We start from the raw sequence: 115,343 nt of genomic DNA, 5'->3' as shown, positions 1-115,343 counted from the left end.
TCCGGCTCTTTCAATAGCTACAATATAATCATCCGCTAGTAACTGCCATTCTTGATATTTCGCCCCAATGCCAGCTGCTAGTCCTATTGCATCATCGGATAAATAGTTGGCACATATGCCTATTAGTGGTTTCATCAGTATTCTCCATTCTGCCAACATAAAATGATCGCCTCTCCGTTAAGAGAAGCGACAACGAAATATTATTTTTTTAATTCAACAACCCAACCAAATGGATCTTCAATAACGCCTCTTTGAATACCAGTTAGTGTTTCATATAGTTTTTGTGAAAGTTCTCCTGTTTCTCCGTTATTTACGTAGAACAATTCCCCTTTCCAACGTAATTCTCCAATTGGGGAAATTACAGCTGCAGTTCCAGTTCCAAAAGCCTCATCCAGTTTTCCGTTCAAGAACGCTTCACGAATTTCTTCCATTGAAACTTTGCGTTCAGTAATTGGGACACCCCAGTATTTTAATAATTCAATGATGGATTTTCTCGTTATCCCATCTAAAATACTTCCATTTAAGGCTGGAGTAACTACTTCGCCATCGATTTTAAAGAATACATTCATACTTCCTACTTCTTCAATGTACTTTCTTTCTAGTCCATCTAACCAAAGTACCTGGGCGTAGCCTTCACGATCGGCAACTTCCTGGGCTTTTAGACTTGAAGCATAATTCCCAGCAGTTTTTGCCGTTCCAGTTCCACCCGCTACCGCCCGTACATATTCACTTTCCACTAAAATCTTAACTGGATGAATTCCTTCTTTATAATAAGATCCTACTGGAGACATAATAATAATGAATGTATATGTTTTAGAAGCGGACACTCCTAGATGCGCTTCTGTTGCAATCATAAAAGGTCTAATATATAACGAAGTACCTGGCTCTTTAGGAATCCACTCTTTATCTATTTCTAATAACTGTTTTAAAGCTTCAAGAGCTAACTCCTCTTCTATTTGAGGCATACTTAGTCGATCAGCTGAAATATTCATACGTTTCATATTTTGTTCTGGACGAAACAAACGAACAATTCCATCCTCTGATAGATATGCTTTCATTCCTTCAAAAACTGTTTGACCATAATGTAAAATGGATGCTGATGGATCTAAAGTAAGGGCTTGATAAGGGACAATTCGATGATCATGCCAACCTGTCCCTTCAGTATAATCAGCGACAAACATATGATCTGTAAATTTTGTACCGAACACTAACTGCTCAGCTGGTGTTTTCTCATTTTTCATTTCATTTTCTGTGAAACGGATTTTTAGACTATTCATGGTGTTTGTCCCCTATCAAATAAATTAGTAAATTGCGACAATTTTAAGTGTGCAATATATTATATGCAATTATACTACTTTTACGTAAATTAGAAATACCTTTTTAAAACTATTTTCAAATAATTTAAAACTATCTAACTTTTATATTTACCAGTGATGTTCTTTTCAATAATATTTGTTCATTTCTATTACAAATAATTACTATTAACCGATAAAATATGTAGGTCTAAATAAAATTCTAAGGAGGTATATTGGTGTCCAAATCTACTACATACATAATGTTGTTAACAATTTTAATCGTAAGCTGCTTTACGAACGTGTCACCTACGCAAGCTTCTTCTCTTATAAGTGGAAGTTTCGTCAATTTTACATATGATGAAATAACTTTAGAAGATAAAACTTCAGAAAAACAATTAGCAAAAATTACTTTAGTGAACGATGAAGGTAAAACCATCACACTAAATATCGATGAATACGTACCTCTGTTTGTCAATTCTACCCCAACTACTGTTGGTGCTTTCAAAGAAGGTATGTGGATTGAAGCATCCGTAAATTTACGAAAAGTTCAAGAATTAAATGGACTTACTACCATTGATCAAGGTGAGTCTAGTTCAATTGGTCGTAATGTTACTGGAACTATAAATAATATAGATCTTAAAGGTCAGTATATTACTCTCAACTTAAAAAATAGACAACAGGCTAAGTATTACATTGACGTAGAAACAGAAATTTCCAAAGAGAATAAACTTGTAGACTTAAGTGTTTTGTATGAAGGAGATCGAGTTAAACTCTATCTAGAAAATGATGGAACTGATAAGCTTTCTTCTATTGAAATTGTTGTGGATGGTATTAAAGTCGAACAGTTATATAAAGGAACAATTCAGCAGCTAAATTCCAAACAAAAGAAATTAGTTATTAAAGATGAAATGCTATTTTTAAATTGGAAATGGCAATTATCATCCTATAACAAAGGAAATATTACATCCAAATCTTTTACCGCTAAAACCCCTATTTACGCAGGAAATAAAAAAGTTGACCCTAATGAACTTCATAAATATGTAAATAACGAAGTATACTTTGTTACAACCGAGAAGTCTGGTGAAGAAATAATTCAAAAGATTATTATCAAACAAACGAGTGAACGAACTTTACACGAGAATTTAAGTAGCGTTGATACAAGTAATAAGAGAATTAGTTTAGCTAGCACAAAAAATATTCCTTATCATGACGGCACAATAATCATTCGTAACGGCCGCTTAGTTGATGCAAGTGCATTAACCTTCGGGGATGCTTATGTAATCACAAACGGAACGACAACACATCAATACGCCAATGTCATTCATATTAACAATAACGGCTTCCAAAGTCCCAATATATCCAATCACTCTGTCTACTTTGGACAAATTAATACCGTTGGAACCTATCAACTACTACTCAATAATACAAATCTATTAACAAATAATTATTGGTATTCTCAGAGCTTAACCAACTTAAAATTTGGTAATGACTCTGTTGTTGTAGAGAATGGAAATAGTTTAACTACAGACTTTAAAAATAGCACCGGCAAATATGCTTATTTCTACGTAAAAGATAATCATGTCGTAGCAGCTAGAATTATTGGTTCTACTTATGGCCCAGCTACAACATTTTTAACTGGTCGCTTAAATAGTTCATCTTATAATTGGCTAAGTCTAAACAATGTTAGTTATTTTAACGCAGGTAGTTGGCAAAAGTATGATTATTATAACTCTTTAAATACATCTAATACTACTTTTATCAAAGAAGGAAAAGTTATCTCTTCCCTTGAAATTCAAGAAAATGATCGGTTATTTATCATTCACGATTCATTTTATTCACAAGCACATCTTATTTTAGTCGACTAACTTAAACAGTTTAAAAGGATAGTTTTAGGAAAGAAGGAATTAAACTCAATGAATAAATTTACCAAAAGACTTTCTATCACTTTACTCGTAATTATACTAATGTTAACTGCCATCGCACCCATAGCAAGTGCGAAAGTACCCGAATATAATGGTGGGGTAATGGATGAATATGAATATGAAGAAGTATTTTTCTTAACTGGTTATCCCATCAAATTTACAGGTAAAGCAACTGTAACTGAAAAGGAAAACAAAGATACTCTGACATCGACATATAAATTTACGTTGGCTAACAGTGCAGGTGATAAACTGACTCGTAATGTTGTATACGTTTCTGATTTAACCAAGCATATAGTGAAAAGCCAAACAACATCAAATACAACAGTAAAAAGTTACAGTGAAAAAGTAACTATGTCAGACAAGACTACTTTCACATTAGATGACTACCAATTCTCTCAAGGTTCAGTAATAGATAATCGTCCTGCTACTGACTACTATTCAGGAAATATTATCGCAAGAAAGATTTACCTTAAAAATTATAAAAGTGGTAAAAATAACATAAAAGAAGAGATAACAGTTCATATTACAGGTGAAAATGTTGGTTATAAAAACTTTTGGGGATCAACAGATACTCAATTTATAGATTATGAAATTGTGACTCCATCCGGTACTGGCTTTGTTACTAGTAAAGTATCCGACAGTAAATCGAAAGAGCTAAATTATGAAACTCATCTTCCTTCTCTTTCAAGCTTTGTTGGTGGAAACTCTGTGGTCAGCACTTCCGATATTATTTCAGAATATGATTATAGTTTTCCTTACTACGTTGGCAGCGGTACAATTAAATTAAGTAAGCAAAAGTCTCCAACTATAGAGCGTCTGATAGTTCCAAAGTTCCGTGATATTGCAAAACATTGGTCCAAGCCCAATATCGAAAAACTTTATTCATTAGGTATTCTTGATGAATCAAGCAATTTCTTCTCACCTGATGCTGCTATGAAAAAGGATCTCTTTACAATAGGCGTTGCTAAAGCGGTAGATTTACGGGTACTTGAAGAAAAAACAACGAAGAAAAAAACTACAAAAAAACCATTATTTAATGACCTAGATGTTAAAGATTTAAACTATGGTTATATTGAAAGTGCCTTAGATAAAGGAATTGTCAGTCCCAAGAACAAAGTTAGTTTTGGTGCAAATGATTCTATCACACGCGCAGAAGCCGTTACAATTATTGTACGTTCTCTAGGCTTGGAAGGTCGTGCACCTATTCCTGGGTATAAAACTAAATTCATTGATGACAATAAAATTCCAAAACAAGCTAAAGATAGTATTTATATAGCTAGTGAACTTGGTTTAATTGATCCAGATAAGAAAAATCGTATTAATGCAAATGAAGTTTTGACTAGAGGTAAAGCTTCTCAGCTTCTAGTTCGCTATTTAAATTTCTTAGAATCTGATTTAAAACAAAATTATCGTGATGATATGTTCTATTTTAATTGAGAATTAGAGTAGGAGCACATTTAGTGATACCGATGATTTCCGTTTCAACATACTTACCTATATGAATGAAAAATCCCCTCCGTTACTGAATTAGTTAGTAACGAAGGGGATTTTATTATTATTATTAAATTTGACTAGCCCTAAACTATGAAAGAACTATTCAAGAGATTCCAAAGTTCTTAAAAAGTCATAAAAACCGTTCCAGCATTTGCCGGAACGATTGTATAATTTTTGATTATTTTTTTGCTACTGTAACAGTTGCTACTCTTTTAGCACCAACATATTTTTTTCCCCAGTAATAAGGATCATTTAACTTATCTACTCGAACGCCTTTAGAAGTTGAAGCATGAATAAATTTATTGCTACCTATGTACATTCCAACATGAGATACGCCTTTACCAGATGTGTTAAAGAACACTAAGTCTCCTACTGCTAAATTTGCTTTTTTTACTGTTTTCCCTGAGTTGTACATTCCTGCTGCTGTTCTTGGTAAGTTAACTCCCTTACTTTTGTAAACATAACCGATATAACCTGAACAATCAAAACCAGCCTTCGTTGTTCCACCATAACGATATTTAATTCCTACTAAACTTTTCGCACTCGATACTATTTCATTGGATGCTACAGTGCTTGCTGCTTCTGTATTTCCTGCAAATGTTCCCGCGGCTAAAACTACAGTTAAACTAAAGATTGTAATGATTTTTTTAAACAAAGAAGTCAAAATTTATGTTCCCCCAAAGATGTGATTTTAAAATTTATTTTCATGTCTGAAAATTTCTCTATACCCATACTAACACCTTTCAAACAAAACTACCTTTACAGTTGTGTAACAATAATATTACAGAGTTTATGTCATTTCGATTATAATAGATTCAACTTTTTCTAAATCAATTTATAAATTAAGTCTTGGTTTCCTATAATAGTTCACCTGTTAAAAAGACAAAGAATTATCTTATTAAATTAAAATGGAAGGTAATTAGTCACATTTACGCATTAATTACGCTTATATTGCTATATCTTTATTCCTATTATTATGTTATAAATGTTATATAAGTTGGAAAGTTAGACAGGAGAGAGTTTAAAATGAAAAATAATTTAACAGTTCATCTAGGAATGATCATTGTTGGTATAATTGCTTCTATGCTATTAATCACTTCCGTTGCCACGTACAACACTGCTTATAACGAGTTATATAAAGCAGCAGGTATTGAGGCATATGGATGTGCCAATATCACAACTGGGTTAATCCAACCGGATGATGTTAAAAAGATTCTAGCAGGAGATACTTCAGCAATTAAAAGTGTTGGGGAACAACTAAATTGGACTACTGCTCATAAAGAAATCTTTGAAACGCAGTACATTATAGATTTAGATGGTAAACTACTCGCTATGGATGACAATTTAAAAGAAGATGGGTTCAAAGCCGGAGATCAGTTTTACATAGATAAAGAAGCTGTTGCAATGCTAGTAGAAATGCAACATTCTACTTATTCAGAGGCTTATGAATTTGCTGACTTAGAAAGACTATCTGGATATGCACCTATTTTTGAAGATCATGATCCTTCAAAGGATATTATCGCTATAAGTGTTATTGATTTTGATGCATCTATTGTATCAGATCGTACATGGGACGTAGTTAGTAAGGGAATACTTCTTAGTTTGATTCCACTGATTTTAGCATCATTAATTACTTTATATTTAATAAGAAGAAAAACAAAACCACTTTCAGCACTTATTGCACACGCTGGCGAAATTGCAAAAGGAAATTTAACAGTCGAGGACACCAACTTTACTAGTAAAGACGAGGTTGGAGATTTAAGTAAAACATTAAATACATTAGCGTCGAATCTAAGAGAAATTATAGGAACCATTCAAACGACATCTGTACAATTAACGAATAATGTCCAGAATAACTCTATCTCTCTTAATGAGATGAAGGATGCTGTTCATCAAGTATCTACAAATATGAGTGAAACTGCCGCATCGGTATCTGATGGTACGATTACTGCAGAACGTTCATCCGAAATCTTGCAAAATCTCGCACAAGGTTTACAAGTTTCAAAAGATCGAGCAGATTCAACGGTCATAAATTCCAAAACAACTATGGACACCGCCAAGGAAGGTCTGACACGTGCAAGTGAGATTAGTCATGATATGGATAAAATCAAAACTGCTTCTATTGAAACAAGTGAAACAATTGGCCGTCTAAATGAGGCAACAAAACAGATTCAACAAATTACTGGATCCATTTCAGCAATTGCAGCACAAACCAATTTACTGGCACTTAATGCTTCGATTGAGGCAGCTCGTGCAGGTGAGCATGGAAAAGGCTTCGCTGTAGTCGCTGAGGAGGTAAGAAAACTAGCTGAACAATCCAATAACGAAGTTGATCAAGTAGAAACAATTATAAAAGACATTACAGAGAGTATTAAGTTAGTAGTAGAATCTACTGAAGAAAGTACAAAGTTAATCGAAACAGGCTCTTCTACTGTTCTTCAGACCTCTCAATCATTAAGTGATATTTCTACAGCCGTTGCCATTACAGTTGAAGAGATTTCAATGATTTCAGAGCTGACAACAATAGAAGCGGATAATTCAAAACAGGTTGTTGAGTTAATCACGCAACTTACGGAATCGATAAGAGAAATTGAGCAAGTTACTACATCCATTTCAGCAGCAACAGAAGAAACAACTGCTTCCATTGATGAGATTGCCCTTCGTTCAAACGAGACAAATGATATTGCACATCAATTAAATCAGATTGTTAATAAATTTAAGCTTTAATCAGGTTTTCCGTAAGGTTTTTAAAGAGGTTGGTCGCGACTTTGTCGAGACCAACCTTTTCTTTATTTCTTATAGCGTTAAGCAATATATCTAATTCCTCCATCCATCGTTGAATAATAATATCCGATTTCCGAAAGGTCTTATTACTACATTAACCACAACTATTTTTATTGTCATAGTAATAACCAATGCTAAATATGCAAAAGGAGCAACACTCTATTCGAGTTGCCCCTTTTTGTTTTGATTAATGAATGCCATGTGCTACCATTGCGTCCGCTACTTTAAGGAAACCAGCAATATTAGCTCCTATAACCAGATTACCTGGATGGCCGTAACTTTCTGCAGCACTATAACAACTTGTATATATATTCTTCATTACCTGTTTCAGTTTTTCATCTACTTCTTCCACAGTCCACGATAAGCGCATGCTATTTTGTGACATTTCCATTGCGGAAACTGCAACGCCGCCAGCATTTGCTGCTTTAGCTGGAGCAAATAATACCCCATTTGCCTGGAAGGCAAGAATTGCATCCTCGGTGCAAGGCATATTAGCACCTTCCCCTACTGCTTTTACTCCATTTTCTATTAACAACAAAGCATCTTCTTTTTCCATTTCATTTTGTGTGGCGCAAGGTAATGCAATGTCACAGGCTACTGACCAAATGTCTGTGCAGCCGTCATGATAGACTGCATTTGGATGAGTCTTTATATATTCCTGAATTCTCTTACTATCCAACTCTTTTAACTGTTTAACCGTCTCTACGTCAATCCCCTGAGGATCATAAATATATCCACTTGAATCACTACACGCTAATACCACTGCACCAAGCTCTATAGCTTTCTCCATAGCATATATTGCAACATTCCCAGATCCGGAAACGACTACTTTTTTTCCTTCAAAGGTATCGTTTTTTGCATTCAACATTTCTTCTACAAAATAGACTGTCCCATAACCTGTAGCCTCTTTACGACCTAGACTCCCACCGTGGTTTGGATCTTTTCCGGTGAACACTCCTGCCTCGTAACCACCTTTTAAACGATTATACTGACCGAACATATAACCAATCTCTCTTTTTCCAACACCGATATCTCCAGCCGGAACATCCATATCAGGTCCGATATATTTGCTTAACTCGGTGATGAAGCTTTGGGTAAATCTCATAATCTCACGTTCCGACTTCCCTTTAGGATTGAAATCCGATCCACCTTTACCTGCCCCTATCGGTTGTCCGGTCAAAGCATTTTTAAATGTCTGCTCGAAAGCTAAAAATTTCATAATACTACTATTTACCGTTGGATGAAAACGGATTCCTCCCTTATATGGCCCCAAGCTATTATTAAATTGGACGCGGAAACCACGGTTTACCTGGACTTTTCCAGTGTCATCTTCCCATGCAACACGAAACGTAATAACTCGATCAGGTTCCGTTATGCGTTCTAAAATGCCATTATGTATATATTCGGGATGCTTTAGAAATACAGGTCGTAGTGAATCAAAGATTTCTCGTGCTGCCTGTAAAAATTCCTTTTCCCCTTGATTTCTATTCTTGACTAGTTCGAATACTTCATGCACATAATCATTTGCTCTATTTTTATGTTCTAAATTAGTTCTTATTGTTATTTCCATCCAATTACTCCTATCGTAAAAAATTATTAGTTTCATTATCTCCAAAAAAACCAATATATTCAACATATTTATAAACAAAATATTATTAAAATACAAAAAAGTCTAATAAGTTATACAATTAGCAAATTAGCCACCAGTCATAAATATAACAGTTTTTTTCGTTTCGAAAGTAAATAATCTCTTTTGTGAGTAAATTTGTAGCGATAGCATACACGTATCTTATATCCGAAAGTAATCAGCTAACAAGTGCAAATAAAAAAGACTTCCTTTTTTAGGATGTCTCTTGACGACAAAGGTATTTTTATAAACGGTTATGAATAATAATAAATGTTCCTAAGGATGTTTATTCATCCTATTAAAAGTAAGATATTGAATACTCTATTGGAACTGTTTATAAGGCAAGGTCCACCACGAAGACTCCAGTGGGAAAAGCTTGAGCTGAAGACCCCGCAGGAAAGACATTGGTCGAACTTTGTTTGACCAATGTCTTTGCGACGAGTAACCGCAGGAGCATATGTTTTCGTAGTGACGAGGAGGCTGAAGCCAAGCCCACGGAAAGCGAAGTGGTGGTTCTTGCCGAGTTTAATATTCAACTCTATACACCTAAAATTGAGTTTGTCTACAGTCTTATACTTCCTTTTTTGGGGGAAGTCTTTTTTGTATTCTTAATACAAACTCTTCAACAATTTTTCTAGCATTTCGGGCATCTCCACAAATGCACTGTCAACATGAAGTCTCTCGGTTTTTTGGTGCGCATCTTTACCGAATGGTCCAACATTCAAAACAGGTGCTTTTAGCTTCGCCATATCGTTAAAAGGAATATCATAAGTATCTCCCCAAACAGGTGTATTTTTTTCAAATGCGGTCCAACCTTTGCCGTCATCCACGTAATTGACATAACTTAAATCGGAAATTCCATTGAAATAATGTATTTGATCAATTTTGTTGTTAAACGATCGGCCTGCTTGCTGCATCAATTCTACTGCATCTTTTATCACTGGATTATCTGATGTGTTCACTGCCGGATAATAAGGTGGCGCGAATAGGATTACTGTTGCCGGTGCAAGCTCTTGACACTGGATCATCAGATCATCTACGATACGAAGTGATTTTTCTCTATCATCCCACTCCTCATTAGAAAGTGTTTGTGCTTTAAGCTGTTCCACTTGTTCGATGCCCAACTTTTTATTTGCGTATGCTAATAGTTCTGCATAACGTATAACTTTCACTTGTCCCACACCTGTTACTTGTTCACGCTCACAAATCATGGAATAACTTTCATTCAATGCCTTCATGGCACCTTCTGTTACTTCCTCAAACAGATCCATTACTTCCGATGCAGTACGTTTTAGTAAAAACACATTGTATAATGCAACGGCACGATACGGTGTTTGGGTAGAATAAGATAATTTTAAATCCTTTTGCTGCAATGAAACAGGTAACGGCGTACTTTCTCCAAGATCTGTTTCCCGGAATAAATCATTCCATTCCATACGTTGTGTTAAGAAAGATGCAATATAATTGGCAGTCATACCTTTCATAGGTTCCCCAACATGTGTTTCCTTCCCATAAAACAAAGCAGCAGGCATAATTTTGCCTATCGTCCCTGTATAAATATATTCTGCAATATCAGTAGGATTTTGAGAAAAGGAAGGTTCACTATTTAAAAATAGCTTATAAGTTAAGTTGAATTCCTCCCGTATTCGGACTAAATGTGTAACAGCAGCACGCATACCAGCAGAATTGACTTCTTCATCTGGAACCGTTGTCAAAATAAGATTAATCGGCCACTCCTCGACACTTGCTTTTTCTATCAACTGCATATGTAAGGCAAGACCCATCTTCATATCCATCGTACCGCGACCAAACAAATATTTACCAGTCTCCAAATCCGCACGAGCACTTTCTGGTAACTCTTCCGGGTTTTCCATCAATCTTTTTGTTAACTCTTCAGGGAAATACGCAAGCGGCTGTAATACTCCGTACTCTTCCGTCTGAACTGTATCAAAATGACTGATCAATACAACTGTTTCGGTCGCCTCAGGATGTTTATATAATGCCGTCACTACTTGTCTTCCTAGACCCGCATCATGCATTTGTAATAAACTCGGACGGTCTTGAAAATAGCGAAGTTCCCCTAACTTATTCACTAATTTTGGTGCAAATGCTCTTTCACCTTCTGTTAAAGTAATACTATCCCAACTAACCAATTCACATAGCAATGTACGCAGCTTCTCAGGTGTATCCCATAATTTCCCCATGATATTCTCTCCAATCATTACTAACTATCTATTTAAAATATATGCGCTACCCTATTAACTGTCAATCTAATAAGGATTATTATTACTTATACTTATTATTTACTAAATTATTTTCTATAAAAACTTAATCTTATTACCGAATTTAACTTAATTCAGAAGTATAAATAATAAATTTATATGCACGAAAAAAGCAATTGCCTATGAAGACAATTGCTTTTTTGTATTTAAAATTATTTTAAGTTAGACCATTCGTTTTCTAACCAAGTTTTGAATTCATCGCCTTTGTCACCTTCATACGTATCATATACATCAATACGCATTCTCTTTAACTTTGTTAAAAACTCTTCAAATGTATGGTCTTTAGGCAAACTCTTTTTAACGCGAACAAACACTTTGTTTGCTCCTTTAACTAACTCAAACTTTTTGCGCTTTGGTAATTGTGCTTCTTCTCCAAAATCCAATAAACTTTGGAAAGCAGCCTCTTGTACTTTATATACCGGATCATTTGCAAGTCTTGTTCTTAATATATCCTTCACTTGACTATGGTTATACTTCCCTAATTCAACTACTGCATCGTAACGCGATTTCCAGCTTGCAGTACGATTAGCTGCCTTTTTTAGTTCTTCATAATTCTCTGGTAATTCCGTTTTTATTGTATTGTTTCCCATATGATCAAACTCCTTTATATTCTCTAATTCAGTATTTTCAGCATCCCTTCATTATATACTACTTAAGTAATATCACCTAATTTATTCTATAAGAAAGGTATCCTCATTAAGTCTCATAAACTATATACCCAATAAAACTATCTTTTATCTATTAACCTTTAGATAGACAAATGCTATACTCCGTTAAAGGAGGGAGAATATTGCGTAATACTGGTGAATTGAAAAAGTATAAATTTTACCTGAAATTTAAAGGTGGTAATAATCTGATATTCGAAACGAATACAGATATCCGTACAGCTGAAAGAAATAAAGTTGATGGCGGAATATTTGTAGAGACCGAAAACAGCTATACAATCAACCTAGCGCAATTAGAAAAATTAAATGTCAAAATACTTCATGAAAATACATAAGAAGTTCTACTTTAGAGAGATCAGGAACTTTGATTAATTACACAAAAAAGCGCCTGATTTCCCTAACTAATATTTAATAGTATTCTACTTTAGATAACCTCGTTCATTGAAGTTAAAACTTTGAAAACGAATTTTACAATATAATATCACCAATTGTTCTGGCAATACAAATAACATAGTAAAAAATAAACCTATACCTATAAAAATGAAAATGATCATATTTAAATCATTGAGTGTAGATAATCTAGCAATATATTGTATGACAAAAACCAAGCCTGTACCTGCAACAGTAGCGGCAGGTATATATGATTTCACTTCAAACCGTCCACGAAGTTCTTCTTTTTTTGATCCTTTTCTATACTCCCCTCTTTGTAACAAAATATAGAAACGAATACATGTGAGGACGAAGACCAACAGCCCAATTCCAAGCGTTACATAGGTAAAGTTTAGTAGAGATTCTGAGCTTTCCTTTGTTCCACTTCCATCGTCATTTCCTATCAAAAATAATGCACAGATTAAAAAGCTAACAGAAAATAAATTTTGTGATACTAAAATGGAAATAAAATACTGCATTTTGTCGCTTCTTTTATATATTGCAGGAATAGAATAAAGAAGAGAAAACAAAATTAATACACCAGTTATCCATAAATGAACTGAAAGTATTTCATCTTTATATGGATAGGTAGTGTTAACTCCTACAAAGAAATACTCTAATGAAAATAAAATTCCCTGTAGAAATATAGTTAAAAATAGTGCTCCAGCTATTGAACCAGGTGACTGTCTTCCTGATTTAAGAGGCTCTTTTAGGACTTCAAAATCCTGTTCACTCAGCTTACAAGCCATTGATACACTCCCCACTCAAAAGAATTATTATTAGTATTGTTGGAGGGTTAATATAATACATAAAAGAATAAAACAAATATTACTCCATAGACAACAAGCACTCTTTTCAACTTGCGAAAAGGTGCTTGATTTCTCTACATCACTTATAAAGTGTTGTTTTTTGATTTTGCATCCTTACTAACACATCTAAGATTTCTGAAACAATTTCCAAATTGGAACTTTGTTTTCCTTCCAATAACTCTTTATTGTCTTTTTTCACCATTTTGAATGTCCAATTATTTCTAGGTGAAGTCAACACATGCATTCCTTCGATAACCCAATGATTATCCTCTTTAAAAAATACCATTAATCGATTATTATGTACCATACTTTTTAATGCAGCATCCAACTGACTACTAACACTCTTCCAAATCTCACCCGAATTGATAGATTCTAGGCTCTGTACATCCGTTATCGAACGTGCTTTTACCCACGAATTATAGGAAGAACTAGGTAAAAGGATTGTTTCACCCTCACTAGCAGACTGCTTCTCTACACCTACAAGCATTCGAGGATAAATGACATTATTCCAAACATGGTCCGGTGTTCCATGTACATATAATGTATATTCACTGTCATCTTTTTCTTTGCATTCCACTACATGGTCTTTACTAAAATAAAAATAACTTTTTTGAGCCCCATCTTTTATAATCTCGACAACCATATTAGTACGTGACATGATCCAAAGAGCGTCTCCAAAGTTTTCTTCTAATTTTATTTCCTTATTGACTAAGTCAATTAGATTTAACTTATGAAGTTTTTTATAGGTTTTCTCCCACTCTCTTTCCACTTCATACTTTGTTAGATGTTCGAAGGGATTAGAGAATCCTATTAAAGTTTTCGTATTTAACGTTTGCATCATTACAAAAATATCTTGCACTGTAAATGTGGGAATCATTATTTTCCCTTCTTTCTTTATTTCTATTGGAATTCTCTTCTAACTACAACTCCAGATTATTTTTTTTATTGTTATTGTTCCTCTTTTTCTTTTTCTTCTTTTTCTTCTTTTTCGTATACCTCTCATCCTTTGGTAATCCAAACTCCGGAAACATTTGCTTTACTTTGTCCATATTTTTTTTAATGAAAAAATATCGATGAATATTAATTGATAAGAACGCTGGATATAGTGATATTATCGAAAGACAGACAATGATTAGTATACTTATACCGGAGTCAGTATAGATAAGTGATAAGATAAACTGTCCCAATACATATGAAACTCCTGATAGAGCTGCCCAGCCAACAGGGATTTTTGTTTTTTGCTGAAGCTTATAATAAGTACCGCTATAAAGTGCCTTCCAATTCATCCAATTCATTCCAAATATTAATAATATAAATAGTAATAAGCTGAATATGAATGCTGCTGGTCCTGATGCTCCAATATTAACGTACAACAGTTTCTGTACAAGAATGAAAAAAACGTATGTATTGACAATACCATACACCCCTAAAAACAAATAATAGCTCTTTTCATTTTTATAAGGGTCCACTATATAAACCATTCCCCATAACGTTATCATTATGGCTGGAATAATAGCTGCTAAGAAAAATGGCAGCGAGAAAGGAACTCCTAAAATCGGTAGAATCCCTATTAAATATAACAGTACAATAAAATCACCAATAATACTCTGTTTATTTCGTGTTGGTGATTCAAATTTTAAATACGATGAAAAAATTTTGTCCATTTTATCTTTTTCGATTAGAATTCTCTCCTAACTATTTGAACCAAGAAGATACAGAGTCGATTAGCCCTTTAGTTCCTATCTTAATCGCATCTCCTATAGAATCTTTTTGTCCATCATTATTTACATCAAATATTTTTACTTCATTCATAGCCGTGGTTACGATTACACCAACAGCTAACCCCACTACAGCACCTGCTACTACTCCAACTGGTCCTCCTAACGCTCCGGCAGCTGCACCTGTTTGCGCTCCGAGCCAAGCGGAAGCTCCAATAGAAACACCAGCTACCGCTACATCTCCAGTTACATTACCAGCTATTTGACTAGCTGATTCGTTGTTTTGTACACCATGAATAATATCTCCGCCTACTGTAGCAAATACACCAACATATCCAAGCTTATTGGTAGAATAGCGAAATGCGACTTTTACATTTGTCGCTGGGTCAACTCTTTTGAAAATCTTTTCATAGTTTGTCGCATTAGCCCCAGAATAGGTTTTATTTTTTACTTTTATTAATTGAGGTTCGTCAAGTTTTAGAACTGGTTTGGAGACACCTTGTTTCGTTACTCTTGTCTCTCTTTTTATGCCGAAGCCTTTAGAAGCTAACCTAACATCTTTATAGGCTACATGCCCAGAGGAAGAAAATGCTAATAAACTAGCTGCTGCATTAGTAGGTTTTTCTTTCCAATCATTAATATTAACACCAACAGTGGACATAATACCTTCCCATAAACTCTTTTCTGTATAAGCAGGGGCTGACACTTCCACACCATTTTCTTCTACTCGTGGATTTGAGGCCAACATGTCTATTTGATGCTGCAAATAAAATTGACCAATCGGCGTTGCATCTTGCACTGAGTTCCAACTATCGGCTGGGAAGTTAACATCCGTTAATCCTTCTTCCATTAAATACTCCATATCTGTTAGCCATGCTTCCATATTTAACATGGCTGCCTCTATAAGAAGCAGTGCATTGGTTTGAGACAAATCGAATTCATTTAAATCTGAAACCGTATTATTTCTAGATGTTTTAGCGCTAGTTACACCTTCTTGCACACCACTATCGTCTAAATGTGGCAGTGGAACTATATCGGAAACAGAATTGATAATACTATTGGATTCGTCCGTTAAACTAGTGGTTACTTGAGAAATTTCGTTTAGCCCATCTTCTACTTCTCCTTCCAGATATGCTTGTCGAATATAGCCATTAGCATCTGGTTCTAAAGTATCCAAGGCGGAATTCATCGTAGTAAGGGTCGTATTAAATAGGCCTTTAAATGTTAAAAAGAAATGTAGAAAGGGGAGATGGCAATCATTATAGAATGATCTTATTGCATTACCACCTTCTCCTTTAAGCGTTTCCTCCATCATAACTAAGCCTTGAACCGCAGTTTGAATCGCATTAATTTCCCCTTCTAGTCTTGACAGCATATTAATATTCCCTTGAAGTCCCTCATGAAATGGTTGTATGCTTAGTGTTTTCATCTCGCCACCACACTAGTTCCATTTACTGTGCATTGCATCGCTGCTGATATTTTTTGATCGGACTCTTCCATAAAGTCAATAGAAGCAGAAGTTGTTTGAATATTTCCAGTCGACAATGTTTGATATTTTACAAGTAATTGATCCAATTTTAAGGATAACTCATTAAATTTTGTAACAACATCTAGGGTATTTCCACTAATAGGTGGTTCTGCTTTTGGATTGAGTAGATTAACTGCACCAGTCATTTCTCCAAGCTGATTTTCTACATCTGCATAGACGATTTTAACTTCTGTAGACATAACATTTCTCCCCCTTGCAAGTTAGTATGCTTTCGCTTGAGCTTGCCTTGCTTGTTCTGCCTCAATATTGGCGATAATCTGTTGAATCGATATAATTTCTGCATTCAATTCACTAATTTTCGCGGAAATAGCACTAAATACATTAGAAAATTGAGTTCCCGATATATCTACATAACTAGTGTGAATGCCAGATTCCCGTATATCGTCAAACTTATTTGCGTGATTCCCTTGCCAAGTAGTGGATGTTAGTTCCGGTTCCAAACATTTGTGTTCATTCGTATTATATTCAGATTGTTTCCCCTGCAAAGAAGACTGACATGTTATTAATCTCTGCAAATCTTCTCTCTTTTTTGCTAAGAGTGCATAATAATGACCAAGCATATACATTACCTCCTAATTCATTTTGCAATTATTTTGGAATCATTAGCATTGACTAGCCTTGGTAATAGAATGACAAATAACATCAGAACACCTAGCGCTATTATTCCGAAAAATAGGATAGTTCTTACGCTATTATTTGAAGATTTCTCTTCCTTCATTTCGGCAGCTGATAATTCTAGTTTCTTTGTATCAGAGCTAGAAAATAATTTTAGCTCTGAAGATTTCGCAGTTACGGTACTTTTTTCCCCGCGCTCAGCTGTATGAAACAAAAAGGATGTGTCTCCTCGATTAGGAAGCTTATTTCTCCCGTCAAAGTATATATCAAATTGCTTTTCAGGAATTGTATTTTTCATCTCTGTTTTTTGCTTGTCATGTAGATAATCGGTATTTTTCTTAAATTCTAGTTTTTCATAAATCAAGGGATCCAAGTCTTTTGCTTCTTTAGGTTCTTCTGCAACAACGATAAAGCTAGTTCCTATAAACATTAATACTAACAGTGGGAGGATGAACCGGTATTTAGCTCTCATACGCTTCATCTGCCACAGATGCTTTTGATTTATTAGTACTCATAAAGTAAGTAGTAGCAAGCATTGCTATAGCGATAACTGCTGTAATCACTGCTCCCCACATAAAGCTAGTTTCAGGTTCATATTTGATAGACATATAAACGGTAGACAAGACATCAGGTATATTAATATCAGGTACAGCAAGTATTAATAATGGAATAATGTATAAACACATCAAAGCCACACTAGCTAGCCACCCAACGGATTGTCCGAACTCTAATGCAGCACGAATGATAGCTGCGCCAGCAAGCAATAAAAGAATAGTAAAGATTGTCCATTCTAGTGCACGGTGGTCATTTAAAATATACATATAGATACTGTAGAAACTGATAATCAGACCAACAAGTATAGACAATAGAGCAGTCAGAGCTAACTGGAGTCCAATAGGTCCTTCTTTTATCTGATAAGAGAAATAACCGATTAATAAACTACTGATTAGTAGAATGATAAATAAAATTACAGGCGGAACTTTTTCCATTTCATCCGAAACAGCTGCTTCGCCTTTTACTTCCAATGGATTCACAAAGTGATTAAATGCATATCCATTTTCCTGACCATCTACATACGTGTTAGCTAAAAACTCTTGAATATCATTATCAAAAACAGACATAGCATTTACATTCGTATCCCATTTACCACTGAATTCATTAGATGTCTCTTTTATATTGTCTGCTTTCACAGTTAAATCATTGGCATAATCTACTAAACTGCTTTGTTTTTGCGATAAAGATTGAATCATTCCACTTAATGTTACAAGCTGAGAAGTGACATTTTGTTGACCAGCCATTACTTGCCCTTCAGAGGTATTTGCCACCGGTTCTCCAGATGGAATCATATTCGCTGGATTCTGAATTTGAGCAAGTAAGACATTTGCTTGTTCATCGATAGAATTTAGTTCGCTGATCAAAGAAGCATGCTGTTGTTCCGCAGTTTCTTTGTAACCAGACATGATTGCTGCAAATGTTGTACTTAAATCAGACATTCCTAGTTCTGTTTCTGGAATACTTTCTTCAACTGAAGTCCAACCCTCTAACTCCAATTCATTAATATTTACCACATTTTTCAACAACGCTGTTAAAATTTCATCCTTTAGAATAGCATCCTTATTTGCACTACCTCCACCTTCATTGAGAGTAAATTCAAATTGCTCTAAAGTAGCATAGTAGGATAGCAAAGAACTAGTATCTGTTTTAGCTGCTCCCTTATCAAATAGTTCTTGTAATCTATCTTTTTGATTTTTTGAAACGTTAGGGTTAGCAAGCAAATCATTTTCTTTTTGCATTATTTCCATTCCAATACGTGCAGTATCAGTTGGGTAAGTATTTATAATTTGTTGTATAGACTCGTATTCCCTATAAATAGAGTTATAGTTTTCCAATAGTTTTACATACTCTTCAGAAGCTTGTGTATAGTCAGTCGTTCCGGTTTGGTTTGTATTAGCCCATGTATCTTCTCTTTCTGATAAAGCTGCTGTAATCGAGCCTAATTCTGCTTGAAGGATATCAATTTCACTTATAAAAGCCGATGCAGGATCCGTTTCAGCCACTTTTGTTTTTAAAGAGGTTAACCCTGTTAATATATTATCCACTTTCACACGCTGTTCTTCTAAACCAGGTAGAACAACAGAAGCTTTGTCCGCAGCTTTTTTCTCCAGTTGTTCTTTAATAGAAGTAAATTGGTTCGGCTCTGTTCCTATGGAAGCTGCTGCAAGAACTGCATTTCCACTTTTCCCTGCTTCTATGCCTTTCTCTAAACTATCTAAGATTGTATTGTTGTAGCGATCGATTGCAGTTCCCTGTACTACTAGTAAATCTGCCAGTTGACGATCCACTTCATTTTTACGTAGTTCGGATAATTCATTAAATTTTTCTTTATTTGTATCGATAACATGATTCACTTTTTGAATTTCTTCATTTATATTGTTATTACTTTCTTCTAACATTTGCACGGACTGATTAAATTGTTCAGCCTGTGTTGCTGCTGTTGCGTGAATTTTTGCCAAGCTGTCATCCTGTACTTGTTGTAGTATTTGCCTTTGTGTATTTTGAAATTCTTTATACTGCTGAATATAGGTGATGAAGTTATTCATCTGTAATCCGAATGCATCTGCATTTTCAATTCGACTATTATGTGCATTATTTGCTGATCCGATTGTCGTTTGCAATGCTGCCATTTGGTCTTTTTGCGTTTGCATCTGTTCAGCTAATGTTTCCGACTCAGGCTTATAATAAGCAGACATGGAACTAAGGAATTCTGTTTCTTTTCCTAAAATGCTCGTAAACTCTTTTTTAATATGATTCATTTCCTGCGCTATATAGCTCCAGTATAAAGTGGAAATTTTATCATTTACGCGGTCTGTTGCTACTTCTATTTCATGTAAAACCTGTTCCTTACGCAATCCCGTTTTCTGACGCTGAACTTGATAGGCAAACTCTGCTTTTTTCGGATTTTGTTCATCATAAGACATTATATTTTCCGAGAAATTGGAAGGAATATAAACAATGGCATCGTATTGGTTAGACTTTAACCCATTTTCTGCCGCACCACGTCCCATTACTTTCCAACCAAAATCTGAGTCCTCTGCTAAAATAGAGACTACTTCGACACCCATTTGTACTTGTTCTGCATCTTTTGTTAATCCCATATCTTCATTTACGATTGCAATAGTGCGCTTGTTCGAGTTATTCAAATCGAGAATATTAACGCCCATCAGTTGGAAAAAGATAATAGGAATAGCTAGTATTAATAGAATTCCAACACCATATTTTAATAGTCTGATATTTTTATTTGATTTCATTGTACGTTCGTCCTCTCCAACTCACTTAAAGGGATTTTAACTTTAATGGCATTCCCATTTAAAATATAATGTGCAAATCCAAGTGGAAGCTCTGCTTCTTTTCGTTCATATGCAACTGTAAACAAAGTCTGCTCTGACTTTTTCATGTAGACGAGCGCCTGTCTAACAAGCTTCAACTCATTCGTAAAGGCATCATAGCCCTTCGTAATTTCAGCGTTATTCCCAGACACGATGACATTAAATCCTAAGTGACCGTATCGTTTCATCAATTTCGCTAGTCTGTCCTGTATGGTAATATCAGCTACTTGCAGGAATCTTGTATAGCCATCGATGATGAAATAAGAAAGCGTGATTTCTCCTGGATTCCCTTGTTGAATACTTTCGAGATAGTCCCGTTCTACTTCCGCATAATATTGCTCGGTCCGAGTAATCCATTCCACTAAATTCTCTTTCGTTTCCAGATAATCAATGGATTCATAAGCAGTAAATTTGGATAATCCTCTGTCAAACGAATCAAATATAGAGATAAACCCTGTTTTCTGTTCTAATAGTGTGTGAAGCATCAATGTGATCGTATTGGTCTTCCCTCTTTGGACTTGCCCTATGAGTAGACAATGACGATTTTTCTTAAAGTCGATGGTAATTGGAAGAACTGTATCCTCATCCAATCCAATTGGTACGATTCCATTCTTTATCTTTCCATCCAAGTAGAAAGAGAAACTTGAAGCTGATAGCTCTAGTGGAAGCATTGGAATTGGTAACGGATGTGTTCCTTCCTTATATTGCGCTCTTAAATTACTTACTTTATTCTTAATAGATTCTAATACTTCATAGTCATCTGCCCCACTAGCTGGCAAGTATATTTGAGTAAAGTAGGCATCTTCTTTCTTTAGAATTGCTCTACCCGGGAAAGGTTCTAGGTCAAATGGTACTCGTCCGATTACTGTAAATGATTCCGTTGCATCCATTAAATAATGAACAATTTTAGTTTTTAAATTATTCATTAAGGACTGTCGAACGGATTGAACTCTTGTTGCAGCCACAAACAGGTAAATTCCAAGCGATTGACCATCTCGACCAAATTGAATTAGTTGCGCTTCCAATTCTTCCATTTCCTCACGGACAATATCATAATTATCAACGGCTATATATAGAAGAGGTAACTTTTCCGTCGATAAATTATTGTACATATGAATGTTACTAACCTCTGATTGTTGGAAAGTAACCTTTCTTTTGGTGATTTCTTCTTTCATAAGCTTCACTAGTTTTTCTCTTTTTAACTCTTCATCTATCGTGAAATAATCAGCAGTATGAGGGAGCTGTCTGAGAGGAAGTAGCGAGCCATTTCCATAATCAAGCAAGTAAAAATTTGCTTCTTCTGGAGAAAGATTTTCCGCAAGTCCCAATATAGTTGTAAGTAATGTATATGATTTCCCATACCCTGAGGAACCGAACACGCCAAGATTTCCATCCTTTGTCCAGTTATAGGCAATTGATGACTGACTTTGCTTTTCTGGTTCATCAATCATTCCTACAGGGAACCCTGGTTGAATAGTAGTTACCTCGTGTTGTTTTTCAAGACGCAAAGGTAACGGCTCCAACCAAGGACTAGCCACCTTTTGGATATTCAAATCACTAGTTATCTTAGCAATTTTAGCAGTAACTGCCTCCATTTCTGTCAAGCCACTAGATTTCTTTTTCACGTTTGTCGCAATACCAGAAAGTGGATATAAACCAAGATCTGTGATAAGTGCCACATCGTCTTCACCCTCTAAAACTTCCTCCTTGTAAGGAGCCCCACTCCATGCAGATTGAAATAGCTCATACACTTCATTATTTCCAACTTGCAAATAACCACGTCCAGTTACAGTAATCGTAGCCGCATCTCCGTTCTTCAGGATTTCTTTACTATCCGATGCATCCTGAACCTTTAGTGCAACTCGAAATCTCGCATTACTCCAAATCTGTTCGTCAATAATACCGCCGGGCTTTTGAGTAGCCAATATAAGATGTACCCCTAAACTTCGCCCAATTCGAGCCGTACTCACAAGCTCTCGTATAAAATCTGGTTCCTCTCGTTTTAACTCTGCAAATTCATCCGAAATAAGGAATAGATGAGGAAGAGGTTCCATTGCCTTTCCTTCTTTATACAAGGTTGTGTAATCATCAATATGCGACACACCATATTGATCAAATAGACGTTGTCTTCGTTTGAGCTCACTATTTATAGATGCAAGTGCTCGCATACTAAAGTTTTTACTACCTTCTATATTCGTAATTGTCCCCAAAAGATGGGGAATATGCTTGAAAGGTTGAGCCATTCCTCCACCTTTATAGTCGATTAATAAGAAAGCTACTTCATGGGGATGATAATGGACTGCAAGCGATAAAATATATGTCTGTAAAAATTCACTTTTACCTGAACCAGTTGTCCCCGCTAACAATCCATGGGGACCATGCGCCTTCTCATGCAAATTCAATGCAACAAGTTCATTCTTCCCTTTGAAACCAATTGGAACTGCAAGTGATTTTGCTGACTCATTCAATGTCCAATTTCGTGCTATTGGTACATCCTCTACATCTTTCACACCAAACATCTCTAGGAAACCTACCGAGTTTGGAATCGAGTTTTTAATGCCTACTTGGTGATTCAATGTTCGAAGCATTCGTGTAAACCTTTCATTAGTCGAAGCATCAAATTCATCTAAATAAAAAGGAATATTAACAGCCTTTCCTGCCTCAATGAGGATATCTCCTTCTCGTTCATTTACATATCGAATGAGCGTATGAACATTTTCGGTCATTCGTTCCTGCGCAGATTCTGCGAAAACAACAGTTATGCCAAGGTCTTTTGTATGCTGGCTTTCTAAGTATTCTAAGATGACATGCTCAGCAAGCAGGGAATAATCTGACACGAAGAAAACTAAATGGGGGGCAAATATTGTTTTACCCTTTTGAACGTCAGTATCTCGCTCACGAATAATTTCATATAACGAAGATAATAATTGATCTCTCGTTTCTTCGTTATGTATAAAACCTCTTGCATGCATATGTGGCAGTTTAAAATGTGGTAACCATTTCATCCATTCCATTTCGGCATATTCCTCATGATTGAAAATATAGATAAATCTCGTATCATGATAGCTTTGTGAAAATGCCAATTGACCAATTATTTGTTGTAATTCACGCTTTATAACGGTTTCTTTGCCAGTTAAACCTAAGATGCCTTCTGATAACTTTGTTGTAATTGGTGCGTCTGGAATTTCTTTGTAAACCTTTTCCATTCGCTGAGCTTGTTCTAGTAAATCATCTATTTCTCGGTTTGCTAAATCTCCAGAAGATAGTTTAACTTCATAGCTAGCTTTCACATTTCCTGTTCCTAATCTGAATTCTAAAAAATCATGGCTTTCTAGCGTTCTTTCCCAAATTCTACTAGATAAGTCTCCCGTCATTTGTTTCATTTCTTCAAAAGAGGGGAAATGGTAGGTCAATACTTTCTTCTGCTTCTCGGATAATTCATAAAGCTGTTCTCTCATATTCTCTAAATACGCGGTATAAACTCGAAGTCTTTTTTCCGCATTTCGCTTATCTTTCTTTTTGTCTCGGAAGTATTGAACGGTAGAGGTAACTAATACTGTTAAAAACATAGTAATAGAAATAATGACGAAAATTCCTCTTGGGATGAAAATAGCTACAAGTGCCATTACAACAAGCATCACAAGTGGCGGTGCTATAATAAGCAATAATCCTCTTCCAGAAGCCTCCGGTTCTTGGGTAGGAAATGTTAACGAAACTTTGTCATCTGGAAGATCATAAATCATTCTTGGTGTTCGACGATAATCTGGATACATTTGCAATATTTCAGATGCCGGAATATCAATTATAGGAAGTTTCGTCGTATAAGGAACTGCAGCAGTTACCTCTATTAAGTCTTTTTGAAGTAATTTCATCTCTATAAAAGCCCACTGAAGCACATCACCGTTAGCTAGAATCGTGTTAGAATCCACTAATTTCCCATTAACATATAATGGACACCCGAAGTCTTTTTTTATAATCCATCCATCTGCGATTTGATTTAGTGAAAAATGTCCAGATTCTATTCTTGGAAAACTAGTTTTCAGTCTTTGAAATGTTGCGATTTCTAATTGGGTATCAAATGAAACTTCATTTTTAAAGTCTATATAGTATGTTCCGGAAGAGACCGGAGTGGAAAAAGCATATAGGTGGAGGGACTTTTCCTTTTGTTCAATTGTCAATCCCTCATCGTCTGTTAACTTTCCAAAGGAATTATCTTCGCTATAAACGGCGAGTCCATCCTCCTCTTTTTTTAACGTTAATGGTCCATTTATAAAGGGGAACGTCTGAATCGTTATATCATGTTCAATTGCTGGACCAATCGTCAAAGCGGTAAAACCTTTTTCAGGAATTGTAATTTGCTGATAGTTTTCGTCATAGAACAACCATAATTGTTGCAATAGGTACACCTTCTTTCAATTCATTTTCGAATTTTATATAGGGAGCAATATTTTTGTTTGCTATTACTTTGGTTGTTCCGTTTTTTGCTGATCTTGTTGTTCCTTTTGTTTTTGCTCTAGTTCTTGTTGTTCCTTTTGTTTTTGTTCCAGTGCTTGTTCTTCTTTTTCCTTTTTCTTTAGTTCTTCTTTTTCTTGTTCTTGCTGTTTCTGTTGTTCTATTGCTTGTTGTTCTTGTTCTTCTATTTCTTCCATTAACTTCTCATATTCCGCTACTTCTTGATCTATTTCATTTAACTTTTCTTGCATTTCTTCACCAGTTAAATCTTTATCTGCCTTCACTTCTTCTCTTAATTTCAACAGACCATACGTGATTAACTCTCCATCTTCCATTGCTCTAGCGATATCCACAGCATTTTCTGCCTCACCACGTCCGAGATAAATCCAATACTTTAAATAATCAGGATCCGTTTGCAAGGTAATATTAGAAAGTACATTTTTCTTTTGTTCTTCATCTAAGCGTTCATTTGTAACGGAGGAATAGGCAAGTTCATACAGCACGATAAACGGCATGGACTTAACGCTATAAGGGCTTAATATTGTTACTACTTGGCTGTAGTTTTGACCGAGGAATGACATTTGACTATCGATAAAGGCTTCGTTTTTTGGCTTTTCATGTACGAAGTAAATAATTGCAAATACAATAGCAGGAATAATAAGTACACCTAACCCAATCGATAACCACTTAGTTAATTTCCATTTCTTTCGAGGAAGCTTCACATTTTCTAGTTCTTTTTGTTCTAATAGCTCCATTTGCTGACTTATATAGTTGAGTAGTGAGTCACTTTCCTTCATCGTCATAATCGTAGAGCCTAGATCCTTCAATTCCAAAATCTCTGAATACTTTAAATACTCCTCAAATGTGAAAGAGCCGTCTATTGCGGCTGCAACTACGGCTTTTGTTTCTAACCAGACCCGCTCATCATTTGTTTCAAAGGGTGGTAAACTACCTAAAACTCCAAAATAAAGAAAACTCGGATCCATCCCTTTGCTATATATAATGTTTTCCGGAGAAACAATTAAATTTAAGCGCGGGTATGGATGTGAATATACCTTTTCCACTAATTGGTATGCAAACATCCACCTAGACTTTTCATCCTCCACATGGATAGCATCATATCTCTTAAAGGATGCGGGAATATCTGCTTGTATAATTAATTCATCGTCGGTTATGACTATGTCTTTTTTTATTTTTGGATTAACTTCTTTTAAAAAAATAATCTCTTCTGTTCGTTTAAACCCAACTCTCTCTTTCTGAAAGACAAAAGTAGTTTTAGAGGGTTCTTCATTAATTTCCGCACCGATTCGGTTTTTCAAGTATGTATGTGAATGATTGACCATCTTTATAGCTCCTATCAAATAATTTCAATTCGATCACCTGTCGTTATACCGCAATGGGCTAACGTCAAATGTCCAGGGAATATTTTATCTTTATTCACAACGCGCACCCAATGACCTTCGCGTGGATTTTTTGAAATAGAACTGGCCTGCCAGGCAATATCAATCATTTTTTTCATTGTATAATAATCGGAAAGTCTTAAATCGATGATTTTTCCATCGTATTTAGAAAGATCGACAGTAATTTCTATATACACTTTTTTCACCCCAATTAAGGAAAAAGCGCCTTCCTGTGCGGGAATGACGCCCTACTTTTTACAAGCTAACTGATAAATTATCCACGAATTTGACTAGCAACTTGTTGATCTGCATCTTGTAGTGCTTGACCAGCGCGGCTTAATTGAATACCTACTTCACTTAATAATTCACGCATTTCATTGAAATGAGGTTTTAGTCTTTCATATTGCTCAGCGAATGCAGCACTAGAAGAACCTTCCCACATCGATTGTAATTCACCGATCATGCCATCTAGGCGACCAATTTGTGAAGCAACCTCCCCTGATTCATGGTTGTAGCGAGAAGCCATAGCATCTAACTCAGCTGGTGTTACGCGAATAATTCCTGACATTCCAAACATCTCCCTTTTCTTTGAAATTTTATGACATTTATAAAATAACTGTGTAGCGCTTTCAACAGAACCCACAGGTACTTCCTACATTCAAAGTTCCACTAATACCCATTACCCTCTATCTATTAGTTTATAAACCTAATAAAATTATTAATTTCAAAAAATCTATAAACTAAAATTTTTTTATAAGTCTTAGAAAACTTTTCCTTTATTATAATAAATACCATTACATAATCTCATAGTCAAAAATCCTATCAAAAACCCAAAAAAATACTAGATATATAAACTCATAGACTTTTGTCATTAAATTTTCGAATATAGATTTACTTAATATTTTTTCGTTTTCATATTTAAAAATTAGTTGTATAAAAATCATAAAAATATTATTAAAAATAATACGCATTACTTTTATATCATTTTTTCAAAAATGCAACAGGATAATATCTCGTTATAAAGATACTCAAAGACTTAGTTTATTGCCCCCATTCATCATTAGATAAAGGTTGAGAGCAAAATTAAAAAAGAGAGAAAAAAATGATTGTTTTTGGATGTTTATGAATGTTTATGATTGAATTAAATTATGAATTCAGGTATTATTTATTTAACAGAAATTTAACTCTATTCAAGAAAGCAGTTGATTACTTGTTAACAAACGAGAGACATGCTTATATCTTAAAAAAGCTAGAAAAAGAACAAACGGTAAAAATCCAAGAATTGGTGGATGAAACTGCGGCTTCCGAATCGACAATTCGAAGAGATTTAACAGAACTTGAAAGCCAGCAGAAACTAGAACGCGTTTTCGGAGGCGCTATTGTGACTAGGAGCAATCTAATAGAACAAAGTGTGACAGATAAATCTACTCAGAATCTAGCCGAAAAAATTCATGTTGCACAAGCTGCAGCGGAACTGATCAAAGAAGGAGACAGCGTCTATTTGGATGCTGGTACCACAACTTTTCAAATGATTCCATTTTTGCAAAACAAAAACCTTTTGGTTGTAACTAATGGTTTGACACTCGTTGATGCCTTGAAAGATTATGGCATCACCACGTATTTAACCGGTGGATTATTTAAGTCTAAAACGAGTGCATTTGTCGGTTCTCAAACTGCCCGGGCTATGAAAAACTATCGTTTTGATATCTGTTTTCTTGGTGTTAATGGTCTGCATGAGCAATATGGGTATACGACACCGGATCCTGAAGAAGCAGCTATCAAACTATTGGCAAGTTCCTTGTCTAGAAAAACCTTTGTGCTAGCTGATCATTCAAAAATCAATCAAGTTAGTTTTGCGAAAATCATGGATTTGGAAAAGGCCGAACTCATCATCGATAGTATACCGGCAGAAACTTTGGATATTTTCAGAAAAAAAACTTCAGTAAAGGTGGTGCACGAATGATTTATACTTGCACTATTACACCATCAATCGATTATACCGTTTACCTGGCGGCTTTCGAAAATGGAAAACTAAACCGCTCCGAAGAAGTATATTATTATCCTGGCGGCAAGGGTATTAATGTTTCCAGAGTATTGAACAGACTTGGTGTTAAGAGCAAAGCCCTAGGATTTACTGGCGGCTTTACAGGTAGCTATATAGAAGAATTTCTACAAAAAGAAGGAGTAGATACTGATTTCATTGAAACTTCGGAAATAACCCGGATAAATATTAAAATAAAGGCAGATAAAGAAACAGAATTAAACGGGCCAGGTCCAAAATTAACGGAGCAACAATTACTAGTTCTCACAAATAAAGTAAAAGGCATGAAAACAGGCGATTGGTTCATTCTTGCGGGCAGTCTTCCTATCTCCATCTCCGATAGCTATTTTCTTGACCTTGCGGAAATCTGTAGGGAGAACGGAGTGCACTTTGTACTTGATACTTCCGGTCAAGCACTGAAAAAACTGACAAAAGTACCCTGCTTTTTGATCAAGCCTAACCTCGAGGAACTGGGAGAATTATTCGATACCGAAATCACAACTATTAAGGATGCCCATCACTATGCCAGAAGACTTTTAGAAAATGGCATCAAACATGTCATCGTGTCGATGGGAGGCGACGGGGCTTTACTCGTTACCAAAGACCTCTCTTTAAGAGCTAAAGCACCGACTGGTCTTGTCATCAATACAGTAGGATCAGGCGATTCACTCGTTTCTGGTTTCATCGCTTCCTATTCAAAAGACGAAAATCCTGAAAAAGCTTTTCGTTACGGTGTTGCAAGTGGAAGCGCCACGGCCTTCCGTTCAGATTTATGTGATCAACAAGGCGTCGAAGTATTACTTGAACAAGTAGAAATCACCCCAATCTGATGAAGGATGTGACAGGATGAAAATTACACAATTATTGACAGAAGAAACAATTATACTGAATTTAGATGCCACTTCAAAACAACAGGTTCTTGAAGAATTGACTGGACAATTGGAACAGGCCGGAAAACTAGTGGACCGCCAAGCGTTCCTGAAGGATATCCTAACGCGTGAAAATCAGAGCACTACAGGTATCGGCGAAGGCATTGCCATTCCTCATGCCAAGTCAGTAGCAGTCTATGCTCCAGCCATTGCATTCGGCAGATCTGAACATGGTCTCGACTATGAATCATTGGATGGCCAACCCGCTCATCTATTTTTCATGATTGCAGCCACTGAAGGTGCCAATGATGATCATCTGGAAGCCTTGTCAAGACTAGCAACATTTTTAATGGATGAAAAATTCCGTTCACGTATTCTTGCAGCCAGTTCTAAACAGCAAGTTTTGCAAGCGATTACAGACAAGGAGATGGAAGCCGAAGGGTCAGAAAAGCCGCTTGAAGAAAAGGATGAACCTCGTTCATCCGCTAAAAAGATTCTAGCGGTTACAGCCTGTCCGACAGGAATTGCCCATACCTATATGGCGGCAGAAAAACTCAATGATCGTGCAAAAGAACTTGGTATTACACTGAAAGTGGAAACCAATGGCTCGAGTGGTGTAAAAAATCGACTGACCGATGCGGAAATTGCAGAAGCAGAAGCTATTATTGTGGCAGCAGATACCAAAGTGGATATGGCTCGTTTCGATGGAAAACATGTCATCCAGACTGCAGTTGGCAAAGCGATTTATGAAACAGACGATTTACTGAATCGAGCGGTTAACCAAGATGCACCGATCTATAAGCATGACAAGTCAAAGGATGAAGCATCCTCTAGTGGTAAAGGCGGGTTTTATAAACATTTAATGAACGGTGTTTCCAATATGCTACCATTTGTCGTAGGTGGGGGTATTCTAATTGCCATTTCCTTTTTCTGGGGCATAAATGCATCGAATCCTGACAGTCCTGAATACAATGAATTCGCTGCTATGCTGAATACTATTGGTGGAGGCAATGCCTTCTTCCTAATGGTTCCAGTTCTAGCCGGATTTATCGCAATGAGTATTGCAGAACGTCCGGGATTTGCACCAGGAATGGTCGGCGGACTGATTGCTATTACCGTAACAGGCGTTGAAGGAGCAAGTGGTGGTTCCGGATTTCTTGGTGGACTGATAGCCGGGTTCCTCGCTGGTTATGTTACGCTGTTAGTCAAAAAAGTATTTTCAAGACTTCCTAATTCACTTGAAGGGTTAAATCCAGTATTGTTCTTCCCAGTGTTTTCAATTGCCATTACTGGAATAATCATGATGTTAGTCAATCCTGAATTGACGAAAGTCTATACAGGCATTTCAAGTTTTCTTGAAAGCCTTGGTGGGACAAATCTAGTGCTTGTCGGATTACTTCTAGGAGGCATGATGGCTATTGATATGGGCGGTCCTGTCAATAAAGCGGCTTATACATTTGGCATTGCTATGCTTGATGCACAAAACTTTAATTTCATTGCTACTGTCATGGCAGCAGGAATGGTACCGCCACTTGGCGTAGCGATTTCTACCACACTTTTCAAAAATAAATTCACAAAACCTGAACGAGAAGCTGGCAAGACAGCTTATGTGCTCGGTGCTAGCTTTATCACGGAAGGTGTTATTCCGTTTGCAGCAGCAGATCCCGCACGCGTTATCCCAGCTTCTGTTGCCGGAGCTGCAGTCACTGGTGCATTGGTAATGCTGTTTGACATTGGTTTGCGCGCTCCTCACGGTGGAATTTTTGTGATCGGCCTTGTTGATGGAGGTGCGATAAATATACTATTGTATGCATTCGCTATTCTCGTGGGATCCTTTATAACAGCTATAACCCTTGGATTCCTGAAAAAGAAAATCGTAATTGCTGCATGATTCAATACACTCTAGCTTTCGGGTCTTCTCTCCGAAAGCTTTTTTAATAGAAAAGTATATAAAAACACAGTATGAATACGTAGTTATGGAATGAATCATACTACTGATTTCCGTTACATGTGGACGCTCTGAGCAGAAATCAATAGCATATCTACATTTTTTTAGAAGACCAGGCATCTTTTTGCCTGTTTTTTATTTTATATCAGTTACGCTTGTACATGAATTTTGCTGGTTAGCTAATTAAAAAGACATCCTATTCCTTATCAGAAGTAGAATGTCATTATTATCAGTCTCGTAATGTAGTCTTTAGGACTTTTCCACTTGCATTACGTGGTAAGCTGTCGATAAATTCGACTTCTACGGGGAGCTTATATTTCGCTAAACTTTTGGAGCATTTACCCAATATATCTTCTTCTTTAAGCAGTTTCCCTTCCTTCAAAACTACATACGCCTTTGGAACTTCCCCATATACCTCATGAGGGACACCAATTACTGCGGCTTCTAGTACTTCCGGTATTTCATAAAGCACCTCTTCTACTTCTACTGGGAATACATTTTCTCCACCACGAATGATCATATCTTTTTTTCGGTCGACAATATATAATAGACCGTCCTCATCCATTCGTCCTAAATCCCCAGTGTACAGCCACCCATCTCTAATGGCCTGTCGTGTTGCTTCGTCATTTTTCAAATATCCCTTCATTAACTGAGGGCCCTTCACAACAATTTCACCTACTTGACCAATAGGCAAAGGGTTACCTTGCTGGCCAACTACTCGCACTTGTGTTCCGGGTACCGGCTCTCCGACAGATCCTACTTTCTTAAGGGCATAATGATCCTTTAATGTTGTTGCCGCCGGCGAGTTTTCCGTTTGCCCATATATATTTTGAACTTTCACTTCTGGATACATTGCTTTTATTTTACGGATTAACTCAAATGGCATAGGCGCTGCACCATACGTAAACAATCTTAGATTAGTTAACTTGAGTATTTCCATTTTAGGGCTATTCAATAAGATACTATACATCGATGGAACACCAAAAAAGACAGTGATTTTCTCTTGTTCTAATGTATCCATTGTTTGTTCTGGAGAAAAGCCTTCTTCAATAACAACAGTTCCACCAGCATAAATAACCGGGATACTAAATACATGACTTGCTGCACAATGAAAAAGAGGAGCTACTATTTGCATACGATCTGCTGAGTTTAGTTCAAGTGCTTCCACATAAAGCTTCGCGGTTGCTCGAACATTCGCTGCCGAAAGCATAACCCCTTTTGGTTTACCTGTCGTACCAGATGTGTAAAAGATAACAGTAGTTGTATTTTCATCTACTTTTCTTTCATTAAATAACAAACTATCATTATTGAACACTTCCAGAAGCGTAAGCGTATTTTCTTCTCCTAAATATAAAAGATCCTCAAAACTATTCATTGTTTCTGGAAGGTCATTTAATATTGAGCCTAATCGAGTATCATATATTAAGGCCTTTGCCTCTGAATGCTTAAATATATAATTGACTTCTGGAGCAGTTAACTTCGTATTAATCGGAAGAATTGTAAATCCGCCTAACTGACATGCATAATAACACGTCAGAAAATAATCGGAATTTATCAAGTATACCGCTATGATATCTTCCTGCTCATACCCTTTCGATTGAAAATATCCTGCAAGACGTTTTGCCTGCTCGAACAGTTCCTTGTAGCTTGTCTCCCTGCCTTGAAAAGAAGTGATAATTTTCTTAGGTGTTTCCTTTGCTAAGTATGCCAATCTCTCTGATACTAACATTCTATTCCCCCTTTATCCTATCTCACATTCAATTATTCTGAATTTATATAATATTATAACTTTAATGTTATTATACATAATTAGTAGCAAAATGATAATATTTTAACGGGGAATTCCAACCATATAAAAGTGTGAATCAATCGATGGTTGAAGATAATCGATTGATGATCCTATAAAATCGAGCGATAGCCACTAATAATCGAGCGATCAATAGCAATAATCGATTGATCCACGGCAATAATCGACCGATGATCATGGTGGTCATTAATAATTTTCGCTTCTAAATGCAAAAAAATATTCCTTCACAAAAAAGCTCCAGCGAGTTTTATACTCACTGGAGCCAATTCATATCATTATTGTTCGTCTTTTCTTTCATCAATTGGTGGTAAGTCTTCAAACGGGTGAAGATCATCCGTTGATGGGATATTATAGCCCGTGCTTGGGGAATCTTCCTCATGAGCCGGGTTTACAACATTTACATCCGCTGCTTGAATTGGGTTCACTTCGTCCATATGGGGACTTGTGCCCTTTAAGCTTTGTTCCGCTTTTTTAGGATCTTGAAAGTTTTCTTTAAATGATTCTTTCATTGTTTCTTTTTCTTGTTGATATCTTTCAGTAGAAACTTCTGCATCATTTAAGCTTTTTTCCATTTTCGATAAATATTTTGTAGCATGCTCACGACCACCAAGTCCAAATGCAAGTCCGAATGCTAATGCCACTCCTCCAAGAATAAGGATGAATGCTGCGTTAATAATAGATGCGGCAATGCCTAATTGGTCTAATGCCATGAAAAATGCAAATGCTAATATAGCATATTTTGCTACATAACGAAGGAAATGTGGTGTTCCTGATGAATGCGTCATCACGTTTCCAACTATTTTTTCTACTAAACTAGCTAACCAGAAGCCTACCGCTAGAATAATAATAGCTGCAATTACAGATGGCAAGTAAGCAAAGATACCTGTTGCCAGTGTTACCATAAAGTCTAGCTCTAATAATTGAAGTGTTTCCACTACAAATAGTAGGATAATAATGACTTGTACAATCGTCCCTATTAAAGTAGCAAACGATGGTGCTGCTCCATTAGCAGATTGGAAGCCCATTTTTCCAAAAATAGAATTCACACCTAATTTTTCAAGGAGAGATACAACCACATCCTTGACCCATTTAGCTGCAACAATACCAACTAATACAAGTACAATTGCTACGAAAATTTTCGGCAGCATTGTCATGACATCATTTAACATTGCAATGGCTGGTCCTGAAATACCCTCTAAATCTAAAATCTCCAGTGCTGTAATGGAAACTGGAATCATTATTAAAACAAATGCAAGGATGCCTACAATTTTAGATAAACTTGTTCCCTCAACAAACGAGGACAATTTCCATTTATCAGCTAAGCGGTCCAACCCTGCTGAATGCAATAACTTTTCTAGTAAGTTACGAACTAGTTTCGCAACAAACCAACCAATAGCAAATACAAGTACCGCTGATATTAACTTCGGTATAAAGGTAAAGAAACTCGCGAGCATTCCTTCAAACGGTCCACTTAACCCATCAATTCCTAGTGCACTTAATACTGCTGGAATGAATAATAGGAAGATTAAGTAATACGCAACTTTAGCTGCAGTATCTGTCCACTTCATTTGATTTTCAGGTTTTGCGTCAAACCCTGCTTTCTCCGAATACTTGTTCAAATTGAACTTTGATCCAATCATTTGAATCCCTTTTTTCACAACAGTAGCTAAAACCCAAGCAAATAATAATATCAAAGCAGCTTTCAAAATGTTCAAGAAAGCCCCCGTCAAACCAGAATACATCGAAACAAATGGTGCTGCCATCGTATTTAAATTCAATATATTAAAGAATAAAACAAGTGCTAAAATCAATACGATGAAGAAAACAACCTTACTAATAACTTTTTCTACAGTCCATTTAGACTTCGTGTTTCCTAATCGTTCATTTACCCTAAACTTACGTAATAATTTGTGAGTTGCATTTTCCAATACTTTTGCAACGATAAATCCAATAAGAAGCACAAGAATCGCAACAACTAACTCCGGTATATAAGATAAGGTATCATTCCAGTAATAACGATCTAGCATACTCTCTCCTCCTTCAATTCAACTTTTTTATATCCTTAACATAGATTAGTTACCCACCACAAAGAAAAATTAAACAGAAATACAAAAAAAATCCAATCCTGAAGATAGGATTGAATTTATTGGAGATTATTATTTCAAACTATTAATGGCCATTTTTACACTACCATATGTATTAAAAGAGGTAAAATCAATCCCTGCTTTCACGACAGTCATCGATAAGTTAGGACGAATACCGGAGAATAACACATGGATACCTAATAATCCGAGCACATTGTGAATAGTGAATATATGCTGTGCTATTTCCATATCTATTGCCATAGTTCCACTAAAGTCAATAATGAGATAGTCAATTTTCAAATCTGGAATAGTCGGAACAACATAATTTAATAAATGCTGCACCCGTGTATAATCAATCGCTCCTATTAATGGTAATACTGCCACACCGTCCTGAATAGGAACAATTGGTGCAGATAGTGCATTGATTTCACGTTGATGATCTTTTATTGACTTGTCCCGATACATTTCATATGCACTAATCGTTTCTGCCATACTGACATCCATCAAATAACAAAAGCGATTATTTACTTTAATAACATCTTCTGTAGACAGTCCATGCTCCATGGATATTTGAGAAATTTTTTGTAAAAATATTAATCGGCGATTTGCGTACGGTTTCATAATGTTAGAAAATCGACGGAACAATTTAGCTTCTTCTTTCCCCGTCTGTTTGCTCCATTGTTTCAGTTCTTCCTCTGCCGACTCTCTTGAACCTTGTAAGGAATCTGCCAACAATACTAAAAACTGCGTATTTTTTTGAATGAATTGTTCCAGCTCTTCGGGTGATAATTTCGGGTTATGATTGTCGTTTGCTGTATCCGTCATGTCTCGTATAATCTTCTCGGCATTATCCACTAAATAATTTTTTACTTTTAGTATTGATTCCATTTCATTGCTCCAATCTTTTATAATGATGCAGTTACTTTATCTAACTCCTTTTTCGTAATTTTCCAGTGAGAGGCATTCCATACAACATCGCTATTTGCTATGACAAACGCCTGAGGAGATTCATGTTGAATGCCAAGGTCCTTTGAAATCTCATTAGATACTGCACGATTTTCTATAACTTTCACTAAATAACTTTCTATTGAATTATTAAAAGCCGTAAATTCGCCGTATGCATGTGCACTCACAGGACATGTTGTACTATGTTTGAACACTAGGATTGCTTTATCCTTTGACTCATCAAAGATATTCTGCCACTGATTAACTGTTGTAATTTCTTTATAATTTCCCATTCCATCACCTTCCTATACTTTACTATTACAGTTCTTTACCCCCATTGTTATAATCATAATCATTTTCTGCATTTATTTTAAATTATATGGTAATGTTTAGGGCTAACAATTTGGGTTATATAATAAAAGAGTAGGTTTAAACACCTGGAAAGGAGCCAACTAGATGAAAACCACCAAATTTAAAGTACTTACATCTACATTTCTAACTTCGGCATTACTGCTAGGAGCTTGTGGAGACAACAATGATGAGGTAGAAGAAAACGAACTAAATGAATCAGAAGTTCAAAAACAAGAAGAAGTAAAAACAGAAGAGGATACTGTGGTAGAAACTCCTGAAGAGGAGCCAAAAGAAGTAGCATTCGAAACGTTTAATCTAAAAATAGATACTGCCGATACAAAAGATGCGGTAGTTGCTCAATATAGTAAAGAACCGAAAGACTCTCTTTACTCCAATGAACTCGATGCTGCTGATATCAAAGGAGAAGAAGCCAAGGAACTTCTTCATTCTGTTTTAGGCGAGCTACAACTAAACAAAGATATGGCAGATGAAGATGTCATTCAAAGAGTGACACTTGCCTTTGGTATTGAAGAATATAAAAACTTTAATTTAGAGATTGCTTATAATGGGGAAAAGGAAGTTAAAACCTATACAGATTCTAAAAAATAACCTTATTTAGCCAAGTTGGAGTTTTTCAACTTGGTTTTATTTTGTCAATTTATTAGAGATTGTTTAACAGATTTAGAGATTGAGTTTAAAGATGGACGAAAAATAAACAATAGGAAAGGCCAAGTTAGAATTACTATCTAACTCGGCCTTTCCTATATAAATGCATTATTAATTAATCTTCTAATTTAGCGCATAATACCCCAAATGCAGTTCCTAATATTGCACCTGCCATTACTTCTACTGGCTGATGTCCAAGAAGTTCTTTTAATTCGCCTTCTCGTTGAACATATTCAAAACTTGGAAAATTCCCTGAAAGTGCTGCAATATTATCTTCCAAATCGTTTACTAATTGTGCAATTTCCCCTGTATGTCTTCGAATTCCCTGCGCATCATACATAACTATTGCCCCGAAAACAACAGCAAGAGCAGTTTCTGTATGTCGAGTTCCCTTATTGGCAGCAACATAAGATGCTAATGCAGCGACACCTGCAGAGTGAGAACTTGGCATTCCACCTGTGGTTAATGCCTGTTTCAAATCCCAATTACCCGTCAATTTCTTATGTGTTAATACCTTTAAACCCTGTGCTAGCCCTATTGCCGATAAAGCAGTTACAATTCCTCTATTCATTTTGGTCATTTTTCTTCTCCACCATTTCAGAATAATATGTATTTTCTTCTTTACAATACCCTTTTCCGTTTGTATTAATCATTAATCATTACCGGAGAGAAAATATAGTCACCCTTTACTATAGTCTGTCCAATTTTTATAGGCACTCTACTAGAAAATATGGGGCCATCCACAACAACCGTGTGAAATTCTCCATTTTCTCCACAAGCATCAATTCCTAGAGCTTCCAATTCTACTATCAACTCTTTTGAAAACTTCCTGCCAACAAACTCAGCTGGCATCATTGTAGCGTTCACTACTACAATCCAAGCTTCAAATCCTGCATCTATCAAATCTACAATAATTTTATGGCGTGGTTCTTTCCATAAGGGATGAACCGCAACTATATCTGATTTTGCACACGTATTTTGAACCCATTCTAAATGCCCATCTAGATCAATATCTCCAAACACGCCATGAGTAATTCCTTCAGCGCGACATTCGTCCATTGATTCTGTAAATAGTCCCTCATAAGAACTCCAGCTTGCTTCTTTTATAGATAATGGTATTCCTAACCGTTCTGCCTGAGCTGTCACCACTTCAAATGGTAGTGCATGAGATTTAGAAATTTCTCCTTCTTCTTCGAACATGGTCAGTAACCTCTTCGGTTTCATCCCCATTTTCATTGCCCGATAATAGGCCATCGCAGAATCCTTCCCTCCCGACCAAGAACAAACAAATGGAACATCCTTCATTTTTAGCACAACCTTTCCGACCTTTTTTAATTGTAAGCTATTTTGCAAATGAAGAATATAATCTGCTGCTTCAATCACATACTAATAGAAAAAAGTAAAAGGAGTACATTTTCTATTGCTTACAAATCCCCTCTCATTCATACAAAATAAATTAGTCAAATTAGGAATAATCCTATTAATACTTGCTACTCTCGATGCTTTCTTTACCGATTTTGGCATTCAAAGTCATCATATTACAGAAGCAAATCCTATTATGCGGAACCTATATGAAGGTAATTTAATAGGCTTTTATTTGATAAAAATTGCTCTTCCTATTTTACTAATCGGCATTGTTTCCAAATTAAAATCGAGACCCTTTATAGTAATTTTAATGAATATTGCTATTTTTCTCTATGTAAGTGTGTTATTCCTTCATTTTTTCTGGTTTACGCTTGCATTTATATAAATGTAAATCCAGCAACTAATTTGCTGCTGGATTCTTTTTCGCATTCTTTTCCTGCTGCTCCCAACGTTTTAACAACGGGAAAGGATCATAAGCCCATTCTGTACGACCGTTAAATTTATACATTCCATAATGTAAATGTGGCGGGAATTTACCAGAGGTTCCCTCTCGGCCGTAACCCGAGCTTCCAACATAGCCGATAACGGTTCCTGGCTCCAAAAAATCCCCTTCTTTTAAATCCTTTGTATAGCCAGATAAGTGAGCATAATAATGATAAGTATTATTTACATCACGAATTCCAACACGCCAGCCACCGTAATCATTCCAACCTTTTGTTTCTACAATTCCATAAGTTGTGGACTTCACAGGTACACCATAGGAAGCGAACAAATCGGTTCCTTCGTGCATCCGTCGTCCACCCCAGCCTCTCCTGTCACCCCAAGTACTGCGGTAACTGTAATTATGCTGAAGTGCCAGAGGAAATGCACGTCCATCTAGGTCTACCGTATTATAGTGCTTATAAATTTCAGCATTTGTCATAATCTGTTTAACCGCTTCATCTCGAGTGTAATAGTCCTTCAGTGTTTTTTCAAAATCTTCTTCTGTTACGACGCGCTCGCTTAAATAATTAGTTAATGTAAACATCACATCATCATCGTGATTAAGATCAGCAAAACCATCATTATTCCCATCAAGTCCACTACCATCAAAAAAAGTGATGGATGTGCTATTCCGATCATCTCTTATAGGATTCAATAATCCAACCCAAAAGTCATCGGAAAATTGAAACGCCACAACTCCCTCTCGTTTTGGGAGATCACTGCGAACTTCTTGTAAATTGCGTTCGTATTGGTCAATTGCAGCCAAGTAATACCACGGGAGCATCTCACTTGAATACTTTATATAGTAGTCCATGCGCATTTCCAAAATTTCTTCACGCGTCGGCTCTTTCTCCGCGGCCGAAACATTAGTCGATATTAAAAAGGAAAGCACACAAACAAAAAACCCTTTCCTAAGCCCTATTTTCAAAGCAATACCTCCTCATTCATGATTCAAATAGCTTTCCCTAGAAAAAACATTTCATGAATTACATTTTTTAAGTAAAAAGGAGAATAATAAAAACGACTGAATAAACAGTCGTTTTTATTAAAGCTTCAGCTAGACAATACATTCTACATTCATTTCATACAAGCATTCATAAAGGCTTGAAATATTGCATGCGAGCTTGTATCCTCTTTTGTTAACAAGCTCTCAGGATGCCACTGTATACCCATAACAAATGGATGCTTCGTACTTTCAAAAGCTTCAATTACTCCATCACTAGCAACACCACTGACGATAAAACCTGTTGGCATATTTCTAAGTGCTTGATGATGATAACTGTTCACCTTAAGTTTATCCATTCCAACAATTTTGCGTAACAAAGATCCCTCCGTCACTTCAACAAAATGAGAGCCATGCCAATTTGGAGCCTGCTGCTCATGCTGTAGTAATGGTCCATCCTTTTGCGAATAGATATCCTGATACATATCTCCGCCCATCGCAATACTCATAATTTGGGCTCCACGACAAATTCCTAAAACAGGTTTATTTAACTCTAGCATTTTTTGAAAAAGTGCCATTTCAAATAGATCTCGCTCTGGAACAATATTACCTAGACCCGGAAGTGGCTCTTCTCCAAATAATGTCGGGTCGATATCTCCACCACCAGTTAGTAAAAGACCATTAATTGTATTTGCGATTTCTGTAATTTCATCTCCTACTAAATTTGGTAACACAATTGGAACTCCTCCAAATTGTGTGATTGCACGCACATTACTCATTGGAACTGATAGCAAATCCTCTTTTATATTTGACGACACACCAATTACAGCTTTTATACCAAACACTCCTCCTGGTGGAATATATAATGATTGTATGCTTGTGATACGAGTATCTTTCACTTTTGCTAAATAGAGTCTAGGAACCTATTTAGCATTTATTTTCATTAATGCCTCCTCTACATTTATTTTCATTAATGCCTCCTCTATTAGGCTAGGAAGGTATTCTTTAAGTTCCCTAAACTCATATCCTTGCCGCTCAGCTTTTTCATTGCTGATCAACCAAGTTTTAGAAATATTGTAAGGTGAATCACTCTCTTCTTTCGTATCTGCTACTACTATCGCTGTTTTGCCAACCTTTTCTTCTATATAGGCAAGCAATTCTCCTATTTTCACATTTCCGTTAGATGTCGCATTAATCGGACCTTCAAAATCGGATTGCCCAACCCAAGCTAAGAAATCGCCAGCCTCTTCCTCTGATATAAAATCCATGGCAGCTTCTAAATTGACCAAATGAATATCCGCTTGATCTCGAACTTTTTTAATATAATAATTGAGTCTATCCGTATAGTCGTTTATACCAATTACAATAGGAAATCTTACAGCGACAACCGGGAAAGGTGCATGACTGAAAAATGCTGCTTCTGCCTGTCTTTTTCCTTCACCATACGAAAAATCTTCTTTTGGCCCAATATTTAAGTTGTATTTAAATGGATTGAAATCCTCTTCTATAAATCCTTGTTCTCCACCACCTAGTTCATAAACGGATTTGGAAGAAGTGAATACATACTTTTTCGTTTTACCGGCAAACACATCGATTGTATCAATCGCTTCTTGAGATGAATAACATATTTGATCGAATACGATATCCCAATCCGTATGTACAAAATTCTTCTGCATATCACCCACATTGAGACGATCAACTTTAATACGACTTACTTTATCTCCAAACGGATCTTCCACATTACCTCGCGAGGCAATGGTCACTTCAACTCCCTGTTGCAACAACGATTCGACTAACTGCACACCAAAAAACCTAGTTCCGCCTAACACTAAAGCTTTGGTCATATGTAATCCCCCTATAATAATATTCTCTCTACTATCCCATTTCTACTACCAATTAGTCAATATGAGAATATTTAGATTTCAATTTTCATAAAAAAATACCAGTCTCAGAGTTAATTGACTCAAAGACTGGTAAAAAGCGAGCGATACCTTATTTAAATAATAGGAGGATGAATAGGAAGATATAGACTATCTGACATTGTACTATTTGCGACAGATTCTACTTTTTCTACATTCAAGTTAATTGAAATAGAAACTACTATGATAGCTAAAACTACGAAAGCTTTCTTCATAAAGATTCACCTCCTTAAATTTTAAAATAAACTGCTTTATCAAATTTACCTTCTTCCTTGTAAAAATCAGAAAGGAGGTTTGAAAAAAGTTTATACGCATCAGCACAACGCCCATCACTAGAAATATACGGCAATAACTTCTTCTCTAAATAATCCATGGCTTTGGACTTTTTGTTATCTAAGAGTATTAAATAAAAGGTAGCGTACATTCCATAATGGTGAACCTTAAGTTTACTAGCTTCTTCTTTTAATAATTCAAAATTACCTTTGCTCGCATCCCAATTTTGTAGTTGGTATTCTGTTTGTCCAAGATTGAAAAGACATAACAGAAAATCTTCCGTATCTCTTAGCATTCTTGTTTGGCTCTTCTTAAAATAGGCATTTGCTATAGAATAATTCCCCATTATGTAATGTAAATCTCCAATATTATGATAAACCTGAGGAAGTAAAGAATCATAATTAAATATTTCAGCGTTTCTTAGTAAGTGTCCATATGTTTCTAGTGCTTTGTCATAGACCTTTACACGTGAATAATTCATCGAAAGCGATAACAACGTGTAAAGAATTCTTTTAAAGTTAATTTGTTCTTTAAAATATTCCAAAGCTTTTTCTCCGTAAATTATTGCTTGATTGGATTCCTCCAAGTGGCCTTTAACTACCGCAATATGGTAAAGAACCTCTCCTTTAAAAACACCTAGATTAATATTTTGTCGAATAATTTTCATTAGATTCTTATCAGCTTCCGTATATTTACCTCTTGTTACTAAAGATATCGAATGGAAATAGGAAAGTAAATACCTCTCATGTTGGGAAAAATTCTGTTTCTGAACATGTAACCATTTATATTGTTTCTCTGCTTCCTTTAGCTCATTCATAGATAGAAAGTACCTAAACTTATATAGTTCATACAAGTACATAAAGTCTGTAAAAATAATAAAGTCCTTAAAATTTTCTAATTGTTTATAAGCTAGAGGTAACTTTTCTAAGTCATAATATTGAAGGTAAGAAACAAATTCGTCGAGTAGGTATTGAATATTGCGTTCCCCTTTTTCCACTTCTTTTATATCGATTTTTAAGCGTTCTAGTAATAATTGAATTGTTTCAGCATTTCCTTCTCTAAAATTATTCTCAATTTTACTTAGATGCGTGATTGAACAAATCCCCTCGCAGAGTTTAGCTTGGGTCATTTTTTTCTTCGTGCGATGATATTTGATCAATGGTCCTATTTTCATATAATCACATTCTTTCTAGTTTTCTTATAATACTATAGTAGTTTAAATTTTCCCAATAAACAAAATTACTTTTGTATGCTAGTTTTAAATTGCACTACAAAAAAATCGAAAAGGAGTTTTGGAGAAATGAACAAAGCAAAATTATTATTACTAAGCGCAGCAATAATCGGTTCATTAACAATACCACTGCAAGGTACTTCATTAGTAAACGCAACTTCTTCCGAATTAATTGATTCTGCTAAAGGATCAGAGACATTTCGAGTTTATGTTGAAAGTAATAATAAATCTACAAAAAATAATATAAAAAATCAATACCAAGTTCGTTGGGAGTTAACTGAGAATGGTTTCTCCACTAATATGAACCAAAACCAATATGATGCACTTCAAAAAAACAAAAATATAACCGTAACAAAAATTGACAAAGTAACACTTGATGCAGATGTACGTTCTTCTGAATTCGAAACAATGGCAGGTGAATATCCAACCGAGCAAACCCCTTGGGGAATAAAAGCTATTTATAATAATTCAAGTTTAACGACCACTTCAGGTGGAGCAGGTATTAATATTGCGGTTTTAGATACTGGAGTAAATATTAATCATTATGACTTAACTAATACAGTGGAACAATGTAAAAACTTCACTACCGCTACTCCAATTGTCAATAATAGCTGTAATGATGCAAATGGACATGGTACGCATGTTGCCGGCACTGCCCTAGCAGATGGTGGGAGTGATGGAGCAGGAATTTACGGAGTAGCACCAAGTGCTGACTTATGGGCTTATAAAGTTTTAGGAGATGATGGATCGGGATATTCAGATGATATCGCCGCAGCAATTAGACATGCAGCGGACCAAGCCGTTTCTACGGGAACTAAAACAGTTATTAATATGTCCCTTGGCTCTTCTGCTAGTAATAGTTTAATAACAAGTGCTGTGAATTACGCTTATAACAAAGGAGTATTAATAATTGCAGCTGCAGGAAATTCAGGTCCTTCCCAAGGATCAATAGGTTATCCAGGAGCCTTAGTAAATGCTGTGGCTGTAGCAGCTCTAGAAAATCGTCAACAAAACGGTACATACCGGGTTGCTGATTTCTCCTCACGCGGATATAGCTCCACTGACGGAGACTATGTAATTCAACTAGGAGACATAGAAATTTCAGCTCCTGGAGCATCTATATATTCCACTTGGAATAATGGTGGATATAATACAATAAGCGGAACATCAATGGCCACTCCCCATGTAGCTGGACTGGCAGCAAAGGTATGGTCCCAAAACCCCTCTTGGTCCCATACACAACTCCGCACAAATTTACAAACTCGTGCGAGAGCAGTAGATATTAAAGGAGGTAGCGGCGCAGCAACTGGCGACGACTATGCTTCTGGTTTCGGTTTCGCAAGAGTGCAATAACTAACAAAAGAGGCTTACTCCACTGTTTCGCCCCCGGGACAAGTGGAATAAGCCTCTTTTATTTATATAGTTATGACAAAATATTCTACAGAATTACATCCTATGTTGAATGATTTATATATATTTACCAAATACACCGTAGCCAAAATAGACAGTTAGTACTGATAAAGCTGCAAATACGACATACTCTACTGTACCACCAGTTCTCGTAGTTACAGGAAATCGAACCGTTATCTTAAGAGGGTACAATAATTTAATGCCATTTTTTGTTGCCATATCAAGTATGTAATGACTTGCCATCCCAACAAGAAAACCAAGTATGATGGAATCATTGTTAATAAAACCATTCAAAAGAAAAGCCATTAATACTAAAAATAGTAAACTATGTGTGAATGAACGATGCCCGAAAAGCGTGTTAATCACCTTTGATAATACTTTAAATTTACGACCGATTTTACTACCTCCGTGGCATATGTCCGGGATGATTGCCCCAACAACGCCTGCTCCAACTAATAATACCGGATCATAATTTGAAACTTGGGCAAAAGCAAGACTTGCTGCAAGACCGCCGATGATGTGTGTGTTTCCTGTCATGCTTTTATTCTCCTTTTTATGTATGTAGACAATTATTTTACACTATTATGAGGATAAACGTTATCGGGCATTTGTACTGCCATTGAATATTAAAACAAACAAAAATGAAATAAATAGTAAAAGGATTGAGCATGAAAACATTTGGGTATATATAAAGAAAGGGAGTGATGATTTATGGCAAACGGAAATAAAAGATCTCTGATAATAGGGGCAGCTACTGCGCTCGCAGCAGTATATTTCACAAACAAAAACAATAAAGCTCAATTAAAAACAGCAGTAAAAAATTCGAAAACGAAGATCGATTCGATGATGTCTTCTAAGAACACAAAACCTAGTCAGGCGACTAAGACAGGTTACTCTGATCCAAACGATCCAGATGATAATCGTATGGTGGAAGAGGGAGCAATGACAAGCGTCCAATATTATAACGAAAACGTACAGGATGCTAACTCAAAAGCTGAGGCAAAACAAGCATTTCCTAAGTCACAACATAAAAAATTAGCTAAAAAAGAAGAGTCATTACCAGAAGATAATAATGATTCACCAGCAAAACAGGAAAATGCAGCACACTTATAAAATTAGAAATTTAAATAAACACCAGTGTCTCTCTTAGGCACTGGTGTTTATTTATATTGTATATAGTTAATGATCAACATCATTTTAATATTCAATCCTTTACTAATTCAATAACAGCCTGAATCTCAATACCATTTAAACCTTGAGTAGCAAGACGGTCTGCTTCTCCATTCATTTTCCTTGGCACCAACTCATATTCTGCTTGTATGCCAAGCTTTGATAGTTTTCCTTCAATTCGATCTGCCCACCCAGTTAAATCCTGCTCAATTACTGGCCATTCACCATTTAAATGATTAATCACAACCTGTGAATCACCTATAAATCGAACAGGCAAATGATGAACTCCTAGCAAATCCAATTCCTGTAACCCTAAATGCATAGCAGCGTATTCCGCCTCATTATTCGATTCTAAACCCGTCGTAGCAGCATTTCTTCTAAGTCTATAAGACTTGCCATTTTGTTCATAATAAATCACACAACCTAGCCCCGAACTTTTCGTATCTCGATCATATCCCCCATCAAAATAAACCGTGACATTATGTGGCTCCGTCTCAATACCTTTCAAATACCCCTTCAATTCCTTTACTGTCCACGAACTATCAAACGTATCCACAAAAGTAACTTGCTTTAGTCGACCGGTACGCTCCATATCTTCGGCAAATAACAACGCTTGCGCTGCGGGCACTTCCTCTGAAAAGAAATCCATCTTCGCTCCTCGCTTCGTTTTGTAAATCCACTCTATTCTCACTTTCATATCGCATTCCTCCTAATAGCATTAGTATCACCATTTTATACCCATTTATGATGCTTCTTCTACAAAGTGAAAGCTTATGAAAATGACCGATATTCTTGTTAAGGAAAAATTTTAAATAAAAGTTGTTGAAACTAATTTTAGATTACTTAAGAAAATATCCATTTATGCATATTCTACAGATTTTTTTCAATTTATCTAGTATATTTGAAATGCAAAAAGTATTTAAAACACGTTTTATTAAGTATTTTGTACTCTTTTGTAAATGTTCTTTTAGTAACCAATGAGTAAATTATTTAATTACAGAAATGGAGGAAAACATCTAACAATTGAAGATTACTGAGAATCGACACAAGACTTCCAATCTAATGTAAAAATTGCTTTTTATTTTGATTTATTGCTTGAATGTAAAAAGGTAATTCTTGAAACTCAAAGAAAAACAATGCTTGTTTATAGGCAGCTTTGATTTCTTCTATAGGAGCAGCTTTCTTTTCTAAACATTGACCTTTGTAATATAAGAATTGACCATTTAAGAACATAAAAGAACTTTCCTTAGACTTTTGAATCCCCTGATTAGCAGTTTCTAAGGAAGTATCATATTCTTTTAAATCATAAAGGATTTTACATTTATTAAACAAAACTGTTATTAGAGTCCTATAAATTTTATAATCACTATAATTTTTGTGAATATGTTCTTTTAGGATTTTATTATAATGGTATAGACATTTCTGACTCTCACCATTCTCTCCATAGACATTTGCAATCGTATTATTAATTTTGATCTGTAAGAACCTAAATTGGATTGTTGTTGGATTTGAAAATTTTATAATACTCTTTAAATTCTCTATACATTTTTCTGGCGAGATTATTTTCAAATAATATTTTGCGGTACTTAAAATATATTCTAAGTATAAGTTTAACCAAATATTATCTTTCTCAAGTTTATTATTATCAATTATTGAAATTACCTTTTTATAATTATGTTCCTTTAAGTGGTAATCAATATCATTTATTAATTTCTCACTTTCAAGGACATTTTTATGGAATAGCATTTCAATAAAATACTCAATAGGGACTTGAAGTTTTAAAGCAATTTTCAATAAAGTATCTATTGCTGGATATACCTCTCCAGCTTCAATTCGACTTATCGTCGACTGTGTACAAATATCTTTTGCGAGCTCCTTTTGGGAAAAACCCAACTCTGTCCGCAGTTTACTAATTTCTAAACCTAAGTATTTCATTTCCAAAATATCACCCCAAATTATAGAAAAAGGACGGTAAAAAACATGAAAAAATTATCTATTATCCTATTAATAGTATTAGCAGTAGCTTTATATCCAAATGGAAGCAGTGAAGAGACAAAATCAATTAAACAACCTATAACTACATTTGATTTACCATTCATTAACTAAGACATCAAAGTCCAATAAAATTCTTATTTTTTATTGGACTTTTCCTAACAAAAACACATCATATATAAGGAGAAAAACCAATGCAGCCTAAAGCGAATCTTGAACCGAATCCCTCGTCTATTAAGCATAGCGCAGTTAAAAAAAATAATCATCAAAAAAATAGTGAAACTGATTTAAACAGCGTAAATGGAGTGGATAGCGACCAAGTAATTGTTTCTTCCTCCGAGCTAGAATTGGACCTTATATATGCAATACATAGAAATGAATTTGAATTATATTATCAGCCTAAAGTAAATACGAAAGAAAATGTTATTATTGGGGCAGAGGCCCTTATTAGGTGGAATCATCCTAAATTAGGGTTAATATCGCCCAATGATTTTATTCCGTTGGCAGAAAAAATAGGTTTTATTAATAACATTGGCAAATGGGTCAAGAAAACTGCATGTGCTCAAAACAAAGCTTGGCAAGATGCGAATCTCCCAGCTATTCCGGTCTCTATCAACTTATCTGCCTCACGCTTCATGGAGATAGATTTAGTTAACAGTACTAGGGAAACACTGGAGCAAACTAAGCTTGAAGCTCGTTATTTAGAGATAGAGATTACCGAAACTTCTATTATGAGGAACGAGGAAATTGTATTCTCCCAATTAGATGCGTTAAAAAAGTTAGGGATTAAAATTGCATTAGATGACTTTGGAACTGGCTACTCTTCGTTATCCCATTTGCATCATTTTAATGGAAAAATTGACATATTAAAAATTGATCGTTCTTTTATTAAAGATTTGAGTAACACTAAGCAAGAAGATGCAAATTTCATCGTACATATGATTCTTCAATTATCAAATCACTTAAACATGGATGTAATCGCAGAAGGCGTTGAAACTATGGAGCAATTGAAGGTTCTACAAAACTATAATTGCAACACAGTTCAGGGTTATTTGTTTTCCAAACCAGTACCCGCAAATCAGTTTGCCGAGTTATTGAAGAAACAGAGGATAGAACCTATTCGATGAAAACTCTATAAAAGGTTCCCTCCTATAAAGGAAACCTTAGATTTAGTATAGGTATCTAATTTACTTTTCTATTACTTTACCAAAATTCCTCTGTTTTCTACTTATAGTAAATCTATCCCTCGTACATTGAGCTTGAATTAACGGTACCTCTAATTATTTCTTGCCTCTATTAAACTACTAACTATACTTACCATCAGTTATTAAACGTCACTTACACATCTAAAGCCAATATTCCCTGTAGAACTATCTGATGTATTAGAACTACGTGCAGCCACTCGATAACGATTACAATAAGACTCATGACATAGATAAGAGCCACCTCGCATCACTTTTGAAGCATGGCTTTGAGATTCCATCGAATCTGTTTGTCTAGCGTCTGAGCACCACTCCCATACATTACCTGCTACATTATAGAGACCAAATCCATTGGTTGGGAAAGACTGTGCTGGCGCAGTTCCTAAATAACCATCCTCATTCGTATTTTCATATGGAAAGTTACCTTGCCAAATATTACAGTGATACTTACCATTTGGAGTTAATTCATCTCCCCAGGCATATTTTTTTTGTTCCAGTCCCCCACGCGCTGCAAATTCCCATTCTGCTTCTGTTGGCAAGCGTTTTCCAGCCCAGTCACAGAAAGCTATTGCATCATTCCAGGATACTTGAATAACAGGATGATCCATTCGATTGTCGATTGTAGATCCATGACCTTCTGGTTGGTACCAGTAGGCTTCTTCAACAACTAGCCACCAAGGGGTTCCAGGAACCTGCTGTATTACTTTTGCTTTGTTTTTTTCTACAAAATGATAAAAAACAAATGACCAACCAAATTGCTCTGCTTCCGTTTGATATCCTGTTTCCTGAACAAATTGCATAAACTCTTCATTCGTTACTGTATGGCGATCTATGTAAAATGGAGAAACGCTCATTCTTCTTGCAGGTCCTTCTCCATCTTCTGGGGAGCCTTCATTGTCGTTTGTCCCCATTATAAATTCCCCACCAGACAAATAGACCATTTTCTCTTTAAATTTTATTTCCTTAACTAGCCTTTCTTTATTTTGTACTATATTCTCTCTGGTTTGGATCGATTGTCTATTTCTATTCACTGAGCAACAAGAATTTTCTTTGTTCATTTTTTCAGCTCCTATACATCTTAACTATATAATATAATTCCACAAACTCCAGACAACAAAATGATTAGAATTGGATGAATCTTTGTTTTAGTAACTGCAAATAAAGATAGTCCAAAGATTGCTACTAAACTAAACGTATACCAGGAAAGTTCCCCGATTACATCATTTGAAATCGCAAATTCAATTGCAGAATAAGCGATTAGTCCTGTTATAATAGGTCGCAGTCCATAAAATGCAAACTTCACATATTTATTTTCATGAAATTGGAAAAAGAACTTAGCAATTACTAAAATAATAAGTATAGATGGTAAAACCATTCCTACTGTTGAGATAATAGCACCAGGTAAACCAGCGGTATGAAAACCTACAAAGATGGCACAGTTAGTAGCTATTGGACCAGGAGACATACCAGCTATTGCTATTACATCTGTAAACTGCTGAGTTGTCATCCAACCGTGTACAGTAACCTCTGATTCAATAACTGGAATCATCGCATATCCCCCACCAAAAGAGACGAAGCCAATCATTAAAAAGGTCGTAAACAATTCCATCAACAGCATGAAGTACCCCCTAATCTATTTGCTCCGACTCCTTTTCAAGTCTCGCCACTATTCCCAAGTATTTTTTTATATATACAGCAATAAGACCTGTCAAAATCCCACCAACAATCATTAATACAGGATGCACTTGAAGAACATATAAAACAATTACTGACGTTATAGCTACTAACCAAGTTGTTTTATCGTATATGGATGTTAATCCAACTTTATAAGCTGCATACGCAATTATAGCCACTACGGCAGCACGTATTCCAACAAAAGCGGCTTCTATATAGTGATTATCTTGAACATACAGATACAAAACACTCAATAATATAACGATCCAAAACGTTGGTAATAATATTCCAAACATCGCTGCTACTGCCCCTTTAAAGCCAGCAAGCCGGTATCCAACAAAAATAGCAGAATTGATCGCAATGGCACCAGGTACCGATTGAGCTATTGCAAAAATCTCTGTCACCTCTTTAACAGTAATCCATCTTTTTTTCAATACGACTTCCCGTTCAATTAGAGGGATCATAGCATATCCACCACCAAATGTTACAGGGCCAATTTTTAAGAATGAAAAGAAAATATCTCCAATAAGCTTCCAGTCCGTTTTCTTAATAGAATCACTACCCCTCTCTTACGGAGAGTTAATAATGCCCTCCAACAATGTAAGGCTACTTTGTAGCTAAATTCATTGATGAAAGGCATTTATTAGTTATTCACTTTATTCGTCATCACCAACACGTTGTTTAAAGCTATACAATTCTTCCTTTAATCTCTCAACTATTTCTGCATAAGTAGTATCGTGATATACATTATTCATTTCATACGGGTCATTTTCTAAATCGAATAATTCCCATTCAGGAATTCTTGGATCGTCAATCGCATCCGCACATCCTAATGCCTCTCCGTAATAATAAATAAGTTTATATTGATGGGTTCTAAGTCCATAATGTGCCCCCACTTGATGCTCTACACTCAAATGTTCCCAATAACGATAATACATCGAAGTCTGCCAATCCTCTGGAGTGCGCTCTTCCAGAACTGGACGAAGACTTCTCCCCTGCATAAACTCAGGAATATCTATTCCCGCATAATCTAAAAATGTTTCAGCAAAATCGACATTTGTAGCAAAGTCTCGCGTAGTAGTACCAGCTTTAATAGCGCGTGGATAGCGGATAATAAATGGCATTCTAAGTGACTCTTCGTACATAAATCGCTTATCGTACCAACCATGATCACCAAGGAAAAAGCCCTGGTCAGAAGTGTAAACCACCATCGTATCTTCAGCAATACCTTCGGAATCTAAATAATCTAGTAATCTACCTACATTATCATCAATGGAAGCGATACATCTTAAGTAATCCTTTATATAACGCTGATAGTACCAACTTTTCAACTGCTTGGGAGTTAGACCTTCAGGGGGTTCTACCTTAACGTCACGAGTTACTAAATCACGATCAATTCTCATCTTGGCTTCCTTGGCAGCAGAGGCCTTGCCAGAATAATCATCATGGAAAGTTAACGGTTCCGGAATATCCACATCCTCATATAAGTGAGCATGTTTTTCATCTGGATCCCAAGGACGATGAGGTGCTTTATGGTGACACATTAGCATGAATGGTCTATCTTTGTCACGTTTCTCCATCCAATCAATGGACAAATCTGTCACTAAATCAGTAGCATAACCTTGAACTGTCTTTTCCTCTCCCATTTCAATCATCACTGGATCATGATACACGCCTTGGCCAGGGAAAATGTTCCAGTAATCAAAGTCGGCAGGATCATGATTTTCACCATGTCCTAGATGCCATTTACCAACAAGGGCTGTTTGATAGTCATTATCTCTTAAAATTTTTTGAACAGTTGGTTGACGGCTATCAAATTGGTCACCGAGTGTCTTCACTCCATTTTTGTGATTATAGAGTCCAGTTAGTATAGTAGCCCGACTTGGTGCGCAAATAGAATTGGTACAAAAACAATTATCGAAGCGCATACCTTCATCTGCAATTCTATCTAAATTTGGTGTTTCATTTATTCTACTGCCATAACAGCTCATTGCATGCGCAGCATGATCATCACTCATAATAAAAATGACATTAGGTTGCTTGTTTTGTTCCGGCATAATTCCACTCCTTTATGGTTATTGGACATTAAAATAAGTGAGAAAGGTTTAGATCATTTATTTTCTTAACAACCTCTTTTGTTCTCGATACACCGAATTTCTTTAGTAGAGTGCTGATTTGCGATTTAATCGTAACGACCTCAACACTTCTTTCCATCGCTATTTCTCTTATTTTCATACCTTTTATTAAGTAACGTATTAATTCTCTTTCTGTCATTGTGAGATTGGAGATATTTTGTATAAAAAACAAAAGGCCTCTCTCTGATTGCTGTAACCGTTTATACTCCTGCATGACAACTTGTTGAATCTTACCTTCTAATAATGAATGACCATTATAAGCACTTCTAATATGATTCAGCAGTTCTTCATCTGGAATTCCCTTCACCATATAGTCAATAGCGCCTGTTCCCATCGCCGTTAATATAAATTCATCTGTTTCGTGGGCAGTTAAGTAAATAATTTTCTCGCTTTTATCCCAATCCCGTATATATTCAGTAGCTATTATGCCTGCTGTAGTATTCTCCATTTCAATATCCATTAAAATAATATCGTGCTCAATACTCTTTGCTAAATCAATCATTTCTTTTCCGGTTGATGCTGTACCTACCACCTGCATATCTTCTTGGGCATTGATTAGTTCGGATAAATCCTCTAATAATAAAGAAAAGTCCTCCGCTATTATTATTTTAATAACTTCACTCATTTAGCTTCACTACTTTGTCATTTATATTTGGGAAGTAATAGATAGAATGTACTCCCATTGCCTTCCTTACTTTCGTATCGAAGACTTCCGAAGTGTTCTTTAACGATGGAACGAACATAGTGTAAACCCATACCCCAATTGTAATTAGAGTTCTTTTTCGTAAAGTACGGTTCACAAATCTTTTTGGCATCTTCCTTACTAAAACCTATCCCGTTATCCTTCACTTCAATTACTGTATACTGTCTAACATTATAGCAACTTAAAACTACGCTTCCTTCCACACTTGTCAGGCTATTTACTGCTTCTTGTGCATTAGTTAATAAGTTATAAACAGCCTCACTCAAATGATTTTTATCAGCTAGAACATTTCCTTTGATCATTAAATTCAATTCCACTACTTTATCGGGAAACTTTTGGTTAAAACGTTCCAGAGCGCTCTCCACCACATCACTCAAACTAACCGGAACCAAATAAACTGAATTTGCTTTTACAGAACGATATAACTCTTCTATACGCATCAAAATATTCTCATTTTGCTTGGACAATCTATCCGTGTATTCCTTCACCTTTTCAAGATCATCTAAGTTATTATTAATTCGCTTGAAAATTACTCGGTTTGCTAATAGTTGGTTTTTTATACTATGTACAAATACCGAGGTACCTGTGCTGATTGCATCAAATTTCCGTTGAATTATAACTTCTTCTTTACTCGACTGTACGATATCATTTGTATATTTCATTAGACTCGTGAAACCAATGATGGCAAAGATTACATTAATAAACACAATAAAAATATAGATAGGTACTGACAATACTGTGTTCATATAATAGATACCGGTTTTGAACGTATAGAATTGATAAACCTGAGCTGGATCCTGACCGAAATAAAGAAAATAAAATAAAATTAATGATAGGATGAAGGATGTAATTAAAATAAACTTTCTTTGAAAAAAAATCATTTCAATTGAATATGCTTCAAATAGCAACAATGCTATAGAGATTATTGTATACAGCAGAATCCATATGATGGTACCAACAGCAATAATTTGTTGCAGGCTTTCATTGTTATTTGTTAAGTAACTAAAAATAGGTGGATAATAGATGATCAGGGTGAATAGTGGCATAACAAAAGTAAGCCTCTTCACCCAATAATTCCTTTGTAACCATGGAATCATTGAGAAATGGAAAGCTAAAAACAGCAAAAACATTGGAAATAAGTGTCTGCCAATCGCAATAATATAGCCCATATCATAGACATCTATAAGAAAGTATTGAATATGCATTTTAATTTCTAGATTTAAGAAAAGGAATTCTTGAAGTTCCCTGCTTATTCCGCCTTTTTTAGCGATATATAGTAAAATACCAGAGAACATAATTGCAAGACTCATACACATTCCAAAAATATAGAAGGTCTCTCGATTTCGTTTGAGTATTAATACCAAAATGGATGATAAAAATAGAAAAAGCATTAGAATAATGAGCATTTAGAATTCACCTACTTAAATACAAAAGGTTATCTTTGATAAAGGATAACCTTTAGTAATATTCTTTCAGATAATTCTAACTTAATTAATCTTCTAAATATATAACTTTATTTTGCAGCATCTTTCATAATATTAAATAATACATATTCTTCTACTGGTCTCATCTCTTCTTCTTTTAATCTTCCAGCATCCTTAAAGTTTTCTTGTTGTTTTTTATAGTATGCTTCTAAAGTGCCATCTTCGATCATTGTCATCAATTGATCTTGAGTGATCCATTCCCCGTCTCCAGTTTGTTGTACTACAACATCAGGATCGACAGCAATTTCTTCTGCAACCCACTTCGCTACCTCTTCCAAATTATCCACTCGATAATCCATACCTTTGTATAACCCTTTAGTAAATCTCACCAATACATCCTCATTCTTTTCGGCGTAACCCGGTTTTACTAACCATGATGCAATGGATGGAAATTGGTCAGCGTATCTAGCATTATTCGAAAGCATGACGGCATCGTCACCCATTTCGTTTTTAATCGCATTCGTATTTGGAGACCATGTAGCAACTGCATCTACACTCCCAGAAATCATCGCTGTTACTATAGCTGACGCATCCATATTCATCAATGTCACATCATCTTTTGTTAAACCTACTTCTGCAAGCGTTAAATCTAAAATTGTTTCACTTGAGGTCCCCGTTGCAACTGCAATTGTTTTTCCTTTTAAATCTTCAATAGTTTTTACACCCTTTTCGGAACTACCAATAACTTCATCAGCATTTCCTAACTGAGAAAATGCGAATATCTCCGCTTCTCCTTGAATAGGTAGTACATGCGCACCAGGTCCGATATATCCTACATCAATGCTTCCAGATTCCAAAGCTGCAATAATTGTAGGTCCATCTGCAAATTCAACAAGCTCAACTTCTATTCCTTGCTCTTCGAAGGCACCGATCTGCATACCAGCAACTACCGTATTTAAGCTTGCATAGTTGGGCATATATGCTACTTTAACTTTGTCTGCTTCCTTGCCCTCTGCCTCACTAGTTCCTTCATCTTCCGAGCACCCTGCTAACATAAAGCCGAATAGAGCAATAGCTATAATGCTTAAAAACTTCTTCATCTTCTTTCCTCCCTATGTTTAGAAATAGTGGTGTACCCTTATTTCCTAACTTCTAAATACTCTTTGTATACTTGACTCCAAATATAATTCTTTGCCTCTAAAAACTCAGGTGTAATTTTAGTTTCCTGACTACGAGGATATGGAATATTTATATCTACTACTTCTTTAATACGCCCAGGTCTTGCGCTCATAATAATTACTCGTTGTCCTAAAATAATCGCCTCATCTACATCATGGGTTATAAAAAAGCAGGTTTTTTGTTCTTTTTCCCATGTATGTAGAAGCTCTTCCTGTAACTGTGTTCTAGTTTGAGCATCTAAAGCACCAAATGGTTCATCCATTAATAGAACACTTGGATTCGCTGCATACGCTCTAGCTATTGCAACTCGTTGCTTCATACCACCAGATAACTCTTTTGGATAAGAATTTACAAAGTCTTCTAAATCCACCATTCGAATATATTTCATTGCTATTTCATCTGCTTTTTCCTTTTTTATACCTTGCAGGCTTAATCCAAATTTCACATTCCCCATCACCGTTAACCATGGAAATAGCGCATACTGCTGAAAAACTACTCCTCTTTCAGTTCCTGTATCCATTATTTCTTGATCATCACAGAAAACTTTTCCAGAAGTTGTCTTTTCTAATCCCGCAATAATATTAAGCAAAGTTGACTTCCCACAACCAGACGGCCCTACAACTGTAATAAATTCATTTTCATAAATATCGAGACTAACACCATTTAAAGCAATAACCTCGCCATTCTGCGAGTTGTATACTTTCCGAACATTATCAATCTTTAACTTTACTACTCTCTCTTCTCCTGCCATCCTGTTAATCTCCTTTCAAGCAGTTTCACTAAACGCTCAAATATTAATCCAATTACACCAATGACTATAATGTAAAGTAGCATCGGGCTCGCCTCGAAAGTATTATTTAATGCCCTTATTCTCATTCCAAGTCCTGCACTTGCTCCTGTAGACTCAGCTGCGATTAACGAAGTTAACCCTATTGCTGTTCCAAGACGAATTGCAGTCATAATAAAAGGGAGCGAAGCTGGAGCAATGACCTTCAAGAATATATCTTTATCCTTTGCTCCAAGCACTCTCGCTGCCTTTATCAAAGTGGGATCAATATTACGTACCCCTTGGTAAATTGTAATAGACATTGTCAGAAATGTAGCAATTGTTATAACAATAATCTGTGGAGTGCGTCCAACCCCAGCCGATATAACGACCAACGGAACATACGCTAAAGGAGGGATATTCCGAACAAACTGTATCCAAGGTTCAATTATGAAACGAATAGGCCGATACCATGCCATCAGTACAGCTACTGGTAAAGAAATAACAAACCCAATCAAGAACCCAACCAAAACAGATATTAGACTGCTCGCAATATCACTCCAAAATACTCCCCGTTGCATCATTGTTGCAACAGACTCTGAAACATAGAAAATGTTCGGAAAACTTCTAGAAGTATTCGGTATTATAGACAGGATGGTCCAAATGATAATTGCGACAACTAGTGATATTAGAACCCACAAGTTACTAGGGATTTTTTCAACCCAATTCGATTTAGTCATTGGTGTTTTTTTCACATTTGATTTATTTTTCGTTTTTAATGTTTGATTTATTACTATTTTAACCACCCTCTTCATTTCGGTTATTTGTTATTATTAATGCTATCACCCTACACTATTATTAAATAGTATGAATTTTCTTACTACCTTTTGTAAGCGATTTCATTTTTGACTTAAAAGCTCTTTTCAATAAGCTTTCCGGATAGCAACTTACGTGGAAATACGTGAAAAAAACAAATAAAAGCTGATAGTCTGTCTAAAGGAAAAATGAATACTATTGCCTTAATCATCCCTGATATTCCCTGTGCATCAAACTATTCTGGTAATTAACTTTTACTTCTCTTCAAAGTGGTATAAATGCTTCTTTAAAAACAGAAGTTAGTCCTAAATACAGTAATTTATGAATTGTTTGCTACACAGGGACAAAAAAATGCCCTACTCAACATTTCTACCGAGTAGGGCTGCTTCTTTTTTGTATTTTACTTATTATTACCCTTTCCCGGGTTTACTACAGTCACATCGAATGTTAGCGTATGCTTACCATATGTTACGGTAACTGTTGTTTCTCCAGGGCCTTTACCTTTTACCACGCCAGCATTTACGGACGCCACGTTATTTTTGGTAACTTTGTATGACGCAAGGTTCGTTACGTCTTTTTCTGTTGTCTTACCATCTACAGTTGTTACTTCTGTAATTTTCACTTTTACTTCCTTACCAGGTTTTGTCTCCACCTGAGCTTGGTCAATAGTTAGAGTTACTACTGGTTCTACAATGACTGGTTCTGTAACAGTGACATTTACAGTCAGTTCATTTTTATCGTATTTAACGGTAATTTGTGTACTTCCTGCATCTTTCGCTTTCACTAAGCCATTTTTTATGGAAGCCACTTTGCTGTTCGCTACTTTATACGAAGCAGATCTTGTTACGTCTTTTTCTGTTACTTTTCCATCTGCCCCAGTTGTTACTTCTTTAATTGTCAGTTGAGCTTCGTTTCCTGACTCCAAATCAATTTGTGTAGAGTTTGCAGTTAGTGTCACTACCGGTTCTGTAACAGTGACATTTACTGTTAGTTCATTTTTCCCAGATTTAATGATAATTTGTGTACTTCCTGCATCTTTCGCTTTTACTAGCCCATTTTTTACGGAAGCCACTTTGCTGTTCTGTACTTTATACGAAGCAGATTTTGTGACATCTTTTTGTTTTATTTTACCATCAGCTGTCGTTGTTACTTCTGTAATTTTCAGTTGCTCTTCGTTTCCTTGCACCAAGTCAATTTGTGTCTTATCAGCCGTTAGAGTTACACCTGGTATAACTACTTTAGCTTTTACGGTTACATTCAAAGTTACTTCATTTTCACCATAAGAAACAGTAATTGTTGTCGTACCTTCAGCCACTGCAGTTACTACTCCATTTTTAACTGTAGCGATACTTTCGTCTGCTACGACATAAGTTGCTTCTGTTGTTACATCTTTATCAGTTTCATCACCTTCTACAGGTGTAGATGTTTCTGTCACAGTTAGTTGAGATGTTTCTCCAGCTGTTAAGTCTAGCGTAGCTGGGTTAACAGAAAGAGTTATTACTGGTTCTACTACTTCTTTTTCATAAATTAATGCTTCGCCCACATTTCCTGCAGCATCCTTAACGATTACTTTTACTGAATCTGTTTCAGCTGTTACTGGGAATGTAAAGCTACCGTCTTGGTTCAAGTTAAACGCTACTGGTGCAGTTGCTTCACCATTGACAGTAGAAACATAGGAAGCTTTTAATTTCTCATTTAAATTATAGTCTAATCCATACAAATATAGTTCTTCATTATAATCGATATATTTGTCTGTTACTTGACCAGTTGCAACGCCTTCAGTTACTGTTCCAGCAACTTCTGGTTTTGTTGTTTTCACGATAACTGGTCCAACATAATCTTGCACAACTCCAGAAGCTATAACACCAGTGAAGTCTATAGTGTATAAGCCATCAGGAATAGTAGTTGCTGGATCTGTGCCCCACGGTTTATATTGTCCTGCAATATTCAGGTTATAAGATCCTTTTGCTAGTGCGGAACCTGAATGTAAGTAACCAATATAGCCATCCCCGTATTCCCCACCTTCAGGATTCATAATATCCCAAAGTTCGATATAGTTTGTTGTTACGTCACCAGTTAATGTAAACGAAAGAACTGCGGAATCCTGAACTCCGTCACCATTAAAGGATAAATCTGTTGTTGAAATTTTGTAATCTTTTAATTGTGTTGCCTCTGCTCCACCAAAGTCAGCCGCAAATGGCAAGGAAACTTCTGAATTACCACCGTTAATATGGATATATCCTAGTATTTCAGAACCATTTGGTGCAGTTGCTTTAGAAGCTGTCAATGTAACTTTTAACACTTGCTCTCCAGCAAGATTGAATGTCGGTTTGTCTATCGTCACTTTTGCGTCACCAAATGACTTGGTTACATCTACTGAGACGTTATAGTTTCCACCTTTACCAGCAATATCTTTCACTAAAATCTCTTTTGTGACGGAAATATTACCATCTTTCAATGATTGAGGACCGAAAGTAACTGTTCCTTTCACGTTATCCACAATAGCTCCATTGCTATCTAATACAGCCGTATCTAATGCATACGCAAGAATTTCTGGATGTGCCGCTGCATACGCATTTACACGACCTGCACCTTGAGCAAATACATCATACTTATTTGTATCCAATATTTTAGCCGTATTGGAAAGCGCTACTTTTACATCAAAAGCATTCCAATCAGGATTTGCTTGTTTTACAAGCGCAGCAATACCTGCGATATGCGGTGTTGCCATAGAAGTTCCTGTTTTACGATCATACGCTTCGTCGTAAACAGCTTCAGGGAAATCTTTTTTGTACATTGGAATAGTAGACATAATATTTGTTCCAGGTGCGCTTACATCTGGTTTAATATCAAAGTTTGGTGTAGATGGTCCACGTGAACTAGAATCGTTTACATCGTCACCAAGTGTTTTTGTGGATGCAAACTGACCAAAGCTTACTTTACCTGTTCCTTTTGCTAATTCCGCACGGATTGCCATTCCATCCGTATAGGACATATCAAATGTCGGAATGAAGGCAAATGAATCTCCAAGGAATGTACCTGATGCATTTGGCGCACCTGATCCTGTCGCTGAGTTATGAATAATTGTAGCAACTGCTCCTTGCGCTCTTGCATTTTCAATTTTATCGACAAATGCGATAGAACCACGAGCAATCAAAGCTACTTTCCCTTTTACATCAATTCCTTCAAAATCTTTTACTTCCCCTAGCCCAGGTACTTCAACTAGGTCAAACTCACCTTGTAGTTGTGTTGCTAAATTTTGCCCAAATGTTGTGCCCATTAATTGTAGTTGTTTCGTTAAGTTATAATCTCCAACCGTAAGATTTACTTGTCCGTTATACATTGTTTCAGGATTCGTTGTGTTACCCACTGCAATCCCTAAACGTGCAGTAGCCGGAGTTCCCATTGTTCCACGATTTGGACCAGAGTTACCAGTTGCAATTACTCCAATAGTTCCAGCAATCATGGCGTTATTAATCGCAAATGAACCTGCATCCGTTTCAGAGTTAGCTCCACCACCAAGTGATAGATTAATAACATCCATCTCTTCTATTACAGCTGTTTCAATTGCTTTAACTATTCCTGAAGTCGCTCCGCTTCCATACGCTCCAAGTACACGATAAGCATATAAATCAACTTTAGGTGCAATCCCTTTAATGCCGAATTCGTTTGCGCCAATTGCTGCAATCGTTCCCGCTACATGTGTACCATGTGATGTATAAAATGAACTTCCCGTTGTATTAAATTCAGGTGTTCCCGCTGGGCGTTCCGAAGGTAATGTCTCGGAAGCATCATCATCTGCACGATTTTTCGCATAAGTAGATGAGTTTGGAATGAAGTTCTTCCCGCCTTTATAAATACCAGCAAACTCAGGATGATCCGCATCAATACCTGTATCAAGTACCGCTACTTTAACCCCTTGTCCTTCAATTCCTTCATCCCATAGCTGTTCAATACCTAGGAAGGAAACACTTGTATTCATTTGTGCTTCTAATGTTTCATCTTTTATAAGTTTGGAAGATTTAGTTGTATTTTCTTCTGATGCATAAACAGTAGCATCTGGTTCGATTAACGTAATTCCTTCTACAGTTAATAATTTCGGAATGTCACTTGCTTTAACTGTTGCTGCAAATCCGTTCAATACTGTATCAAACGTATATCCTTGCTTTATTTGAACCTGTTTAACAGTTAGTTCTTTTTTCACTTTTGCTTGTTGAGCTTTTACATTTGCACGGACCTGATTTGCGCGCGCATTTGAGAATTTGTTGCCTTTCACTTGGCTAATTCCTTGTTCTAGTGCTACAGGCTTTTCGGATAAATGAATAATTACTGCAACATCTTGATTGCCTGACACATTTTGTAAACTTTCATGAAGGGTTGGGCCATCTTTAGATAAGCTCAATTGTTCCGCTATAGCAGCCTTCAGTTGAATAGTACTTTCACTTTGACCATTCTGCTTGAATGGTTTAACTTCTTCAGCACTAGCATTAGAGAATGGAACCAATAGAGATAAAACCATAATCACAGCTAGCATACTACTAAAGAACTTCGTAAACTTAAACTTCTTCAAATCTCATTTCCCCTTTAACTTGAGTTTTCACACTTCCAATTAAGTGTGACAATACCAATTTATCACAATTAAACTAGTACGAATACCGAAATTTCTAATTATTCAAAAGATTGTAAAATAGTATTAGTTTACTAAATATAGTGCATATCTTTTGAACCTAATTCAAAATTATATATTAGTATTTTATACTAATAAAAGTGGTTTAAATTAAGAAATATATTAATACTTAAATCCTTTTAATTCAGAGTTATTTGCTACATCGGGACATAAAAAAACACTTACAGACCTCTACTGTAAGTGTTTTCTTAAAAACTACTATTTTTTACTAGTTCCACTTGTAGTATAAACTCCAGTCCTTAACAAGGCTTGCTTTAATGAACTAAAAGTAGAAATATTACCAAAATTCACGCCTAGTTGAATCGAAGTCTGCGCCACTTCAGGTCGAATACCAGATAAGACAGTCTTAATGCCAAGCAATTGAAGTACATCTATTAAACGGAATAATTCATTTGCTACCATTGTATCCATAAACGTGACAGATGAAATATCTATGAAAAGTTTGTCTATATTCATTTCCACACATGTATTAGGGACACTTTCCAATAATAACTTGCTCCTAAATGTATCGATATCCCCTACAATAGGTAAAACTCCGACACTCTCTAAAATTGGTATGACTGGTACACTAAGTTCATTTATCAACGCTTGTTGTGCATTCAATCTATTGTTAGATAGATAGTAATACCTTTCCGAAAAACTGTGAATAAGTTGATCGAATGCGGTATTAAACAAGCGACTCCACTTCAACACAACGGTATTGAGCAAATCATCATGATGCGCAAATGCAAAGTTCTCCACAAATAGCCATATTGTTTCACGCGTTTTATTTAGAGCCTTTATGACGTCATGGATCGGTATATTATGTTCAATTCTACTTTGGGCTACTGTTTCAGCCCATATTAAAAGTTGCTCCTGAAAGCCATGTTCTTCCTCCAAAAAAGCATAAGCTACGGTACTAATAGTTAATGCATGCTGTTCTTTTAAAACTTTGTCTATTTCGGGATTCAAATTATTAGAATAAAAAGGGCTGTCAAAATCACATTTTGCGGTAAACCATTTGATTGTAATATTACTTGAATTTGCAAGAATGTATTCATAAAGTTCGCGATCAATCGATGCCATTTTATCTACCTACTTTCTACATTACCACCATCTACCATTTAGTATAAACGTTAAGAGTGTAATGGACTATACCTAAAGTAAGTATATTTAAAAACATTCAGAATTGTTCGCTAAACAGGGACGAAATCTCCTCGAGTAACGCTACAATCTCCTTCGTCTCCTCAATAGGTACCGGGGATACCCCAGTTTCAAAAAATTGTATGACTTGTTCGATTAGCCCTGCGTAATACGGTTTCTCCTCTTCCCATAAACGTAAGGAATGAACAATTTCTTTGGTATGCAGAGTTGCTCCAAATCGATTATGCCACTCGTTTTCTCCTCGAATGATGGCGTGTTTTCCGTTAGAAAATGTCATGTGAATTTGTTCGCAATCCTTATATGTCTCTACTTTCATTTTTTCAACTTCGGTACCAAATATAGTGACAACCATTTCAACTAAGTGAATCCCATACCAAAAGTATCCTGGCATTTGTTCTTGACGAGGGGTCGGTCCAAAAAAATAGCCACTCTGTATATCTGCACTTTTTGCTTGTACAACTGATTCTGAAAATCTCAAAGAGGAGGAACTCATAACAGGGGTATTATAGATTTTACTAAGATTGATTAATTCTTTCATTTCCCCACTGTTCATAACAACTGGTTTATCGATGAATACTGGTTTACTATAACTAACCACTTTTTTAAACCATTCTAAATGATTTCTACCATCTACCGTTCCGATAATTACTGCATCAACGACCGTCATAAACTCTTCTATATTTTCGACAGGAATAACTCCATATTTATTGGTGATAATTCTATTGTAATTAGGAAACCGTTCCCGACTGATGCGTAAGTCTTCGGAGTAAGTTGGAATAACATGTGTTATTTGAGCACCTTTTACATGATGATCGTCCTCCGAATCATTTAACAATCGCGTGAAAATCTCACTATGGGATGTATCCAAACCTATTAAACCTATTTTCATAGACTATCCTCCGCATTTATTAGTAAAGTTAAAACCTTCCTTCTTTAAAACGAAAAGACACATGTATGTTAATGTGTCTTTCCTATTAATTACTCTGTGTCTTTACTAAGAAAATTCTGTACAAAAACATCATCATTTAACTGTGTATACGATGCATAAACTCGGTCGATTTCTTTTGCTTGACCTGGACTTAAAACTTCATGGTCAGTTAGACACCAATTCCCTTGCAGTAGACCTTGTCTGCTCAGCACATCATTGATCCCAGCAATACTCCCTTTGAAACTATTTTTAGAATCAAAGAATGCTGAATTCGCATCTGTGACATTTTGTGCAATAGAAAACCAGTGCTTATCTATTTGACTATGAAGCCTAGCTTCTTTTACTTTCTCAAAAAGCTTCACGGCTTCATGAGTCCAGACCGACCAATGACCTAGGAGACCACCAACTATGCTTTTGCTTTCCTTCCTACCATCTACTTCAAATTCGTACATTGTCAATAAATCCAAAATAATATTATCGTCATTTCCAGTGTAAAGTGCAATTTCATCTCTTCTAGGAGAAGCACACACTGCTCTAATTACATCCAATGTTAAATACCTATCAAAAGGCGCCATTTTAATAGCTGCTACGTTTTTAATACCTGCAAATTCCTCCCAGAACTTATAACTGAAGATTCTTCCTCCAACAGCTGGTTGCAAGTAAAAACCAAACACGGGCAACTCATTTGCAACAACTTTCGTTCGATCAATAAGTTCCTTTTCCGAATAATCTTGTAACCCACCGTTGCTTAAAAGTACCATATCGTAGCCTAATGCTTTAGCTATTTTCGTCTCTTTTAAAGCCTGCTCCGTATTACCACAAACACCTGCGATTTTCAGGAAGGGACGCTGTAACTGAGCTTTTTCGACTTCCTCCATCGCCAACCGTAAAACAATTTCGTACAAATTAAACTGTGAATCTCTAATTTCAAATTGAGTTGTATGAACGCCTACTGCAATTCCACCTACACCAGCCTCCATATAATATCTAGTCAATCTTCTTTGGGCATATTCATCTAATTGTTTCTCCCTGGTCAAGGCTAAAGGATGAGCTGGGATAAAGGCTCCATCTTGTAAATGCTTTTGTAGTTCTGGTGTTAAAGACATTTAGAATTGCCCCTTCCGTTCCTGAAAGTGCGTCGGTTTATTGATCGTTTCTCCATCGTTGGCTACCCACGTTGCTGTCCACTCAATCATCTCTCTTATGGAGACACGCGGATATCCAAATTCCTTATGTGCTTTACTGGCATTATTTAATAATGCATTTTCTTGTTCTACTCCTTCAAAAACCGGATTTTTTCCCAGCAACCTTCCAAATTCATTTGCAAGCCATCGAACTGATAATGTTTCTGGTCCTGTTACATTGAGAATTGTAGGAGGAGAGCTAGCTCTTAACAATGATCTAATTGCATATTCATTTGCATCACCTTGCCAAATAACATTTACATGACCCATCGATAAGTCCAAAGGAATTCCGTTATATACAGAACGAGCTATTTCTAGTAATACGCCATATCTCATATCAATTGCATAATTTAATCTAAATACAGTTAGTGGCGTATTATCTTTATGAGAGAAGTAAGTAAACACTCTTTCTCTACCAAGAGAGGATTGACCATACTCTCCAACTGGAGCAACCTCATGCAGCTCATCACAGCCACCTTGTGAAAGTGGTACCATTGGATAAACATTTCCAGTAGAGAAAGCCACAATATTTGCTCCTTTAAAGTGCTCTGCCACTCTACCAGGCAAATAGGTATTCATTGCCCAAGTAAAGTGTTCATTGCCAGTTGTCCCGAATTTATTGCCTGCCATATAAATGACATTTTTCTCTTTCTGAAGAAGTTTCAATTGCTCATCGTTTAATAAATCTGTGGAAATTGTTTCAATTCCGGCTTTTTCTAAATCTTCTTTTAAGGTGCCATTGGAAAATCGAGATACACCAATCACTTTTTTGTCTACTCCAGCTTTATCAATCGCTCTTTTAGCCATAATAGCTAATGTCGGTCCCATTTTGCCTCCAATACCTAATATCAAAATATTCCCGTCTATTTTACGCATATCCTCTACCAGTGCATCCGATGGCTCGGTCATTAAGTTTTCTAGTTCTTCGACTGTTTTCAACTGAAACCCTCCAACTTCATTTTTTATCTCCTTCAGATGGAAAAATATTTTAAAAATAGCCTATTCGCATAAGCGAACAGGCTATATTTTTGTTACTTCCATTCTCTTGCTGTATAACCTTTTGACTTAATTCCTTCGTTTGTCTCTTTAATGATTGCTTCGCCGCCTTTTGCTAAATATTCTTTAACAAGTGCGTCCCAGTCTGATAATGGTCTTTGGCCAGCAATCATTTTCGATTGTTCATTGATTAAGAATTGAAATAGATCCGTTCCCTTTTCTTGGTTTGTTGGGGATTGTACTCCATGAGAAGGATCCACATATAAATCGGTCGTTTCAAACATTTCTTGTAATGAAGCGGTCATCTCTTTCAATTCTGGTAATGTATAGCTATCTGCATAGGTAATTTTCGCATCTTCAGGCACCTGTTCTCTGTTATCTAGGAAATAAGTTGACGGAGAAAGTCCTTCAGAAGAGAATGTTGGAACTTGAACAGGTAATCCATTTTCCATATTATAACCTGTTCCTTCTTTACCTAAATAGAAATCAAAGTCCGCATTTTGTGGTTTTTTTTCCTCAGCTGGGAAATATGTTTTCCCAAAGTCTACTAACTCTAATGCACGGTATATTTTACCCTCATCTTTAGCAAGATTAGCATTTAAAGCAAGGATACCTGAGTTACCGGAACCCATTGTAAATCCTTTCGATTTGTCAGGTGCTTCAAATGGTGGAATTGCTACAAGCTTTGCATCTGGATTAATAGATAATAATCCATCAAAGTATTCCTGTGACATTCCTGAAACACCAGCAACGAAAATTCCTGCTTTACCAGAGTAAAACTCATTATTAGTACTAGCCCAATCAAGAACTGCAAAGTCTTTTGTCATTGCGCCTTCTTTATACAAATTCGCAAAAAATTGAACTAAATCTTTTCTTCCATCCGAAATGATACCAGGGATATAATCACCATCTTCATTTTGGTGGTACCAAGAATTGAAGTCCCAGTAAGTTCCCATATTAAAACTCGGATTAATATTTTCTCCAATAGCTACCCCATACGTATCGTTCTTACCATTCCCATCTGGATCTTCTTTTGTAAATGCGATGGCAATTTTCTCTAACTCTTCATAATTTGTTGGAACTTCCATTCCTAATTTATCGAGCCAATCCTTGCGAATAATCGGCGTTACAGGATATGGATTAGAATAACGTGGAATGCCGTAAACCTTTCCATCTACTTTAAAAGAATTATAAATATAGTCTGGAATGTTTCCTAACGTTGCATAATGTGATAAATAGTCATCTAAAGGTAGAAATGCTCCATCTTCTGCCCACTGATAAAAACGGGTATCGCCAGCTTGAAATCCAATTAAATCTGGCATAGCACCTGATGCTACAATGGCTGATGATTTTTCGACATAATCACCTTGGGGGATAATCTCTGGTTTATAATCTACGTTAAATCGCTCATTTATCATATCTAAACCAGGACTTTTTAACGGAGGTGGATCACCAAAACGGAATGTCATCCCCGTAATTGTATATTTCTCTGAATGATCAAATGGATCAATATGTTCAACTGTTGCTTTTTTTCCTGCTGTTTCTTCGTCCACAGTGGCTTTTTCATCTGTTTTTTCATCCGTACATGCAGCTAACATAAAACTTAGGAAAAGAAGTAGAAAGCTAATTATTATGTGCTTTTTCTTCACATTAACCCCTCCAATTATCTTATTGTATGGCTTCGTAAAACAGTAGACAGACAAGTTCCTAGTTACTAACCTTTTACAGATCCAAGCATCACTCCTTTTGCAAAATGTTTTTGTAGGAATGGATAAACAATAAGTATTGGCAAGGTTGCCAACAAAATTGCAGCCATTTGAACCGTTTCTGGAGGAGGTAAAGCCTCTAACATTGCTGCATGACCGCCCAGTGCTGCATTTGGTTCATTTACAATAACAATTTGGCGTAAAATAACTTGTATTGGCCACTTCGATGGATCATTCAAGTAGAGCACTCCCGAGAAGTAGCTATTCCAATGACCCACTGCATAAAACAGACCAAACGCTGCCAAAGCAGGCTTAGACAACGGTAAAATCACTTTAGTAAAAATTTGAATATCATTGGCCCCGTCAATAATGGCAGCCTCTGTTAGTTCCTCAGGAATCCCTTTAAAAAATTGAGTCATGATGATTAAGTTAAAAGGACTGATCGCCACTGGTATGATCAATGCCCATAACGAGTTTAATAATCCAGTTTCTTTCACAATTATATAAGTTGGAATCATTCCCGCAGAAAATAAAATTGTAAACAATACCAAGAACAAGATTAATCGTTGCCCAATAATATTTCTTGTTAAAGAATAGGCCATCGTTGATGTGAACACTAGATTAACAAATGTTCCAACTACAGTAATATAGACGGTTACTCCTAAAGAACGGATAAATTGGTCCGACCCTAAAATATACGAATAGGCGTCTGTCACCCATTCCTTAGGCCATAAAAGGAAATCACTATTGAGTACATCACTTACGCTTGAAAATGAAACGGAAAAAATATAAAGGAAGGGAAAGAGCATCGTTACAGCGATTAATAACAAAACGATGTTATTAACGATTTCCATTACCCTTTCCCCACCAGAAGATTTGAACATAATCTACCCCCCTTACCAAAATCTATAAGTCCTTCAATACAAGCCATCTTCACCAAACTTTTTCGCAAGTCTATTGGCAAGTACAACAAGTATTAAACCTATAATTCCTTTAAACAGCCCTACAGCTGTGGCAAAACTAAAGTTAGCCTGTTGGATCCCTTTAAAATATACATACGTATCTAATACATTTCCTGTTTCCATATTGAAAGGATTCAACATTAGAAAGATTTGCTCGAACCCACTATCCATAACATTTCCTAAACGAAGTATTAATAAGATGACAATTGTACTCTTAAGAGCTGGCAAAGTAATATGCCACATTTGTCTCATTCTACTAGCTCCATCTATAACAGCCGCTTCATATAGATGTGGACTTATACCAGATAATGCAGCTAAGAAAAGAATAGTACCCCATCCTGATTCCTTCCAAATAACCTGTAAAATGACTATAGGCTTGAACAAAGTGGGATCTGTTAAAAATGGAATTGGATTGAGATCCAGAAAGTTTACTAAAACTCCGTTAATCAACCCTTCACTTCTAAGAAATATAACAGTTATCCCAACTACGACTACCCAGGATAAGAAATGTGGTAAATACACAATAGATTGGAGAAATCTTTTATAAACTTGATTTCTAATTTCATTCAGCATTAAGGCAAGTACTATAGAGATAGGAAAAGCAAAAAAGATTTGTAGCATAGAAATTTGTAACGTATTCCATATAACTTGAATAACTTCTGCATCTTCAAAGATTAGTTTGAAATATTTTAACCCTACCCACGGACTTTCTGCGAATCCTCGAAACGGGCTATAATCCTTAAATGCTAAAAGTATTCCTGCCATTGGTATATAACGATAAATAAGAAAGTACAGAACTCCGGGGAAGATTAGTAGTAACAAATAGCGATCTCGCCATAATTTATTTTTCAACGAATTCTTTTTTCTTTTAATCGGGATATTACTTGATACTGCTAAAGGTGAATCTAGCGGGTCAATTTTTTCACTTTTAGTTTCAATAACTAATCTCCCCTTTCAAATTCCTGCTTTCTTTTAACTCCATTTTAGTACATGTAATATACATGTATTCTATAATAATTTGATTTGTACATATTAAACACTCATTATTTTTTTTCTTGTTCTTCTATATACTTCTTATTATTTTTCTCTAATGTTTCGAACATTCTATTAGAAATAATCACTAACACTAGACTTATAAGACTGCCTCCGAAAAATGGTATTAACCCTGGAACCTTAGTCATTAAATAATAGGGGAAATAAAACCCTAAGATCATTAATACAGAAAATAATGGATTAGAAAGGACAATGAGTAAACAATTTTTAAAGTATTGCTTTATAGTTAATTGAAATTGAGCGTAAACAGGGAATGCATACAGTAAAGAAACTATATAAATGGCACCAAGTATAAAAAAGAACAAAGAAATAATTAATGCCCAAATAGTTGGAATGCCACGGAAGAACTGTAAATCTACATATATTACTACTCCGAGAACTGCCCAGGAATAGCCATATTTATTGGACTGAAGAAATTCCTTTTTATATTCGTTTTTAAAATGAGCGAATACCTTTATATCTTCCTCCTCTTGGGTCCACTTCCTAATTACAGAGAACATTGCCGCGGTTGAGGGAAAAAAACCTGCAATTCCTATACCAATGATTATCCCTACTAACCAAAGAATATTGAGATATGCAAGCTTTAATGCCCAATCCATATAATGATATAGTGAACCTCTCCAACCAGTTAGTTCCATGTAAATCACCTCTTTAAAAACATATTTCTTTTGAGAATGGATGAACTTCAAATAGGTTTAAACGTTATTTACCGCTTGTTTTGAATTTAGAAGTTCTTCAATTCGTTTACACGTATCCTCTGCCTTTTCCATATTGGCCCAGAAAAATTGCATCTCTCGTTCTACTAGTTCAGTCTCCTCAATGGTGAGATGAAGGTCTTTCATTGTCTTGGAGAATCCCATAGCTTCTTTAAAAGTATTATACTTTTCAGGATGAATGCCTGATTGCAGAAGATGGTTATCCTCGGCAACTTTGCGAAGCATTGGAATCGTACAACCATTTTGCTTGAGTAATGTTTGTGCTTCTGTACTCACCATAAATTGAACAAATGCTTGAGCAGATTCTTTTATTTTGCTATTTGCACTAATCCCTAAAGCTCCTCCTATGATTAATGTTCCTTGAGCATCATTTTGAGGAGGCGGAACAACGTCCCATTCAATTTTATGATCTCTAAATTCATTCATAAAATAGTAAGTAGTCAAAATCATTGCTGCTCCTTCTCGCATGAAAAGATTTTCGGCAAGTTCATTACTCCCATGAGAGAAAATTGGAGAAACTTGATGCTTATACATTAAATCAGCGCAGTAATTCAATGCTTCTATATTTTCTTTACTGTTCATAACGGATTTAGATCTATCGGTTGCCTTGAAACTACCCTTATTCTGCAAAAGAAAAACCGGCCAACGATTCGTAGAGGAGGAAAAACAAAAGCCATATTCGTTAATCATGCCTTCTCTATCCATTTCCTTCGTAGTACGGATTGCTAACTCTAATAAATCATCCCAGTTTTCCATTTTGAAATCCTTTGCAATTCCCGCCTCTTCAAACATTCGTCGATTATAGCAAATCATCACTGGGGAAAATACAAAAGGTGTTACAGGAATTTTCTTGTCATAAGTGAACATTTCAAATACTTGTTTATAACTATCTTTTTCTGGGTCTATAAAATCCGGTAAGTAGGGATCTATAATATCCAATGAATTGGAATCCATTAGTTCCCGAAAATGATAATCAGATAATATAAATACATCTGGTCCGCTCTCATGCTTCAAAGATTGTTTTAGATTATAAACATATTGACTATTAGGTAGTAATTGTAGATTTACTTTCGTGAACGGGTTGAGCATCTCAAATCGTTCAATAATTTTATGAACAACCTCTAACTCATAAGAATGTGAAAACCATCCTAAAGTAATTGTTTGTTTTTGCGTATCATTTGGAATAGTTACCCGGTTTCCTTTTCCAGGTATCTTCTCGATAAGTCCTTCATCTACTAACTCTGCCAATACTTTTCTAATAGATACTCTACTTAAGTCATATACTTTGCTTAATGTATTTTCAGGGAGAATGAATTCTCCAGGCTTTAACTTTCCCGAAATAATTTCATTTTTTAATTCATGTATGAATTTGTTATATCGATCTTCAAATGCACTTTTCCGTTTTAGCAATTGTCTCAACTCCCTACTATAATGATTAGTTTATATTTATTTAGGATAGCATATTTGCTTTGAAAACTTGAACGACTACTCTAACTGAGCCATTGATCTAGAAAGCTATAGGCAAGTTGACGAATCTCAGATGGAAAGTCATGCCCGGAGTTTCCTATTAATGATGTAAAGCGTTCTCCTGTTTCCATCCATTCGTATAAGGCATTAAGCTCCACCAACCCTTTGGCTGCAGATTCCCAATGTGGAAATATGTGATCATTTTGCCCCATCCATATGAAGAACGGAGTCGGAGCAACTAGAGCAGCTATTTCAGTGAACTCAAATGGTACAATTCCTTCATTTATATAATCACTAATCTTTGGAATATGGCTGAACCACTCTCTTTTGCCCCACCGATGCTGTTCTGGATCTTGTGCAAACAAAGAGAATCCACAGCTACAAACAACTGCTTTAATCCTTCTGTCAACTCCAGCTAGAAAGAAGCTATTATACCCACCTAACGAATGCCCAATAGCTCCAATATTGGTGTTGTCTACTATACTAAGTTCTTCCAGTAAGCTAATACCTTGTTGATGATCAATAATCATCTTAGCAACCGCGGACCACTCTGGGTGTTTCTTATCAAATGTCGCTGTTTGAAAAGGCTTGTCGTTTGGTAAAATACGTTCTCCTGCAGTTATCGTATCTGGAGCTAAGACTACATATCCTCTTTTTACAAGCTCTAATCCATACTGTCTATTCTTTCTTCCCGTTGTTGTACATATATCTTCTTTTCCATTATCGCTCGTCGGATGGAGAGCCAGCACAGCCGGAAACCGCTTGCTATTCGTGCAGTTAAGTAAATGAAGTACATCATTTTGGGATGCTAAATTTTCTACTTGTTGTAGTTTCGGAACTAAAAGATTGGCTGGTACCCAGTCTTCAAAAACTGTAGCGTAGCAAATGTTGATCAGGTAATAATCGGTAAAGATCTCCCATGAGTTAATCTTCATCTCTGGTTTAACTAAAGGAGGAAGACCACCAATACAATTTAACCAATCCTGGTGTATCTTTGATCTTTTTTCATGCCAGTCGTCTATATTCCCTATATTCTGTAATAACGGTTGGGCCCCGTCTTTTTCAATCGCCTTTATTGTATAGATGGTCTTCATCCCCCCTCTAATTTTCGCTAGTTTGAATACTACATAAATGACTTCCACTACCATAGTAGATTTGATCGTTTTTGAGTACAAGGCCACTACTTGCACTCATTGGTAGAGCATGAACAACTTGGGGTTCTACACACTTTTTCTCTTGGATCTCTATACGAAGCAATGTCTCACTTAGAAGACAAAAGAGCTTATTAGTCGTTACATCATAAGCAAAACCATTTCGTACAATTTGCCCCCAGTTAGATAAATCTGTTTGAAAAAGTATTTGTTTGGTAGATGGATCACATACAAAATAGATACTTTGATCTGTTAGACAATGAGCACGATTGAATTGGTCCACAAAAATTTGAGCAATTTCACGAGCACCTCTAATTGGAACAAAACTATTTTTTACCTTTTGAGTCTTCCAGTCTAATACATATAAACGTGCTTCTCTTTCTCGTGACTCTGCTCCCCCCGGTGTCTCAATACTCGTTCCACCCAGAATATCTCCAGAGCTTAATTGTCCGAGACTAATCGTACTTTGGTTCTCTACTAATTGCTCATGTGTCAGCAGCAGATTTACTTCCGTTTTCATATGATAGATACCTAATGATCCCCCGACCATTCCATATCCAGGAAATCCTCCCCAAACAATATGTTCTTGGTCCTTTAGAGTAATTGCGCAGCGAGGTCGATGGATACTCTCTTCTTGTAATACCAACTTCGGATTTTGACTCTTTTTGAACTTCTTCGCCGTATCAAATTCATATAGCTTTCCACCTGCGTATGCGACTCCAATAAGTAAATTCCCACTAGAAGCATATGCTGGAATATTCCCGCCTCCTCCTTTTTCAATAACCTCTCCACCAAAATTAGTCATTGTGTTCGTGGAACTATCATACTGGAAAAATTGTAGTGGATGCATGGAAGTACCGTATATATTGTTATCTGAGCCAAGGTAAATGGTTGATAACTTTGCTCCATCGGAAGTATAGCTAAACTGAATTTTTTTAGTTTGTGTTGTTTCTCTATGGATAAGTTCAATTAAACCTTCTGAAAGGGTGTATTTCTCTACCTGATAGTTTCCTTCTTTATATCGATGAATTCGTTGAAATGCAGTACCTGCATATAAAGAAAGAGGTAGTTTTTCTATAGCGACAGTTTCGAAGTCACCATTAGAGAACTTCATCCTCTCAGGAGAACTGGTATCTCCTATATGTCCGTATACAGATCCATCTTCTCCTAGATAGACATATCCAGTTCCTTTTTTCCTTTGTGATCCTTCAATAAGGCCTTTTTTCAAACCTTTTTCTATATGATAGGCAACAATATTTTTATTTTCTGTTCCAATGCCTAAATATGCCCATCCTGTCTGATCAATCGCAACAGTTCCTGGATACTTTTCGGTCAGGTCCATACTACCAAAATCTATAATCTCTTTAGAATGAGGCTCAAACTTTAGTAAATGACAGTGGGGATACGAAGTGAAATAAATATTACCTGCTAAATCCTCCGCAAAGCTAAAGCCTACAATTTCTTCCCCATTTTCAATCGCACTATAATGAATAAATTGTTCCCTAAAAGGGTCCAATACCATTAACATATTTGCTGCACCAGTATAAAATAATCCATTGCTACTAAAGGAGGCATAAGGATATTCGTCATTGTCTTCCGGAAAGAATACTTGTTTTACATCATCGGTTTCCAAATTGACAATAATAACAAACCCTTTCGCAGCAATAACAAATCTATAGTCACCTTCTGAATTCATGCATATAGCAGCTGTTCTTTCTTCCTCTGCTGAAACGGGGATCCCGTAATCTGCAAATAAATTATCGCGCACGGTGACCCTCCTTCCACACTTAGTTACTTAGTATAATAGGAAGCAACTTTACTGATGGCTAAAATCATATCTTCTATATCTTGATCTGTATAGAATTCACTTATATTTAATCGAATGGCCGTTTCTAAAATATTCTCGGCGTTTGGACAGGTTCCTATGGAATAATCATATGAACCTAGATTAAATGGATAATGGCTATTTAAATACGCCTGCTCCTTTTGAAATATAGGCTGTGCATATAACACCTTTGGAATATATCCAGGTTGGTTTGGAATTCCTTCTGCTGCTAAAGCTTCCGAAAATTCCTCTCGTGTACAGGTAAGCTGTTTCAAATTTAAAGTTAGCATATAAAACCAATAACTACACCAACCTTCACCGGTAATTTTCATTGGATTAATACCTTTAATGGTAGCTATTCCTTGCTGTAAGTGTTCCCCTAACTCATTGCGTCTTGTACAAATCCAGTTAAGCTTTTTTAACTGTGCAATTCCAACCGCACCTTGTAACTCTGTCATACGGTAATTCGGCGCTAAGTATTCTAAATCCTTCATCACAGTATCTTCTTGTCTTCGATAATTTTTATCTGCAAATGCATGCGTCGTAAAATAATCTGATTCGTCCCCTGAGTTTACGGTCACCATTCCTCCGTCACCAGTAGAAATATGCTTGAAATCATTTGTACTAAAACATCCGTAATGCCCAATTGTACCAGTAAGTTGCCCTTTGTAAGTCGTTAAATAACTCTGTGCACAATCCTCTATTACTCTAAGATTATACTTTTTGGCGAGTTCCATGATAGGGTCCATATCGCATGGGTTGCCGGCTAAATGCACAACTATTATCGCCTTCGTCTTTGCTGTTATTTTTTCTTCGATAGATTCAGCAGTCATAGTATAGCTATGGGGGTCCAAATCAGCAAAAATTGGTATAGCATTTTGATAGAGAATTCCAACCACCGTTCCTTGGTCAGTAATAGGGCTTGTAATTACTTCATCTCCGACCGATATACCAGCTGCTCCAAGTGCAACATGAAGTGCTGCAGTCCCAGAGGATGTCGCGACACTGTATTTTACATTATAAAGATCGTTAAAATCCTGTAAAAACTGTTTTACTTTATTGCCAAAGTGATAAAATAATGTATTTTGCTCGAGTGCCTCTAGTAATTCCTTTGCCTCCTCTAATCCAAAACGTTTGCCTGTTCCAAAGGGTATCACTTTTCCCTTCGGGCCACCATGTAATGCTAGTATATTATCTCCCATTATTAGTCCCCCATATTAGGATCAGTTCACTTTAACTTGCTTACAACAAATACCGAATCGTTTCACTACCAAACCAGATTCAACATTATCAGCTACAGGAATGAGTAACACAAAATCACTTTCTTCATCTAGGCTAGTTACCTTTATACCAGAACGACTAGTACCATCAATTGTTACAGAACGACGGGCTCGCTCCCAATCATTTATTTGTTTACTAGTCCAGAATGTAAATCCTTGTTCTTTAGCAGTTGTTATTAGTTGAATAATAGCTTCTTTTACTTTTGGTTGGTTGTAAATATGATGTTGATGGAACAGAAAATGTGCCACTCCATTTACGAGCTTTACTCCATTTAAAAATGGTTGAATAACACTCACATCTGATAGTGTGTTGTGATTTAAATCCTGTGTTAAGAAACCAATTTCTAGAACATCATATAATCTATTTTTTTCATCTGCCCAAGCAATCGGAAAATAAGGATGACATGTTCCAAATAAGAACCCAACATTTCCTTTTTTGCTTGGTCCCCTAGATTGATCCACTTGTATCCCATTATTTTCACACCAAACGTATAGCTCGCCCCAACCCTCAAAACGTGTATAGTGGTTTTTGTTCGAAACAATATTGGCCATGCTAGTCGTTTTTTCTAACCACTCTTTTTGAGAGAGGAAAGTTTCTTCGGACCATACCCCGTCTTCCGTTTCTAAAGCATTATAATGGAGGGCGATCTCATGACCATTCTCTTTTATTTGATCGTATATCGACGGGCTATACCCTGGCGCAATCATACACCATGTAGTCTGTATATCTGCAGCCTTCAAAGTATCTAAAGTGATTTGAGCAGATTCATCTACATTTAAATCGCTATCATGGGATATCATTGCCACATGCTCTACACCAGCAGGCCAAAAGTCCAGAAATGGAAGTGTTAGTCCTTTTCCTAATGCTATTTTTATGAGATGCTCCATTATTACTTCTTTCCAAAGGTCAGCATATGGATGTGGGAAATAAGGCATTCCACTTTCGGTAAACGTTCTATCCAAAACCCAATCGAGTTCAAAGCCGTCCTCTGCTTTTAGGATATCCTCATCTAAATTTGCCGAACCGTCCGGAGCGGGTGTCCCATCCTCCACAACAGCTTTCGTTCCTTGCTGTAATCCTACTATTGTTTGAGGAATCGGGATGGACCAACGTTCAATCGATCCTGTTCCATAATGAATTTGTTGTAGTGCAGATGCTCCCTGCCATGTTTTTTCCTCATTACTTACAGAGCCAAATTCCTTCACCTCTAAATTACCTTTTTGTATCCAAGGTTGAGCATCCAGAAAACGTAAAGGGGTAGGTTGGTTTAAAAAAGCAGATAAATCTGCATACCCTTTACTAGATGAAAACATATTAGCAAACCCTAATTTACTTCGAATAGCATCCAATCCGCCATAAGAAACTACCGTTCCACCAGCTTGAACATACGCTAATATTCTTGCGCTTGCCGCTACACTATTACTCGTGTGACCTACGATTAACAGATCAAAGTCATTATACTCATCTATTTCATTTATTTTTTTATAAGGAAGTCTAAAATGATCTAAAATTTCAAACAAAAAATTCTCAAATACATTGCTGCCAATTGCCCAATTATTCTCCGCATTAACTTCATCAAAAATAATACCTATATTCGCAACATTCATTGTTTCCCTCACCTTTCAAAATATAAAAATAAATATGTATCTTTATATACACCACACAATTCTTAAGGGCGTTATTTATAATTAGTTTATTCAATAAAACACCTGTATATGACATGTATTTTTAAGTTAATTATAATACCTTTTTTGGAGAAATCAATGTTTGTTTTGGACTTTTTTTGTCGTTTTTTGGTGGTTCCTTTTTGGTGAATAAATCAACAAAAAAACACCCTTAAACTCGGGAGTATTTAGGGCGATTTACTTAGTTGGTTTATGAAATTAATATTTATCGAAATTATTTGTTACACAGGGTCATTATTTTTTTCAAATAAAATTTTTAATTGAGCTGACATCTCATCGATAAACTCGTTTGCTTTGATTGTTTTGTTTTCGTTTCCTAATATATATCCGTATTCCAATATTTTTTTAAATTCATCATTTAATTTAATTGCTGTCATGTCTTGCTCCTCCTAAGGTCGAAATGGTAATTAGCTACATTTTATATTAAACTCTGGCTAGATTAGTCAATGTTGTTAAAACTTAATAGACTAGTAATATATTGAAACACCTAATTTGCTACAAACCTTTTTGACCAAATATGTTACTTTTCATTAAAGTCGAAATACTGTAGACTCTTTACTACTTTCATATACCCATAATTAGACCTAATTAACCACCATTATACATTATATTGAAATTATTATAACACCCACACTTTAAAACAGATAATTAGAATCACTTAAAAACATCCCTGTGTAAGAAACAATTCAAAATTGTTTCTTACACAGGGACAAGTCAATCAACGACTTCCTAATAGCTTCCACCGAAAGCCCGGTTGCCTCTAATAATTCTTCATCTGTCCCACAACCAAAAAACCTGTCGGGAACTCCAATTCTGTATATCTTCCTTGGTAAGCTTTCTGACAATATTTCCGAAACAATACTTCCAAGACCACCACGTTTATAATGCTCCTCCACCGTTACTACCTGACGAACCTTTTTAGCTCCTTCTAATAACAACTCCTTATCAAATGGCTTTAGGGTCGGGAAATGTTGATGAGCAATCGAAACTTCTTCCATTTGTTTAATAACCTCGGCAACGCGATAAGTAGTGCTCCCTGTAGTTACTACTAACATATCCGAACCTTCCGCCAAAGTTTTACCTTTTCCAATTTCAAAGTCTTCATCAGGTAAAAACGAAGGAATAGTTTCATCCCTAGTAAGCCTTAAATACATAGGTCCCACTGTGCTATGCATAGCTTTCATAGCAGCAACTGTTTCCCTCGCATCGCCTGGAGCTATGATAGTCATATTTGGGATTGTCGTCATGATGGCGATATCATCTAAGGAATGATGTGTCTTACCAGTGTTGCTTGTTAGCAGTCCACTATAGCTGCCAACTAACTTCACATCAAAATTAGTCTGGGCAACACTGACTATAATTTGGTCTAATGCTCTTTTGGTTAAAAAAGTGGCAAAGCTGCACACCCAAGGCTGAAATCCTACCGAAGCTAGACCAGCTGCTACCCCTACCATATTTTGTTCCGCAATCCCCATCTGTAAAAAGGAATCGGCTGTTTCCTTCTCTATAGAATCGAGACGAGTTGAATTTCCAAGATCTCCATCAAGCGCAAGAACTCTAGAATCCTCTTTTGCTAACTTTGCTAATTGCTTTCCAAATTGGTCGCGTACACTTATAGACATGCCGTTAATCCCCCTCTTCCAGTTCAGTTAGCGCCGTAATATACTCCTCATCATTAGGGGCTTTAGAATGCCAAACATAATTATTCTCCATAAAACGAACACCTTTCCCCTTTGTCGTATTAGCAATAATTGCTTTAGGTTGACCATTCCCCCTACCCTTCACCTCGTCCAACACAGCAACTAAATCTTCTATACTATGTCCATCTACTTCCCATGTTTCAAATCCAAAACTGGCAAACTTACTTCTTCCGTTACTCTCTGGATTCATTCTGTCATGGCCATTTTTCCAACCATATTGTTGTAGCCCGTTTTGATCCATAATTACAATGAGGTTATCTAACTTATATTTTTCAGCAATATTTGCCGCTTCCCAAATTTGGCCTTCCTGCGATTCTCCGTCGCCTATCAGGCAATACACACGAAAATCTTTCTTTAACCTTTTCGCACCTATTGCCATACCAACGGCAGCTGATAATCCCTGTCCCAAGGAACCTGTGGACATATCTAACGCATCTAACTTGGTCATATCCGGGTGTGCCTGTAAACGTGACTTGAATTGATCGAAGGTTTTAAGTTCCTCTTCGGAAATGTATCCTCTCAGTGCCAATGTTGCATATAACCCCAATGCCGTGTGCCCCTTTGATAACACAAAGCGGTCTCTATCCTCCCACCTTGGATTAGACGGATCAATAGATAATTGATGAAAAAATAAACTAACTAAAATATCTGCACAAGATAAGGAACCACCAACATGGCCCTGTTTTTTATAATAAGCAGTAGATAATATCCTTTTTCTCAGCACAGTAGCTGTAAATCTTAGTTGTTCAATCGACTCTATCAATAAAATACCTCTCCTCATAAAATTAGGTAACCCTCTCCCAATCGAAAGAAGGCTACCTTTAAATTTTAGTTAAATAGACTTGCAATGTATCCAATAATAATACCGATTACACCAAAATCAGAATCACCAAATGTTGTATTAGCAAAACCAAGTTCTCCTAACACAGGTAGTAAAAACGCTGGCAAGAAGCTGATTAAAACACCATTTACAAATCCACCTGCAGCAGCACCAATTCGACCGCCTGTTGCATTACCAAATACTCCCGCACCCGCTCCAGTAAAGAAATGAGGAACAAGACCCGGAATGATCAGAGGCAATGACAATACACCTAACAACGCCATACTAATAAGCCCTCCAGCAAAACTGAAAAGGAACCCAATCATTACAGCAGTTGGAGCATATGGGAATACTATTGGTATATCTAGTGCAGGTTTTGCCCCCGGAACAAGCTTATCTGCAATACCTTTAAATGCTGGTACGATTTCATTTAGAATCATACGGACTCCGAGTAAAATAATACTTAACCCAGCAGCGAACATAATACCTTGCATAATACTGAACATAATATAGTTTTGGTCTCCAGAGAAATTAGACACCACATCAGAACCTGCTAGAACCGCTAAAATGATGAAAATAGCTACCATTGTTAAAGCAGTAGTGATCAATGAATCCTTCAAAAATGACCATTTCTCAGAGATTTTAATATCCTCAGTGGATTTTGATTTATTGCCAAACCATTTCCCAATAAAGCCGGCAGCAATATAACCAAACGTCCCAAAGTGACCAATCGCAATATCGTCATTTCCAGTAACTTGCCTCATAAACGGTTGACCAAGTGCAGGCATAGCTACCATGAAAAACCCTAATAATAAAGAACCTACAATAACCAAAATAGCTCCATCCATCCCAGTAGTTCCTAACACAGCAGACAACAAAGCCGCCATAAAGAATGTATGATGTCCCGTTAAAAAGATATACTTCCATGGCGTAAAACGGGCAAATAATATATTTGCAATAAATCCAAATCCCATTATAAGTGCTGTTTCCGTACCGAACATTTGCTGAGCAATAGCAACAATCGCTTCATTATTCGGTATAACCCCTTGAATATGGAAAGCTTCATCAATAATTCCACCTAACGAATCTAAAGAACCTACAATGACCCCTGCACCAGCACCCAGTATAAGGAAACCAATAATACTTTTAAGAGTCCCAGACATCACTTTCGTCGCAGCGGCACGCTGAGCAACGAGTCCGATAAATACCATTAAACCAACCAACACAGCAGGAATGCTTAAAATTTCATTCATTAAGAATTCAAAAAAAGCCATACTCTATCCCCCTTATGTGTTTAATACTGACTCCAATGCACCTCTTACTTCATTTAAATCCGCAATATTTTTCACACTAACAACCTTTACTTTTCCTCCCTCCAATTGTTTAGCGAATTCTTCATTAGTGAATATAAAATCTGCAAATATACTTGATGCTGTAGTAAAATCGGCAGTCTCTACATCCGCTGTAATACCTTTTTCCTTTAATATTTTTTCAATTGTCATTTTTAACATCATGCTAGATCCAAAACCCATTCCACAGACTGCTAGTATTTTCACGACTCATGCTCCTCTTTTTCATTGAATAAACGAAGAATTTCATTATACCTAGTTGCATTTTTTAAACGCTCAATAGACTTTGCTTGAGAAATCACCTCCGCAACTTTTTGTAAAATGTCAATATGAGACTTACTATTTAAAGCAGCCAAGCCTATTAATACCTTAAATTTTTTGCCGTTTTCAAATGCGATTTCCTCTTTTAAAACGACAACACTAATACCTTCTTGAATCACGCCATCTTCCGGACGTGCATGAGGCATTGCAACACTAGGTGCTATTAGAATGTATGGGCCAAGCTCATGTATATTGCTGATCATTGCCTCCACATAAGTTGTTTCCACTTTTCCCGTTTGCACAAGTAAATCTCCACAAATACGTACAGCATCCTCCCAATCTGTTGCTGTTATATTAAGCAAAATTGCTTGTTTGTCAAGTATTTTACGATTCAATATATTTTCCCCTTTGTTGCTTTTTGTACTATATGCTCGTTCAAGTTTGAACATGATATGCTGTCCCTGTGTAAGAAACAATTTGCAATTGTTTCTTACACAGGGACAGCTTAATTTAATTTCCATACAAATTAGCCCTCAAGAAGTAAATTCCTGAGGGCTAATTTAATAGAATTGTTTCTTACACAGGGACAAAAAAATCAAACTGGTTCTACCACATTGATAGACAAAAGTTCATTTAAATAATTATCTATTTGTCTATGGTAATCCGCTCCATCTACTCCAGAAAGACCGAAATGACCGCAAACACTATTAACTATTTTTAACTCACTGTTTGGAATCATTTTTTGCTCAGTTTCACAATCTCTAACTGTAAAAAACATATCTTCGCTAATAGGCATAACAAACACTTTTGCTTGTATTCGCCCAAGTGCTTCCTCCAAACTGCCTCCTGTATTTCGACTGACGTCGCCACGTTGCCATTTCCAACCCATTGTAAGTAATGAATTAGGATCCAAACTTTCATATAAAGGGTGTAGAAATTCATTGATGAATTCTTCTACATTATTCATATCAAATAATGTCCACTTTTCTTGTTTATAGAACTCCGTACTCAGTCCTAACACAGCCCAAATATTCGCATGCCTTTTTAAACCATCTGAAACTTCTAAATGAGAAGAATAATTTCCATCCTTCCAACCTGGGTCTGACGTAATTGCATCATTTAATGTTTTGGTAAATAAAAAATCATGCACTGTATTTTTGGCAGTCCCCGCAATTGGCGCTGCTCGTTTGACCATTTCTGGATAGCGAACCGCCCATTCATACGTCTGTTGTGCACCCATCGATGCCCCAACAACTAAAGCAATTTCTTCAATCCCATACTTTTCGGTAATGAATTTATGTTGTGCCCGCACATCATCCCCAATTCTAACGTTCGGAAAGTTCGCCATCGAAATAGGATCCAGGCTATTATGAGGAGAACTGGAAACCCCATTTCCAATCTGATTAATGACTATGATGAAGTATTCACTAGGATTTAAGGCTCTATCTATACCAATATAAGATTCATAATCTTTACTTGTCCCAGAAAACCAAGTAGGAATGACTATTACATTATTTTTTGCACTGTTTAACTCACCGTGCGTGGTATATGCCAACTTCAAATTTGGAATAATACCGCCATCTTCCAATTTAAAATCTCCTAAATTATAAATCTCGTAAGGTCCTACATTTTCTTGCGAATAAAAGTCATTTGTAATCATTAACAGATTCCGCCCTTCTACTTCATCATTTAGTTCCAGGTGACTGATTGAATAATGTATATCTATATTAATCTTAGATTTGAAGGACTTTCGAGTCAATGACTAGTACTGTCGAAAAAACATTGTCCCTGTGTATGAAACAATTGCCAATTGGTTCTTACACAGGGACCAAAACAGCATTCTTCTTTGCAAAATAATTTGACATAATAGCCCCCAAAGTCAAATTGATTACCATATTTACAACTGCAGGTACAGCAGCGAGTGAGCTTACATGCTCTAATGCCAGGGTAGCTGCAAGTGCCGTATTGCAAATACCAGTTTGAAATAAAATGGAACGTGCCGCAGCTTCTCCTACATTAAATAATTTTGATAAATAATAGCCACCAAACATTGGAATGGCAACCTGAAGGAAAACCGCAAAGCCAATGAGCGGCAGTAAATGCAAATTCTCCTGTAGGGATGACTGTGCACTCGAGATAACTGAAACAATAATTAAAAATAAGGCTAGCTGAGAAAGAATAGATGTATAAGGTTTCATACGATTAACAGTATGGCTAAATTTCCACTGTAAAAAAACACCTAAAAATAATGGAATAAAAACAATATAAATTATATTTAAAAAAATGGACCAAAACTTAATAGGAATAAGCTGACCAGCAAATAGCTGTGTTAAAGAAGGTGTGAGAATCGGAGATATAATAGTATCTAAAGTGGCCATCGTAATACTTAACGCTACATCTCCGCCCGCTATGAAGGAAAATAAATTAGCGGATGTTCCACTTGGTACTGTTCCAGATAAAATAACTCCAATAGCTACTTCGGGGTAGTTCCCAAAAAAAAGATAAGCTACACCAATAGAAACTCCAACCATTACTGTCCACTTGAGGGCTATTCCAATAAGTGCATTTTTAGGATGTTTAATAGCAGCGATAAGCTGTGATGTGGCCAGTTGCATTCCCATTAACAAAAAAATTGCCCCGAGACCAAATCCCGTCCAACCACGAAACACTCGAAAAGCTTCCGGGAAGAAATAGGCAATACAAGCTAGCACAACAATCCAAATAGGTAAAAAACGTGAAATAAATGAAGCAATAATTTTCATTCGAACACACCATCCCATATTAAACTGAACGATTTTTCCTAACTAACAGGGTATCGCTAATACTATAAACTTAACGTTTTTCACAAACTACTACGAAAAGTACAAGCGTCTAACATTATTCCATTCTCCTAAAAAACCTGTGCTAAAAAGCACAGGTTAGTTTACACTTTTTTATAAAGATAGGCTCCAGCTTCTACTCGATCCAATTCCACAGAATCCCCAATAGCTATATCACCCATTAAACGTCCAGTAACTTTTGCAGTTGTATCCATTAACTGAACTAACACCACGTTGTATGGAGCAATTGCTGCAAACTCAACAGGAGGAATATGAATTTTAGTGAAACTATATATTGTTCCATGATCAGAAACCTCGTGCTCTTGTATATCGGAAGTGCCGCAACTTGGACAGTAAATTCGTTTTACAACTGTGTCATGCCCACAACAAGAATATACCTTCATGTAATCACACCCTCTCCAAGATATGAACAGCTGAGTACGAACCTGTTCCACCTAAATTTTGTGCGAGTGCGATTCTTGCACCCTTTACCTGATTTGGAGCAGTACCATTAAGTTGGTGAACAAGTTGATAAATTTGCGAAAGTCCTGTCGCTCCGATTGGATGTCCGCGAGAAAGTAATCCTCCGCTTGTATTGACTGGTTTTTTACCTCCTGGTTTCGTGTGCCCGGCTTTCACTGCTTTCCAACCCTCGAGTCTTGGGAAAAATCCTAGTTCCTCTATAGCGATAATTTCTGTCATAGAGAAACAATCATGAATTTCAATAACATCAATATCCTCTGGACCTAAGCCTGCCTTTTCATACGCTCTTCTTCCAGATTCCCCAATTGCAGGTATAGATAGTAATTCCGCTGCATCCTGCATTTGTGTAGGGCCTGATACGAGTGCAGATGCACGTACATGGATACCACTAGGTTTCCTCGAAATGACTACTGCTGCCGCTCCATCTGTCATTGGAGAGCAATCGAACAGTCCCAAAGGCTCAGTAATAAGGCGTGCGTTCATAATTTCTTCGATGGATGTTGCTTTCTGGAATTGAGCAAGTGGATTATTAAGTGCATTTTCACGATTTTTCAATGCGACCATCGCTAAATGTTCCTTAGTTGCGCCAGTTTCATGGAAATATCGATGGGCAAGTACGCCGAAAAATCCAGGGAATGTAAGACCAGCATGTTTTTCATTTGAATCAGTATCCATAGCGGCATTAATAGCTTGTGTTACATCTGGAGTATTTGCATGCTTCATCTTCTCAACACCAGCTACAAGAACTGTATCGTATTCTCCACTCATTACACCAAGTATTCCTTGACGGAGTGCTATTCCCCCTGATGCGCATGCACCCTCTACCTTAGCCGTCGGAATATAGCCAAGTCCTAGATCGTTTGCTACTATTGCTCCTAAAATTTCTTGATTACTCATGCTTCCTCCAAGAAAATTACCTACAAATACTGCATCTATTTTAGGTCTACCCGCTGCTTCTAGTGCTTCACGACTAGCATCTAACAACAAACTTTTTAAGGTTTTGTCCGAATGGTTTCCGAATTTTGTCATTCCCACACCGTGTATATATGTTTTTGTCATCGTTACACTCCCACATGTTGTGACTTCAATTCACGTTTTAATATTTTTCCATATGAACTCTTAGGTAATGAGTCTATAATGTGTATTTCCTTCGGTTTTTTAAAACTTGCTAAATGATCCATGCACAAATCTATTAATTCACTTTCTTCGACTCTAGCTGTTCCATTTAATACTACATAAGCAACGATATTCTCTCCCCACTTATCATCTTCAACACCTATTACACAGGTTTCTTTCACACCTGGGTGGAGATTTAAAACTTCTTCTACTTCTCGGGGATATATATTAACTCCGCCAGATATAATGACGTCTTTCTTACGATCGACGATATGTAAAAATCCTAATGCATCTCGCCATCCTAGATCTCCTGTATATAACCAGCCATCTACGAGCGTTTCATCTGTTGCTTTTTTATTGTTCCAATACCCCTTCATGACTAGTGAACCTTTACAAATAATTTCACCGACCTCGCCGTGTGGTACTTCCTCATTTGCATCGTTGACAATTTTCATATCCACAAAGGGGCCAATTTTCCCACATGACTCAAGTCTATTTGGAAGTTCATGACGTGGCATCATTGTGATGCACATAGGAGCCTCTACCTGTCCATAAGTTTCTACAAATATTGTTCCTGCCTTATCCAGTGCTTCCTTAAGCTTAGCCGAAGCAATTGGAGAGCCAGCCATATTAATAGATTTAAGCGTTTCAAGTTTAGATGTATCGAAAGCAGGATCTTGGATCATCAGATTAACCATAGTCGGCACCATGAAGATAATGCTTACTTGATCTTCCTTTAAATGATTCAAAAATTGGTCTGATTCAAATTTATCGTAAACAACCTGAGTTAAACCGTATAGCCAGGCAACGTGACTTAGAAAATTACTTCCATGTGTTAGGGGGGCAACATGGCCAATGATATCCGAATAATCTACATTACAAACCTGCGACAATGAGAGGGAACCAGCGATCATATTGCGGTGACTCAACATTACACCCTTAGGACTTCCGGTTGTACCAGATGTATACATAATAGCAAATATATCATCTTCATCTACCTGCTCCAAAAAGACGTGTCCATAATGTTCTTCAATTACCTTTTCATACTGTTCACCCATAGTTAGCTGGGGAACATTTCCACTAAGTGTAGACAAGAGCTGTTCTTCTCCAATTAGCAGAGAGACTGTTGCATCATCAACCATATAGTCCAATTCCTTGAAATGTAGGCGGTAATTTAGGGGCACCTTTATAATTCCTGCATGTGCAAGTGCTATATCCAATTCAATATGCTCTACTCGATTTTTCATCAATACCGCTACACGATCTCCCTTTTGAATATTCTGCGCATGAAAATAAGAAGATAAAGCGAGCGTTCTTTTTTTGAACTCCTCAAAGGAAAATGACCGATCCTTGTCCTTTACTGCAATCTTATGCGGATTGGCATCTGCAGCCTTTAAAGCTAACTTACTAATTGTCTCCAATTAAATCCCACCTTTCGAAAACTGAAATACTGGCATCCCCCAGATCTCATCTTCTTTCCGTTGCATTTCTACGCCTTTTACTGGGAAAATAATATATTCAATCGTTACAGCTACCGGGTTTTCATCTTCTAAAAAGTGTCCCCCACTAATCACAGAATCGCAGTCAACAAATACTCCATGCATATGGATATCTGGGTTACCTTGTTCATCGAATCCGACAAAGCCCGTGGCAGATAACAATTCCACAGGGGAATGAGTTTGCTTTTTGGCAGAATATTTTATACGCCCTTGCGTCCCATCACGCTCTACCTGAACGTAGGAGGCATGTTGCAAAGAGCCAATGCATTGAAAGTGAGCTGCCGTTACACTATGCTCCCGGCAAATTGCTTTAATACCTCTAAACAAATCTATATCTTTTGTTAGACGACCTACTATTCTCTGGGTTGCTGTGTCATAGACTGATTGAAGAGGAGTCTTAACCAATGCTGTAACCTCCATCCACTTTCAATACTTGCGAAGTTGAGTAACTAGCCGCTCTGGAGACAAAATATAATACTGCCTCTGCGATATCATCCGGAGTCCCCATACGATCAATTACCTGATCGGAGGTATCATAGGCAACTCCTGCTGTAATTCCTGTAGCCACAGCACCCGGCGCTACAGAGTTACATGTAATTCCATACTTCCCTACTTCTTTGGCAATCCATTTTGTTAGAGCGATAACCCCACCCTTAGAAGCAGAATAAGCTGGACCAGATCGTCCATTCTTTTCTCCACCAGAAACGACTCCGCCATTTATTCCAGAGATGGAACTTATATTAACAATGCGTCCGTAATTGGCATCCCGCATATGTGGGTACACACATGCCTGGCTAAATAAGAAGGTCGCTTTTAAATTGGTATCTAAATCACGATTCCACATGTCGACAGTCATATCTTCCAAATCTAGTCGACTACATGTACCTGCATTATTTACTAAAATGTGTATCTCTCCAAATTTTTCTATTGTCCGTGCAACAGTCGCTTGGACAAAATCTTGATCTCGAATGTCCCCTAAACACTCTAAGTAAACAGATTCGCCTAACTGGGCAATTGTTTTTTCACATGAATTTAAGTCGACAAGAACGACGTTAGCCCCTTCATTTGCAAGCTGGATAGCAACAGCCTGACCAATTCCACTAGCTGCACCAGTGATAATAGCTACTTCTTTTGAAAATTCCATCCCTTATATCCCCCTTTATTTTACATTCATTAAATCAGGTAAAAACGTTGAAATAGCTGGAACAAATGTAATGAACATTAGTACGATAATGGCTGCTACTATAAATGGAAGTACTCCTTTGGATATGCCAATAATATTCGTCTTGGATATCCCTGCCGCTACGTAAAGATTAAGTCCTACTGGTGGTGTAAATAGACCAATAGCAAGATTTACTGTCATAAATACACCAAATACGGTTGGATCCATGTCGATGAAAAGCATAATTGGCAATAGTATAGGTACGAATATATAATAGGCTGAAATGGCATCGATAAATGCACCTGCGATTAAAAGCAATACATTGATTAATAAAAGAATGATAACAGGATTGCTAGAGATCGATAATATCAAATCACTCATATCTCGAGCAATTTGCTCTGTTGTAATTATGTAAGCAAACACTGAAGCAGCACTAACAATAATCATGACAACTGCTGTTTGAAGTGAAGCATCTACAAAAATACGATACATACTCTTGAAGAGATTATGCCTTAATACAAACAGTCCTACGATTAAACCATAGACAACCGCTACTACAGCAGCTTCAGTTGGAGTGAAAAATCCACCGTAGATTCCACCTAAGATGATGAAAGGTATAAATAGTCCTGGCAATGCCCTTACAAAAGCTTGCCATCTTTCTTTACCAGTCGCTTTTCGCACAACAGTCTCATCAGGTTGAAAAGTTCCTTTTTTCACTTCTTTACGGCGCACATAATATGCAGCTACAATAAATGCTAGCCCCATAAGCAATCCGGGAATGACACCTGCTAAAAACAGACGATTAATCGTAATAGGAATCTGATCCCCTGCTACCACAGCAAATACAATGAAGGCAATACTAGGAGGAATAACGATACCAATTGCACCCGAGCTTGCTACCAACGCTCCAGCTGTTTCTTTAGTGAAACCACTTCTAACCATTGCCGGTATGAGAATACCACCAATTGCTGCAACGGTAGCTGGACCAGAACCTGATATAGCGGCAAAGAAAACAGCTACTAATACAGTCACAAGAACAATTCCGCCTTTACGATGTCCAACCATAGCCTGTGCGAATTCTATTAATCTTCTGGAAATTCCTACATGATCCATAATTACCCCAGCTAATATAAAGAAAGGAATTGCCAGTAACGTAAATTTCGCTACACTCGTATACATAATATCCGTTACTGCTTCTAAACCGTACAAACCACTTGACGACACTAATACGATCAAGGATGAAATTCCAAGTGAAACAGCAATTGGAACACGAAGGAAAATCAATACAAAGAATGCTCCAAATAACAGTAAGGCTATCATAGTACCTCTCCTTCCTTAATTGTGGGTGTCGGTTCCTTGAGCTGCCATTCCTGCCAGCCAACCTGGATTGTTCGTACGATACATAATATTGCTCCTATTGGAAGGGATAATGTCATTACCCACGTTGGCCATCCAAGTGCAGGTGTTTTTTGCCCCATTTCTACTTGGAATAAAATCGTCTGAATACCATACCAGAATAAAACTCCAAACAGAACTAGTGCTGCAATTGTTGAAATGGCAATCATACTACGTTTCACACCTTTTCCACCCAAGTCATAAAGAAGGGTAAAGCCAAGGTGTGAGTAATTACGCACACCCATAGCCGTACCTACAAAGGTAAGAAGGACGAAGAGATTGATAGTCAATTCCTCTGTAAATGACAGAGAAACCTGACCAAAGTTTCTAGAAATAATATTAGCAAAGGCAATAATTGTCATTGCTAAGAGTGCTAGAACTAGAATAATTTCTTCTATTTTATCAAGGATTCTCATCCAATTACCTCCTTATCTCTTTTGGAAAGCTTCAAGTAACTCAGCGCCCCAAATGTCTTTATATTTATCATATAGCGGCTGTACCGATTCTTTAAATGCAGCAAGTTCTTCTTCTGTTGGTTCGTATAATTGCATGCCACTTGCTTTTAACTCTTCAATTTGAGTTGCCGCTTTTTCACGCGCTTGCTCCACTTGATATGCTGCTGCTTCTTTTCCTAAACGATCAAAAAGCTCTTTATCCGAATCACTTAACGAATCGTACAACTTTTTGTTCATTCCTAGCACTAGTGGATCATATGAGTAGTTCCACATTGTCATATAATCTTGTACTTCATTTAACTTTGATGAATAAATAACATCTATCGGATTTTCCTGACCATCGATTGTTCCTTGTTGCAATGCCGTAAATACTTCAGAGAACGTCATTGTTACAGGATCGGTACCCAGTTCTCGGTATAGATCGGTATACATCGTTATTCCAGGAATTCGTAGTTTCAATCCTTTAATATCCTCAGGACCTTTTACCTCCCGTACACTATTAGTTAGTTGACGGAAACCATTTTCCCCAAACCCTAAAGCTTGCACTCCTTTTTCAGACAATACTTCTTTCAGTTGCTCCCCACCGTCACCGTTGAATACTTTATCTACCTCGTCTAAATTGTTAAATAGAAACGGTGCAGATGCGACACCGAAACGATCATCCAAGATGGAATAGATAATCGTTGAGTTGAAAGTTAGATCAATCGTCCCTTTAGAAAGACCCTCTACCGCTTTACCAGAATCTCCTCCAGATAATTGCTCATTTGCATATAGTTCTAGATTAATACGTCCGTCAGTTTCTTCTTCTAAATCCTTTTTTAACTTTTCCGCTGCTTCATACCAAGTAGAAGAGTCAGAAACCGTCACTGACATTTTCAAGTTATATTCCTTGTCCTCTGCAGACGATTCCTCTCCACTACATGCTCCTAAAAGTAGAACTGCTGATAACCCGATTGTTGTAAAAATGGAACGTTTTGATTTCTTCATTTCCTTACACCCCTTTTTTATAGTTGATCATTGATTCAAATAAAAAATCAACGATATGTACAGCCTCCATTTGCTCCGATAAACCTTCTTTTTCAATACCAACCTTCATTTGTAGTAAACAGCCTGGATTGGAGGTCACGATTTTCATCGGTGCCACCTCTATCACCCCTTTCATTTTTTGTTTAAGTATTTGAGCAGACATTTCAGGTTGTAATATATTATAAATGCCTGCGGAACCACAGCAGCCTGCTGCGTTTGGCATTTCCTGGAATTTATAACCAGGTGCTGCTTGTAGTAATGCGCGTGGCTCCCTCCAAACTCCATTCACATTGCGTAAATGACAGGAGTCCTGATATGTAACAATTGCGGAAGAGTCATTATTATTTTGTGGAAGCTTTTCAAGCAATCCTAACTTAACTAATAAAGATGAAATATCAATAATTTTTTTAGAAAATCTCGCTGCTTCTTCTGTCCCGAGGAGTTTCCCATATTCACTCAGAAATGCTCCACAGCCTCCAGCATTTTGTACGATAAAATCATAGTCATTATGATTGAATGCTCGTATATTTTTCTTGGCATTATGCTTTGCTTTCGGCACTTCGCCACTATGGCCATGAAGTGCACCACAACATTGTTGGCCAGGGGGTATCTCTACTTCCACATCCAACATATTTAATAGTTCAATCGTTCGCTGATTAGTTTGTTGGAACATAGTTTCCATAAGGCAGCCTGTGAAAAAGGCAACTTTTGTGGAAAGAGCTGTTGTTTCCCTTTTAGGCTTTTTCAGCGCAATTTTTGGCAATACAGCCTCCATCTCTTTAAGCTGCGTGGAGAAAAGATCCATAAAGCCAATTTTACGAGCTACTTTTTGTATACCTGTTGCTTGATACAAAGCAATCAGCTTTACTGTTCCAGCCATAACCTTCTGATCTGCAAACAACCCATCAAACGTTACTTTTCTAATAACCTTTTCTTTCAAACTAGTAGGTTTTGCTTCCTGAATGGCATGTCGCGTCTCCTCTATTAATGTCCCATATTGGACGCCTGCCGGACAGGCCGGCTCACAAGCACGACAACCTAGACAGACATCAAAGGCTTCCTCTACGGATCCGTCCCACTTCACAACACCATCTCTTACAGCTTTCATCAAAGCGATTCGTCCTCGAGGGGAGTGTGTTTCGTCTTGCCCAGTCATAATATAAGTAGGACAGGCAGGCAAACAGAATCCACATCTCATACAATCCATTAACAAATCCTCTTGCACATGCTCCTGAAAGCTTTCTTGCATCCGCCCTGCGAGTAGGCTAGCCATATTGCAGCACCACCCTTGGTTTCGTTGACTTGGCAAATAACTTACCTGGATTGCATATATTGTTCGGGTCAATCGCTTGTTTAATAGATTTCATAAGCGAAATACCTTCTGGCCCTATCTTCCATTCCAGGTACGGGGATTTCATTTCTCCTACACCATGTTCTCCGGTTATCGTCCCACCAAGTGCAATGGCAGCTTCAAATATTTCAGCAAAGGCAGCATCTACTCTTTGCATTTCTTCTTCATCCCGTATATCCGTTAAGCAGGTCGGATGCAAGTTGCCATCTCCTGCATGACCAAATGTATAGATTTCCACATCGTGTCTCTCTGCAATTCTTTGAATCTCACGAACCATTTCCGCTATTTCAGAACGCGGAACGGTCGCATCCTCTAAAATCGTAGTCGGTCGTTTCCGTGCAAGTGCTGATAGGGCACTTCGTCTTCCAGCTTTTAATCGAAGTGCTTCTTCCGTGGAGTTTGCAATTGCAGTAGAGGTAGCCCCATTCTGTTTTGCAATTTCAATCATTTTGGTAACATCAGAACTTACAGTTTCTGTTGCACCATCCTGTTCCATTAATAGCATTGCTTCTGCGTCAGTTGGCAAGCCAAGACTCATGAATAATTCCACTGCGTCCATTGTTCCTCTGTCCATAAACTCCAGTGTTGCCGGTATAATTTTGGCAGCTATAATTTCCGAAACAGTGGCAGCAGCAGCTTCTAGTGAGTGAAAATAGGCAATCCCTGTCTTCTGTGTCTGTGGTAGTGGTATTAGTTTTAGAGTTATTTCTGTAATAACTCCTAAAGTCCCCTCTGCTCCAACAAGTAAAGAAGTAAGATCATATCCAGCTACATCCTTTGCCAATTTACCACCTGTTTTAATAATGTCCCCGTTTGGTAATACAGCTTTCAGTCCCATGACATAGTCCTTCGTTACCCCATACTTGAGCCCACGAAGACCACCTGAGTTTTCACTTACATTCCCTCCAATTGTGGAAATTTTCATACTGCTCGGATCAGGTGGATAAAATAACCCTCTTTCTTCTACATAATTACAAAGATCCAACGTAATAACTCCTGGCTGTACATCAATACACAAATTTGCTTCATCAAAATCTATTATTTGGTTCATTCGATTAAAAAGAAGTACAATTCCTCCACTACTGGGCACAGTACCTGCTGCTAAATTCGTACCGGAACCACGTGGCACTATTGGAATCATATACTTTTGGCAGACAAGCATAATTTGTTGAATTTCTTCTGTAGAAGTGGGTGACACAACAGCATCCGGTACTGACTGGAAACCAGCCGCTGCATCATAGCTATAGCTTGTAAGATGTGCAGCAGATGTCTTCAAATTTGCATCTCCCACAATACTTCTAATTTCTTCCATCCACAGCAACATGTATTGCCTCCTCTAGTAACCTTTGATAGCGCTTACAATAATTCTACAAAACTATTAATTATTTTAAAATGTCCAATAATCCAATAATTCGGAATATACAGATGTTTATTTTTGTCCATTTGGACAAAGAAAAATATCTACTAGTTTGTTAGGTATACACCTAATTAATAATTTTCCTATGTTAAAAATTATGCGAAGAACAAGGAACACAAATAAACCATGAATCGAAATTCATGGTTATTGATCTACATTATGGATTTAATCTAGCATGGTTTATGGGATTAAATTCGTTTATAAAGCCTATACGCAGTATAAATCTCTGCAAGATGGGCACGATTAGACAATTGCATTGAAAGCAAACTTTCAATTTTGGTCAACCGATATTTTAGTGTGTTTTTATGTATAAATAATTTATCTGCAATTTCCTGTAGACTTCCATTGTCATTAAAATAAATGTCCAATGTATCTAAAAGCTCCGAATCCTCTAAAATAGGCTTTATCGTTCTGCTCAAAAAAGTACGGATACTCTCATCCGAAAGATCATAATATAGAAGTTCCAACTTGAGGTCTTCCTCAAAAATGATTTTCAACTGCCGAATCGAAATATTAATTGCGGTCTGCGCCTGTAAAAAAGATGCTTTCAATTCTCCTTGCTGACCTACTCCAATAGGTTGAAAGTCTTTGTATACCTTCTTTAAACGTAGCTCCATCTTCTCAAAGGCTAAAACCAGATGATTTTTCTCGACCTCTGGGATAAAGAAGATTAATTGCCCTAACCCAGACCGGACAATCATTAAGTCTGGATGAATCGTTTGGTTATTTCTTAGACGCTCTACTACCTCTTTATCAATATACTGGCTCCCCTGTAAAATCGCTATGCGGCAAAAATTCTCAATGGGAAACCCCAATAATTTTGCTTTTTTCTTCGTTTCTATTTCAGATAGCTCCTTTAAAAAATAATCCGAGACGAAATACTCCAGTTCCCTAACAGATCGCTCTCTTTGTTGACGAGACAAAAAGTCAGTTACAAAAAGTTCAACTACCTTTCGCACGAGCTTTGCATACTTTTCTACTGTTTTAGGGGTACCTGTTATCCCAATAACGCCAATAGCCTTCTCTTCAATAACGATCGGCATAACCATCCCAGGCCGAACACCTCTGAGCTCTTTACTCATCTCTTCTGTCATATGTAACTGTTTAAGACTTTTAATCGATATGGAAGCCCCTTCATGAAACGTATTTAATCGCTGAGGATCTGTACTAGCTATGATGAATCCTGTGCGATCTGTTACTAAAACACTTTGGTCTATAAGCGTAGAGAGCTCCTCCACAATTTGCTGCCCTAAAACCTCTAAGTCAAACATTGTCAACTCCCCCATTGCTATTAAATTACTATCCTATATATTGCATACTAGAGTAATAGTATAATAGCACAAATTTTTCATAAAATATTTAGAATTCAAAGAATACTTACAAGTTATCAGAATTGTTCTTTACACAGGGCCATTCATGATATTCTGCTCCTTAGATGGACATAAAAAAACACACCCTCCAGAGAAAACCTAGAGAGTGTGCATACTACAGTTAAATATCAGAAATGTGTGCTACACAGGGTCACTTAATAGAATACTTCCCAAACCCATCCGTACCTTCACCTACATACTTAATATTGCCGTTAGCAGGGATAACTTTTTCTGCTTGTTTAGAGGATTCGAATACGATTGTTGCGTTTGCTGGTAGTGCAGCAAATTTCCAATTGCCATCTGCAGATGGATCGATTGTTTTCTCTGCAAGAATGTAGTCGATAATTGTTTGACGGTTTTCATCTGGGTAGATTTCGATTGCTGTTGCATTTCGTACGCCTGGGAATGTTCCATTTGCACGGTAGTTATTTGTTGCAACGATGAATTCTTGTTTTAAGTCAATTGGTTTACCATCATACTGTAAATTTGTAATACGTGATGATTTGTTATTTACTAGATTTCCATCTGCATCGTATTTTGCTGGTTTCGTCACATCAATTTCGTATGTTACCCCATCAATTACGTCATAGTTGTATGAGCGGAAATCTGTATTGATCAGCTGTTGGTCGCCAGTTTTAGTTGCATCGATTTGGTTAAATTGGCCTGCAGACATTTCCAACCATTCTTTCACATCTGCTCCAGTTACTTTAACCGTTGCTACAGTGTTGTCGTATAAATATAAGTCAGCTACGTTTTTAATTGCTAGCTCGCCTTTTGGTACATATGTGTAGTACTCAGGATCACTTCTTGTTCCTGCTTTAAATGGCGCGCCTGCAGAAAGGACTGGCAATTTCTCATTAGCTGTACCTTTTAGTTTTGCTTTTACGTACTCCGTTTGTGCATTTGTTACGATTTGAATCGATGGATCGTCTTGTACTTGTGAGAAGTAACTATGAATATCAGCTGTAGTTGTTCCTACTGCTTGACGTACATATTTAATCGTTCCTTCATGTGCTTCTTTTACAGCGTTTACAACTGTTTTATCAACATCCGTTGAATCTTTAGCGATATTGCGAACTTCCGCTTTAGATTTTGTTACATTCCATTCATTTCCTTTTTTCTCTAAAGTTAAGTCAATTACACCTAAATGACTACCAAATTTACCAGGCATTACAACTGGAACACCATTAATCGTGCCATTTTCGATATCCACATTAGTTAAAGATGCATCCACTTTACCAGGGAATACTTGGTGTGCATGTCCTGTAATAATTGCATCTACGCCTTCAACTTTCGTCAGAAGATACGTAACATCCTCTTCGCCAACCTCATGCTTTGTATCTCCAAGGCCAGAGTGGGAAAGAACTACAACTACGTCTGCTCCTGCTTTTTTCATTTCAGGAATGATAGCTTGTACTGCTTGTACAGAATCTTGTACTTTTACTTTTCCTTCTAGATGAGATTTATCCCATTTCAGGATTTGTGGAGGTACAATACCAGTTACACCAACTTTGATCGTTGATTTATCGCCTTCTGCATCCACCACTTCTTGGTCTATCAATGTGTATGGAGTATACAATAGTTTCCCAGTTTTAGCGTCTTGCACATTCGCATTCACATACGGGAAGTTTGCATCATCCATTACTTCATCTAAATAATCCAGACCGTAGTTAAATTCATGGTTTCCAAAAGTTGCACCGTCATACCCTAATAATTCCATCGCAGTTACAGATGGATGTTCTTCCCCATCTACTAATTTATCTACAGCTTGCTTGTACGAACCAAGTGGAGTTCCTTGAATTGCATCGCCGTTATCGAATAGTAACGTACTGCTATTTTCCGCACGTGCTGTTTTGATAAGTGTTGCTGTTTTCGCAAGACCTAAACTATTTGACTCTGTATCTTTGTAATAATCATAGTTTACGATATTTGTATGAATATCAGAAGTGCCTAAAATACGTAATGACACCGCATCTTTTGAACTTGAATCTGCTCCTGATGCTTTCATAACTGCTTCTAACTTTTTCAATAAATCTTCAACCATTGGGTATGAAGTCGCTGTTGGTAGTCTATCCAATAAAGGCGTAATTGTATCGATTACCTTCTTCGCCTCGGCTTTTTTGCCAGTAGCTAATAATTTCTCTGCTTGGACAATCTTCATATAAACAGTTACAGGAACCATCAACTGATCACGCTTCGTGTTTGCAGGTTCTTTATATTGATCTAACAACAAATCTCTCGCTGCTTTTCCACTAAAACGATAAAGAATAGATGTACGACTCTTCAGTTGAACAGACAATTTATGATACAAAGTCTCAACCTTCGACCAATCCTTTGCAGCTTCTGCTTTTTTAATATCACTCATGATTGGATTTAAGTATTTATCCGCATAGTTATAAGCATCAATGTAAGGAATAATTCCTTTTGTTACACGCTCATTATATAGATCGTTTAAATCTTTTAACAATGCAGATTTATTTTTCGCATTAGACTTCGTTATAGCAGCCTTCGCTTTTACGTAATTATCTTTAGCTTTGTTAAGTGCTGGATATAACTCTTTGCTAGTAGCAAGTTTGCCACCTTGAGCAGGAACAACATATGCATAAGCTGCATTTTTCATATCTTTTCTCGCTTGATCCACTACATCTTGCATCGAACTACTCGCAGCACTTACATTCGTACCAGCCAATAAAGACGTGACTAAAGCCGCAGCTACTACTGATTTCTTAAACGTGTACTTCTTCATCTTTTCACTCCTATTTAAATAAATTGTTTTCTCCCAATTTTTACTTTATAAGCCCCTCCCTAACGATAGTCCAACAAACCACCCATGGCAATGAGAATATTGTAATAATTTTGTAAAAAGAAAAAGGGGAATTTTACACACATAGTTATTTTTCTTTTTTTTTTAAGTATTTCCTATAAATATTAGTAATTTGAATAGTATCTCTTATCATTGACACGAACTGACAAATAGGCATCTGAATGTATATTCAGATGCCACACCTGTTTAATTATTGAGTTCAGATAACTTTTTTTGCATACTTCTATCCTTATAATATTTCTTTAAAATGGCTCAAATGTATTAAGTTAAATGCTTAAGGATTTTAATCTTAATGGTCTTGGTGATATCCATTCATTGTTATAATAAAATCTTTGTATATTTGTTTTCACTTTTTGAATGGTTTTGCACTTGCTTCGTACTATTTATAAGTCGCGCATTACCAATGTTTAGTGCAAAGGTAGTAACATCTTTCCCTTGGGATACCTCCGACCAAACTGTGTATAGAACAATCCATTTGGTGATGAGAAGGATTGATCCTTTTATATCACCTCATACTTGTGACTATTATTTAAATTATCAGAATAGTTTGTGATATGAATGTAATTCAGTTGAATTAAACTATGTTTTAGAGTAAAGTATTTATGATTGGGAATTCTTTCTACAGGTTATTTCGTAGCAGTCTTAACCTTTGTAGGAGCGGATTCTTTTTTTCGTTATTTTATATCAAAAACTACGCACCTTTCTGAAAAGAGGGTATACATAGGTAAGAAATTTTATAGGAGGAGAATATGAATACTACAGAGCCATACTACATTACAGAGTCTAGGAGAATCTGCAAGATTGCTGGGATGGATCCAAACGAGGTATCTAGACCAAAGACTTTTTTAAGCGAAGTGGCTTTTGAACAGAAGCGAAAATCGTATAGTGAAATATTATCAGTGGTTAGCTTTTTCTCCAATAAGTTACTGGATTCCTTAAAAGGGACTCCGATACTGGTTGTCGTTTCGGATGCTTCAGGGTATTTGCTTGAAATTGAAGGCGACGAAACGATTAAGTCTACTATTGAACAATTTGGTATTAAGCCTGGTAGCCTATTCATCCAAGAAGAGACGGGTACTAATGTTATAAGCCTGACTTTGCAGCAAAGACATCCGATTAGTCTGATAGGAGAACAACATTATCATACCTTTCTTCAAGAAATAGCTTGCTACGGTACTACATTCAACTATACAGATGACAATGACTTACTCGGTAGCGTGTGCATCATGATGCCTATCCAGTTTCAAAATGAGCTGTTTTTATCAATGCTCAGCCAGTCCGTTGACTCAATCGAAAGAGAACTCTTGTTGAGAAAACAAAACAAAAAACTTAATATTATGAATCAGATTATGTTAAGTAGAACTAGAAACGGCATTGTTATTACGGATGAAAGAGGAATTACAACCGAGTTTAATAATTTCGCCCAAAAGATTTCAAGGAACAGTAGAGAATCGGTCGTGGGAAGAAACATTTTAGAATCCCATTTAACTGGAAGATATTTCAAAGAAGTATTAGAACAGGGAAAAATATTTAAAAATGAAGAAATAAAGTTTGAAGATGATGCGGGTAAACTAGTAGTTTGCTTATTCGATGCACAACCCATTTATGAGGATGACAAAATGATTGGTGCCTTTGGTCAGTTTAGAGACATTTCAGATCGATACACATTGCAGGAGCAATATAATTATTTAGCCTTTCACGATGATCTAACAAATCTGCCAAACAGACGATATATGAATAAGGAAATAGAATCCATTATTAAAGAATTAAGTACAGATCGCCACAAGTCCTTAGCACTCCTATATATCGACTTGGATCGTTTTAAAATCATCAATGATAACTTTAGCCATTCCTACGGCGATAAGTTATTAATCGAGGTAAGCACTCGTTTAAGTGGTTGCCTAGCGGAAAATGAAATGCTTGCTCGAATGGGTGGCGATGAATTTATTTTCCTATTGCAAGATTTTATGAATACAGAATATGTCACTACAAAAGCGGAAGAGATACTCCAGCTCTTACTACAACCATTTCTTGTGGACGGCAAGGAACTATATACGACTGCTAGCATTGGAGTTGCCATATATCCCGACTATCCAATTACAATGGAACAACTGATGGTCTATGCGGATAATGCAATGTATCAGGCAAAATCGCAAGGGAAAAATCGTTATGTCGTGCATACATCTGAATTATTAGATGCAATGTTGGATGACTATATGCTTGAGGTGGATTTAAGAGGAGCATTAGAGAAAAATGAGTTTGTTCTCCACTACCAACCCCAGATTAATAATAAAACTGGTCAGTTAATTGGATTTGAAGCATTAATACGCTGGCAGCACCCAACATTCGGCCAAATACCTCCAGACAAGTTTATCAAACTCGCAGAAGAAAACGGGCTGATTACTCAAATTGGAGAGTGGGTCATTGATGAGGCCTGTAAGCAAAACAAAAAATGGCAAGACGCTGGAATGACACCTGTGAAAGTATCCATTAATTTATCTACGCAACAATTTCTAACTAGAAATCTCATTACTTATATGGAAGAGGTACTAGAACGAACAGGTATAGATCCGGCTTATGTGGTCGTAGAAATTACGGAGTATATGGCGATGGAATACGAATACTCTATCCACGTATTAGAGCAGTTGAAAGCACTTGGTATCGGTATTAGTATTGATGATTTTGGGACAGGTTATAGTTCGCTTAATTACCTAAAAAACTTTCCAATCGATTATATTAAAATCGATAAATCATTCATCAGTGAAATTATGAACAACGAAAAAGATACTGTCATTATTAAGGCAATTATATCCTTAGCACATAATCTTCATAAGGAAGTTATTGCTGAAGGTGTGGAAACAAAGGAACAGCTAGAATTCCTGAAAACCCATCAATGTGATATTTCGCAAGGATATTTCTTTAGTAAACCCCTTCCTGCAGACGAGATTGAGAGAATTTATTTAGAAAAATAATGATCTTAAAGGGAGAATGAAACCATGAAAACAACATCATCGGTGTTAGTAGCAAATTTTAAGCATTGGGGAATTCATCATATTTTCGGCATTCCTGGAAAAGCCATATCCCCTATTCTTTTCGAGATATTAAATCATGATATGGAATTTGTATTAAGTAAGCACGAAGCAGCCGCAGGTTTTGAAGCTGCTGGCTACGCCTTGATGAATCAAAAAATTGGAGTTGCGGTGGGCACGTCTGGTCCTGGCGGTACTAATCTGCTCACCGCTGCTGGCCAGGCAAAAGCCTCTAATCTCCCTTTATTAATCATTACTGGACACCCTTCGATGAAGGATACCGGAAAAGCAATGGGACAGGATTCTAGTATATTTGGTGCAGACCTAGTGGACATGTTCAAATCTATCACGAAGTTTAGCGCTCGGGTAGAACGTGGAGATATGCTGCAGTCATTCTTGCTGCATGCACTAGAAAAAGCAGTATCTGGTGTAAAAGGTCCTGTACACCTGTCGATTGCATTTGATATTTTGTTAGATCAGATTGAACCGTTCTTGCTAGATTTACCGGAATCGCATGCAATGATTTCCCCTAAAACGAGCGTTGTAATAGATAAACTAAGCATGGCAAAGCGTCCTCTTCTCTTTTTAGGAAAAGGTGTTCATTCTAGTAAAGCCTACACAGAAGTCCAGCATCTTGCCGAGTATTGGAATATCCCTGTCATTACCACGCCCGGTGGGAAAGGATCATTCCCTACCAATCATAAGCTATCCTTAGGTGCTTTCGGATTAGGTGGAACAGAAGAAGCTACGGCATTTGTAAAAGAAAAAGTGGACCTTATGCTTGTCATTGGTTCACAGCTAAGTGATATGTCTATCGCTGGATTATCGGAAGCGATGTATCCAGAGCACCTTATTCACTTTGATTATGATCAAACCTTTATCGGTAAATCGATACAAGTGCCGACTACTCCTATACTTGGTGATATAAAAGCTAACCTGACAGCAATATTAAAAGATATACCAAAAACAAATAGTGAAGCATTCTTAAAGCCGATCAACGATATCTTGCTGCAGGAAAATAACCCTGGTGAACGAATGTCTGCTATCCAAGCATTACGCTCGATGCGATACGCACTTCCCAGCGATGCAATTGTTTTCGGAGATGATGGAAGCCATTCTTTTTACGGCATCAAATATTTTGACATATATAAGCCAGGTACTTTCTTCTTTGATGATATATTCGGAGCAATGGGTAACGGAATTGGCTATTCCATTGGCGCGAAACTTGCAGCCCCGGAAGAAACGATTGTATGTCTAGTTGGAGACGGATGTATGTTCATGCATGGCACGGAACTTTCAACAGCTTTCAATTATAACTCCGCGGTATTGTTCATCGTACTAAATAATGGACGCTTAGATATGGTGGAAAAAGGTATGCAAAAAATGATTGGTACGTCTATTGGTGGTGTTTATGAAACTCCGCTGAATGTAGCACGTTTTGCCGAATCTATGGGACTCGAAGCATTTACCTGCCTCAATCCTTATGAGCTAACCGATAAAATTGCAGAAGCATTACATAAGATTGATCAAACAAGCAAACCGATTGTCATTGAAGTATTAGTAGATGAAAACGAAATACCACCAACCATGGGGAGGCAATAATATGGATAGCAATAAACGGTACGAGGCCGGTATAAATGCAATGGAGGAACTATTTTCGCAAGACGTACGTAATGGCATGGAAGGCATCAAAAATATTTCACCCGATCTGTGGAACATGATCGTATCATTTGGCTTTGGAGACCTTTATTCTAGAAATACCCTCTCCCATGCACAACGGGAAATCATCACACTCACTAGTCTGATCACCCAAGGAGCTTTCGATCAACTAAGAGTTCACTTACAAGCAGCCTTAAATGTAGGACTAACAAAAGAAGAAATTATCGAAATCATCCTCCACTGTACTGGATACGTAGGCTTTCCAAAAGCAGTTCATGCAATGGGTATTGCTGGAGAAGTATTTAAGGAAAATGAATAATAAAATTCATAAAAAAGAAGAAAGCGCAATCCTAATAGGACTGCGCTTTCTTTTTTCCCTAAACAGGGAATACACTGGTAAAATTTTTTTATGATGCCTGGTTAAACCGAAACTGACAATTTAAACCTTCGTCTGGTCAGTGTAGTAATATGGTCTAATAAAAACTATTAGACATTGAGGTGCACTTCCACTTACATGTAAAACACGTTGGAACGGAACCTAAATATATAGGTTCTCGACGAGAGTACATTTCGTCAGTAAAGCAAATTTTCCGCCAAGGCTGTGCAAATCCTCCATTGAAGTTTTTTGTAAACACATCGTTTACCAATCCCTCCCTACGGTAGTTCCACCTTGCATTAAATATATACCTTGCTTAAACACATTTTTTTAAAAATTGTTCAAACTTTTTAAATGTCAGAATAGTTTTCCACACAGGGACGCACTCAATACAGTTTGTGTCATACTACTGACATTGGAAGCGGAATAGCTTACTTATGCTTTACGACATTTAAATGCACGATACCCGATGAAATCCCGGTTATGAAATATAAATTCGTTATGCTTCTCCCATAGCTCAAAAAGTTCCATTTGTATGTTTTCCGATGGATTTATGTCGTTAATTTCACTTTGAAGAAGCACAGATGGCGTACTGATTATTTCAACTTGAGTAAATCCAGCTTGATGTAAACGCAATATCCACTCATCTTTTTCTATTATTTCATTGATACCATAAAGGCTACATGCCTTTTCTTGTTTTTCTTCTGATAGGTATTGCTCAGCTACCATTTCAATCATGATTAAAGTCCCGTCACTTTTCAAAACCCGAGAAAGTTCATACAACGTCTTCGATATATCCGTAAAAACAATTACAGACTCGGCTATAACAAGATCGAAGGATTCATCTACAAAGCCCATATTTTGTACATCTCCATCCACCACATGGACGGAGGACTTACTATTTTTAAATCGTTGTCTCGCTTTTTCTACCATAATTGGATGCTTATCAATCGCTGTCACCTGACAATTAAATCTTTCAGCTAAGAAAGCTGCCGTCTGTCCTGTTCCACAACCTATATCTAATACAGATTGGGTTGGCGAAATGTTTTCAGCTTCCAATATAGATTGGGTTAGACTAAAACCTCCAGGATGAGCACCACCAATTCCAAAGTAAGCCAATATATCTATATAAGCATTAGACACTGAATTTACCCCCTATTATCAATATAGCCATAGCTATACTATGCTTTTAAAGCATGTCTATAACTCAATAGGTAAGTTTTTATTATTGTAGTGCTTGTTTATTATTCCCATATGCGCTTACCCCAAGACCTAAATTTTACTACAGGCATAGAACAACAATATTTAAAATATTAAACAAAATATATCTACTAGTTTCTAGTCCATTTTCAATTGGAGTAGTTGGTGTCAAATAAAATCCTATCATCAACATTCGATGATAGGATTTTTTGTATTGTGATTAATAATCAATCTATTGAATGTCTATTACTTCTAATGCAGGTGGATCCACAGGAGTTGTAATGATAGGTTTAGGAGTTACAAGTGCTAACTTTTTCTTTGAAGGCGTTTCATATTTTGCTTTTGCAGTGTTTTTTTGAACGAAACTACTTCCGCCGACACCGTATAATCCGTTGTGTTGTCCTTTGTAGCTGTATACCCGGTATTCATCACCTTTTTTCAGCATACGTACAGTCGACAATGTACCATTGCTGTTCATTTTCACTAGGGGTGTATCTGCTAGTATAGTGACTTTACCAATTTGCCCAAGCTTTAGTTCTGTTTTCCCCCACATTACTTTCGTTGCTGCCTCTGTTTCTGTAGGAATTGCAATAAATAAACCAAAGACCATTAATAGCGCCAATCCCTTTTTAACAATTTTCATAACCATTCTCTTTCCTCCAATATTTATATTTAGATTTAATTACTATTGTAATAGATATGATGAATTTTATATAGTTTAGATACTACTATTTTCTTTAAACTCATTAATTACATAGAACTATAGTCTTTTAAATGATAATATTATAGGGTACAAATATAAGGAGGAAGATTAATTGTTAAAAAGAAAATTTTTAAGTAAATATATGATAATAGGCTTGGCAGCATTATGCCTTATGTTCGTTTTCCCAACACTAGCTGGTGCTGCACTAATGGATGATGCCCATAATGTAAATCCGAATAAAACATGGACTATAACTTTTAATAAGGAAGTTAATCCTTCTAGTATCCATGCATCCACTGTTTACGTTTTAGATCAATTTGGAGAAAAGAAACACGGAGCAATCACTGTCTCATCCGATCGAAAAAGTGTAATTATTACAGCTCCGATAGAGGGTTATACACCTTCAGAAACCTATACACTTTATATAACAAATAGCATTATAGATGATCTTGGAAAACCTCTTTCTAAAAATATTCAAAAGAAATTTACGATAGAAGCACCTGGTGTATACGATATTGTGAATATCGCTTCTAATGGTTCAACTAGCCTTGTAAAATCGTATGATTCCTTTGAAAATGCTTTAACTAATATGAAAACAAACCAAGGTATTCAGTACAAGGGTACACTTATTAAAATGCCTAGTGGTATGGTCGTTACAAAAGCTACCTCCTCCAGCGTGTTAACAAATATTTATTCAGATAAGCTCCTTACAAAACCTGTTACTTATGTAATTTCTAATACGGAACTGCTTTATGTAGACTCCACTGATTCATATGTCGAGGTTAACGTTGCAGGAAAAAATATGTTTATAAGCCAAGAGAATAGTAATTTAATACCTAAGAATGCTTTAGCCGGTAAATCTTATTATTCCGTTTCAAATGGAGAACTCGTACATTCAATATATTCGACTAGCAGTAAAACCTATTCTTCCTACCAAATTGGAGTAGCACCTTCTTTTATGACTTCTGGTCAGAAATATTATAGTGTAGATGGTTCTCATTTTACTAACACATCTGGACAAGAATTAGGAATAAGCTATCCTTATTTTGAATACTTATCTGCTCGAAGTAAAACGAACTATACTGCAGAAGAAATTGATGCATATATTTTATCAATGCTTCAAAAGCTAGAGATGGACTTTCCAACTAATATACAATACCAACTAGCCTCTCAAAAAAGTAAACTTATAGGACTTGGTACTTACCTTAAACAAATAGAAGAAACACAGCATATCAACGCATTATTTATATTAGCAATTGCACAGCATGAAAGTGCTTATGGATTAAGTTCTAGAGCTCAGCAATATAATAACTTATTTGGACTTTATGTGTCGGATAACAATCCATTAGCTATGAACTTCCTGACAGTCGAGCAAAATATTAATGAGTTAATTAATTCCTTTTTAAATAAAAACTACCTACCCCCTAATGCCGGCTATGCAAATGGTGCGGTTTTTGGAAACAAATCAATCGGTATTAATATGAAATATGCTTCAGACCCATACTGGGGTGCCAAAGCAGCTGGACATATGTATCGTATCGATAAAATGATGGGTGGGAAAGATTCTATTTCAAAATACAAGCTTGGTATAACGAATACTTCAGGATTAAATGTTCGAACAGGTCCTGGAACAAATTATACAGCAGCGTATAGATATACGAACACTGGAATGCCAATCACTATTTTAGATGATAACTTACCCGAATCTGATTGGATCAAAGTTCTTTCAGACTCAAAAGATTACGAAGAGCTTTATATACACCGGGATTATATTCAGGAAATTCCAGTTAAATAAGATTTAAATTGCTGCTCCACAGGCATAAAAAACACCTTCGATAGAGGTACATCTCAAATGTACTTCATTCGAAGGTGTTTTGAGTTGTGTGGCACAAAGGGACATGAATTATGAAGCTTTTTGAGTTTCAGTGGATCCTACTTGTTGCCAAATTAGATTCACCCACTCCGGATGGTCGATGAATGGATTACGATTTCCTTGCCATTTTTGAATAATGTCATTGCGATTGCTTTCAAATTCGTCTACTGGATCTTGCTCGTGCCATTTTAGTAGTGTCGATAGCTTTCCATGATATGGTGCGCTTCCATTCCCGAGCTTTTCGTTTAGCTCTAAATCAACTTTATCTCCTTGTTCGTAGCGTGTCGCCATGTAAAAGAGGATTCGAGCTACATCGCCTTTGACTCGGTTTGGTGGTTCAAAAGAGTTAGAAGCCCGTTTACATTCATCACAGTTTTTTATGAAATCGCCACCGTTATCAAAATCTAAGTTACCTCTAGAGCTATTCACTTGTACGTCTGTAGGTCTAAGATGGTGAACATCCGTCCCTGGTCCTTTACTTGTCCCGAAGTTTCCATGTGATTTAGCCCAGGTATGCTCTCGATTCCACTGTCCCACGTTTCCGCCATTCGCAGTTTTAGAACGTGATACTCCAGAGTAAAACAATATGACATTGTTTTTGTTGCTCGGGTCCTCATCAGTTTCACGTAACGCCAGCCATACCTGGTCGTAAGAAAGTTGAGTATGGTCGTCAATTATTTCATGTAGGGCATTTTTTAACGCTTGACCTTCTTTACCAATGGCATCTTTATAATAGTCATCGGCAGGTGAGTTAGCTGCAGTTACAAGTACACTAAAGTTTGAGGTCACACTTTTTTCACCATCAGTAGCGGTAACTCCTACGATATAGCTTCCTTCTGCAAGTGTTAGTTTTAACGTAGCCCCTTCAACCGCTCCTAATGTGGAAGAAAATGTTAATACTTGGTTTTGTGGGTCGACGAAGTAGTCGGTTAATAATATAGAAATAGACTCTCCAATTTTAACTATTTGACTCGGAATACTTCCCTTTACTACTGGAGCTTGGTTCTCACCAGGCAAAGAAGGAACCACAATGGGTTCCCCTTTTGAATTTGTGAATTTAATATTCTTACTATCTGCTCCGTTAATAAATTCAAATTCTTGAATATTTTCAGCGCCTCTTATTTCTTTTACGTTCGTGCTATCAATAATTACTTTTTTGACAATGGTACCTTTGAAATCCATTATTGCGCCAGCATTCTCTGGCTTAATCGTTACCGTCTGCTCTGCAAAGCCGGCTCCATGGAATTCTGCATAATCACTCATGATCAGAACGCCTTCCATGATTTCGGATGCATCATCAAGTGTGATAGAAACGCTAGGCTTACTAATAGTTAGTTTCTTCGTTTGAAGATTTTTGATGTCATATGTTTTTTCAGCTGTAATCGGAATAACACCATCTTCTTCTAATAGATCAATTTGGACCATTACTGGATCGTGGTCACTTGCACGTCCTGCCATATCAGTGAAATCTGCATTAATATGAAGAATGTCGATTTTCGTTTTATTTTCTAAATTTTTCGTTACTAAAATATGATCTAGTACTTGTGAGTTGCCTTGGTATAGGTATGTGTATCGATCTGGCGTTTCCACTTTGTTGATCATATTTGTCATATGTTCATCCTCGTGAATTAAAAGGGCATCGGCAAATTGATAATCATTAAAGTCACCTAGTGATACAACATTCGCTGCTGGGTTTTTCGTTTTAATATCTACAACAAAGTCAGAAACGATTTTTGCAATTTGTTTACGTTGGCCTTCACTGTCGTATTTCGGTGGTTGAATGGATCCAAATAGTGGTGTATCCCCACTTTTTGAATTCCAGTGATTCGCAATAACGATGACGCTCTCACCTTTAAAATCAAATTGAGCTGCTAATGGTTTACGGCTGCTATTAAATGCGGTATTCGATGGATCGATACGACCAGGGTTAAGTGTTAGTTTGCCATCTTTGTAACCAACCGCCGTTGTCGCACTTCCTGGTGAAATACCTTCTGTCAATTTCACTCGTTCCGGATTGTATAGGAATCCAACCCGAATATTTGCATTTGGTGCACCTCCATCTGAGTTGTTTACAGGGTCAATATTCACATATTTGTAGTCTGCTCCTCCAGCTGTTTTAATCGCTGTAATAAGTCTTGTATAGCTTTGATCTGCCTTTGAGTCTCCACTGCTTTCTCCGTTATTATCTTGTACTTCAGTTACACCAACAATATCAGGACTCTGCATATCCGTAGCAATTGCTCTTGCTAATTTACGCGCTTTGTCGTCTGGAGTAGATGTTTTGTTATTCGAGAAGTTTTCTAAGTTATAAGACGCAATTGTTAGCTTATCTTCTGCTTTCACAATTGTTGTTCTTTCTGGTGTTGCAGTCCCTTTTGAATGGGCCGCTTTCATTTCATTTAAAGAGACATAGATCTTAAAGTTTTGATATGAATAGCCTACCACCCCATTAATTGGCCCATTAAATCTGTCTCCAGTTGCTACTTCGAAATCACGACCAGGTCCATTTGGTTCTAAACGGAATTGTATGCGGTTCGGATTTTGATTGTCTTTTTCATATAAAACTCCGCCATGAAGAGAGTTAGTAGGAGCATTTTCCAAAACGGTAATCAAGTCTCCATGTTCTTGAGGCGCTACTGCTTTCACATTTCCAACTTGTACGCGCATTCCCTCCATACTTTCCCAGAAATCGATTGCATCCACTGTTGGATTGAAAACGGTAAGATTGTCACTATCAATTTTAGCTAGAGTCATTTTAGTTTCATCGATTATGATTGGAGCTGGTAAAGCTACGCCACTTTTAATGACTTCCACTTTTCCACCTTGGTCATTTCGAACATTAATTTGCGTAGTTTTCAAGTCTGTTGTTTGACGATCATCGTACCCATCATATGCAAATTCACTTACTTTCCCATTGACAGATACTAAATCTCCTACTTTAATCGGCCACGTTTTTGTTCCGCTGTAAAGGACAATGGCTTCAGAAGTATGTGGGTTTGTATCCGCAAACTCGTCTGGTGTTTGGATATGATAGTAGGTTGCACCATTTAACAAGAACGAGTAAGTAACTACCCCTTGGATGCCCTCTACTATTTGATTGTCAAAAATAGTGTAGTGTCCTGCTCCTTGGATATCATGGATTTGAAGACTATCCGTAATTTTATATTCAAATGTCTTCACTTCTGAATTAGCTTCTGGAGTACTAGCTACGGCCTTAAGTAGAGTATCAGCTTTAATCTCGATTGGTGTTGAGTATTTTGTACTTTCGATAGTTGGCTCAGTGCCGTCTAAAGTGTAAAAGATTTCAGCATTTGCTGCCGTTGTAGACAAGGTTACATGAGTAGATCCAACGAATGTTCCACTACTTGGATTTGCAGTAACAGGTTGAAGAGTCGAACTGTCCTCTACAATATCTTGAACTGAGCGGGGAATCATTTGATAATCTGCATCAAACTGTTGAACAATACCAGAAATAGATTCATACGTTTTTCCTACAACTAAACCTAATGAGCTATTTTCATCACGGACAATAAATTCTGTTTTTCCGTCTGTTGCAGTGTAGTTTAATGCATTTACTGCAGTTATAGTAATTTGTTTTGCTTGTACAAGAAGTGATTCATTGTTTTCACTCACTTCTGCTCCTGTGACAATTTTAGGAGTTGGAGCACCCACGTTTTCTGTTTTGCTAACTATCGTTGCATTGTCTAATTGAAGAAGTCCTTTGAAATCAGCTAATTTTCCAGTAAGTGTTACTTCATCTCCTACAGTAACAGGCAGACTTGAAGGGCGTATGGCAATACCGCCTGTTGCATCTTGAACAGAAACAGTGTTTTTCAAGTTTGCAGCTACTATAGCTTTCACTGTTACGGTTTGACCAACAGCTGTTTTGCGTGCTTCTGCAATGGACAACGCCCCACTTTCACTTATAACAGTGTAAGTGAATGAAGAAATTGGGCTATTCTCAAGACCATCTTTCGCCGCAATTGCTTTAATCGTCATATCTTTGTCAATAACAATTGGGGCTTCAAATTTAGTACTTGAATTAGTTGGATCCGTTCCATCTGTGGTATAAAAAATAGAAGCATCTTCCGTGTTTGTTAATAATCTAATTTCCGTGCCTAGGGGAACAGTCGATGAGGGTATCGAAACTGTTACAGCCTCTACTTGAGTTTCTCCAGGATCTGTGTCACCAATATCCATTTTGTGGGAGCCTAGGTTAGACGAATCATTAGTCGGTAGCTTGCTCCATTCTGCTGCATTGAAAGCGTCATCGATAATTGTATCTCCAGCAACAATATTACTGTTTCGGACAAGTGTTACATCTTTAGCAAAGTCTGCAGATGGCCCAATTTGTCCAATAGAATCAATGATTGCACCTGAGTTTTTCAAAACTATAGGATCATTTCCATTGAAGTTAATGACAGTATTGTTTTCTAGGTCGCCCTTACTTTTTATATCACCATTTGCATCATTGTGATATAAAACATACGTATCGTTATTAGCTAACGTACCTGTTAATGAGACTTTATTAGCCGCAGTAGCTGCTCCATTTGTATGAAGTTCAAGTGAATACGCACTTAAATCAACAGCTGCTCCAGTTCCGTTGTAAAGTTCAATGCCCTTATTAAAGCTGGCGCCTTCAATATACTCCGAAATGATCAAGTCAGTTGCATTCGTAGCGGCTATAACTTTCGAAGGTAACGCTGGAATTACTAGACCGGCTATTAAACTTGCTGATAAAAAAGCATTTATGGGCCTCTTCCAATTCCTTTTACTCATCTATACAATTCTCCTTTTAGATAGGGTTTTTTAGTGAAGTTAATATGCTGATTAGTCACAAAGGCTTCCATTAACTAATAAAAGGCTTTGTGATTGGTATTAAAGAATAGTTTCTCCATCCACAATAATACCGTCGAGGTCAAAGTTTTCTCCATTAAGCCCTGAAAGGTTGAAGTTTCCTTTAACCGTAATATTAGAAAGTGTCATATTACTAGAAGGAGTACCTGTAATGATTAAATTCCCTTTAATAATGGCATTTCCAAGGAATGCAATATCTGTAAGAGCAACTGTCACGTCGCCATTGTATACTTTTAAGGCATCAGGTGTGCCGGAAAAAGTTTTTGCATCAACCGCTCCACCAGGGAATTCAATATCAGGATCTTGCTTTGCTAAATCTACTATTCTTCCTTCAACTTTTGGATTAACATTTACTAAACCTGCAATATGTTCACGTAAGTTTTCCCAGTCCGAGAGACCTAAATCTGTCATCCTACCTTCTCCATATGCCTTAGCCAATACAGTATAACTATCTCCGCCTTTAGCGGTGAAAGCATTTGTTGCTATTGTGTAAGTTTCATTATCTTTCATTTCTATATAATTATTTTCTGCATTTTTATAAAGAACTGAAACTACCCGTTGTCCAACTGGTTTAGAAGAATCATATTGAACTTTAGCTCCCGACACATGTAGAAATCCTCCATTTTCTTTTGGATATTCTTTAAAGCTAATTTCAAATGTTGCTTTTATCTCTGCCCCAGTAAGTTTCATTGTTGCTAACGTATTCCCAAATGGCAAAACGCTGATTACTTCACCAACTGTAATTGGTCCTTTATTAATCGCAGCTCTGATTCCTCCACCATTTTGGAAAGCCATAATAACATCTTTGTTATACTCTCTCGCTTTAACCAGCATGCCATCCGTAATCAGATTCCCAAGCGGAGTTTCATTGCTTCGAACACTATTACCATTGCTACTTGATCGTGGATTATCTAAGGCACTTTCAGCATTCGCTCCAGTAGGTTCATTTTTCAATTCATCAATTTTAGAGGAATATTTTAATAGCAGCTCTTTTGCTTCAGCATCTGCAACTTTCGCATTAACACTTATCAATTCTCCAGCGTGTTTAACTACTTTTCCGTTTTTATCGAATTCGACGTCTAATGTACCTAAAAACTCACTATACTGATAAGCTTGAACAATAACCGTCGGATCTTTAGCTTTTCCTATTAAATCTTTGTTTACTACAACTGGTTTATCTAATTTGGTATGACTGTGACCACCAACAATTACATCAATGCCGGTTACTTTCGCAGCTAACTGCAAATCGTTGTCATAATTAGGATTATCATCATAACCAAGATGTGTCACAGCAATTACTTTATTTACTCCTTGCTTTTCGAACTCGTCTACCATTGTTTGAGCTGCTTTCACATAATCAGTAAATTTCACTTTCTCTGGGCTTGAAATATCCTTTGTTTCTGCAGTCGTTAATCCAAACAGCCCAACTTTTTGGCCATTTACAACTTTAATAATGCCACTATAAATTTGACTGTTTTTCGGACTACTTGATACTTTTACATTAAATAATCCTTTTAAATGATCATCCTCGGAAAAATCAGCGTTCGCACTTACAAGGGGAAAGTTAGCTTTCTTCACAAAGTCTGCTAATGCCTTATGTCCCTCAGCACCGGAGCCCAGATCAAACTCGTGATTACCAAAAGTCATCAGATCATATTTCATCAAATTCATGAATTCTACATCTGCTTGTCCCTTGAATTCATTGAAATACAATGTTCCTGAGAATACATCTCCAGCATCAATTAATAATGCGGATGGCTTCGCTTTGCGATATTCTTTCACAGCTGTAACCCGCTGAGCCACATTATCTAATTGTGCATGTGTGTCATTTGTATGCATGATTGATAAATTGAAGTTTGTGGCTGGAGTTCCTCCACCACCACTTCCACCTCCTGTTGTAGGGGGAGTTGTTGTTGGTGGAGGTGTAATAATGATAATGCCAGCTTTTTTTCTTACTTCTTCTATTTGCGCTAACAGTTCTTTAATCATCGG

The 115,343-nt window shown here is 36.7% G+C and carries 95 protein-coding genes (2 of these 95 only partly in view); 16 read left to right on the top strand and 79 right to left on the bottom strand.

All coding sequences use genetic code 11. From position 1 onward, the window contains the following. Positions 1-135 carry the beginning of a gamma-glutamyl-gamma-aminobutyrate hydrolase family protein gene (locus MKX53_RS04085; RefSeq protein WP_340909333.1) on the bottom strand. It extends 663 nt beyond the left edge of the window, so only the first 135 of its 798 coding nucleotides appear in the window; the start codon lies at positions 133-135; its stop codon lies beyond the left edge, outside the window. Between the two features lie 65 nt (positions 136-200). Beyond that, complete coding sequence (locus MKX53_RS04080) at positions 201-1,277, bottom strand: branched-chain amino acid aminotransferase (RefSeq protein ID WP_340909330.1); 1,077 nt, start codon at positions 1,275-1,277, stop codon at positions 201-203. Positions 1,278-1,531: 254 nt separating this feature from the next. Here MKX53_RS04080 and MKX53_RS04075 point away from each other — a divergent pair, with 254 nt between their 5' ends. Further along, positions 1,532-3,160, top strand: coding sequence for a hypothetical protein (locus MKX53_RS04075; RefSeq protein ID WP_340909329.1), 1,629 nt, complete (start codon positions 1,532-1,534; stop codon positions 3,158-3,160). Between the two features lie 48 nt (positions 3,161-3,208). After that, positions 3,209-4,654 (top strand): S-layer homology domain-containing protein, encoded by a 1,446-nt coding sequence (locus MKX53_RS04070; protein ID WP_340909326.1) that lies wholly within the window; start codon positions 3,209-3,211, stop codon positions 4,652-4,654. A 235-nt stretch (positions 4,655-4,889) separates the two neighbouring features. Here MKX53_RS04070 and MKX53_RS04065 read toward each other — a convergent pair whose 3' ends face one another. After that, entirely contained in the window at positions 4,890-5,375 is a 486-nt protein-coding gene (locus MKX53_RS04065; protein ID WP_245762690.1) for a C40 family peptidase, read from the bottom strand. A gap of 362 nt (positions 5,376-5,737) precedes the next feature. Between MKX53_RS04065 and MKX53_RS04060 the strand changes: the two genes are divergently transcribed. Next, positions 5,738-7,438, top strand: coding sequence for a methyl-accepting chemotaxis protein (locus tag MKX53_RS04060; protein ID WP_340909323.1), 1,701 nt, complete (start codon positions 5,738-5,740; stop codon positions 7,436-7,438). A gap of 244 nt (positions 7,439-7,682) precedes the next feature. Here MKX53_RS04060 and gdhA read toward each other — a convergent pair whose 3' ends face one another. From gdhA to MKX53_RS04045, 3 genes are all read right to left on the bottom strand, one after another. Then, positions 7,683-9,065: an NADP-specific glutamate dehydrogenase gene (gene gdhA, locus MKX53_RS04055; protein WP_340909321.1), complete on the bottom strand. Its 1,383-nt coding sequence runs from the start codon at positions 9,063-9,065 to the stop codon at positions 7,683-7,685. A gap of 665 nt (positions 9,066-9,730) precedes the next feature. After that, positions 9,731-11,326, bottom strand: coding sequence for a M20/M25/M40 family metallo-hydrolase (locus MKX53_RS04050; protein WP_340909319.1), 1,596 nt, complete (start codon positions 11,324-11,326; stop codon positions 9,731-9,733). 230 nt (positions 11,327-11,556) lie between these two features. Further along, positions 11,557-11,994: a HEAT repeat domain-containing protein gene (locus MKX53_RS04045; protein WP_093537228.1), complete on the bottom strand. Its 438-nt coding sequence runs from the start codon at positions 11,992-11,994 to the stop codon at positions 11,557-11,559. 200 nt (positions 11,995-12,194) lie between these two features. Between MKX53_RS04045 and MKX53_RS04040 the strand changes: the two genes are divergently transcribed. Further along, positions 12,195-12,404 (top strand): hypothetical protein, encoded by a 210-nt coding sequence (locus MKX53_RS04040; protein WP_093537227.1) that lies wholly within the window; start codon positions 12,195-12,197, stop codon positions 12,402-12,404. Between the two features lie 84 nt (positions 12,405-12,488). Here MKX53_RS04040 and MKX53_RS04035 read toward each other — a convergent pair whose 3' ends face one another. The 12 genes from MKX53_RS04035 to MKX53_RS03980 all read right to left on the bottom strand — a co-directional run bounded on the left by MKX53_RS04035 (position 12,489) and on the right by MKX53_RS03980 (position 26,995). Continuing rightward, positions 12,489-13,247, bottom strand: a complete 759-nt coding sequence (locus MKX53_RS04035; RefSeq protein ID WP_340909317.1) for a hypothetical protein — start codon at positions 13,245-13,247, stop codon at positions 12,489-12,491. 139 nt (positions 13,248-13,386) lie between these two features. Continuing rightward, the gene (locus MKX53_RS04030; protein WP_340909315.1) at positions 13,387-14,184 is read right to left on the bottom strand and encodes a hypothetical protein; all 798 of its coding nucleotides are present in this window, start codon (positions 14,182-14,184) and stop codon (positions 13,387-13,389) included. A 43-nt stretch (positions 14,185-14,227) separates the two neighbouring features. Continuing rightward, positions 14,228-14,971 carry a hypothetical protein gene (locus tag MKX53_RS04025; RefSeq protein WP_340909313.1) on the bottom strand — a complete coding sequence of 248 codons (744 nt, stop codon included), beginning with the start codon at positions 14,969-14,971 and terminating at the stop codon, positions 14,228-14,230. 31 nt (positions 14,972-15,002) lie between these two features. Then, positions 15,003-16,454 (bottom strand): ribonuclease YeeF family protein, encoded by a 1,452-nt coding sequence (locus tag MKX53_RS04020; RefSeq protein ID WP_340909309.1) that lies wholly within the window; start codon positions 16,452-16,454, stop codon positions 15,003-15,005. Then, positions 16,451-16,753, bottom strand: coding sequence for a YwqI/YxiC family protein (locus MKX53_RS04015; RefSeq protein WP_093537221.1), 303 nt, complete (start codon positions 16,751-16,753; stop codon positions 16,451-16,453). The genes MKX53_RS04020 and MKX53_RS04015 overlap by 4 nt, the downstream gene beginning before the upstream one ends. A gap of 21 nt (positions 16,754-16,774) precedes the next feature. Beyond that, positions 16,775-17,134, bottom strand: a complete 360-nt coding sequence (locus MKX53_RS04010; protein WP_340909306.1) for a YwqH-like family protein — start codon at positions 17,132-17,134, stop codon at positions 16,775-16,777. 17 nt (positions 17,135-17,151) lie between these two features. After that, the gene (gene essA / locus MKX53_RS04005; protein WP_340909303.1) at positions 17,152-17,661 is read right to left on the bottom strand and encodes a type VII secretion protein EssA; all 510 of its coding nucleotides are present in this window, start codon (positions 17,659-17,661) and stop codon (positions 17,152-17,154) included. Next, the gene (esaA, locus tag MKX53_RS04000; RefSeq protein WP_340909300.1) at positions 17,651-20,497 is read right to left on the bottom strand and encodes a type VII secretion protein EsaA; all 2,847 of its coding nucleotides are present in this window, start codon (positions 20,495-20,497) and stop codon (positions 17,651-17,653) included. Before esaA ends, essA begins: the two co-directional genes overlap by 11 nt. Continuing rightward, complete coding sequence (essC, locus tag MKX53_RS03995; protein WP_340909298.1) at positions 20,494-24,972, bottom strand: type VII secretion protein EssC; 4,479 nt, start codon at positions 24,970-24,972, stop codon at positions 20,494-20,496. Before essC ends, esaA begins: the two co-directional genes overlap by 4 nt. A gap of 63 nt (positions 24,973-25,035) precedes the next feature. Next, entirely contained in the window at positions 25,036-26,370 is a 1,335-nt protein-coding gene (gene essB / locus MKX53_RS03990; protein WP_340909296.1) for a type VII secretion protein EssB, read from the bottom strand. Positions 26,371-26,384: 14 nt separating this feature from the next. Further along, positions 26,385-26,624, bottom strand: a complete 240-nt coding sequence (locus MKX53_RS03985) for an EsaB/YukD family protein (protein WP_093537215.1) — start codon at positions 26,622-26,624, stop codon at positions 26,385-26,387. A gap of 77 nt (positions 26,625-26,701) precedes the next feature. After that, positions 26,702-26,995, bottom strand: a complete 294-nt coding sequence (locus MKX53_RS03980) for a WXG100 family type VII secretion target (RefSeq protein ID WP_090565261.1) — start codon at positions 26,993-26,995, stop codon at positions 26,702-26,704. 642 nt (positions 26,996-27,637) lie between these two features. Between MKX53_RS03980 and MKX53_RS03975 the strand changes: the two genes are divergently transcribed. The 3 genes from MKX53_RS03975 to MKX53_RS03965 are packed head-to-tail and all read left to right on the top strand — an operon-like array spanning position 27,638 to position 31,228. Continuing rightward, positions 27,638-28,390 (top strand): DeoR/GlpR family DNA-binding transcription regulator, encoded by a 753-nt coding sequence (locus MKX53_RS03975; protein WP_340913233.1) that lies wholly within the window; start codon positions 27,638-27,640, stop codon positions 28,388-28,390. Further along, positions 28,387-29,298 carry a 1-phosphofructokinase gene (gene pfkB / locus MKX53_RS03970; RefSeq protein WP_093537214.1) on the top strand — a complete coding sequence of 304 codons (912 nt, stop codon included), beginning with the start codon at positions 28,387-28,389 and terminating at the stop codon, positions 29,296-29,298. The genes MKX53_RS03975 and pfkB overlap by 4 nt, the downstream gene beginning before the upstream one ends. Before the next feature lie 16 nt (positions 29,299-29,314). Further along, entirely contained in the window at positions 29,315-31,228 is a 1,914-nt protein-coding gene (locus MKX53_RS03965) for a PTS fructose transporter subunit IIABC (protein WP_340909294.1), read from the top strand. 286 nt (positions 31,229-31,514) lie between these two features. Here MKX53_RS03965 and MKX53_RS03960 read toward each other — a convergent pair whose 3' ends face one another. The 4 genes from MKX53_RS03960 to ytxJ form a co-directional block, all read right to left on the bottom strand. Next, positions 31,515-33,014, bottom strand: coding sequence for a class I adenylate-forming enzyme family protein (locus tag MKX53_RS03960; protein ID WP_340909292.1), 1,500 nt, complete (start codon positions 33,012-33,014; stop codon positions 31,515-31,517). A 353-nt stretch (positions 33,015-33,367) separates the two neighbouring features. Then, positions 33,368-35,119 carry a mechanosensitive ion channel gene (locus MKX53_RS03955; protein ID WP_340909290.1) on the bottom strand — a complete coding sequence of 584 codons (1,752 nt, stop codon included), beginning with the start codon at positions 35,117-35,119 and terminating at the stop codon, positions 33,368-33,370. A gap of 129 nt (positions 35,120-35,248) precedes the next feature. Then, complete coding sequence (locus MKX53_RS03950) at positions 35,249-36,064, bottom strand: STAS domain-containing protein (RefSeq protein WP_340909289.1); 816 nt, start codon at positions 36,062-36,064, stop codon at positions 35,249-35,251. A 17-nt stretch (positions 36,065-36,081) separates the two neighbouring features. After that, positions 36,082-36,414: a bacillithiol system redox-active protein YtxJ gene (gene ytxJ, locus MKX53_RS03945; protein ID WP_340909288.1), complete on the bottom strand. Its 333-nt coding sequence runs from the start codon at positions 36,412-36,414 to the stop codon at positions 36,082-36,084. 163 nt (positions 36,415-36,577) lie between these two features. On the opposite strand from ytxJ, the gene MKX53_RS03940 reads away from it, so the two are divergent. After that, entirely contained in the window at positions 36,578-37,081 is a 504-nt protein-coding gene (locus MKX53_RS03940) for a YusW family protein (RefSeq protein WP_340909286.1), read from the top strand. Between the two features lie 172 nt (positions 37,082-37,253). Here the strand turns inward: MKX53_RS03940 and MKX53_RS03935 are convergent, their stop codons facing one another. Both MKX53_RS03935 and MKX53_RS03930 read right to left on the bottom strand, forming a co-directional pair. Beyond that, the gene (locus MKX53_RS03935; protein ID WP_340909283.1) at positions 37,254-37,718 is read right to left on the bottom strand and encodes a divergent PAP2 family protein; all 465 of its coding nucleotides are present in this window, start codon (positions 37,716-37,718) and stop codon (positions 37,254-37,256) included. A 65-nt stretch (positions 37,719-37,783) separates the two neighbouring features. Beyond that, positions 37,784-38,443, bottom strand: a complete 660-nt coding sequence (locus MKX53_RS03930; RefSeq protein ID WP_340909281.1) for a Dph6-related ATP pyrophosphatase — start codon at positions 38,441-38,443, stop codon at positions 37,784-37,786. Positions 38,444-38,558: 115 nt separating this feature from the next. On the opposite strand from MKX53_RS03930, the gene MKX53_RS03925 reads away from it, so the two are divergent. Beyond that, positions 38,559-38,888, top strand: a complete 330-nt coding sequence (locus MKX53_RS03925; protein ID WP_340909280.1) for a DUF5658 family protein — start codon at positions 38,559-38,561, stop codon at positions 38,886-38,888. A gap of 15 nt (positions 38,889-38,903) precedes the next feature. Here the strand turns inward: MKX53_RS03925 and MKX53_RS03920 are convergent, their stop codons facing one another. The 5 genes from MKX53_RS03920 to MKX53_RS03900 form a co-directional block, all read right to left on the bottom strand. Further along, positions 38,904-39,914, bottom strand: a complete 1,011-nt coding sequence (locus MKX53_RS03920; RefSeq protein ID WP_340909278.1) for a M23 family metallopeptidase — start codon at positions 39,912-39,914, stop codon at positions 38,904-38,906. A gap of 149 nt (positions 39,915-40,063) precedes the next feature. Continuing rightward, positions 40,064-40,765, bottom strand: coding sequence for a gamma-glutamyl-gamma-aminobutyrate hydrolase family protein (locus tag MKX53_RS03915; RefSeq protein ID WP_340913230.1), 702 nt, complete (start codon positions 40,763-40,765; stop codon positions 40,064-40,066). An 87-nt stretch (positions 40,766-40,852) separates the two neighbouring features. Then, positions 40,853-41,773, bottom strand: a complete 921-nt coding sequence (locus tag MKX53_RS03910; RefSeq protein ID WP_340909275.1) for an NAD-dependent epimerase/dehydratase family protein — start codon at positions 41,771-41,773, stop codon at positions 40,853-40,855. Between the two features lie 152 nt (positions 41,774-41,925). After that, positions 41,926-42,063: a hypothetical protein gene (locus MKX53_RS03905; RefSeq protein WP_340909273.1), complete on the bottom strand. Its 138-nt coding sequence runs from the start codon at positions 42,061-42,063 to the stop codon at positions 41,926-41,928. A gap of 14 nt (positions 42,064-42,077) precedes the next feature. Continuing rightward, complete coding sequence (locus MKX53_RS03900) at positions 42,078-43,295, bottom strand: helix-turn-helix domain-containing protein (protein ID WP_340909271.1); 1,218 nt, start codon at positions 43,293-43,295, stop codon at positions 42,078-42,080. A 126-nt stretch (positions 43,296-43,421) separates the two neighbouring features. Here MKX53_RS03900 and MKX53_RS03895 point away from each other — a divergent pair, with 126 nt between their 5' ends. Then, positions 43,422-44,705, top strand: a complete 1,284-nt coding sequence (locus tag MKX53_RS03895; RefSeq protein WP_340909269.1) for a S8 family serine peptidase — start codon at positions 43,422-43,424, stop codon at positions 44,703-44,705. A 114-nt stretch (positions 44,706-44,819) separates the two neighbouring features. Here MKX53_RS03895 and MKX53_RS03890 read toward each other — a convergent pair whose 3' ends face one another. Next, positions 44,820-45,299: a metal-dependent hydrolase gene (locus MKX53_RS03890; RefSeq protein WP_093537201.1), complete on the bottom strand. Its 480-nt coding sequence runs from the start codon at positions 45,297-45,299 to the stop codon at positions 44,820-44,822. Between the two features lie 174 nt (positions 45,300-45,473). Between MKX53_RS03890 and MKX53_RS03885 the strand changes: the two genes are divergently transcribed. After that, entirely contained in the window at positions 45,474-45,875 is a 402-nt protein-coding gene (locus MKX53_RS03885; protein WP_093537200.1) for a hypothetical protein, read from the top strand. A 91-nt stretch (positions 45,876-45,966) separates the two neighbouring features. Here MKX53_RS03885 and MKX53_RS03880 read toward each other — a convergent pair whose 3' ends face one another. Next, positions 45,967-46,629 (bottom strand): ribonuclease H family protein, encoded by a 663-nt coding sequence (locus MKX53_RS03880; RefSeq protein ID WP_340909267.1) that lies wholly within the window; start codon positions 46,627-46,629, stop codon positions 45,967-45,969. A gap of 362 nt (positions 46,630-46,991) precedes the next feature. Then, complete coding sequence (locus MKX53_RS03875; protein WP_340913229.1) at positions 46,992-47,867, bottom strand: helix-turn-helix domain-containing protein; 876 nt, start codon at positions 47,865-47,867, stop codon at positions 46,992-46,994. 251 nt (positions 47,868-48,118) lie between these two features. Between MKX53_RS03875 and MKX53_RS03870 the strand changes: the two genes are divergently transcribed. After that, a complete protein-coding gene (locus MKX53_RS03870; protein WP_340909265.1) occupies positions 48,119-49,051 on the top strand; it encodes a putative bifunctional diguanylate cyclase/phosphodiesterase in 933 nt (310 codons plus the stop codon). Positions 49,052-49,251: 200 nt separating this feature from the next. Here MKX53_RS03870 and MKX53_RS03865 read toward each other — a convergent pair whose 3' ends face one another. The 43 genes from MKX53_RS03865 to MKX53_RS03655 form a co-directional block, all read right to left on the bottom strand. Further along, positions 49,252-50,184, bottom strand: a complete 933-nt coding sequence (locus MKX53_RS03865) for a formylglycine-generating enzyme family protein (RefSeq protein WP_340909261.1) — start codon at positions 50,182-50,184, stop codon at positions 49,252-49,254. A gap of 20 nt (positions 50,185-50,204) precedes the next feature. After that, positions 50,205-50,744 carry a chromate transporter gene (locus MKX53_RS03860; RefSeq protein WP_340909259.1) on the bottom strand — a complete coding sequence of 180 codons (540 nt, stop codon included), beginning with the start codon at positions 50,742-50,744 and terminating at the stop codon, positions 50,205-50,207. A 10-nt stretch (positions 50,745-50,754) separates the two neighbouring features. Beyond that, on the bottom strand, positions 50,755-51,318 hold the full coding sequence (locus tag MKX53_RS03855; RefSeq protein WP_340913227.1) for a chromate transporter: 564 nt from the start codon (positions 51,316-51,318) through the stop codon (positions 50,755-50,757). A 138-nt stretch (positions 51,319-51,456) separates the two neighbouring features. After that, entirely contained in the window at positions 51,457-52,857 is a 1,401-nt protein-coding gene (locus MKX53_RS03850; RefSeq protein ID WP_340909256.1) for a sulfatase family protein, read from the bottom strand. A gap of 28 nt (positions 52,858-52,885) precedes the next feature. Beyond that, positions 52,886-53,560: a response regulator transcription factor gene (locus tag MKX53_RS03845; RefSeq protein WP_340909253.1), complete on the bottom strand. Its 675-nt coding sequence runs from the start codon at positions 53,558-53,560 to the stop codon at positions 52,886-52,888. Positions 53,561-53,577: 17 nt separating this feature from the next. Next, on the bottom strand, positions 53,578-55,044 hold the full coding sequence (locus MKX53_RS03840; RefSeq protein ID WP_340909250.1) for a HAMP domain-containing sensor histidine kinase: 1,467 nt from the start codon (positions 55,042-55,044) through the stop codon (positions 53,578-53,580). A 107-nt stretch (positions 55,045-55,151) separates the two neighbouring features. After that, positions 55,152-56,162: an ABC transporter substrate-binding protein gene (locus tag MKX53_RS03835; RefSeq protein WP_340909247.1), complete on the bottom strand. Its 1,011-nt coding sequence runs from the start codon at positions 56,160-56,162 to the stop codon at positions 55,152-55,154. Between the two features lie 38 nt (positions 56,163-56,200). Then, positions 56,201-56,992 carry an ABC transporter ATP-binding protein gene (locus MKX53_RS03830; protein WP_340909244.1) on the bottom strand — a complete coding sequence of 264 codons (792 nt, stop codon included), beginning with the start codon at positions 56,990-56,992 and terminating at the stop codon, positions 56,201-56,203. Then, complete coding sequence (locus tag MKX53_RS03825) at positions 56,971-57,813, bottom strand: ABC transporter permease (RefSeq protein WP_340909242.1); 843 nt, start codon at positions 57,811-57,813, stop codon at positions 56,971-56,973. The genes MKX53_RS03830 and MKX53_RS03825 overlap by 22 nt, the downstream gene beginning before the upstream one ends. Positions 57,814-58,223: 410 nt before the next feature. Then, on the bottom strand, positions 58,224-62,393 hold the full coding sequence (locus MKX53_RS03820; protein ID WP_340909241.1) for a S8 family serine peptidase: 4,170 nt from the start codon (positions 62,391-62,393) through the stop codon (positions 58,224-58,226). 315 nt (positions 62,394-62,708) lie between these two features. Next, positions 62,709-63,575, bottom strand: a complete 867-nt coding sequence (locus MKX53_RS03815) for an STAS domain-containing protein (protein WP_340909240.1) — start codon at positions 63,573-63,575, stop codon at positions 62,709-62,711. Between the two features lie 97 nt (positions 63,576-63,672). Further along, positions 63,673-64,542, bottom strand: coding sequence for a Gfo/Idh/MocA family oxidoreductase (locus MKX53_RS03810; RefSeq protein ID WP_340909238.1), 870 nt, complete (start codon positions 64,540-64,542; stop codon positions 63,673-63,675). Between the two features lie 89 nt (positions 64,543-64,631). Continuing rightward, the gene (locus tag MKX53_RS03805) at positions 64,632-65,687 is read right to left on the bottom strand and encodes a dihydrodipicolinate synthase family protein (RefSeq protein WP_340909237.1); all 1,056 of its coding nucleotides are present in this window, start codon (positions 65,685-65,687) and stop codon (positions 64,632-64,634) included. Next, on the bottom strand, positions 65,688-66,704 hold the full coding sequence (locus tag MKX53_RS03800; RefSeq protein ID WP_340909236.1) for an NAD-dependent epimerase/dehydratase family protein: 1,017 nt from the start codon (positions 66,702-66,704) through the stop codon (positions 65,688-65,690). Positions 66,705-66,796: 92 nt separating this feature from the next. Then, entirely contained in the window at positions 66,797-68,410 is a 1,614-nt protein-coding gene (locus MKX53_RS03795; protein WP_340909234.1) for an extracellular solute-binding protein, read from the bottom strand. Between the two features lie 65 nt (positions 68,411-68,475). Beyond that, entirely contained in the window at positions 68,476-69,351 is an 876-nt protein-coding gene (locus tag MKX53_RS03790) for a carbohydrate ABC transporter permease (RefSeq protein ID WP_340909232.1), read from the bottom strand. A 33-nt stretch (positions 69,352-69,384) separates the two neighbouring features. After that, on the bottom strand, positions 69,385-70,281 hold the full coding sequence (locus MKX53_RS03785) for an ABC transporter permease (protein WP_340909230.1): 897 nt from the start codon (positions 70,279-70,281) through the stop codon (positions 69,385-69,387). Between the two features lie 191 nt (positions 70,282-70,472). After that, positions 70,473-71,120: a YesL family protein gene (locus MKX53_RS03780; RefSeq protein WP_340909227.1), complete on the bottom strand. Its 648-nt coding sequence runs from the start codon at positions 71,118-71,120 to the stop codon at positions 70,473-70,475. Positions 71,121-71,177: 57 nt separating this feature from the next. Then, positions 71,178-72,608 carry an extracellular solute-binding protein gene (locus tag MKX53_RS03775; RefSeq protein WP_340909224.1) on the bottom strand — a complete coding sequence of 477 codons (1,431 nt, stop codon included), beginning with the start codon at positions 72,606-72,608 and terminating at the stop codon, positions 71,178-71,180. An 80-nt stretch (positions 72,609-72,688) separates the two neighbouring features. Beyond that, complete coding sequence (locus MKX53_RS03770) at positions 72,689-73,759, bottom strand: alpha/beta hydrolase family protein (protein ID WP_340909222.1); 1,071 nt, start codon at positions 73,757-73,759, stop codon at positions 72,689-72,691. A 7-nt stretch (positions 73,760-73,766) separates the two neighbouring features. Continuing rightward, positions 73,767-75,584 carry a hypothetical protein gene (locus MKX53_RS03765; protein ID WP_340909220.1) on the bottom strand — a complete coding sequence of 606 codons (1,818 nt, stop codon included), beginning with the start codon at positions 75,582-75,584 and terminating at the stop codon, positions 73,767-73,769. A gap of 23 nt (positions 75,585-75,607) precedes the next feature. Further along, on the bottom strand, positions 75,608-76,843 hold the full coding sequence (locus MKX53_RS03760; RefSeq protein ID WP_340909218.1) for a DegT/DnrJ/EryC1/StrS family aminotransferase: 1,236 nt from the start codon (positions 76,841-76,843) through the stop codon (positions 75,608-75,610). A gap of 21 nt (positions 76,844-76,864) precedes the next feature. After that, positions 76,865-78,529 carry a hypothetical protein gene (locus MKX53_RS03755; RefSeq protein WP_340909216.1) on the bottom strand — a complete coding sequence of 555 codons (1,665 nt, stop codon included), beginning with the start codon at positions 78,527-78,529 and terminating at the stop codon, positions 76,865-76,867. A 299-nt stretch (positions 78,530-78,828) separates the two neighbouring features. Beyond that, positions 78,829-78,984 carry a hypothetical protein gene (locus MKX53_RS03750; protein WP_340909213.1) on the bottom strand — a complete coding sequence of 52 codons (156 nt, stop codon included), beginning with the start codon at positions 78,982-78,984 and terminating at the stop codon, positions 78,829-78,831. Between the two features lie 309 nt (positions 78,985-79,293). After that, entirely contained in the window at positions 79,294-80,229 is a 936-nt protein-coding gene (locus MKX53_RS03745; protein WP_340909210.1) for a transketolase family protein, read from the bottom strand. 4 nt (positions 80,230-80,233) lie between these two features. Beyond that, entirely contained in the window at positions 80,234-81,070 is an 837-nt protein-coding gene (locus tag MKX53_RS03740; RefSeq protein WP_340909208.1) for a transketolase, read from the bottom strand. 65 nt (positions 81,071-81,135) lie between these two features. After that, on the bottom strand, positions 81,136-82,401 hold the full coding sequence (locus MKX53_RS03735) for a PTS ascorbate transporter subunit IIC (RefSeq protein ID WP_340909206.1): 1,266 nt from the start codon (positions 82,399-82,401) through the stop codon (positions 81,136-81,138). A 12-nt stretch (positions 82,402-82,413) separates the two neighbouring features. Next, positions 82,414-82,683 (bottom strand): PTS sugar transporter subunit IIB, encoded by a 270-nt coding sequence (locus MKX53_RS03730; protein WP_340909204.1) that lies wholly within the window; start codon positions 82,681-82,683, stop codon positions 82,414-82,416. Then, a complete protein-coding gene (locus tag MKX53_RS03725) occupies positions 82,680-83,132 on the bottom strand; it encodes a PTS sugar transporter subunit IIA (RefSeq protein ID WP_340909202.1) in 453 nt (150 codons plus the stop codon). The genes MKX53_RS03730 and MKX53_RS03725 overlap by 4 nt, the downstream gene beginning before the upstream one ends. A 200-nt stretch (positions 83,133-83,332) precedes the next feature. Further along, on the bottom strand, positions 83,333-84,397 hold the full coding sequence (locus MKX53_RS03720) for an alpha/beta fold hydrolase (RefSeq protein ID WP_340909199.1): 1,065 nt from the start codon (positions 84,395-84,397) through the stop codon (positions 83,333-83,335). 157 nt (positions 84,398-84,554) lie between these two features. Continuing rightward, the gene (locus tag MKX53_RS03715; protein ID WP_340909197.1) at positions 84,555-85,499 is read right to left on the bottom strand and encodes a bile acid:sodium symporter family protein; all 945 of its coding nucleotides are present in this window, start codon (positions 85,497-85,499) and stop codon (positions 84,555-84,557) included. 161 nt (positions 85,500-85,660) lie between these two features. Then, on the bottom strand, positions 85,661-85,960 hold the full coding sequence (locus tag MKX53_RS03710) for a Zn-ribbon domain-containing OB-fold protein (RefSeq protein ID WP_340761606.1): 300 nt from the start codon (positions 85,958-85,960) through the stop codon (positions 85,661-85,663). A 4-nt stretch (positions 85,961-85,964) separates the two neighbouring features. Continuing rightward, the gene (locus MKX53_RS03705) at positions 85,965-87,098 is read right to left on the bottom strand and encodes a thiolase C-terminal domain-containing protein (protein ID WP_340909194.1); all 1,134 of its coding nucleotides are present in this window, start codon (positions 87,096-87,098) and stop codon (positions 85,965-85,967) included. A gap of 2 nt (positions 87,099-87,100) precedes the next feature. Continuing rightward, positions 87,101-88,576, bottom strand: a complete 1,476-nt coding sequence (locus tag MKX53_RS03700) for a class I adenylate-forming enzyme family protein (RefSeq protein WP_340909192.1) — start codon at positions 88,574-88,576, stop codon at positions 87,101-87,103. Continuing rightward, positions 88,577-89,059, bottom strand: coding sequence for a PPC domain-containing DNA-binding protein (locus MKX53_RS03695; RefSeq protein WP_340909190.1), 483 nt, complete (start codon positions 89,057-89,059; stop codon positions 88,577-88,579). Further along, a complete protein-coding gene (locus MKX53_RS03690; RefSeq protein ID WP_340909188.1) occupies positions 89,052-89,798 on the bottom strand; it encodes an SDR family NAD(P)-dependent oxidoreductase in 747 nt (248 codons plus the stop codon). The genes MKX53_RS03695 and MKX53_RS03690 overlap by 8 nt, the downstream gene beginning before the upstream one ends. A gap of 15 nt (positions 89,799-89,813) precedes the next feature. After that, on the bottom strand, positions 89,814-91,136 hold the full coding sequence (locus MKX53_RS03685; protein WP_340909187.1) for a TRAP transporter large permease: 1,323 nt from the start codon (positions 91,134-91,136) through the stop codon (positions 89,814-89,816). Then, positions 91,133-91,627 carry a TRAP transporter small permease gene (locus MKX53_RS03680; RefSeq protein ID WP_340909185.1) on the bottom strand — a complete coding sequence of 165 codons (495 nt, stop codon included), beginning with the start codon at positions 91,625-91,627 and terminating at the stop codon, positions 91,133-91,135. The genes MKX53_RS03685 and MKX53_RS03680 overlap by 4 nt, the downstream gene beginning before the upstream one ends. 12 nt (positions 91,628-91,639) lie before the next feature. Beyond that, positions 91,640-92,653: a DctP family TRAP transporter solute-binding subunit gene (locus tag MKX53_RS03675; protein ID WP_340909182.1), complete on the bottom strand. Its 1,014-nt coding sequence runs from the start codon at positions 92,651-92,653 to the stop codon at positions 91,640-91,642. Between the two features lie 4 nt (positions 92,654-92,657). Then, positions 92,658-93,965, bottom strand: a complete 1,308-nt coding sequence (locus MKX53_RS03670; protein WP_340909179.1) for a (Fe-S)-binding protein — start codon at positions 93,963-93,965, stop codon at positions 92,658-92,660. Beyond that, entirely contained in the window at positions 93,958-95,367 is a 1,410-nt protein-coding gene (locus tag MKX53_RS03665) for an FAD-binding oxidoreductase (RefSeq protein WP_340909177.1), read from the bottom strand. The genes MKX53_RS03670 and MKX53_RS03665 overlap by 8 nt, the downstream gene beginning before the upstream one ends. A 281-nt stretch (positions 95,368-95,648) precedes the next feature. Continuing rightward, positions 95,649-96,731, bottom strand: a complete 1,083-nt coding sequence (locus MKX53_RS03660) for a CdaR family transcriptional regulator (protein WP_340909174.1) — start codon at positions 96,729-96,731, stop codon at positions 95,649-95,651. 250 nt (positions 96,732-96,981) lie between these two features. Next, positions 96,982-99,576 carry a bifunctional 2',3'-cyclic-nucleotide 2'-phosphodiesterase/3'-nucleotidase gene (locus MKX53_RS03655; protein WP_340909170.1) on the bottom strand — a complete coding sequence of 865 codons (2,595 nt, stop codon included), beginning with the start codon at positions 99,574-99,576 and terminating at the stop codon, positions 96,982-96,984. A gap of 827 nt (positions 99,577-100,403) precedes the next feature. Between MKX53_RS03655 and MKX53_RS03650 the strand changes: the two genes are divergently transcribed. The 3 genes from MKX53_RS03650 to MKX53_RS03640 are packed head-to-tail and all read left to right on the top strand — an operon-like array spanning position 100,404 to position 104,661. Then, entirely contained in the window at positions 100,404-102,626 is a 2,223-nt protein-coding gene (locus tag MKX53_RS03650) for an EAL domain-containing protein (RefSeq protein WP_340909168.1), read from the top strand. 24 nt (positions 102,627-102,650) lie between these two features. Beyond that, a complete protein-coding gene (locus tag MKX53_RS03645) occupies positions 102,651-104,285 on the top strand; it encodes a thiamine pyrophosphate-binding protein (RefSeq protein ID WP_340909165.1) in 1,635 nt (544 codons plus the stop codon). Position 104,286: 1 nt separating this feature from the next. After that, the gene (locus tag MKX53_RS03640; RefSeq protein WP_340909162.1) at positions 104,287-104,661 is read left to right on the top strand and encodes a carboxymuconolactone decarboxylase family protein; all 375 of its coding nucleotides are present in this window, start codon (positions 104,287-104,289) and stop codon (positions 104,659-104,661) included. A 492-nt stretch (positions 104,662-105,153) separates the two neighbouring features. Here MKX53_RS03640 and MKX53_RS03635 read toward each other — a convergent pair whose 3' ends face one another. After that, positions 105,154-105,861, bottom strand: coding sequence for a class I SAM-dependent methyltransferase (locus MKX53_RS03635; RefSeq protein ID WP_340909161.1), 708 nt, complete (start codon positions 105,859-105,861; stop codon positions 105,154-105,156). Positions 105,862-106,150: 289 nt separating this feature from the next. Next, positions 106,151-106,567, bottom strand: coding sequence for a hypothetical protein (locus tag MKX53_RS03630; RefSeq protein ID WP_340909160.1), 417 nt, complete (start codon positions 106,565-106,567; stop codon positions 106,151-106,153). Positions 106,568-106,733: 166 nt separating this feature from the next. Between MKX53_RS03630 and MKX53_RS03625 the strand changes: the two genes are divergently transcribed. After that, positions 106,734-108,416 carry an Ig-like domain-containing protein gene (locus MKX53_RS03625; RefSeq protein ID WP_340909159.1) on the top strand — a complete coding sequence of 561 codons (1,683 nt, stop codon included), beginning with the start codon at positions 106,734-106,736 and terminating at the stop codon, positions 108,414-108,416. Between the two features lie 108 nt (positions 108,417-108,524). Here MKX53_RS03625 and MKX53_RS03620 read toward each other — a convergent pair whose 3' ends face one another. Together MKX53_RS03620 and MKX53_RS03615 are read right to left on the bottom strand one after the other, a co-directional pair. Next, on the bottom strand, positions 108,525-113,273 hold the full coding sequence (locus MKX53_RS03620) for an endonuclease (RefSeq protein WP_340909157.1): 4,749 nt from the start codon (positions 113,271-113,273) through the stop codon (positions 108,525-108,527). A 99-nt stretch (positions 113,274-113,372) separates the two neighbouring features. After that, positions 113,373-115,343, bottom strand: the 3' portion of a protein-coding gene (locus tag MKX53_RS03615) for a 5'-nucleotidase C-terminal domain-containing protein (RefSeq protein WP_340909154.1). 699 nt of this gene lie beyond the right edge of the window; only the last 1,971 of its 2,670 coding nucleotides appear in the window; its start codon lies off the right edge, out of view; the stop codon is at positions 113,373-113,375.

It is taken from the genome of Psychrobacillus sp. FSL K6-4615 (assembly GCF_038008225.1).
GTDB lineage: Bacteria > Bacillota > Bacilli > Bacillales_A > Planococcaceae > Psychrobacillus > Psychrobacillus psychrotolerans.
The sequence above is the reverse complement of the archived record's forward strand: the minus strand, read 5'-3'. Positions and strand labels throughout refer to the sequence as shown.

Coding starts and splice junctions, on each gene's coding strand:
- MKX53_RS03840 (WP_340909250.1), bottom strand. CDS start 55,044: ATGCTCATTATTCTAATGCTTTTTCTATTTTTATCATCCATTTTGGTA.
- MKX53_RS03940 (WP_340909286.1), top strand. CDS start 36,578: ATGAAAACCACCAAATTTAAAGTACTTACATCTACATTTCTAACTTCG.
- pfkB (WP_093537214.1), top strand. CDS start 28,387: ATGATTTATACTTGCACTATTACACCATCAATCGATTATACCGTTTAC.
- MKX53_RS03830 (WP_340909244.1), bottom strand. CDS start 56,992: ATGGCAGGAGAAGAGAGAGTAGTAAAGTTAAAGATTGATAATGTTCGG.
- MKX53_RS03845 (WP_340909253.1), bottom strand. CDS start 53,560: ATGAGTGAAGTTATTAAAATAATAATAGCGGAGGACTTTTCTTTATTA.
- MKX53_RS03860 (WP_340909259.1), bottom strand. CDS start 50,744: ATGCTGTTGATGGAATTGTTTACGACCTTTTTAATGATTGGCTTCGTC.
- MKX53_RS03715 (WP_340909197.1), bottom strand. CDS start 85,499: ATGAAAATTATTGCTTCATTTATTTCACGTTTTTTACCTATTTGGATT.
- MKX53_RS03630 (WP_340909160.1), bottom strand. CDS start 106,567: ATGGTTATGAAAATTGTTAAAAAGGGATTGGCGCTATTAATGGTCTTT.
- MKX53_RS04060 (WP_340909323.1), top strand. CDS start 5,738: ATGAAAAATAATTTAACAGTTCATCTAGGAATGATCATTGTTGGTATA.
- MKX53_RS03980 (WP_090565261.1), bottom strand. CDS start 26,995: ATGTCAGGAATTATTCGCGTAACACCAGCTGAGTTAGATGCTATGGCT.
- essB (WP_340909296.1), bottom strand. CDS start 26,370: ATGGTCAATCATTCACATACATACTTGAAAAACCGAATCGGTGCGGAA.
- MKX53_RS03735 (WP_340909206.1), bottom strand. CDS start 82,401: ATGGCTTTTTTTGAATTCTTAATGAATGAAATTTTAAGCATTCCTGCT.
- MKX53_RS03760 (WP_340909218.1), bottom strand. CDS start 76,843: ATGGGAGATAATATACTAGCATTACATGGTGGCCCGAAGGGAAAAGTG.
- MKX53_RS03900 (WP_340909271.1), bottom strand. CDS start 43,295: ATGAAAATAGGACCATTGATCAAATATCATCGCACGAAGAAAAAAATG.
- MKX53_RS03875 (WP_340913229.1), bottom strand. CDS start 47,867: ATGAAATACTTAGGTTTAGAAATTAGTAAACTGCGGACAGAGTTGGGT.
- MKX53_RS03935 (WP_340909283.1), bottom strand. CDS start 37,718: ATGACCAAAATGAATAGAGGAATTGTAACTGCTTTATCGGCAATAGGG.
- MKX53_RS03835 (WP_340909247.1), bottom strand. CDS start 56,162: ATGAAGAAGTTTTTAAGCATTATAGCTATTGCTCTATTCGGCTTTATG.
- MKX53_RS03705 (WP_340909194.1), bottom strand. CDS start 87,098: ATGACAAAAACATATATACACGGTGTGGGAATGACAAAATTCGGAAAC.
- MKX53_RS04045 (WP_093537228.1), bottom strand. CDS start 11,994: ATGGGAAACAATACAATAAAAACGGAATTACCAGAGAATTATGAAGAA.
- MKX53_RS03660 (WP_340909174.1), bottom strand. CDS start 96,731: ATGTTTGACTTAGAGGTTTTAGGGCAGCAAATTGTGGAGGAGCTCTCT.
- MKX53_RS04015 (WP_093537221.1), bottom strand. CDS start 16,753: ATGTCTACAGAAGTTAAAATCGTCTATGCAGATGTAGAAAATCAGCTT.
- MKX53_RS03620 (WP_340909157.1), bottom strand. CDS start 113,273: ATGAGTAAAAGGAATTGGAAGAGGCCCATAAATGCTTTTTTATCAGCA.
- MKX53_RS03930 (WP_340909281.1), bottom strand. CDS start 38,443: ATGAAGGATGTTCCATTTGTTTGTTCTTGGTCGGGAGGGAAGGATTCT.
- MKX53_RS03965 (WP_340909294.1), top strand. CDS start 29,315: ATGAAAATTACACAATTATTGACAGAAGAAACAATTATACTGAATTTA.
- essA (WP_340909303.1), bottom strand. CDS start 17,661: ATGAGAGCTAAATACCGGTTCATCCTCCCACTGTTAGTATTAATGTTT.
- MKX53_RS04080 (WP_340909330.1), bottom strand. CDS start 1,277: ATGAATAGTCTAAAAATCCGTTTCACAGAAAATGAAATGAAAAATGAG.
- MKX53_RS03955 (WP_340909290.1), bottom strand. CDS start 35,119: ATGCTAGATCGTTATTACTGGAATGATACCTTATCTTATATACCGGAG.
- MKX53_RS03720 (WP_340909199.1), bottom strand. CDS start 84,397: ATGATTACAAATGACTTTTATTCGCAAGAAAATGTAGGACCTTACGAG.
- MKX53_RS03950 (WP_340909289.1), bottom strand. CDS start 36,064: ATGGAATCAATACTAAAAGTAAAAAATTATTTAGTGGATAATGCCGAG.
- MKX53_RS03645 (WP_340909165.1), top strand. CDS start 102,651: ATGAAAACAACATCATCGGTGTTAGTAGCAAATTTTAAGCATTGGGGA.
- MKX53_RS03670 (WP_340909179.1), bottom strand. CDS start 93,965: ATGGCTAGCCTACTCGCAGGGCGGATGCAAGAAAGCTTTCAGGAGCAT.
- MKX53_RS03640 (WP_340909162.1), top strand. CDS start 104,287: ATGGATAGCAATAAACGGTACGAGGCCGGTATAAATGCAATGGAGGAA.
- ytxJ (WP_340909288.1), bottom strand. CDS start 36,414: ATGGGAAATTATAAAGAAATTACAACAGTTAATCAGTGGCAGAATATC.
- MKX53_RS03885 (WP_093537200.1), top strand. CDS start 45,474: ATGGCAAACGGAAATAAAAGATCTCTGATAATAGGGGCAGCTACTGCG.
- MKX53_RS03710 (WP_340761606.1), bottom strand. CDS start 85,960: ATGAAGGTATATTCTTGTTGTGGGCATGACACAGTTGTAAAACGAATT.
- MKX53_RS03675 (WP_340909182.1), bottom strand. CDS start 92,653: ATGAAGAAATCAAAACGTTCCATTTTTACAACAATCGGGTTATCAGCA.
- MKX53_RS03650 (WP_340909168.1), top strand. CDS start 100,404: ATGAATACTACAGAGCCATACTACATTACAGAGTCTAGGAGAATCTGC.
- MKX53_RS04010 (WP_340909306.1), bottom strand. CDS start 17,134: ATGCTTGGTCATTATTATGCACTCTTAGCAAAAAAGAGAGAAGATTTG.
- esaA (WP_340909300.1), bottom strand. CDS start 20,497: ATGAAATCAAATAAAAATATCAGACTATTAAAATATGGTGTTGGAATT.
- MKX53_RS03790 (WP_340909232.1), bottom strand. CDS start 69,351: ATGTTCAAATCTTCTGGTGGGGAAAGGGTAATGGAAATCGTTAATAAC.
- MKX53_RS04070 (WP_340909326.1), top strand. CDS start 3,209: ATGAATAAATTTACCAAAAGACTTTCTATCACTTTACTCGTAATTATA.
- MKX53_RS03960 (WP_340909292.1), bottom strand. CDS start 33,014: ATGTTAGTATCAGAGAGATTGGCATACTTAGCAAAGGAAACACCTAAG.
- MKX53_RS03815 (WP_340909240.1), bottom strand. CDS start 63,575: ATGGCATCGATTGATCGCGAACTTTATGAATACATTCTTGCAAATTCA.
- MKX53_RS04030 (WP_340909315.1), bottom strand. CDS start 14,184: ATGATTCCCACATTTACAGTGCAAGATATTTTTGTAATGATGCAAACG.
- MKX53_RS03865 (WP_340909261.1), bottom strand. CDS start 50,184: ATGAACAAAGAAAATTCTTGTTGCTCAGTGAATAGAAATAGACAATCG.
- MKX53_RS04025 (WP_340909313.1), bottom strand. CDS start 14,971: ATGGACAAAATTTTTTCATCGTATTTAAAATTTGAATCACCAACACGA.
- MKX53_RS03780 (WP_340909227.1), bottom strand. CDS start 71,120: ATGGAACTAACTGGTTGGAGAGGTTCACTATATCATTATATGGATTGG.
- MKX53_RS04050 (WP_340909319.1), bottom strand. CDS start 11,326: ATGGGGAAATTATGGGATACACCTGAGAAGCTGCGTACATTGCTATGT.
- MKX53_RS03870 (WP_340909265.1), top strand. CDS start 48,119: ATGCAGCCTAAAGCGAATCTTGAACCGAATCCCTCGTCTATTAAGCAT.
- MKX53_RS03655 (WP_340909170.1), bottom strand. CDS start 99,576: ATGAAGAAGTACACGTTTAAGAAATCAGTAGTAGCTGCGGCTTTAGTC.
- MKX53_RS03810 (WP_340909238.1), bottom strand. CDS start 64,542: ATGAAAATAGGTTTAATAGGTTTGGATACATCCCATAGTGAGATTTTC.
- MKX53_RS03770 (WP_340909222.1), bottom strand. CDS start 73,759: ATGAAGACCATCTATACAATAAAGGCGATTGAAAAAGACGGGGCCCAA.
- MKX53_RS04020 (WP_340909309.1), bottom strand. CDS start 16,454: ATGAAAACACTAAGCATACAACCATTTCATGAGGGACTTCAAGGGAAT.
- MKX53_RS03750 (WP_340909213.1), bottom strand. CDS start 78,984: ATGACAGCAATTAAATTAAATGATGAATTTAAAAAAATATTGGAATAC.
- MKX53_RS03805 (WP_340909237.1), bottom strand. CDS start 65,687: ATGTCTTTAACACCAGAACTACAAAAGCATTTACAAGATGGAGCCTTT.
- MKX53_RS03665 (WP_340909177.1), bottom strand. CDS start 95,367: ATGTTGCTGTGGATGGAAGAAATTAGAAGTATTGTGGGAGATGCAAAT.
- MKX53_RS03755 (WP_340909216.1), bottom strand. CDS start 78,529: ATGAATGTTGCGAATATAGGTATTATTTTTGATGAAGTTAATGCGGAG.
- MKX53_RS03910 (WP_340909275.1), bottom strand. CDS start 41,773: ATGACCAAAGCTTTAGTGTTAGGCGGAACTAGGTTTTTTGGTGTGCAG.
- MKX53_RS04035 (WP_340909317.1), bottom strand. CDS start 13,247: ATGGCTTGTAAGCTGAGTGAACAGGATTTTGAAGTCCTAAAAGAGCCT.
- MKX53_RS03890 (WP_093537201.1), bottom strand. CDS start 45,299: ATGACAGGAAACACACACATCATCGGCGGTCTTGCAGCAAGTCTTGCT.
- MKX53_RS03895 (WP_340909269.1), top strand. CDS start 43,422: ATGAACAAAGCAAAATTATTATTACTAAGCGCAGCAATAATCGGTTCA.
- MKX53_RS03680 (WP_340909185.1), bottom strand. CDS start 91,627: ATGAGAATCCTTGATAAAATAGAAGAAATTATTCTAGTTCTAGCACTC.
- MKX53_RS03850 (WP_340909256.1), bottom strand. CDS start 52,857: ATGCCGGAACAAAACAAGCAACCTAATGTCATTTTTATTATGAGTGAT.
- gdhA (WP_340909321.1), bottom strand. CDS start 9,065: ATGGAAATAACAATAAGAACTAATTTAGAACATAAAAATAGAGCAAAT.
- MKX53_RS03880 (WP_340909267.1), bottom strand. CDS start 46,629: ATGAAAGTGAGAATAGAGTGGATTTACAAAACGAAGCGAGGAGCGAAG.
- MKX53_RS03685 (WP_340909187.1), bottom strand. CDS start 91,136: ATGATAGCCTTACTGTTATTTGGAGCATTCTTTGTATTGATTTTCCTT.
- MKX53_RS03745 (WP_340909210.1), bottom strand. CDS start 80,229: ATGTCTATAAGTGTACGCGACCAATTTGGAAAGCAATTAGCAAAGTTA.
- MKX53_RS03690 (WP_340909188.1), bottom strand. CDS start 89,798: ATGGAATTTTCAAAAGAAGTAGCTATTATCACTGGTGCAGCTAGTGGA.
- MKX53_RS03905 (WP_340909273.1), bottom strand. CDS start 42,063: ATGAAGAAAGCTTTCGTAGTTTTAGCTATCATAGTAGTTTCTATTTCA.